We start from the raw sequence: 111,821 nt of genomic DNA, 5'->3' as shown, positions 1-111,821 counted from the left end.
ACAAAAGCGTTCAATGAATCTAAAAGTTTCATTGATTGGCTATATAAAAAACGTGGAAGGAAAGTGGGGTGAAAGAAGGTGACAAATTTTAAATCTTATTTACGGGAAGCACATGATCGCTTGAAGGATGAACTGATCCACAAACTCTTAGAAGCAGGGTGGACAAAAATGACTGATGGCCGGCAGCTTTATGAACTGACATTAAGTGAATTAGTGGAGGAATATAAAGACACTAAAAGGTATAGAAGAATCTTTTGATTTTGTTAGAGGGGAAATAGCCATCTGATAGCAAGTGATAGCTTTTAGCCGATGATGCGTATTGGAACCATATTGCGACATAAGGAGGATTGAAATTAATTGTGAAGAGATTGACAAAAAAATATATTGGAGCGTTTGTGTATGACTTGAAAGATTATACACACAAGACAAATGAATTTAATAATTATGATGCTTTCTTTGAATATCATATGGCGGTCAAAAGGCTTGGAGAATTAGAAGATGCAATGGAACCAAAGCATATTGAAGAATGGAGCGAGGATTACGGTGACTGTTTGTGGTGGAGGTTCCCTATCGTAGAACCACCATATTGCGGAACACCTTTGGATAGTGATTTTCCTGATTATGTTACTCATTTTACAAGACTTATAATGCCTTTAAATATTAACGAGTAATGTCGCATTACGAACCTTTAACGCATTAGAAGAAAAAGACGATAATAAGGAGTTAAGAAAAATGAATGATAAATTACAAGAAATAAAAAATGAAATTCAAACTATCCTTGATTCTCCGCTTACTGATTGGGTTGAACTACACGATGCTATTCAAGATGTAGTTAATAAATTTTAGTCGCATTACGAACCACATTACGAATCAAATTAACAACGATTCGATTAGGGAGGAAAATACCGCATGTCCATATCTAAAATTCGAACAATTCTATATACATCAGCCAAGATTTTGGGAGATATAAACGCAATTAGACGTGGCCGGATCATGCAGCGCTTAAAAAATAGATTAATAGGCAAGTTAACTGGAAGGTTATTTAAATAGAAGGGGGAAGGAAAGTGGGTTATTTAAGCCAGGTGAGGGCAGGGGGAAAGCAATATATTTACCTTACAGAATATTGCGGTAACCAAGCTTTTAGTACAAAAACTGAAAAACATATTTTTTCATTCGGCAGTAGTGACGTTGCTTTAGTAAAAATGAAAAGATGGGATCGAAAATTTGATAAAGAATTTCCTAACCAATTAAAAGAAGCTGGGTATTCGCAAGTTGATTTAAAAGAATGGATCAAGACGCTTGAAACAGGTATTACAAAAAATGGTCGAAAATTTACATATGAGAAGAAAAAACGTGCTGTTTATTAATATAAATATATATTAAAAATTGCACGAGCAATCATACTTGAATTTGCCATTATAGTACTATTTCTATCTGAAAATAAAAAACGAACTTTTTGAAACAAGGAGAGATTTCTTCTTGTTTTTTTCATTTTATCCCAAAATTTTTTTTGGGATATTAGCCCATTTTATTATCTTGTATATTCGAATCAAGGGGTGATTGTTATGAATGGACAGACGACAACCAATACTACTGCCGCAAGTGATGTAAGAACCATGACTACTTTTGAAACCGGCAAAGGTCAAATCAATGTCATTCATGAAATTACACTCGGGGATATCCTTCTATCAACCGTCTTAATGGCAATGCTCATTTTCATGGTACTTGATCGGCTGATAAGGAGGTAAAACCAAATGTATGAAGTGGTGTTACAAACGCCAAAAGAAGTATTTCTAACTTATATTGTCATTCTGGCAAGCTGTGCTCTCACGTATCCCATAATCAGAGTGGTCTTTTCTGCAATAGGGAGGGGGCTTTCAAAATGGAAATAGGCGGATTAGTTGTTTTTGTCTATGAGGCTTTTTTAGGTAATCCAGATGTAATGACAATATTGTTAGGGTGGGCTGTGATTGTCACGATCACGTTCGTTACAATCAGGATTTACGAAGATCTTAGTTAGAAAGGAGTGGAAGCTTTGTGAGTGGACTTTCAAATGTTTTTGATTGGGATTTCTTTTGGGGTACATTCGGCTTCATCTTAAAAACAGTTTCTCCTTTCATCATGTTAATTGTCGCGATCATCGCTGTGGGGTTACTTCTTTATTTTGTAATTGCTGCTATTCGGCAGAGGACGTGATTAAATGCCACCTTATCAATCTTTTCTAAGTGGAAGTAATTTAGTTGCATTTTGGGATAACGTCAAATGGTTTTTATTCCTTGTCGCTCCAATCATCATGATTTTCTTTGCAACGGATGCTGTTGGCCATGTATTCCGCATCATTCGAAAAGCATTTGGCAAAGTGGACGAAAAGGAAAAAGATGATGAGGACGTTTACTACTATTAGGTATCACCTAGCTTTTAGCTAGATAATAAAAAATAAAATGATTAGGGAGAGATTTAATATGTTGACATTAGGAGCTGTAGTCGATTTTACGGGAGTAACACTACCATTCAGCGCTTCGGATCTATTATCTTCTGCCATGGGCTTTTTAGGTGTTGTTGGTCCGTTCGTTCTTCTTGGACTTGCAATTGTTTTTGTTCCGAAAATTATCAGCGTTATTCGGAGTGCGGCAGCTACAAAAGGGAAGCACTAAAAATATTAATTACAAATTATTGGAGGTATGATACATGTCAATTGATTTTTCAACGGTTTCGCTGCCATTCAATGCAGCTGATTTGTTATCTTCGGCCATGGGATTTTTAGGGGTTGTTGGTCCGTTTGTTCTTCTCGGTCTTGCGATTGTTTTCGTTCCGAAAATTATCAGCGTGATTCGAAGTGCGGCGGCCACAAAAGGTGGACATTAAAATTTTGTGAAAAGGGGGAGTAATCCCTCTTTTTGTTAGAAATAAACGTGAGGTATTTTAAATGTTAAAAAAAATGAACGTCCTCATTGTTTTAAGTATTTTATTGATGGCATTGCCAATTCAGGCTTTTGCCACGTCCGTGATGGCCGGTGATTATTATCCGCCAAGTGATTCTGATTATTATCAAAAGAAAATATCCTGGAAGCTTTACTTTGATTATGACACGGTAAAAGTAAAAATTCGCCAATATGACTTGCAGCAAGCTCTTTTGTCCGAAAATGAAATGAGTGTTACACCCAATTCCTATTTGTGGTTTGATATGACTTGCCAGGGAACAACGACATTTGAATTTTTTGATACAAATGGCACATCGTTAGGTTTTGCTACAAGAGGAGAAGACAGTGCGAACTTGCTTCAATCTACTTGTTCTCCGCCCACTTTATCTGACTACAACGAAACGTCGAATCAATATGCAAGTGACACATTTGGCGGCACGAAAACTCCCCTTTCAGATCCGCCCACTGCAGACGGATCCGGAGGAAGTGGGACAGGTGGAACGAGTCCGGGAACAGGAACGGATCCAATCAATTGCCCTGGATGGAGTGAATATATGAGTGGTCTAAACGATATTAAAAACGCTATTCCTCCGGCACCGAATTGGGAGGAAGTTGCCGGAACGTTTAGGGATGCAATTGTACCAAAAGCGATTAATGATCTTGGAAATCTTTTGGGTAGTGCTCCTGATGAGCCTGCTACTCCTCCACAACCGCCTGGAACCGATGATCGAGGAATTAATAATGAAATACCGCAAATGAATGACGTACCAGGGTTAGGTGATTCTGGTTTTGATGCAGGAAAAATTAAAAATGAAGCTCCTCAAATTCCGGAAAGACAAGATCCTACCGGAGGGTTTGATTTAGTGAAGGATCCGGTTGCGTCTTTGCCGGAATTGCCAGGTGATTCCCTCCCTAAGCCAGGCTCCACAGATCCAGGGGAGTGGGGAAAAAATAAACCGGCAGAGCCGGATAATCCGTTGCCAGCGGCACCGAAAGATCCTGGAACTCCAGATACAACAGGGGCACCAAAGCCGGCAGAATCTAGTGATACACCGCCGGCACCGGGGGATAGCACGGGCAGCGTTCCAACTCCTTCTGACACAGGGGGAACCCCACCAATGCCTGCTGACAATGGAGACACAGCTCCAAGCCCAGGAGATACCGGAGGAACAGCGCCAACACCAGGAGGCGATGTATTTCCTGGCATGAAAGACTATAAACCAAGTCCGGATAGCGCGGACGGTAGTGGTGGTGTGATAAACCCGTGAGAAAGATAATAAATGATTCTAAAAGAATAATTCAAATTTATCTTTTTATAACTATAATATTTTTACCAATAGTAGGTTTAAAAGTACAGGCATCCACAGGTGGTTTACTAGATGGAGTTGCTTTTGATCATTGGGCAAATACGACGGGAACTTTTTATCAAAAATTCACCAAGGTGTCTGACAATGACGACACTACGTATGATACTTTAGGACCTAATGGTAGAGATGATACTTTTGGATATGTTTTTCCTTCACCAGTAACCATTGGTTCGTATAGATATTTAGGTGATCAAAGCTCTTGGATTAAAATGATAATTTATAAATCAGACGGTTCTACTGTTAGTGTTGATGTTGACCAATCAGGTGTTATTACTAATATTCCGGCTGTTAGTAATGTAGTTTCTATTCGCTTTTTTAATATGCAAGCTAAAATTACAAAAGTCTATGATGCTAATGCCTATGCTTCAAATTATAAATCGTATGATGAAGCCACAAATTTAAGCGCAACGATGACATATCATTCGGCTGACTTAGCTTGGTCTATTCCGGACAATCCGAATCTAATTGGTTTCAAAATTTATCGGGATGATAAGCTGATTAAAACTCTAGACACGATTGAAAATTACTATCTTGATGACGGCCTAAGCGATTTAACCAGTTATAAATACAAAGTGACTGCTTTGTATGATGATGGGACGGAAACGGCAGGGATTGAAAATACATTTACAACCTTAGAGGATCCGGTTGTCAAAAAAGTATTAGATGCTAAGGCTGAAGCAGTTTCTTATAAACAAATTAATCTTTCTTGGACACTTCCAAGGCAAAATGATTTTCATCACGTTAATATTTATCGATCCGATAAGCCAAAAGCAAAAGGTTTTTTCTCTTCTCTTTTGGCCGGAACAATTGTTAAGGCAGCAACGGAACCAACGAAAATATTTGAAACAAATGGAACTTATTTTAATGATTTAACCGTAAAGCCTGATACATCTTATGAATACACTCTAACTACTCAGACAGTGGACGGGCGGGTTAGTGATGGAACAATGGTTTCGGCAGATACTCCGGCAGAACCAACCCCGGTATTAAAAACGGACGGAAATTATACGTTAGATTCTTCCGGCAATTATGTATTTAAATGGACAGAACCGACAACAGGAACTGTAAAAGTCTTAGTTGATGGAGTGGAATATAAATCAGTTAATGCTTCTTTAGGGAAAGTAGTTATTCCTAAATCGGATATGAAAACAAATATTTGGGGGGAGCCAAACGTATCAATGATTCCTGTCGGGGAATTTGGAACCGAAGGAAAAGAAGTTACCATGGGGAGCACCCTTTTTAAGAGCTTGAAGCTCCCATTTCAATCTAATGATTTAGTAACGACAATTTTTGGAGTACTAGGGTTAGTCGCCCCGATTATTCTGCTAACCTTAGCAATTTATTACTTTAAGCCTATCAAGAGAGTCATAGTCAACGCAGCATCAAAAGCAAAAGAAAGGAGCTTAAAGAATGAATAGTGAAATGGTACAAGCTGTTTTAGACATTATTTTTTCTAAATTCATGCTCTACTTAGCTCCAATGGTCTTTATGCTAATGGCCGTACTATTTTCGGATCGGGTAATTGAGATTGTCTATAAAGCGATCACTGAAAAAAGAAGGTGGTAGCTTGTGGGCATTATCGGCAGTGCTTTCGGAAAGCTTTTTAACGTTATATGGAGCGGTATCAAATGGTTAGGTCAATTCATCAAAAATTTATTTCAAGGGTTAATTGATCTTCTAGTTGGATTTTTTAAAGTCATTTATGCATTAATTGATGGTCTGCTATATTTGCTCTATAAAATTGGGATGCTGGCAGTAAAGTTATTCGAACTTTTATTTGAAACAGCTAAATTATTGTGGTCTTTAGTCGTCGGTTTTGCAAGAACATTAGCCAGTTTGTCGTATTCTCCGCGTGGATCATCGGGAACTGGCTATAGTGAAATGCTTGGAAAATTATTTGCGAATTTATCGTTTTTACAAATTGATGTAGTGGCCTATATTTTGCTTTTCGGATTATGGATTTTTACAGCAGTGGCTGCCATGAAATTATTATCCTCCATTCGAGTGGGAGGGGATTAAAGATGGATTTAAAACAACAAATACATGCTTTTTTGGATAAGATATTTGGTCCGCCTATTTCCTTTTTGGATATGGGTATTGAAAAATTACAAAACGTGAACTTAGTGACAGCGCAAGGGTTGGACGTTGGGAAATATTTATCCGTATTTGGAGATATGCCGGCAGCATGGCAGCTGGTTATCTCCTCAATATTAATCTCAAGTGTGCTGTTAGGATCACTATTAATCTTTCGTTCAATCGTTCGACTTTATTATTCTTTGAAGGAAGGCATCAAGTGGTGGTAGTCACTGGGTTAATCGTCTTAGTCATATTATTATTTTGCCCAAAAGAAGCATACCAATATGCGAAAAAATCGATATTTAGGAGGAAAAATAAATGGGTGCAGCCTTTCTTTATATGTATTTTGTTGGAGCAGGAACGGCAGCAGGTGTTGCTACTATTGGCTTAATTACTTGGAAAATTGTCCAACGGTCGAATAAAAAGGTGAATAAAAAGAAAGGGAGTATCGTCTAATGTTTTTCAAAAAGAAAAAAGATGATGAGTTTTTTCCAGACACAAATGATATTTTAGTTGTTTTTGATGATGAAAACAAAACATCGGATATTCAGCGCATAAGTGAAATTCGTGAAGGTACTATTTATGTTACTGGAAAGTACGCAATTCCACTAGATGATTGTGAAGTCACAACGGGGGCAGAAGGAAGAAACTTCTTCTATCGTGCACCTTCTCAATCGATTTTTGAGACACAAAGACTCGCTGTTCTTGAACAGAGTTTAGTTCTAAATCAAATAACAGCCTATCGCCCTCCTATTCTTCCAACGTCAATGGATTGGACAAAAGGATTATTGTTTGCATTAGTATTTATCGCTTTTATTATTCTTTTATTTAAATAATAGTACTTGAGAATCGCAATTAAACAAAATTAGATTTGTCTTTATGAGGAGTTGTCCATTAAATGCAAAATAGCACGCCTACTAATGCTGAAAAATTGCAGTCTGTCATATCTGATGATCTTTTTCCTCAAGTGAATCATATTTCTGATGTTAAACAAGTACTTGAAGAAATGAAAGGGAATGCCCAGGACATTCGTGAGCCGCAAATGAAGGCGATTATCCTGCTGCAACGGATGGGTGAAAACACTTATTTACACGGTGACAAAAATCCTTATAAACCCTTAATTGATTTTGTCATGAAAGGCAAAGAGCTTGTAGCGGATCCGGAGTATTACATAAAAACGATTGAGGCATTGATACCGAAACCGCCTAAGCCAATCGTTATGGCAGAAAAAGCAGAAAGGAGCCGCAAGTAATGGCACATCATTTTTTTATCCAGGGACCTTTAGGAGCAGGCAAAACATTTATTATGTCTTTACTTGCACATCATTGGAAAGACCGGGTTTTAAAACAAGGCGGCAATGTCCAATTATTCTCTAACTACGGACTGAAAGATAGCAGGCCAATGACTCATTATACGGATTGGTATGAAGTTGCTGCAGCACAGGGATCCATTTGCTGCTGGGATGAGGCGCAAATGTCCTTTTCAAACCGGAAATGGAGTAAATACGGTGCAACACTAGCGACAGAGGTAATGATGTATACAAGGAAAATGCAAAGCGTTCAAATGTATTGCAGCCCGTCTATAAACAACGTTGACAGCCGGATAAGGCAAATAGTTGAGGTATTAATTAACGTTCGAAAAATAGGCGATAAAGGGTTCTCATTGCATTTTACGGATTGGCAGACAGGGGAATTCATGCACAAGCAATTTATTCCGATGTACAAAGCAAAGCAGGTTTTTAAGTTGAATTTATATGACACTTTCAACATGGTTCAAGGATTTCCGCTGCCGAGTACGGAAAAGCAGGGAGAACAGTTTTTCGAAAAGCTAGAGCAGATTCACAATGAAGCAAGGGAGAAAGTTACAGTATGATTGAAAAATTCAGCCTGGTGCCGAAAGAGTACAGAAAAAAGGATCCGCGCTCTTTGCTGTTTCTTTATCCAAACTCAATCAATATTGTAGCATATGCTAAAAGCATGCAGAAATTTGCCTTTTATCAGGCGTTAGAAGTTGCTGAAGATTTGGCTAAGCGACAAGGCTATATCTTGCTGCCATGGAGCTGCATCCATTGGCAGCGCGCAAAAAATTTTGGTTCAGATCGAAAAGTTAAGATTGGCCGTAAATCATTTTTCTTGATGAAGCCTAATGAGTTAACAAAAAGTGAATCAATGAAGCTTGAAAAATATTTAGACGAATTGCATGAAAAAGAAGTTTGTTAAGGAGGGATTCGCTTGGAACTAAGTCTAGAACGTTCAGAAATAGCCATTTTAGTGCTTCATATGAATATTATGCGTAAACCAATTAAAAAAGGATTTAAATCCAATTATGGGCTTAAAGAAGGGCGCAGGCTAATAAAAGAATACGATTCCTTGAAATTACAGTTAGAGGATAAGATCAATCAAGAAGAAGAAACACAAATTTTCATCTGGAACGAAAATGAAATAAATATGTTGCGCTCTTTTCTGAATTGGTATGTTTTAGAGATCAGCTCGTCTGCAGAAACCCAAGGGGCAAATATCGAAAACGATGAACAGTTTAAAATCCTTACGGGCATTCATAATAAAGTGAATAGAACCGTTGAAATGGCTGAATTTATAAAGTGAAAAGAGAAAATATTTTAAGCGTTTTAGCCTATTCTGCCGCAGTTATGGCAGGATCGAATTATTTATATTTATTATTGATTTTATTTGCATTTTTATTTAGGAATTCGTGGATCCCAATTATAAAAAATATTTCATTCAAAAATGTACTTAAATGGGGCGGTATTGGCGGGATCATAGCAATTTTAATTCAGATATTTTGGGTACAACTCCAAAAATTATTAGGAATTTTTATCGAATCAACCCGAACAAGTGATTTAATTGATATTTCAAACAATAGCTTTAAAATGACATTTTTAATTGTTATGATAGCCCCCATTCTAGAAGAATTCATTTTTAGAAAAATAATCTTTGAATTTCTTAATAGAAAAATGAATATTACTTCAGCAGCGGTAATTTCGTCCTTGGTGTTTTCTCTATATCATTTCGACTTTGCGAATACAATATCTTATTTTCTAATGGGTATGACGTTTTCAACAATTTACATTTTGTCTAAAAACCTTTTCAATTCAATGGTTGCTCATATGGTAATGAATGCGATTGTTCTTATTCTCATGTAAAGGAAGATGTAAAAATGTACAATAAGCAAGCTTTAGCTTTAGGAAGATTATACGATGACACGCTTGCATTAAAGGAATATAACAAAAAAATATTAGAACTAATTCGTTCTGAATACTACAAAAAACATATCGATTTTTATGGATATGAACGGTTTATCAATTTGCTGCAAGTGATGAATTTGCACCTAGATGAAATGAAAATTAAAATGGACAGCATAGTGGAAGCTAACACCTTTCCGGGCATGAGAATTGATGTCAAAGCCTAAGAGGTTTATCAAAAACGTTCGTTTTGACAAATAAATAGGGTTATAAAAATCGGCAACGAAAAGTGTCGATTTCTTTTTACAAAAACATTCTCTAAATCAAATTCGCATTAATGAATTGAAAAACATTTTTGATAAGAAATAGGAGGATTATATGAAAAAAATAGACTTGCTTGATGAAGAAATAGAAATACTTATTGATGCTCTAAGGACACAGGCTAGAAGGGGACATTTACCAGAATCATTTCAAACTAAAGCATCTAAACTTTTACTTTCTTTATGCGCCTTATTAAATCAAAAGGGGAAATAAAGCAATGATTTTTGGATATGCTCGCGTAAGTACACAAGATCAGAACTTAGAGTTACAGCTCGATGCTTTAAATAAGTTTGGTTGTGATCGCATCTTTCAAGAGAAAATGACAGGTACAAAAAAAGAACGTCCTCAATTGGAGGAAATGATGAAATTACTAAGAAAAGGGGATAAAATAGTAATATATAAACTTGATCGGATTGGAAGAAGTACAAAACATTTAATTGAATTAAGTGATGCGTTTGAAAAAATGGGTGTTGAGCTTGTTTCAATTGTAGATCAACTTGATACTTCTACAGCAATGGGGAGATTTTTCTTTCGGTTTATGGCAAGCCTTTCGGAATTGGAACGGGATATAATAAGTGAACGTACAAAAGCCGGTCTTGAAAGTGCAAGAGCTAGGGGACGAAATGGAGGGCGGCCAAAGGTATCTGAAAAAAAATTAAAACTTGCCTTGAAAATGTATGGTTCTAAAATATATTCCATTCGTGAGATTGTTGAAGCAACCGGTATTTCTCAAGCCACTTTGTACAGAAATATACATTAAAATCAAATGTGTATATGAATAAGAATTAAATCAGTACAACCGCCACTCAACCTTAATGACCGCCTATAAAAATATCAAAGACGAACGCTTTATGTATTACATTCTAAAACAGAAAGCCGATGTCTTCCAGGCAATGAAACACTTTTTCCACAAGGAAGAGAGCAGCAAACAATATGCATGAAGAAAACCCGGCAGGTGCGAAACCTGCCGAGGTTTATTGTGTAAAGCGGATAAGGTATGTTTGCTACCGGGGCTGCAATAAATTTTGGACATTTGTGGCTTGTAAACACAACAATAGTTATTTAATTTTCTACTCTTTTTGACAGTTCATAATATTTACGTTCAAGCTCAGTTATCTTATCCTGCATGAAGTCTATCATCAATTCTTTCTCTTTATTTCGGTTTTCAATATGAAGTTTCATTTCTCTAAATCCGTGCAATGTTTGATTTTCTAAACCGTCAATCCTTTTGTGCAGTGTATTGAATTCCTCTTTTATTTCTTTCTTCATTTCTAAAAGCAATTCATAAATTTTATTGTCCATTCTGCTCACCTGCCCAAAATAATTATAAAGTGCTTTAATGTCTTTTACCACTTTTTATTGCCTCATTCTAAAATTAAAATAGGTTATTCGAATAAGGGAAATATCTGTTTTATCTTGTTTTGTTTAATAAATGGAGCAGCTGACCTATGCATTGAAGACTTAACCATTTGATCATTTCACAACTTCCACACAACTTCTTTATAACTTCTACAAAACTTTTCGGTAAGATGGAGATAACTTAATTGAAGAGCAAGTTGACGCTCTTTTCTTAAAGCTTCCCATAATTTGGTTGGTGCACATATGCATCAATCTTTTTTTATTTGCAAATTATCCCAATGCTCTCCTTTTCATCGCATTTTTAAAAAAAGTCAAGGTAAATTACACAAAAAAAATATTTTTTAAACTAGAATTCACCATATTGACATTATTAATTAAAAAAATTACACTTGACATTGTGGTGTTCAAATTTTGTTCACAAGTTTGGATGCTACTTGGTAAGTGGAAAATGGATTGGTAAAAAGTATTGAAGATGCTAGCTATTCATCCATCACAAACGACTATGTAAAAACGGTTACATAGCGGATTGTGGTGGATTTTTTATTTTTTACTGGAAGAAGGGTAAATAGAGATGAGTACGATTTCGGTATCAATCAATGGGGAAACGAAAGCAGTTGAAGATGGGGAACGGATTTTAGATTATTTAACGGCACAGGGAATCGAGCACCCGCATATCTGTTATTCCGAAATAACAGGTCCCATCCAGACATGTGACACATGCATGGTGGAAATCAATGGAGAATTGATGCGGGCCTGTTCAACTACCTTTGAGAACGGAATGAAAATCAGAACGAATTCAGAGCTGGCCAAATCCGCTCAAAGGGAAGCAATGGACAGGATTTTAGAAAACCATATGCTCTACTGTACGGTTTGTGACAATAACAATGGCAATTGTCGCGTGCACAACACTGCAGAACTTTTGGAAATGGAGCATCAAACCCGGCCATTCCGTCCAAAAGGCTATGATGTAGATCTGTCGCATCCATTCTACCGCTATGACCCTGATCAGTGTATCCTTTGCGGCCGATGTGTTGAAGTTTGTCAGGATGTCCAAGTCAATGAAACGTTGACAATTGATTGGGAAAGAGAAATGCCGCGCGTTCTTTGGGACGGTGGGAAATCGATTAATGAGTCTTCCTGTGTGTCATGCGGCCAGTGTGCAACCGTCTGTCCATGTAATGCATTGATGGAAAAATCAATGTTAGGCGAAGCTGGATTCATGTCTGGCATAAAAGAAGACTTGTTAACACCAATGATTGATCTTGTAAAGGCTGTTGAACCAAGCTACAGCGGGATTTTTGCCGTATCAGAAGTAGAAGCGGCGATGCGTGAAACAAGAACAAAGAAAACGAAAACGGTCTGCACGTTCTGCGGGGTAGGATGCTCCTTTGAAGTTTGGACAAAAGGCCGGAAAATTTTAAAAATCGAGCCTGTCGAGCAGGCACCGGTAAACAGTATTTCAACTTGCGTGAAAGGAAAATTCGGCTGGGATTTTGTCAACTCAGAAGAGCGAGTAACTACACCGCTTATCCGAAAAGGCGATGAGTTTGTACCAGCCAGCTGGGATGAAGCGTTAACACTGATTTCTGAAAAAATGGGCAGCATTCGTGCGGCGCATGGCGGCGATGCAATCGGGTTTGTCTCTTCATCCAAAATTACCAATGAAGAAAATTATTTAATGCAAAAACTGGCACGCCAAGTGTTTGGAACAAACAATGTTGATAATTGCTCAAGATATTGCCAGTCGCCAGCATCTGACGGCTTGCTCGCTACCGTTGGCTTCGGCGGTGATACGGGCACCATTCAAGACATTTCCAAAGCCGGTCTTGTTATCATCGTAGGCGCGAACCCGACAGAAGGCCATCCAGTGTTAGCAACAAGAGTCAAACGGGCACATAAATTAAATGGACAAAAATTAATTGTTTCTGACTTACGCAAACATGAAATGGCGGAACGCGCCGATCTTTACATTCATCCGAACCAAGGAACAGACTTTGTCTGGCTCAGCGCTGTTGCCAAGTATATCATTGACCAAGGCTGGCAGGATGAAAATTTTATTCGTGAAAATGTGAAACAATATGAAGACTATAAAGAACTGCTGCAATCGTACACATTGGAGTATGCCGAAAAGGTGACGGGCATTCCGCAAGAAACCTTAAAAGAAGTAGCTAAAACAATTCATGAAGCAGATGGAACCTGCATTCTTTGGGGAATGGGCGTAACGCAAAATATTGCCGGAAGCTATACCTCTGCTGCGATTTCAAACCTGTTATTGCTGACTGGTAACTATATGCGTCCGGGTGCAGGAGCTTATCCACTGCGCGGACACAACAATGTCCAAGGCGCATGTGATATGGGAACTCTTCCTGGCTGGCTTCCTGGTAACCAGCATATTACCGATGAAGCCGCACGCCATCGCTTTGAACAAACGTACGGTGTGGAAATTTCAAACAAACCGGGAAAAACAAACATCGAAATGCTCGAAGCCGTCGAAACTGGCGATCTTAAAGCTATGTATTTAGTCGGTGAAGAAATGGCTTGGATTGACTCCAATTCCAACCATGTACATGAAACATTGTCAAAACTTGACTTCTTTGTGGTACAAGATGTTTTCTTTACGAAAACGGCACAGTTTGCCGATGTGATTTTACCAGCTGCACCGTCGCTTGAAAAAGATGGTACCTTTACGAACACCGAACGTCGTGTCCAAAGATTGTATCAAGTATTCGAGCCATTGGAAGAGTCAAAACCGGATTGGTGGATCATTCAGCAAGTGGCAAACTATATGGGATTTGATTGGAACTTTAGCCATCCTGGCGAAATTTTTGCTGAAATGGCAAGCCTATCGCCGATTTTCTCTCAAGCCAATTATGACATGCTTGAAGGCTGGAACAGCTTCTTCTGGGGAAGCAATACAGGCGAAAGTACACCGCTTCTCTTTATGGAGGGCTTTAACTTCCCCGATAAAAAAGCGAAGTTTTCGCTGATGGAATACATTCCACCAGTGCAATATGCCGAAGAATTTGATTTGATTCTGAACAATGGGCGGCTTTTGGAACATTTCCATGAAGGCAATTTAACGAACAAATCAAAAGGACTTTTATATAAATTGCCAGAGGTATTCGTTGAGGTTTCACCGGAGCTTGCAACAGCCCGGGGAATTAAGGAAGGTGCATTGGTTCGCTTAGTCTCTCCATATGGTGCCATCAAACTGCGGGCAACGGTGACGGATAGGGTACAGGGAAATGAATTATATGTTCCGATGCACTCCGTTAGCCATGAAGATGCCGTTAACTTGCTGACAGGAAGTGCGGGTGACGTGCATACCCACACACCTGCCTATAAGCAGACCCGGGTTCGGATGGAATTATTGAAAAATGGCGGAGGCTCGCCGATTCCGGTCTTTAACCCGCGCAATGCGAAGCGTAACCCGCAAATGGGAGTTGAAGTTTTCCGTAAATGGCAGCGTGATGATTATGAGCCAATTGCATCGGTGAATGAATACGTCAAACCAGGGGTATAAGAGGGGAGAATCGACATGGCGAAGCCTATTACAGTAGTTGCGAAAAACGAAACGAAATCGGAATCCATTGAACAATTAACAGAACATGCGAAAAAAAATTCAGATGGCTTAAAACAAGCAATTGATTTGGTGCAAGAGCTTCACGAAATCGGAATTTTGGAAGCTGTTGTCTCCCTTGTGCAAGCAAAAGAGAAAGTGGCAAAAATTGCGGTCGGACAATTAAACCGGCCGCCCGTTACAAATATTATGAACAATGCGATGGCTGCTGTCGAAGCGTTAACAGAAGTCGATCCCGCTTTGACAAAAAAATTAATCGGCGGCGTTTCGAATGGAATACTAAAAGCAGAAGAAGGTTTGAAAAAAGGTGAGAAGGCCGGCGTAATGGATCTTCTGAAAGCCTTGAAGGATCCGGATATTAACCGGACAGTATTATTCGGCCTGAACCTGCTGAAAGGAATTGGCGAAGGGCTAAAAGAGTAATTCCAAGGATTGTTTTTTTGAGAAAGGGGAAAATAAAGGATATATGAGCAAAATAGAACATCAGTTCAATGAGCTCGTCCGCAAGGTTCGGAAAGATTTATTTGGAAAAGGACCCGATTCCATTAAAACCATCTTTGCCGAGAATATGGCGATTACGAATCTTAAAGGAAATTTAACACCTGTTGAGCAATTTATTATCCAAAGTCCGGAAGGCTATGACCAAGTTCACCGGGCACGCACGAAAATGATTCAGGATTTTTATAAACAGCATCAGCCGGATGAAATGGAAGAATTGGTTCAAGCAAAATTACTAAATCTATTCTCAGATATCAATATTGAGGAGGATATCGCGATTTCGGTGTTCGTTTTTGATAAGCCGATTGAGAGGTGAGAGACATGTTGCTGCAAAATGAAACCCATTTTACAATTGTTCGTTTTCAGGATGGGAAGTTGTCGCAAACCGATGATACGATCGTGACCGAGTTTCCAATAACAATCAAACTGAATCAAGAAGAGTTTGCCACCCTTGTTTGCACACCTGAGCACTTGGAAGAAATGGTGATCGGCTTTTTAGCTTCAGAAAATGTGATTAAAAGTATGGATGATATTGAAGATCTTTGGATTGAAGAAGGTCGGGGCTTTGCCCATGTGACGGTAAAACAAAAGCCGCAGTTATACGAGAAATTCCGTTCAAAACGTTATATTACTTCCTGTTGCGGAATGTCCCGGCAAAGTTTTTATTTTGTCAATGATGCATTAACCGTAAAAAAACTGCACAATGTCGAACTGTCATTGTCTCCAAGCGAATGCATTACTCTTATGACATCTATGCAGCAGGAAGCAGCAACTTTTAAGCGAACAGGCGGTGTGCACAATGCGGCCTTATGCGACAAGGACGGAATGATCTTGATGCGGATGGATATCGGCCGGCACAATGCTTTGGACAAATTATATGGATATTGCATTCAAAACGCCATTCCAACAAGCGATAAAGTACTGGTGTTCAGCGGCAGAATTTCCAGTGAAATTTTAATCAAAGCATCGAAAATGGGCTGTCCGGTTGTGTTATCAAAGGCAGCTCCAACTGAATTAGCACTGGAGATGGCCAACAATTTAGGAATCACCACTGTCGGCTTCATTCGCAATCAAAGCTTCAATATCTATACCCATGACTGGAGAATTACAAAGGAAGAAACAGAAATGGGATCCTAAAAACGAAACCCAGCAGGAATGAAACATTCTTGGTGGGTTTTTTTACACCCTTCCAAGGAAAAAATAGTAAACGCATGCCTATACGCATTGATTTCAAATGAATAGGATAAATCGAATTACATTTTGGGGAGGTGTGAAGATGTCCACTAAAAAGGGAAAAACGATCTATGTCGATCATTTAACGATCCATGCAAAAAATATTGAAATTGTTGATCCAGATAACGTTGTCATAAACCGGAAACATCAGACTGATACCCATGAAGAAGAGCATTTTCCAAGGAGAGACCCTTGGGGATTTTTTTGGGGCCGGCAAATGAGAGAAGACGAAAACAAGTTAAATGAAGAAAATAGCCAAGAAAGTTCATCTGAACGCGAATAACCGGTTAATTTTTTTGAAAAATAGCAATCCGCTTTGATGCCGGATTGCTATTTTTATTTTTTGCTAATTTATATGGATAAATTCTGAACGGACAATGGACAGGACGACCTAGTCAGGCGAGTGCCACAGGATGTGGCAGGTATACGAGCGTGGTAAATTCAACTACGCCTCTGTCTTCGTCCAAAGGACTCGCCAGTCAGCGAGTTTTCATTTATAATATCAGAATTTATATGTTGACCCTTTTTAACGATTGCCGGAAAAGTAAGACATGAAGTCTACTATTCTGAAACGAATCTTTTTGACCAAAATCATGACTCTGTGACATGAAAAGTAAACATGCAAGGAATTTATTCCATAACGGCCAAACTAAAAAGGACCGGGCGGTTTTTGCCCGGTTTTTCTTACCTAAGTTAATTTATTCACAAAATTGAAACAGACATACGGGTAGGGGTATGGATATAATGAAGGTGTAATCAAATCAATCCAATTTGGAGGAATGAAAAATGGAGAATCAAGTGCCTTCTTTAGCGGTCATTTTGTTATCTGAGGATTTAGAAAAACTTCACGCAGGTGCTCTAGTCGGTTCGGTGGCAGCCATGTCGGGAATGTCTGTCAACTTTTTTGTCACCATGAATGCATTGAAAGCGTTTAAGAAAGAGGTAATCGCAAACAAAGATTTCCAAGCTGGAACAGTCGGTAATGAAATACTTAACAAGCAGGTTCCCCTTTTTTATGACATGTTAAAAGAAGGAAAAGAAAACGGCGACATTCATGTTTATGGCTGTGCTATGGCCATGGATGTAATGGGATGGGAAAAGGAGGATATGTCTGATCTCTTTGATGACATTATTGGGGTTACGAAGTTTTTAGGAATGGCACAAAACGCCCAGCTGATGACAATGTAATCGTCGAAGATTGGCAGAATCTCCTTTTCTGCCAATCTCTCAACCAAAAAATAGGAGGAATGAAAAATGTCGGAAGTCGTGATTAGCAAATCGTTAGATGCAAGAGGTTCTTTTTGCCCAGGACCGTTGATGGAATTGATCAAAGGAATCAAAGCAAGCCAAGTCGGTGATGTCATTGAAGTCTTGTCATCCGATAAAGGATCGGCAACAGATATTCCGGAATGGGTTAAGAAAATGAAACATGAACTTGTTTATTCAAAAGCAGAAGATGGCTATTTCCGAATTGCAGTTAAAAAAATGAGATAAATGCGATCGGGCTTTCGGGCTCGATCGACCATGTTTCATTAGGTGGAGGGTGAATACGTTGACAAAGCGTGTTATAGTTCTAGGCGGCGGCAGTGGCGGATCAATGGTGGCTAATAAGCTTGCGCGCCAGCTAAGCAAGGAAATTCAAAATGAGGAAATTGAAATCGTTCAAATTACGAATTCCTCGAAGCATATTTATCAGCCTGGATACCTATTCATTGCTTTAAATGAAAAGAATCCGGATCATTTTATTCGCAGCCAGTCCTCAATTGCCCATCGCAATGTTCAGTTGATTGAGGATGAAATAACCGAAATTGATGTGAAAAATAAATTCCTTAAATCAAAAACAAGCCAATACGATTACGATTTTCTTGTCATCTCAACTGGCTCCTATCCTGATTTTGACAGCCTACCGGGATTAAAAGAAGCGGCAAGCAATTTTTATACTCTTGAGGGTGCGACAAAATTACGCGATGAATTGGTGAATTTTGAAAAAGGAACGATTCTGATTACGGTCGATGTTCCACATAAATGCCCTGCGGCTCCATTAGAGATGGTATTAATGCTGGATGACTATTTCCGCAAAAAAGGAAACCGCAAAGATGTTGTCTTGAAATATACGTATCCTATTGGACGGGTTCATTCTCTTCAGCCGGTTGCCGAATGGGCGGAGCCGCAATTTGAACAAAGAGGAATTGAGTTTGAGACTTATTTTAACCTTGAGGAAGTACGGCCGAAAGAAAAGCTAGCTGTGACAATGGATGGTGAGGAGCACCCATTCGATCTTTTGATTAGTATCCCGGCACATAAAGGAGCAGATGTGATCATTCAGTCAAACTTAGGCGATGAGTCAGGATTTATTGATACCGACCGTTACTCGTTAAAAATGGCCGGTCAGGACGATGTCTATGTGATTGGTGATGCCACGAACCTGCCGATTAGCAAAGCCGGTTCAACAGCCCATTATCAATCAGAAGTTTTAGTTAAAAATTTAACGAATCGTCTAAAAGGATTGCCAGATACAGCTGTATATAACGGCAAGGTTGCCTGTTTTCTCGAGGCAAGCTTGGAGGAGGCCAGCATGATCACCTTCGATTATCAAACTCCCCCTGCTCCTGCAAGGCCATCCGACTTTATGCACTGGTTTAAAGGGGTTTATAACGAATTGTACTGGCTGAATGCAAAAGGGATTATGTAAAGGAGGTTGTTTGAAATGGCATTAACAGTCCCGAAGCAGGAACAGCAAGCAATCGAAAAAATCCAGAGCTTTACCGAATCGGTTATGCCGTCGTTTACAGGGGATATGGTTCAAGATATCGCCGAAAAAGCCGTGAAAGGGATTGAGCTTGCAGATGAAATACTGCAGCCGGAAACGCTTGAACTATTGAGGGTGTTACCCGAGGTGAGCAAAAATTTGGAACGCACACTAAGTGAGTTCAAAAAGCTTGAAGAAAGTGGCGCATTGTCCACACTTTTTGATTTGGCTCAATTGGTTTCCAGTGCTAAGGATGCGATGACGAGCCATATGGTCTTCGATTTGGCGGAAAAGGCGTTTGCCGGAGTCGAATTGGCAGATTCATTCGTTCAAAAAGGGACATTCGATCTGGCAAATCAAGCATTGGCTGCATTTGAACAAGCAAAAAAGGAAAACGAGTTGAAGAAATCGATTACAAAATTGCAACTATGGAAACAGCTGAATCATCCGGAAACACTGAAATCTATTAGCTTTTTCCTTACATTCTTGCAAAAATTTTCAAAGGAAATGAAAAATTGAGTAGAAAAAGAGCTGTCACCGTCACAGCTCTTTTTCGCTGTTATTGTCGGTTATTTGTCGCCTCATGACTAAATTCAGAGGAAATTGTCTATTTTTTATTATAAAAATTTATTGAAAATTTGAATGTAAACGATTACAATCTAGTTAGTGAGTTTGTTGAAAGGATAAGGACAATGGTTAGAATTGCAGATGTTGCAAAAATGGCGAATGTTTCTACGGCAACGGTTTCCAGAGTGATCAGCCATACGGGAACTGTAAAAAAAGAAACAGCAGAAAAGGTTTTGGAGGCTATCAAAAAATTAAACTATCAACCTAATGTTTTGGCAAGACAGCTTCGGAAATTAGAGACAAAAACAATTCTAGTCGTCGTTCCCGATATTGCAAATACTTTTTTTTCAAATGTTCTACGTGGGATTGAGTCCGTCGCGATGAAAAATGGCTATCAAGTATTGCTCGGTGACATGGATAACTACGTAGAGAGAGAAAACGGTTATTTATACATATTGCGGCAGAGAAAAGTGGACGGTGTGATTTTGCTTGCAGCCAGAAGCAATCAGTGGCTATTGGAAGAGGCTGCCAAAGAGTATCCGATCGTTCTCGCCTGTGAATATTATGAAGGATCACAGCTTCCGACCGTTTCAATTGATAACGTCAGCAGTGCGCGAAAAGCGACTGATTATTTAATCAATTTACAACATACAAGAATTGGCCACATTACCGGTCCGCTCAATATCGTAGTAGGAAGGGATCGGTTAAGGGGATTTCAACAGGCGATGAATCAATATAACTTGCCGGTAGATCCTCTGCTGGTTCAAGAAGGTAATTTTTCATTTGAAAGCGGATTCAATCTAATGTTGAAATTTTTAGCTTTGGAAAAGCCGCCAACAGCCGTATTTGCTGCGAATGATGAAATGGCGATGGGCGCGATCAAAGCGATCAAGTCAAAAGGATTCATTGTCCCAAAAGATATATCCGTCATTGGATTTGATGACATTAAATTTGCATCCATTTTTGAACCTGCACTTACAACAATCGAGCAGCCGACCTTTTCGATTGGAAAAAAAGCGATGGAGCTGTTAATTGAACTGATTTATCACCATGAGCTGCCGAAAGTCCAGTTTATTTTAGAAGATCAATTGATTGTCCGCGAATCATGTGCTGTCTGCCTTTCAAAGTGACTGGATGATAGGTTCTTTTCGATGAAACGAAAACGATTTCTTCTACTTAAGGAGGTGATGTGACTGGTAGATTGTAAAAATCGATCATTTGCTTGTCCCGAACGTTAAAACTAGGTACATAAAAATCGATGAAATATAGCGGGACAGGAAGATGGAATGAATCGCAAATCAAACTATTTGGGGGGAAAACGATGAAGAAATCAAGAAAAGTAAAGCTTTTAGCAGTCTTCGCCACCTTATCACTCGCACTCGCAGCCTGCAGCAGCCAAGATAAAACTGCATCTACAGCAAAACCTCAAGGTGAGAAACCGAAAACAACTAGTCAAGACAAAGTAACCATTGTATATGCACGCGGTAAAGATGTTACCAAAGGAACGGAAAAAATGGTTGAGGCATTTGAAAAATCGCATCCAAATATTGATGTGAAATTCCGCGAGATGCCTTCCGATACCGGGCAGCAGCATGATGCCTATGTAACGGCCTTCAACGCAAAATCTTCAGAAATCGATGTAATTGATATGGATGTAATTTGGCCGGCTGAATTTGCACAAGCAGGATATGTACTGCCGCTTGATCGCTTTATTCAGCAGGATGGTATTGACTTAAATGAATACAACCAAGGTGCCTTAGGTGCAGCCCAATTTAACGGAAAACAATGGGCACTGCCGAAATTCGTGGATGCCGGTCTTCTCTATTATCGGAAAGATCTCGTCAAGCCGGAAGAAGTGCCAAAAACATGGGATGAATTGCTCGCAAAAGCAAAGGAAAAGAAAGGGCAAGGCGGAACGAAATTTGGCTATGTTTTACAAGCAAAGCAGTATGAAGGGCTTGTAACGAACACAGTTGAATTTGTTGCTTCATACGGTGGAAAGTTTATTAATGATAAAAATGAAGTCGTTGTTAACAGTCCTGAAACGATTAAAGGATTAAAGGAATTGGTTAAAATTGCAAAATCCGATGTTGTTCCTGGAAACGTAACAACGTTTACTGAAATTGAATCAGACCAAGCTTTTATTGAAGGGCAAACGGTATTTCTTCGCAACTGGCCATATGAATATGCAAGCGCCAATGACAAAGAAAAATCAAAAATTGTTGGCAAAGTTGGTGTAGCACCGCTTCCAGCTGGTGACAAAGGGTCTGCTGCTGCACTTGGCGGCTGGATGGCTGGAATTAATAAATACTCGAAGCATCCTAAAGAAGCATGGGAGTTTTTGAAATTTATGGCTGGACCTGAAGGACAAAAAATTGATGCTATTTATGGCGGCCATGCTCCAACGATTTTAAAGCTTTATAAAGACAAGGAAATTCTCGATGCCAACCCTACTTTTGCAGATCCGGGGTTTGTCAATGGTTTGAATGCTGCGGTATCACGTCCGGTTGCACCAAACTATCCTGAAATTTCCGATATCATTCAAATCAACGTTTCAAAGGCAATTGCAGGGCAGCAAACGGTCGAACAGGCTGTTCAAAATATGGAAACAGAAATGAAGAAAGTGATTAAGAAGTAATTCCATTGACAAAATGTGATTAGCCTTCCTTATCTGAAGGCTAATCCATTTTAATCGTAAAAGGGAGGGGAAAACGTGAAGAACGGTGTCCTAAATATAAAGACAGAAGCTGAAATTCCCTCAAATGTAAAAAAAGCCCCAAAACAAAAAAAGAGACCCAGGCTTTTTACGGAAAAAACAGCAGGCTACTATCTTGTCGCTCCGGCAATGATCTTGATTCTCCTGATTGCCATTTGGCCAGTCATCCAGTCGTTTTATTTCAGCTTATTTGATTTGAAACTGAGTGATCCGAAAAAAACAGCTGTTCATCTAAATTACAATATTAATCTTGAACGGTATCTAAACACATATCCGTTTTTAATTTCAGCGCTTGACAATGAAATCAGAGCGGGCAAGGCTCCCGATAAACTAAAAGCGATCAAAAGCAAGCTGACAGCCTTCGACCAACAGCTGCAAAGAAATTCTTCAATCAAAGGGAAGTATGATGCAGTAAATGATAAACTGATGAATTTTCAACAAGTAAGTTCGGCGATAAGTATCGCTAAAGTGGATCGGGGCACGGTGAAACAATATCAGGAAATGGCAGATCAAGTATACAAAAACTTAAAGTCCCTCTCTGGGCAAACAAAGTTTCAGCAGGAAAAGAAACTACTAGGTCTAGCCTCCGGTTACGGAGATGCTATCATGAAGCCGAATTTTATCGGTTTACAGTATTATAAAGATAATTTAACCAGCAGCCGGATGTGGAAAGCGATTGGAAATACAACTGTTTTCACCGTTATTTCGGTTTTTGCTGAATTAGTTCTTGGACTTGCCATTGCCTTGTTGATTAATAAAGCATTTATTGGCAGAGGCCTCATTCGCGCCAGTATCTTAATCCCATGGGCAATTCCAACAGCTGTATCTGCACTGATGTGGAAGTTTTTATATGATGGGCAAAATGGCATTGTCGCAAAATTGTTTGAGAATTTCGGTTTAGTGAAGAAAATGGAGAGTTTACTGGTAACCGATACAGGTGCCATGTTTTCCGTTATTTTTACAGACGTATGGAAAACAACCCCATATATGGCGTTGCTGCTTTTGGCAGGATTGCAAACGATTCCATCGTCTCTTTATGAAGCAGCGTCAATTGATGGAGCCGGAAAATGGAAACAATTTATGACGATTACGTTACCTCTGTTGAAATCGAGTATTCTTGTCGCATTATTATTCCGTACACTGGATGCATTCCGTGTATTCGACTTGATTTTTGTTTTAACCGGCGGCGGGCCAGCAAACTCGACAGAAACCATCTCGATCCTCGCATATAAAGTGATGTTCTCGCAAACGAATTTTGGTGAAGGATCAGCTCTTTCCGTTATTGTCTTTATTTGTGTAGCCATCATTTCGATGATTTACATCAAATTCTTAGGAAAAGACCTTCTGAATGAAAGCTCAGGCAGATAAATTTGCGGGCATCCAACTTTTTTGAAGGAGTGAGAACAGCATGCAGAAAAAAGCAAGTCTATTATTCTATGTATTCCTAGTTGTGTTTGTCTTTATTGTCATGTTTCCGTTTATATGGATGCTAATCAGTTCACTGAAACCGGCTACAGAGCTATTTGGCAAAAATGCATTTACGCCCTATACCACCCACCCGACATTCAAAAATTATATTTCTGTTTTTGTTAATTATCCATTTCTCCGTTATTTATGGAACAGTACAGTTGTCGCAACAACGACAACGGTTTACACTGTCCTTGTCGCTTCTTTTGCGGCATACGCGGTAGCAAGATTGCATTTTAAAGGCAAAACATTCATTCTCGGAATTGTTCTTTCTGTCTCGATGTTTCCGCAGATCGCAACAATTTCTCCCATTTATATTTTTCTGAAAAATATGGGGCTTACAAATTCGTATTTAGGTTTAATCATCCCTTACACAACGATTACCTTACCACTTTCGATTTGGATTTTGGTTACGTTTTACCGAAAGATTCCCATGGATCTTGAAGAAGCTGCAAAAATTGATGGAGCCTCCCTTATGCAAACGTATTGGAAGGTGATCCTTCCCCTTGCTGTACCGGGGATTTTCACTACGGCAATTCTTGTATTTATTGCAGCGTGGAATGAATTTCTATTTGCGCTTACAATTAATACAGATGATAAATATAAAACGGTGCCTGTCGGGATCGCGATGTTCCAGGGACAGTATACGATTCCTTGGGGTGAAATCGCAGCCGCCACCGTGGTTGTGACAATTCCGCTTGTCATTATGGTGTTAACTTTTCAGCGCCGGATTGTTTCAGGACTTACTTCCGGTTCTGTGAAAGAATAAAAAATGGAGATGATTGAAATGGTTAAGGTTACTGTTTGGAATGAAAATCGCCACGAGCAAAAAAATCCTAAGGTTCGCGAGGTGTATCCGGAAGGCATTCATGGAGCTATTGCACAATTTTTGCAGGCCGCTGGGATGGATGTGCAAACGGCAACACTTGATGAACCGGAACATGGTTTAACAGATGAAGTGCTGAACAACACAGATGTGCTTGTATGGTGGGGGCATATTGCGCACTCAGAAGTACAGGATGAAATAGTCGAAAAAGTTCAGCAACGGGTTCTTGACGGCATGGGATTAATCGTTCTTCACTCCGGTCATTTTTCGAAAATTTTCAAAAAACTGATGGGAACTTCCTGTGATTTAAAATGGCGGGAAGCGAATGAAAAGGAACGGATTTGGGTCGTCGATCCAAGCCATCCAATTGCCGAAGGCCTTGGTGAAAGCATTGAACTCGAAAGAGAAGAAATGTACGGCGAGCATTTCGATATCCCTGTGCCAGATCAATTGGTGTTTGTCAGCTGGTTTGAGGGAGGAGAAGTCTTCCGCAGTGGATGTACATATAGCAGGGGGAATGGGCGAATTTTCTACTTCCGTCCAGGCCATGAAACGTATCCGACTTACCATAACAAAGAAATTCAACAAGTGATAATCAATGCCGTAAACTGGGCAAAACCTGTCGACAGAAAGCGTCCAGTCTACGGAAATGCGAAACCGCTTGAAGCGATTGCAAGTAAATAAAACGTATCGAGGAGGATTATTTTTATGGGAAAACTCAAAATTGGGGTTATCGGTTGTGGAAGTATTGCAAAACACCGCCATCTTCCAGAATATGCCATAAATGAACAAGTGGAAATTGCAGCGGTTTGCGATATCGTCGAAACACGGGCACAGGAAGCAGCAGAAAAATATCAAGCGAAAGCTTATACAGATTACAAAGAACTTTTGGCAAATGAAGAGATTGATGCCGTTTCCGTTTGTACCCCAAACTATTTGCATGCACCGATCTCAATCGCGGCGTTAAATGCGGGCAAGCATGTTCTTTGTGAAAAGCCGATGGCTACCTCAAAGGAAGAAGCGCAAGCAATGATCGACGCTGCCAAGAAAAATAACAAAAAACTAATGATTGGCCACAATCAGCGCTTCGTCAGCTCGCATGTAAAAGCGAAAAAACTGATCGAAAGCGGCGAAATCGGCAAAATCTACAGTTTTCGAACATCTTTTGGACATCGCGGGCCGGAAACGTGGAGTGCGGACGGTAAAAACAGCTGGTTTTTTAAAAAAGAGCAGGCATTTATTGGGGCAATGGGGGATTTAGGGGTACATAAAACGGATTTGATTCGCTATGTACTCGGTGAAGAAATAGTAGAAGCAGGCGCGTTTATTGAAACAAGTGCGAAAAAGAATAGCACCGTAGACGATAATGCCGTTTGTATTTTAAAAACAGAAAGCGGCGTCATTGGAAGCCTTGCAGCAAGCTGGGCATATGTATCAAAAGAAGACAATTCAACGATTATTTATGGTGAAAATGCCATTCTAAGGCTGGAAGAAGATCCGGACTATTCGCTGATTGTTCAATACAAGAATGGGGAAACGGTTAAATACGAATTGGGGAAAATCCAGTCCAATGATGAGGGTGGCCAGAATACATCCCATGTGATTGAACAGTTTGTAACGAGTATTATTGAGGACACAGAGCCGCCGGTCAGTGGTGAGGAAGGATTCAAATCATTAAATGTTGTCCTTGCCGCACTAGAATCGACTCGGACAAAACAAATTGTAAAAGTGGATACTGCTGTGACAACATTTGCTTAAGACATGAGGTGTGGAAATGAGTAAACTGCGTATCGGTATTGTTGGAACTGGCGGGATTGCCCAAAGCAGACATATCCCTGCCTTCAAGAAACTCGCAGATCGTGTGGAAGTAAAAGCCGTATCGGACATTAATTTTGAAAGAGCGAAAGAAGTTGCGGATAAATTCGCGATTCCTGAAGTGTATCCGACCTATCAAGAAATGTTCGGAGAAGTGGATGCGATCGTTGTTTGTACCCCCAATAAATTTCATGCCGAGATCACGGTCGAAGCGCTTGAAGCAGGTCTTCACGTCCTTTGCGAAAAGCCGATGGCACTGTCTGTTGCTGAATGTGAATCGATGATCACAGCGGCAAAAGCATCCGGCAAAAAGCTTGCGATCGCCTACCATTATCGTTTTATGAAAGAAGCACAAGCAGCGAAAAAAGTGATGTTCGAAAATGAAATTGGCCATCCGCTTGTGGTCAGGGTGCAGGCGCTTCGCCGCCGGAAAGTACCAGGCTGGGGTGTTTTTACAAACAAAGAATTACAGGGTGGCGGCAGTTTAATTGACTATGGCTGTCACTTGCTCGATCTAGCCCTTTGGCTGATGGGTGAAGCCGAACCCACTTTGGTTGCAGGATCCGCTTACAATGCGTTAAGCAAAATTCCCGGACAGGTGAATCAGTGGGGCGATTTTAACCATGAAACATTTAATGTCGATGATCATGTATCAGGCTACATTAAATTTTCGAATGGGGCGTCCCTGCTGCTTGAAACTTCGTGGTCCAATAATATTAAAGAGGATGTAATCGAAAATGTCAGCATTTCCGGGGACAAAGGGGGCCTTGATGTATTCCCGTTCAGTTTGAATTATGCCAAACACGGAATGTTGTTTAACAGCCCTGCTGCTTGGATACCAGGGGAGGATGACCCGAGTGTACCGCAAGCGGAAAATTTCGTTGAGGCATGTCTTGGGCAGGCGGAACTTGTGGTAAAACCAGAAGAAGCTTTAAGAGTCTCTCAAATTATTGAGGCGATTTACGAAAGCAGTCAAACTGGCAGCAGTGTACAAATTGAAGCAAGGAAAAGGCAGGAGGTTTAATCAATGAAACTTGGCATTTTCACTGTTTTATTTGCAGATCAGTCATTTGAAGAAATGTTGGATTATGTCAAACAATCCGGAGTGACTGCCGTTGAAATCGGAACCGGAAATTATCCCGGCAATGCCCATTGTGACCTTGACAGTTTGCTAGAAAGCAAGGATAAGCGGGAGGAATATCTGGGGCAGATTGAATCCAGAGGCCTGACCATCAGTGCTTTCAGCTGTCACGGCAATCCCCTTTCACCTGACAAAGAATTTGCCCGGACATCACATGAAACGTTTGTGAAAACCATTCAACTTGCGGAACGGATGAACGTCCCGGTTGTAAACTGTTTTTCAGGAACGGCTGGTGATCATGAGGGGGCTAAATATCCGAACTGGCCTGTTGTTGCATGGCCAAATGAGTACGGAGATGTATTAAAATGGCAATGGGAAGAAAAGTTGATTCCATATTGGAAAGAGTGGGGAAAATATGCCCAAGAGCATCATGTGAAAATCGGTCTTGAGCTTCATGGCGGTTTTCTCGTCCATACTCCGTATACATTGTTGAAGCTTCGCGAAGAAACATGTGAAGCCATTGGCGCCAACTTGGATCCAAGCCATCTTTGGTGGCAAGGAATTGACCCAGTGGCGGCAATTAAAATTCTGGGAAAAGAACAGGCGATCCATCACTTTCACGCGAAAGATACGTATATTGACCAAGACAATGTCAACATGTATGGTTTAACGGACATGCAGCCATATGGTCAAGTTCAGTCACGGGCATGGACTTTCCGCTCCGTCGGCTGCGGACATAGCCTTCAGGAGTGGTCGGATATGATGAGCGCCTTAAGAACGTATGGCTATGACTATGTTGTAAGCATTGAGCATGAAGACCCGCTGATGTCAATTGAAGAAGGATTCAAGCGCGCTGTCCGCAATCTGCAATCCGTTTTAATCGAAGAACAGCCATCATCTATGTGGTGGGTATAAAAGCAAAAACTGGGGGCTTGCTGTGATATGAAACAGCAAGCCTTTTCGATGTTTTCTTTTCGCTCTGACGTCCTTTCCCTAAATTAATCGTTGACTATTTTTATTGATGTGAAGTATGATGAAAACGTAATCAAATAGTAAACGTTTACGTAACGTTTTGCGAAATTAGAGGAAGGGAAGCGGATGAACCCGACCATAAAAGATGTGGCAAAAAAAGCGAATGTTTCGATTGCCACCGTATCAAGAATTTTAAACAACAAACCCGGCTTTTCCGAGGAAACAAAGCAAAAGGTTCTGAAAGTGATTGGCGAACTCGGCTACCAGCCGAATGCAGTTGCCCGCGGTCTGGTGAACAAAAGGACGGAAACGATAGGCGTGTTAATTCCGAAGGTTTCGGACATGCTTGCAGCTGAAATCTTAAACGGCATCGATGATTTTGCCCATCGTTTAGGATTAAGTGTAATCGTTTGCAACACAGACAGCAATGGAAAGCGGACAATGGATTATTTAAGGATTCTTGCCGAAAAGCGGATTGACGGGATCATTTTGGTCAGTGAATTCGTAACCGAAGCCTATTATCAGGCGATTGTGGAGATGAAAGTGCCGGTAGTCCTTGTCTCTACCATTTCCTATCAGTTTCTGCTCCCGTATGTAAAAGTTGACGATCGGCATGCAGCCTTTAGTGCTACCGACTATTTAATTCGGCATGGCCATCGAAAGATTGCCATGGTCACGGGAAGTGAAAGTGATCCGGTTGCCGGAATTCCTAGAATCGAAGGGTATAAATCGGCTCTTCGTTTGCATGGACTGGAAATTGACGAAAACCAGATTATTAATGCGGCAAATTTCCGATTTGAAGACGGCATGAAAGCGATGGAAGAGATTATCAGGAGAAAACTCGACATGACAGCGATCTTTGCCAGCAGTGATGAACTTGCAGCTGGCGCAATGTCAAAAGCATTTCAGCATGGAATCCAAATTCCTAGCCAATTGTCGATTATCAGCTATGATAATACCAAACTGGCAGAAATGGTAACGCCGCCATTAACAGCTGTCTCCCAGCCGCTTTATGAAATGGGGAAAACAGCAGCAACCATGCTGTTTGAAATGGTTGAATCTGGTGACAAAATGGTAGAAAGTCGGATCATGCCCCACACCATTGTTGAACGTCAGACAGTGCAAATGTTGGGTGATGAAGCAAACATGCCGAAATAAAGGCAGACTTATTTTTAAAAAAGTAAACGTTTACGCAGGTGGTGTCCTATGAATAAAAAATGGTGGAAAGAAGCGGTCGTATATCAAGTGTACTGGCGCAGTTTTTATGATTCAAATGGTGATGGAATTGGCGATTTGCAGGGTGTGATCAACAAGCTTGATTATATAAAAGAGCTTGGTGTTGACGTGATTTGGTTAAACCCAATGTACGAGTCGCCCGATAAGGACAATGGCTACGATATCTCAAATTATTATGGTGTCATGGAAAAAGCAGGCGATTTGGAGACTGTGGATTGTTTGATTCAGGAAGTGCATCAGCGCGGGATGAAAATCATTATGGATCTGGTTGTCAACCATACATCGGATCAGCATCCATGGTTTTTAGAATCTAAATCATCGAAAGACAATCCGAAACGCGAACGGTATATCTGGAAAGATCCTGTTCGAGGCAAAGCCCCGAATAATTGGCGTTCTTATTTTGCCCCTTCTGCATGGGAGTTTGATGAGGCAACACAGCAATATTATTTCCACTCATTTGCTGTTCAACAGCCTGATTTAAATTGGGAAAATCCGGAGGTTCGCGAAGAAATCTATCGAATGATGCGCTATTGGCTCGATCGCGGCATTGACGGATTCAGGATGGATGTCATCAATTTATTGGCAAAATTAAATGGATTTCCTGATGCCGAGGACCCATACGACATTTCCTATTTGGGGAATAACCCGGGTATTCATGAGTACTTGCAAGAAATGAATCGAGAAGTGCTACAGCATTATGACATTATGACGGTTGGTGAAATTCCGTTTGTGACTCCTGAAGATGGCGTCTTGTATGTGGGGAAAGATCGGCATGAGCTGAACACTTTGTTCCATTTTCAAGTTGCCGATGAAATGCCAACATGGGATTTGCCCCGCTTTAAAGAAATTCAGCGTACATGGTATGAAGGTTTGAAAGGAAGAGGCTGGAATTCGCAATTTTTGAACAATCACGACCATACCCGCCTTGTGACAAGGTATGGAAATGATCGGGAATATCGTGTACAGTCGGCAAAGCTGTTTGCAACGATGCTCCACACTCTCCCGGGAATGCCGTATGTGTATCAAGGAGAGGAAATTGGTATGACGGGTGTGAAATTTGCCCGCATTGAAGAGTATGACGATATTGCAATGAAAAACAAATACAAGGAAGAGGTCGAAAAAGGCCGCGATCCGCAGGAAGTGCTGGAAGAGCTCCGCTTTTTAAGCAGGGATAACTCAAGGACGCCGGTGCAATGGGACGAAACAGCTAATGCTGGATTTACAACCGGTACGCCATGGATAAAGGTTAACCCAAACTACCGTGAGATTAATGTTGCCAGTGCATTACAGGATCCCGATTCCATTTTTTATTTTTATAAAAAATTAATTTCGCTTCGTAAAGAGAATGAGGTAATGGTGTACGGAGACTATGAGGATCGATCATTGGATAATCCCTCTCTATATGTATATACCCGTTCACTAAATAGGCAGACATGGCTTGTGATCTTAAATCCAAACGCGGAGGAAAACGAGTACCGGCTTCCAGATTTATTCGAAACTCAAGAGAAAAAGCTTGTGATTGCAAACTATTCTGATGCAGGGGCTGAATCCGTAAAGGAAACGATCCATTTGCGACCATATGAGGCAAGAATTTACGAGCTTTAAAGGAATGTGGCTCAAGGAAGGGAATTGGCCGGGTTTTGTGGATCGGATTGACCGCGATTGAGTTCGGATTCGACGTGATTTGGACCGGATTCGACGCAATTGAAGCGGGATTCGACGCGAATCAGATTGGATTCGACGCAATTGAAGCGGAATTCGACGCGATTGAGAACGGATTCGACGTGATTGAAGCGGAATTCGACGCGATTGAGTTCGGATTCGACGTGATTGAAGCGGGATTCGACGCGATTGAGTTCGGATTCGACGCGATTGAAGCGGAATTCGACGCAGTTAGAGTTGGATTCGACGCAATTCAAGCCGGATTCGACGTTTTTCAGTGCCATTCTACAAATCTATATAAAAAACTGGAGGTTTTAGCAGATGGAACGTGCATGGTGGAAAGAAAGTGTTGTCTATCAAATTTACCCAAGAAGTTTTATGGATGCCAATGGCGATGGAATTGGCGATATCAAAGGAATTACCTCAAAGCTTGATTATCTTCAGGAACTTGGCATTGATGTGATCTGGCTGTCACCAGTGTACAAGTCGCCAAATGATGACAATGGCTATGATATTTCCGATTACCGCGATATTATGGATGACTTTGGAACAATGGAAGATTTTGATGAAATGCTGGAAGAAGCCCATAAGCGCGGAATTAAAATTATGATGGACTTGGTTGTCAATCACTCATCGGATGAGCATCAATGGTTTATTGAATCGCGATCTTCAAAAGACAATCCAAAACGGGATTATTATATTTGGAAACCTGGCAAAGACAGGCAGGAGCCGACGAATTGGGAAGCCGCATTTAAGGGCTCGGTTTGGCAATACGATGAAACAACAGACGAATACTACCTACATCTTTTTAGCAAAAAACAGCCAGACTTGAACTGGGAAAATCCTAAGCTCCGCCGTGAAGTATACGATATGATGACGTCGTGGCTTGATAAAGGTATCGACGGTTTCCGGATGGATGTTATCAATATGATTTCAAAAGATCAGCGTTATCCTGACGGGGAAGTGGCTGATGGGAAAAAGTATGGCAATGGCGGCCCTTATTTTTTAAACGGACCGAGAATCCATGAGTTTCTACAAGAGATGAACCGGGAAGTGCTGTCGAAGTACGATATTATAACAGTTGGTGAAACCCCGGGAGTCACGCCGGAGGATGCGAAATTGTACACTGGATCTGAACGCGGCGAATTAAATATGGTGTTTCAATTTGAACACATGGGAGTAGGTGATGGCCCTGAAGGCAAGTGGAGCAACCAGCCTTGGAAATTAACGGATTTAAAAAGAATTCTTTCAAACTGGCAAACAGAGCTGGAAGAGGACGGCTGGAACAGCTTGTACTGGGATAACCACGATCAACCGCGTGTTGTTTCCCGCTTTGGCAATGATTCTGAAGAATATCGCGAAATTTCCGCGAAAATGCTGGCAACTTGCCTCCATATGATGAAAGGAACTCCTTACATTTATCAAGGAGAAGAACTTGGGATGACCAATGTCCGCTTTGAGTCCATTGATCAATATAAAGATATTGAGTCATTGAATGCGTACAATGAATATGTCCATGAATATGGCGTTGATCCAAATGAATTTTTAAAAGTGATCCATGCCCGCGGCCGGGACAATGCGCGCACGCCGTTCCAATGGGATGATAGTGCAAATGCCGGTTTCACAACAGGTACGCCATGGATTGAAGTCAATCCGAACTACCCGCAAATCAACGCGAAAAAACAAGTTGCCGATCCGAATTCCGTTTTTTATTTTTATAAAAAGTTGATCGAGCTGCGTAAACAGCATGACATCATTGTGTACGGACGATATGAACTGCTTTTAGCAGATGATGAGCAGATTTATGCTTTCACAAGAACGCTTGGCAACGAGCAATTGCTTGTCATTTGCAACTTCTCGAGCGAGCAGCCTGAGTTTACCCTGCCACGGGAAATGGATGATTCAACGAAAGAGCTATTAATCAGCAATTACCCGGTTGATGCGGAAGAAAGGATCCAACAACTTTCCTTGCGGCCGTACGAAGCACGCGTCTACCGTTTTAAAAACTAAACCGTTTTGCTAAAAAGAACCGACTAAAAAGTCGGTTCTTTTTTTACATAAGCAAACCAGAAAGCGTTCCAGAAATTTGGAGATTAGCATAAAAAACCTGCAAATTCTCATACAGTAGATAAAGAGGATTGAACGGCTGGTGACGGTATTTCGAAAAACATTCTAAATCATTGATAGACAACTTTTACCCGGGGAGGGTTGAAAATGGGAATAATTGTTGATGCCGGTGAGCGAGTGTTTCATTTGCAGGGGAAAGATACAAGCTATTGTCTGCAAATTGTAAGAGATGGTTATTTGGCCCATTTGTATTGGGGGAGGAAAATTAAAACGTACAGTGGCAGCAATCCGATTCGATTTGTGGGCCGGAGCTTTTCCCCCAATCCGGATCCTTCCGACCGGACGTTTTCTCTTGATACGCTGCCTCAAGAATATCCGGCTTACGGTAACACGGATTTTCGCGCACCTGCCTATCAAATTCAATTGGAAAACGGGGCAACGATTACAGACCTTCGCTATCAAAAATACGAAATTTATCGCGGCAAACCACAGCTTTCCGGGTTGCCTGCCACATATGTGGAAGACGAGCGGGAAGCTGAAACAGTGGAAATTACGTTAGAGGATTCGCTGATCGGCCTAAGAGTCATTTTGATGTATACGGTTTTTGAACATGACAATGTTATTACCCGGTCCGTACGCTTGCAAAATCATGGCAGCCAACCGATAAAAATTCTCCGAGCCCTTAGTGCAAGTATTGATTTTCGCGATGATCAGTTTGATCTATTAACTCTTTACGGTGCCCACATAAATGAACGGAATGTTGTAAAGCGGAGCATTGTTCCCGGCATTCAGGGAATCGAAAGCAGAAGAGGTGCAAGCAGCCACCAACAAAATCCATTTATGGTGCTAATGAGAAAAAATGCTGATGAAGACCACGGTGAAGTATACGGCTTCAATCTTGTTTATAGCGGAAATTTCACCGCACAAGTGGAAGTCGATCAATTTCATACCACAAGAGCATTAATTGGAATCAATCCATTTGATTTTAGCTGGTACTTGGAACCAGGTGATTTTTTTCAAACGCCGGAAGCGGTTTTGGTGTATTCGCATGAGGGATTGGGAGGAATGAGCCGGACGTATCATAGACAATACCGCACCCGCTTATGCCGCGGAACCCATCGTGATTTGCTTCGGCCGATTTTAGTCAATAATTGGGAAGCTACGTATATGAAGTTTACTGCCGAGAAAATCATTGAAATAGCCAAAGCGGGAAAAGAAGCCGGGATTGAATTATTGGTGCTGGATGATGGCTGGTTTGGCAAAAGAGACAATGATAAAAGTTCTCTTGGGGACTGGGAAGTGAATACGCACAAGCTGCCGAGGGGGCTAAAGGATCTGGCCGGCCGGGTTAGAAAATTGGGGATGGAATTCGGCCTTTGGTTTGAACCGGAAATGGTTTCTGTTGACAGCAAGCTTTACCGCCAGCACCCCGACTGGTGTTTGCATGTACCGGATCGTAACCGATCTGAGGGCAGGAACCAGCTCGTACTCGATTTATCAAGAAAAGAGGTTTGCGATTTTATTATCGGGGCTGTTACAAAAATTTTAGCAAGCGCACCGATAACTTATGTCAAATGGGATATGAACCGCCATATGACCGAAATCGGCTCAGCAGCATTGCCGCCTGAACGCCAGCGAGAAACGGCCCATCGGTATATGCTTGGCCTCTATTATGTTTTGGAGGAAATTACTTCTCGGTTTCCGGATGTGCTGTTTGAAAGCTGTTCTGGTGGAGGCGGGCGATTTGATCCTGGAATGCTTTATTACATGCCGCAAGTCTGGACAAGTGACAATACGGATGCGGTTTCCCGGTTGAAAATTCAATACGGAACAAGCATTGTTTATCCGGCGATCACCATGGGGGCGCATGTTTCCGCTGTTCCCAACCATCAAATGCATCGCGACACTTCATTCGAATTGCGCGGGCATGTCGCGATGTCAGGAAATTTTGGCTATGAGCTGGATTTAACAAAATTAACAGCGAAAGAAAGCGTGCAAATCAAAGAACAGGTTCAGTTGTACAAGGACATACGGGTGCTTGTTCAGTTTGGTGATTTTTACCGCTTGCTTAGTCCATTTGAGGGCAATCTGGCGGCATGGATGTTTGTCACTGAGGATCAGTCCGAGGCTGTTGTCTTTTGGTATCAGGTTTTGGCAGAACCAAACGCGCCACTTGCTACTTTGCGTCTAAAAGGGTTAAATCCAGATTGTGGTTATCAAGAGATCGGTACAGATAAAGTTTATGGCGGTGACGAATTACTGTATACGGGGATAGCGATCCCGCGTGTTAGGGGAGATTTCCACAGCCTGTTGTGGAGGTTTAAGAGAGTTTAATGGTGAAGGGTCGAGCAACCTCAATATACTGAAAAATGGAAACCTGCCACACGAGCAAAGAAGAAGCAACGATCATAAAAAACGGCCGCCCATTAAAGCAGGCGGCCATTTTTTATACCCATTTCACTTCCAGCAGCAGGCGATGTTTAAATAATTCGATAATAAACTCGTCGTAAAAATCTTTCCGGACGATAATTTGGTAATGATGGTTTTTATGTGCATACACGAGTACATCCGTAATAACCTGATTCTCGCTGAAATGTTTTTCAACTTTTTCAATTTGCGGTTTAAATTCATTTGTCAAAAAGGTAATATTGAATTCGATATCCGCGCCATTTTTTGCTTCGGTTAATTTCATGACATCTTCATTGAATTTGTAGGTTAATTTCAAAGGCTCCATCTCCCTTTACATTAAATATCGCACGTACACATAGGCAGTTGAGATTAAAATTGAAAGGATCATTAACGGAAAAGCCACAAGTAAGAATTTCCCGAACGATATTGAATAGCCCTCTTTTGCTGCCAGGCCAGCAACAATGACATTGGCGCTTGCTCCGACCAATGTGCCGTTACCGCCAAGATCGGCACCAAGGGAAAGGCTCCACCAAAGCGGATCCAAATTGGTAATTCCTAGTGAACCCATTTCTTGAATCATTGGGATCATCGTAGCAACGAATGGAATGTTATCAATAAAGGCAGAGGCAATCGCACTAACCCAAAGAATGAGAATGGCAGTGGATTTGACATCGCCGCCTGTAAGGGTTATAGAATATTCAGCTAATTTGGAAATAATACCTGTTTCAATTAAACCGGAAACAAGGACAAACAGACCAATAAAGAAGAAAATGGTTGTCCATTCCACTTTATGAAATGCTTTATCTAAATATTTTTCACCAGTCAATAAAAGCAATAAAAAAGCTCCGGCTAATGCAACAGTTGCGGACTCTATGTGAAGCAGCTGATGCAGGAAAAATCCTAAAATCGTTAAAAACAACGTTATCAGTGATTTCATTAATAGCTTTTTGTCGACGATTTCTTCCTTTTCATCGAGATCCATTAAACTGGCTTTTAATTCTTCAGAAGTATGCAACTGCTTGCGGTACAAAAAGGCTAGAATCGCGATGTTGATTAAAAGGATGAAAAAGGAAATCGCTGTTAAGTTGTTGATAAAATCCATGAAACTTAATTCTTTCACAGCACTGCCAATCATGATATTCGGCGGGTCGCCAATTAAAGTGGATGTGCCGCCGATATTTGAAGCGATGATCTCGGTAATCAAAAATGGAATCGGATTGACCCGCAATTGCCTTGTGATGCTAAATGTTACCGGCACCATCAGTAGGACGGTTGTCACATTATCAAGAAACGCTGAGCCAACTGCTGTGATCACACCCAGGACAAGTAGGATTTTCAACGGACTGCCTTTCACTTTTTTAGCGGCCCAGATCGCAATAAAATTGAATAATCCTGTTTCCGCTGTAATCGCGACAATAATCATCATTCCTGTCAACAGACCGATTGTATTAAAATCAATATGCTCCAACGCTTTTTCTTGGCCGACGATTCCCAACAAAACCATCAGGATCCCACCGGTCATCGCCACAATGGTGCGATGAAGTTTTTCTGTGACAATAAAGGCATATGTGACTAAAAATACCCCTATTGCAATGATTGCTTGTGTTGACAAGCATTCCACCCCATTTCTTTCTTTTCTAGTTTTACGGTTCCGTTTTCTTTAAAAAATAATACGGCTTTTCCCTAAAAACGGCAAAGAGGAGCCTATGGTGACAGGCTCCTCCAATAAATCCATTTTCATTTTCTTTTTATTTTATAGAAAGATCGAAAACTTGTAAAGGGATGAGTTTTCACTGTGAGACAAAGGGTAAAGTAATGGTAAAAGTTGTTCCTTGTCCTTTTTCACTTTTCACTTCAATGGTTCCATTGTGATTTTTTATAATTGTGTACGTTACAAAAATCCCCAACCCTGTACCATCTTCCTTTGTTGTAAAAAAAGAAGTTCCAAGCTTCTGAATTTCATCGCCTGTCATACCACAGCCAGTATCAGAAACGGAAATCTTGGCAATATTATGGTTACAATCTTTTTCCATTTTAATTGTAACTTCTCCATTAGTTGAAGTCGCTTCAATCGCATTTTTAATAAAATTGATCAATGCTTGTTTGATTTGTACTTCATCACATTCAATTGCTATGTATTCGTTGTCACAAGAAAAGTTAATCGAAATATGTCGTTTAAAAGCTAGGCTTTCGAATAAATAAATAACTTCCTTCACTAAAGGAACCAGATTGATCAATTTTTTGTTTATTTTATGAGGCTTTGAAAAATATAATAGATCATTTGCGATTGCTTCGATCCTTAACAATTCCGTTGTCATGATGGAGATGTATTCTTGCCTTTATTGGTAGTCTCGGGGGCTAATAATTCCAAAAAGCCTTTTAAAATGGTTAACGGATTGCGAATCTCGTGGACAATTCCTGTTGCCAGTTCGCCCATAGCGGATAGTTTATCCGTTTGCATTAACATCTTTTGCGTTTCTTTTTTTTCACTCAAGTTTCGGAGTAAAAAAACATACTCAAACCCTTGATATATAAACAAATAAACGAAATTATAAATTCAAAAAACATAAAAAACACCCTATTCTTTGGTAAAATGTAGGTAACCAACCAACGCAAAGAAAGGATGTTTTCTATGGCTACTATTTTACCAAATTCTAATGGAAATGAAAAACCTAATTCTCGTATGTTGCAGTTTTTTACACAAGCAAAGATTGGAACCTTCCTGCATCAAGCCAATATTCGCAAGGAAAAGGGGGTTACACCGCGTCAAATCGTGCAATTTATTTTCGCACTTGTTCTTCATGGAATGAATTTTTCTAGAGCTCTTGAATCAGACCGTGTTCCAAAGGATTTTGAAAAAGATACTGTCTATGAGCTCTTGAAAAATCCTACATACAACTGGCGTAAATTTCTAGCCAGCGTTGGCTCGTACCTTGTTGCGAAATTCCTACTCCCGTTAACTTCTGACAATCGCGATCGGGTTCTCATATTTGATGACTCTCTGTTCAGTCGCAATCGCAGTAAAGCAGTTGAATTGCTCGCCAAGGTGAAGGACCACACAACTGGGAGGTATTTCAAAGGATTCCGTATGCTTACGCTTGGCTGGGCAGATGGTGCTTCTTTTATGCCGCTTGCTTTTTCATTGTTGAGTTCAAAAAATGATAAAAACCGTTACCAGGAAATCGATTCAAATATCGATAAGCGCACGGTTGGCTACCGTAGACGTCTAGAGGCTACGAAAAAGAGCACTGAGACGATGTTCGATCTTCTTGATTCCATCAATCCAAGTAAACTTGGTGCGAAAACGGTTCTTTTTGACAGTTGGTTCGCCTATCCAGCAATCCTATCAAAAATCGTAAAAAACTACTCACTGCATGCAGTTTGTATGGTCAAACGCTCACCAAAAATTCACTACACCTATGAAGGGGAGTCTTACACATTGAACCAGCTTTACAAGAAGGTTCACAAGAAACGTGGGCGAGCCAAAATCCTCGCAAACATTGTTGTCGGTCTTGGTCATGAAGACGAAAACGGTAATGAGATTCAGGCACGAATTGTATTTGTTCGTGATCGCAACCGTTCCAAAAAGTGGCTTGCCCTTTTACAACCAACCTTGAACATACGGAAGAAGATGCGGTAAGAATCTATGGCAAGCGCTGGGAAATCGAGTGCTTTTTCAAGGTGGTCAAATCCAATTTGCGTTTGGCAAAGGAATTCCAATGCCGCAGCTATGATTCTATGACTGCGCATACAACCATCGTTTTCCTGCGTTATATGATGTTGTCACTCAGTGTACGGGAAGAAGAGGATCCTCGAACCATTGGACAACTTTTCTATATGTGCTGTGATGAGATGGAAGATATTCGTTTTACGCAGGCATTGATGACCATATTAGAACTAGTAGGTTCCACGATGGCAGAAGAATACCTTCTAACTGACGAACAAATCAACGAATTTTTTGATCGGTTTTTCAACAAGTTACCTGACTATTTGCAAAAGCCGTTGCTTAATACAAGCGTAGCTTGATAATATAATTGGTATTATCCCTTTAATACCAAGTGTTGAGGTTTATTTATCGTGTCCGAAACTTGAGTTTTTCAGTTAAATCTTGAAGGATGATTTGGGCAAATAATTCCTTTTCAAAATAGAACGGACCAATCGTTAACTCGGCATCAATTGGTTGGTTGTGTCTGTCGATTAGTTTCAGTTCCATTTGTTCAAAAGTGCTTTTTTCTTTTAAAATTTGATCTAAACGTTTTTGACTTGCATCATAAACATTAGGGTGAATAAAACGTTGGAGTTGTTGTTTCCCTATTTCGGAAATGTTCTCTATTTTTAATAACCGAAGGCAGGCTTTGTTTGCGTAAATCATTTCCGTTTCATTTACCACCATCTTCGGTGTTGTTGAAAGTTCGGATAATTGAAAAAAACCAAATTTTTTCTCGTTCTCAACTGCTATCAATTTTCCACTCCCTAACCACAGAAAGAAATCCTAGAAGTATTATACAATGATCTCGACTGTACAATGGTGGCAAATTGCAACATCTTTATTACATTTTACTGAGGGTGATAATGTATGAGAGATTGGTTAAAAAAGGTAAGAAAAGAAAAAGGCTTAACCCAAAAAGAAGTTGCTGCTCAATCGTTTATCAATCGCGCATTTTACTCCCAAATTGAAAACGGCAGCCGCAACCCAAGCATGGAGGTAGCAAAAAGTATTGCAAAAGTTCTTGGCTTTAGTGCTTCTGCTTTTTTTACGGAAGAATTGAGTGAGCCGTTTCAAGCTGCAATTAAAAACTCGCCAATGGTCCTTGCCCATTGCGATTTGGATTTAAGGTATACGTGGATCTTTAATGCCCCTTCGGATTTCGATCCGGAAGAAACCATTGGAAAAAAAGACAATGAACTCATTATGAGTCAAGGCATTGTAGACTTAATGGCCTTGAAACAGAAGGTACTGGATGAAGGTGTGAAGAGAAAACAAAAAATAACCATCCCATTATCGGACGGAATCCATACATATTTTGTTTTTGCCCAGCCGCTTTTTAACGAAAATCTGGAAATGATCGGAGCGGCCACCGTTTCCATGGATATCAGTGACTTTCTGAACAACTTTGACGGAATCCAACATTTTGACAACGATTCCCATTATAAAAGCAGCTAGCATGTCCGCAGTTTTGGCGATTTTTTAGTAAAACGTGATGCGAATCACTTGATTGATAATGATTTTCAGTTAATATAAAGCAAGACAATCGATTGGAGGCGTTAGATATGGAAAAGTTCTCAGTTTCAGCCTATCAGGAATACAGTGAGGAAAAGTTTACAAAGCGGGTGATTCGTAAAGGGGAGAATACTGCTTTTGTTTTAAACTTTATGCCGGGACAGCAGCTTCCGGAGCATAAGCACCCGGGCACGGAAGTTTATTTATATGCATTAACAGGAACAGGGACGATTGTGATTGATGGAAACGAAACTGAAATGGTTGCCGGTGATTTGGTTCATACGAATGGAGAGGAATCATTGGCCTTTACCAATACAGGCAGCGAACCGGTAAGCCTTTACGTTGTCTTGACAAAATTGCCTGGGGAAGAGTACGCGAAAAATATTTAATTGTACGAAAGCCAGCCATACTATTTGGCTGGCTTTCCATTTTACTGTCCGACCGCCTTTTTCTTTGCTCCAAAAAACCACCAGTTCCAATCCCCAAGCAGTTTCATCAGCGCTGGAACGAGCACCATTCGCACGATGGTTGCATCAATAAAAATGGCAATGGCAATGCCGACTCCAAGCTGCTTAATTGGCATGACGCCAGTAAAGGCAAATGCACCGGTAACGACAATCATGATCGCTGCGGCAGAAGTAATGATTTTGCTTGTATACGTTAACCCCTTAACGGTCGCCAAACTGTTATCCCCTGTTTTTTCGTAAAACTCCTGGATTCTTGAGATAAGAAACACTTCATAATCCATTGAAAGTCCAAAGACAAGGCTGAAGACAAACACAGGTAATATAAGTGCAATGTCAACAGGCTTCAATCCGAAATGGCCTTGTTGAAAAATCCAGACAACCACGCCAAACGTGCAGCTGAGGCTAAGGATATTCATCAAAATAGCTTTCAGCGGGATCAATAGCGAACGGAACGCGAGCATCAAAATCAGGAAAGTCGATAGGAAAATGAGCAGCAAGCCATATGGTGCCTTGGTGAAAATTTCATCAAAAATCTCCTGCTGGAATTTGATCTGTCCGCCGAATGAAGCCTTTAGACCGAGATCTCTTGCAGACCAATCCCGTATCCATTCTCGTGCTTTCGCTGAATTCTTTCCAGTTGTTAAAAATACCTCTAAGCGCATTTTGTTGTCTTTCACAAAAGCAGCCAGAACCGGTGCTGTTTTTTGTTTATCCCCATATTGGACGATTTGCATAAGCTGAGCGGCATTTCTAGCACCTGTTACCGAAAATGGCGAATTCACCTTGTGTACGAGCGGATCTTTCTCTAATTGACCAATGACCTTGTCGATTTTTTCAAGATTTGCTTGCTGGAGGGCGTTTCCTTTCGTTTCTAAAATAATTGCGACCTTGTTTTCATCTTGCTGATCTGCCGGAATAAATTGCTTTTTAAACGTTTCATACGCGATCCGGGATGGATAATGGGCCGGCAGGGAATCGATCCCTGGTATGGCCAGATTCATTTCTTTTGCCGGAATAAGCCCAAACAATAGAAGTGCAAGTGCAACAATCATCATAACAACAGGGCGTTTCATGACATATTGGGCAAACCGATACCATAGCGATTGCTGCTTTTCTTTTGCCGGCAAAACGCTTAAATGATTAATCTTTTTGCCCATCACAGAAAGCAATGCCGGCAAAAACGTATTGGCTGAGAGGGCGGAGATGAAGACAACGGTCATTCCGCCAAGTGCGACATTTTGAAAAATATCAATTTTAATAAATAAAAGCCCGGATAAGCCAATAAATACACAGAGGCCGGAGAATATAATCGAGCGACCCGCCGTTGCCACCGTTGTTTGTATCGCCTCAGGCACCGGCTTCAACTTTAATTCTTCTTTAAACCGGTTGATAAACAGCAGGGCAAAATCTATGCTGAGGGCAAGGCCGATCATCGGAACAATGTTCAAAATAAAAATCGACAAAGGGGTTTGGTAACTGTAAAAATAAACGACACCCATTGTTGTCAAAATGGAGACAATTCCGATCAAAAGCGGAACAGCTGCGGCAACAACGCCGCCAAACGCCAGAATCAAAACGATTAACGCGATTGGCAGGCCGATCATTTCCGCCTTGGCCAAGTCTTCCTGGCTCGCTTTGTTCAAGTCTTGAACGATAATTGGCTCGCCTGTCAGCGTTACCTTCATTCCGGGTTTGTCTTTAATGATTTTTTTTAGCTGGCGGATTTCCTTGCCAAGACTTTCAGAATCTTTGTCAAACGTTAAAATTCCATATGCATCGTTTCCCTTCATCATCCCTTGTCGATCGAAAGGAGTGGTGATTGACTTTGCACCATTGAAATGTTTCAGGGGCTGAAAGGTATCTTGTATGTATTTTTTCCATTCATCAGCCGATACGGAACGGTTTTTTTGAAATAAAAGAATGATGGAAGATTTCGGCTGGTCAAAACTTCTTTCCAATATTTTTTTTGTGTTGTTATAGGCTCCGTTGTATTCAAAACCATTTCCGCTTAAAACCTCTGGCAATTTTAAAGCGAAAATCCCGGCGCTTATGATCAATAAGAGCCAGATCCCCAGTACCCATTTGCGGTATTCGTATATTTCTTTTCCGAATTTTTGCAGCATGCTACTTCCTCCTTTAAAACTATCATACACTTTTCCAAGTTTTAATACGCACATGGAATGCATTTGAACCATTTGTACTGGAGAAAATTTTAAGAAGAGGATTGAAAGATTACATTTACCGATTCGTTTTGTTATAGTAACACTGTGGAACTTGAATTTTCGACGAAAGGAAGTTTTTAACATGACGCAACAAATTGCCGGCATGATCGATCATACATTATTAAAAGCGAATGCAACGCGGGCAGAAATTGAAAAATTAGCAGAGGAAGCAAAAAAGTATTCTTTTGCATCGGTTTGTGTCAATCCAACATGGGTGAAAACCGCTGCTCAATTGCTTGCGGACAGCCAGAGGGTAAAAGTGTGTACGGTGATTGGTTTCCCGCTGGGAGCCGCTACTTCGGCAACGAAAGCGTTTGAAACGAAAGACGCAATTGAAAACGGTGCTACCGAAGTGGATATGGTGATCAATATTGGGGCATTAAAAGATAAACAAGATGATTTGGTTGAACAAGATATTCGTGCTGTCGTTGAAGCGGCAAAGGGTAAGGCTTTAACAAAGGTGATCATTGAGACATGTCTGCTGACAGAGGAGGAAAAGGTTCGTGCCTGCCGGCTCGCTGTGAAGGCCGGAGCCGATTTTGTCAAAACGTCAACCGGATTTTCGACTGGCGGGGCAACCGTAGAGGACATTCGCCTGATGCGCGAAACGGTTGGACCTGAAATCGGAGTCAAGGCTTCCGGAGGCGTCCGCAGCCGTGAAGATGCACTTGCAATGATTGAAGCAGGAGCCACTCGGATCGGCGCAAGTTCAGGCGTTGCGATCATCAATGGCGAAACCTCCGCAAGTGCTTATTAATTTTTGATAAAAGAGGATGCACATATGAAAGAAGTCATGATGGCATTATTTGCCGGCGTCCTTGTTGGGATGCTGTTTAAGTTTTTAAAGCTGCCGCTACCGGCGCCGCCTGTATTTTCGGCGGTAGTCGGCGTGTTTGGCGTCTACTTTGGCGGTGTGCTCGTAGAGTGGATTTTAAAATTAATCGAACGCTAAATAAATTTGATCTGGTGGGGAGTGAAGAAAATGGAAGAAAGAGAACTGGTAAAGGAAGCGGTAAAAGCAAGAGATTTCGCATATGTTCCGTACTCAACGTTTAAAGTGGGGGCGGCCTTGCTGGCAAAGGATGGGACTGTTTATCATGGCTGCAATATTGAAAATGCAGCATACAGTGTCACCAATTGCGCAGAACGAACCGCTTTGTTTAAAGCGTATTCGGAAGGGGTCACAAGTTTTGAAACGCTTGTCGTTGTCGCTGATACCGATCGGCCGGTTTCGCCGTGCGGCGCCTGCCGCCAAGTGATTTCCGAACTGTGTGATGCCAACATGGAAGTCATTCTGACCAATTTAAAAGGCGATATCCAGCGAATTAAAGTACGTGATCTTCTTCCTGGAGCTTTTTCGGCGGAAGATTTGAAGAGCGAAACAGAAGAATGATGGAAAAACACAGACTTTTCGCTGTGTTTTTCTTATTTGTTTTTCCGTGAAACAAATGGGTGATCCGTTACCCAGAATCGCCATGGATAATCCTTTGCTTCTCCTGTATTTTCAATGCCAATTCGCTTTCCTTGGGAAATTTCTTTAGGTGTCCGGCCGAGAGAAATAGAGAGCGGCGGTTCCCAAAACTTGCCGCCGTAATCCTCCATTGTTATCCCCAACGCCTTCGTTAATTTACCCGGTCCGTTTGTGAGATTTTTTGTATCATCGATTCCTCGCCGCTGATACATGAGCTCAATCCCAAATACAGGCTCAACGGCACGAATCAGCACCGCCTCCGGTATATCTTTTGCATTGCTGACAACATTGACGAGGCAATGGGTGTGCATGACGTAGGTGTAGACATGCCCGGCTTCGGCAAACATGATTTCCGTCCGTTTCGTTCTCCTGTTTTGAAAGCTGTGGGCAGCTCGGTCGATGGCGCCTAAATAGGCCTCTGTCTCGACAATCCTTCCCGCGGCAACCCCAGCTTCGGTCTCTTTTACCAAAACCGTGCCGAGTAAAGCCCTGGCAAGCTCAAGTGTCGGCTGATTGAAAAAATCCCTCGATACTGGTTCAAAATGGGTCATCCATACAACCTCCATCCATAAAAACAGTTCTTTACCATGTACCCTTTCTATTTTTACCTAAATCTTTTAAGATGAAGGAATGAAATCTTTTCTGAAGGTGGGATACAAAATGATTAATCAAAAGATCGGCTTTATCGGTGCTGGTAAAATGGCTCAAGCAATGTTGGAACGCATTATCCACTCTGGCAAAACCAGCAGGGAAACTATCATGGCAAGTGCTGCCACAGAAACAACGCTCCAAACTGTTCACCGTTCCTTTGGCATTTACACTACGCTTGACAATCGGAAAGTTGCAGCGTTTGCAGATATACTCATTTTGGCAGTAAAACCGGATCTTCATTCATACATTATTAGCGAAATTGCAGATAGCGTCAACGAGAATGCTACTGTTGTTACGATTGCAGCAGGAATCACACTTCGTGATCTCGATACTCTTTTTGGTCGAAAAATAAAGGCCGTTCGGGCGATGCCCAATACCCCATCATTTGTCGGCGAGGGAATGAGCGTCCTGTGCGCAAACGAGCAGCTAAGTGAAGCAGAGAAAACGGTAGTGGAGCAGCTTTTTCAGACAGTTGGCAAGACCGAATGGTTGGAAGAAAAACAGATGGATGCCGTTCCGGCAATCAGCGGGTCATCACCGGCATATGTGTATATGTTTATTGAAGCCCTCGCGGATGGAGGTGTGCGCCAAGGACTTCCGCGGGATCAAGCGTACCGGCTCGCTGCCCAAGCGGTTGTTGGGGCGGCGAAAATGGTATTGGAAACAGACGCGCATCCAGGAAAATTAAAGGATGATGTCTGCACCCCTGGCGGTGCCACAATTGAAGCAGTGGCAGCACTAGAGCAGCACCAATTCAGAGGAGCGATCCTTGCAGCAATGGAAAGCTGCACCAAAAAAGTAAAGTCCATGATAGAGAAACAGTAAGGGAATACTTTCCGCATTTTTTACGAAAACTTTCTTCTTATTGCCTATTGTACAAGCCTCCTTTCCATACTAAACTTGGAAAGGGAGCAAAAGATTCAGAAAGAAAACTGTAAGTAATCGGAGCGCATAACGATGAACTTTTCCAAATATAAAAATCTTTTATTTGCAAAAATGAAAACTCAATTTTCACAGTGGTTTGCCACAGAGGCCAATGAACGAATCCCTAATGCTGAAGTCTATCGTTTTGTACATTCGGTAAAAGGAACAGCAGGTACCCTTCAGCTTGGCGGACTTCACCAGTTGGCTGAAGCATTGCTGAACGAATTGCGAGAAGCGGATGATAAACACTGGTCAAAAGAAGACTTAACCATTTTTCTTTATGAAATCATCCGTGTTGTGAATGGATACGAGCAATTCCATGAAACCGACAGGCTGGAGGAACACAAAAAAATAGGGAACTTGCCACTCATTCAAATTATTGACGATGATGTTTCCATGCTAATCCTGCTGAAAGATGTTTTAGAAAAACAAGGATGGATGGTGATTGCCAGTTCTACACCGGAAAAAGCGATCTCGCAGTTTTTTGACTTGAATCCGGATTGCGTCATTATTGATGTCAAGCTGCCAAATAAAAGCGGTTTCGAAGTTATTCAGGAGCTGCAGGCGCACAGCAGCAAACTCTTTGTTCCATTTATCATGATTAGTGTTATGACCGACCGGAAAACACGGATCAACGCCTATAAGATGGGAGCCGATGACTTTTTGGGGAAACCGCTTGATCTTGAGGAACTAACTGTTCACGTTGAGCGCCATCTTCAAAGAAAGCGAATTTACGATCAATCCGTCATGCTTGACGAACTGACAAATTTGTATAATCGGAGATTTTTAAAAGACGTCTTTACAAGAAGTATCAATGATTTAAAACGAAATGGCCAGATTTTCAGCTTGGCGATTATCGATATTGATTTTTTTAAAAAGATCAATGATACATACGGCCATTTGACAGGGGATACGGTGCTGTCGGAATTTGCCAGATTTTTAAACGAAAAAACTCGCAGCACCGATCTTGTTTTTCGCTATGGGGGAGAAGAGTTTATGATTATTTTTCCCAATACAAACCATCTGCAGGCATATGAAATCGTCTCAAGAATATTGGATTATTTTTCGAAAACGCCCATTGAAGCAAATGGAACTGCCTTCCGTTTGACCTTTTCTGCTGGAGTTACAACGATTGATTCCGTCGAAACAACGCTTGAAGAGGCGCTCAGCCTTGCCGACCAGGCTGTTTATAAAGCGAAGGAAACAGGCCGAGCCAAAGTAGAAAGCATCAGTAACACGGCAAACCAAGCGGAAAAAAGAAAATTGTTTATTTCCGTAATTGATGATGATACGATCATTCGCAAAATGTTAATAGGGATTTTGGAAAAAATGAAGATTGCCTATTTTGACGTTGAAATTCGCGGGTTTGAGAACGGACTCTCCTTTTTGGAGTCCAACCGTCTTTTCGAACATGGGGAACATTTCTTAATTTTAGATGGTGTGATGCCAATTATGGATGGTCTTGAGCTATTGCAGAAGGTCAAACAAACGGAAAATGGAAAAAGTGTCATGGTCATGATGTTGACAGGGCGAAAAAGTAATGCGGACATATCGAGAGCATTGCAGCTTGGTGCCGATGATTATATGACTAAGCCTTTTCGCATTATTGAGCTGCAAGAACGAATTCAGCGATTAATTGAAAGAATGAAATAAGGTGGAAAAAAGTGAAGAGAATTTTATTGGCAGAAGATGAAGAAATTTTGCGAATGTTGGTTACAGACACTCTAGAGGATGAAGATTATCTTGTCGATGAGGCAGAAGATGGCCTGGAGGCATTAAATTTATTTTCCGAACATCACTATGATTTGATTATTCTCGATTATATGATGCCGGGGATGACGGGATTGGAAGTCATTAAGGAAATTCGAAACAGCCCTGTAAAGCAAGAAACAAAAATATTAATGCTTTCCGCCAAAAGCCAGCAATTCGAACAGGAAAAAGTATTGGATGCTGGAGCGGATTTTTTTATCGCCAAACCATTTAGTCCGATCGAATTATTAGCGAAAATAAAGGAAATTTTACAATGAAATTAAAACGGAACGCCAAAAAGAGCCTGGCAGAAAAATTTGTATTTTTAATGGGGAGCTTTTTACTCTTTTTTGTCATTATTTCTCTGGCATTGCTCGTAACTCTCTATTTTCTCGATAAATCCTATGCAAACGAGAGGGAAGTTTTCGAGAGTAAGGAAAAAATCGCAAAAGAAATCAATGATGATTTTAATCAAACCTTTTTCGATATGCGAGGGTATCTTGCCTTAAACAATTCATCATTAAAGGATCAGGCGCTGGCACAGGAACCGAAGATCAGAAGCTTGGCCGAGCGCTTTGCAAAAAAGGCTGTTACCGACGAGGATCAAGACTTTTTAAACAGTGTCCAATCGTTTTCAAATTTTTATTTTGATGAGATGCTCCCCAATGCATTGGCGGCTTTTGAAAGTGGCAAGCAAAATGAAGTAGTGAAAATTGCGAATAACGGGGCGACCACCCGAGTTGAATTTTTTCAAAAGTCGATGAAGGATTATATCCAATTATTAGAAAATGAAGCAGAAAATCATTTCCAAAAATTGCTGAGAATGCAAACGTATATTGAAAGTGTATTTATTGTTTTTATTTTATCGATCTTGCTTCTACTTGTCAGATTCATTGTCATGATGGTTCGCCAAATGGGGCAGCCGCTCTCAAAACTGGCTGAAGCGGCAAATGAAATTGCCAGTGGTAATGAAACATCGGTTGATCTTGAGATCAATCGTGAGGACGAAATCGGCTTTTTGGCCAAATCTTTTAAAAAAATGACCGAAAAAGTGTGGGAAAAAGAACAAGACTTAGTTGCCCATAATGAGGAACTGTTAGCCCAACAGGAAGAGCTTCAAGCCCAGCAATCGGAGCTGAAAACGGCACTGGAAATTTTAAAAGCGAATGAAGAAAAATTGAAAAACCGCAATAAGGTGATCAATCAAATTTCAAATTCCCTTTCTAAACAAGAAGTGCTCGATAGTATCGTTGTGACAATATGCAAAATTATTGAGGCAGATCAGGGAATCATTGTCAGTACAAACGATAAAGCGTATGCTTCCTATGGTGTTCCCATGTCGGGCGTCCATCAGTTTCTGAACCATGTGATAAGCGGACTATTGGAACGACTAACGATAACAAAAGAGCCCTTTACGATCAGGAGAATGCTGGATCTTTCTGAAAAAGGTTATCATGAAGGAAACCTCTACTGTCACGATCTTTATTTGCCGGTTTTAACTTCGGATGAAGAAGTCGTTGCAGTCATGATGTATACCCGTTATGGCAATCCTTTCCATGCATCGCAAATGGAAGAGTACAAAGCACATTCGAGAAGTATTGGGAATACGCTTGAAAAACTTTCATTGTTTCAAAAAACAGAAGAGGAACGAAAACGGAATCAAGAGATCTTGAATACTTTGCAGGAAGGCGTCCAATTAATTGATCGAAACGGAACCATACTTCAGGTAAACGATTATTTGTGCAAACTGTATCATTGCAGTGAAGCATCGCTTCAAGGCATGACTTTCAATCAATGGACAAGCTTGATGAAAGAAATGGTAATGGAAGATGGATTCATTGACCATTTAAACCGAATCACCGAGTTAAAGCCTCACCTTCCATCGGAGGAAAAGACGTTCCTTTATACAATGGAAAATCCCTATAGAGTGATAAAATTGGCCAGTGAGGAATTGTACCATGGGAATGAGAAGTTTGGAACCATTCTGATCCATCGTGATATAACGAAAGAATATGAAGTCGACCAAATGAAATCAGAATTTGTCAGCACGGTCAGTCATGAGTTACGAACCCCGCTTTCAAGCATTCTCGGGTTTACGGAATTGCTGCTGAACCGGGAGTTGAAACCGGAGCGGCAGAAAAAATACTTGAGCACGATTTTTAATGAAACCAATCGGTTAACCGCCCTGATTAATGATTTTCTTGATGTCCAAAGAATGGAAGCAGGCAAACAAACATATGAGAAAAAGTATATTCACCTGCTGCCCATTTTGACAAAAATCATTGAAGTACAGCAAGCGGGCACGAAAATCCATCAAATCGTTTTGGAATCGGAGGCGGTCAATCCGATCATCCTTGGGGATAAAGCCAAAATCGAGCAAGTTTTTACGAATTTAATCCATAATGCGATTAAATATTCGCCAAATGGAGGAGACATTTCTGTCCGCGTTACCGAACAGGAGCGCGAAATCCGCGTGGCGGTTTCCGACCAGGGGCTTGGAATTCCGAAAGATGCCATCGCAAAATTGTTTACGAAGTTTTACCGGGTTGATAATTCAGACCGCAGAAGCATTGGCGGGACGGGGCTGGGTCTGGCGATTGTGCAGGAGATTCTGAAGGCGCATGAGGGCAATATAACGGTTCAATCGGCATTTGGCGAAGGAAGCACTTTTACGGCTGTTTTCCCTGCTGTCCCTAATTCTGAAGAGATCGATGCTGCCGGAAACGAAACTCAGCATGAAGCTCGTTATCATATTTTAGTGATTGAAGATGATCAAAGTTTAACAGAATTAATCGCTCAGGAACTAAGCGAAAATGGCTTTTCGGTGAGCTGCATCAACGATGGCCGGACAGCTCTGAGCTATTTAAAGAAAACAGTACCCGATGCGATCGTCCTGGATATTTTATTGGATGATGCAGAGGTTGACGGCTGGTACATTATGAAAGAAATAAAAGATAACGATGATTTAAAACAGATTCCGGTTATTGTCTCAACAGCATTAGACGAAAAAGAAAAGGGGTTTTCTTTAGGGGCGATGGATTATTTAGTGAAACCGTACAAGCCAAGCCAACTGTCAAAAGCAATCATGCAGACCTTACTTAAAATTGGAAAAGTCGGGCAAATCTTAGTACCGGAAGGGAAAGAATAAAATGGAAAGCTCAACCGAACGGAGGTTGAGCTTTTGATTTAAATACCTGCAGCCATTTGGGAAAAGATTTGCGCATGGCGCTGTTCATCGGCGGCTGCTCGTAAAAAGCGCTGGCTGATTTGCTGGTTTTGGACTTGTGAGGCAATTTTGTGATAAAGCGGAACTGTTTCCTGCTCGTCCTTGATGGAATCGTGCACCCCTCTTTTAAAAGATCCGGGAAGTTGTACACCAAGGGTGATCGGCGGATACTTGCTCGTTAATTCGTGATATGCCCTTGAAAACCAATGAAAGTGTTTGATTTCATCTTGACGAATTCCCAAAATCATCTGGCGAAATTGGTTGCTAGGCGCCAATTCGGCCAGCCTTGTGTAATAGTGAATGGCTTGAAATTCATCGTTTATCGCTTTGGCGATTTCTCTTAAGACCTGCTGAAGCGGACGTGCATCGTGCGCATTATTTTCGTACGAAAAAGGTTGATAATACACAGGCTCTCCTCCTCCTCCTTCTTCTGCTATCATTGCATACTATGCGTACGAATGACCTATAGAGAGCCTATTTTTTGGTTTAATGGCTCTTTCTGCTTTTCAATTCGAAGACGAAAAAGGTAAAATAAACCTATCAAAGCGATTGGAGGGAATCAAATGTTACGGCTGCGAGATACAATACGACTACATAATGGCATAGAAATGCCCCGCCTTGGCCTTGGAGTATACAAGGTGGAAGCTGGGCAGCAAGTGGAGGAGACGGTACGAACAGCGCTTGAACTTGGCTACCGCTCGATTGATACGGCGGCATTTTATCAAAATGAAGAAGGGGTCGGAAACGCTGTCCGTGAAAGCGGGATCGATCGTAAAGAGCTTTTTATTACAACAAAGGTTTGGAATCGTGATCAAGGCTATGATGAAACAGTAAAAGCGTTCGATTTAAGTATGAAAAAGCTAAACCTTGAGTATTTGGATCTATATTTAGTGCACTGGCCTGTTAAAGGAAAGTATGTAGACACATGGCGGGCGCTTGAAAGGATCTATAAGGAAGGAAGAGTGCGGGCAATCGGCGTCAGCAATTTTAAAATCCATCATTTAGAGGATTTATCGGCCAACAGCGAACTGAAACCAGTGATTAATCAAGTGGAATTGCATCCGAATCTTTCGCAGCCGGAATTGCGGGCGTATTGTAAAGAAAACGAAATTGCGGTCGAGGCATGGTCGCCGATTGCGCGCGGCCGGATTTTAGACGATCCCATTTTAACGAAAATCGCTGAAAACCATCACAAAAGCACGGCCCAAGTGATTTTGCGATGGCATTTGCAAAATGATGTTGTCATTATACCGAAGTCGGTCACACCCGCAAGGTTGAAGGAAAACATTGATCTATTTGATTTCGAGTTAAACGCAGGAGAAATGGAGCAAATCGATGCCCTCAACCGCAACGAACGTTTTGGAGCTGACCCGGATCATATTGATTTTTAAACCTTTTTGAAGGCATCCAAGACATGGATGCCTTCGTTCTTGTTGACATCAATGGCTGTTTTCTTTTATAATTATCTTGAATTAAAGATATTTGTATTCAAGATTAAGGTTTGGATACAATAGAATAAATGGGGTGAAAAAATGTTTGAATTATATAAAGCGGGAGACCGTTACACCGCCAATCATGGTTGGTTAAAAAGCAATTTCAGCTTCTCGTTTGCAGAATACTATGACCCGAACAATTTGCAGTTTGGCCCAATGCGCGTCCTAAACGATGACATCGTTCAGCCATTAAGAGGATTTGGCGCCCACCCACACCGTGAAATGGAAATTGTTTCGATTGTTTTAAAAGGACAATTAAAGCATGAGGATAGCACCGGGGAAACGGCGATTACCACATTTGGCGGCATTCAAAGGATGTCTGCCGGAACCGGCGTAGTCCACTCTGAAGTCAATCCCTCTGCTACTGAGGAAGTGAATTTTCTGCAGCTCTGGTTTTTACCTGAAAAAAACGGCTTGACACCATCTTATGAAAGAACCGAATTTGACACAAACCGTTTAAAAAATCAACTATTGCCAGTTGTTTCAAAGCAAAGGGGAGAACAGACGGCCTATATTCACCAAGATTTAACCATTTATTTATCAGATCTGGACAAAGGAAAAGAAATTTCATTGCAGCAAGAACAAGGAAGAAGAATCTTCTTTTTTGTAATTGAAGGAGAAGTAACAATTAATGGAGAATGGACGCTAAGCAAGCGCGACTCAGCGCGGATTACCGAACTGCCGGAATTAAAAATAGCCGCAAATGCCGATGCGCGGTTTATGCTAATTGACTTACCGTAATACCTTCATTAAATTGCCAAAAAAACGGACTGTAGAAGGACAGTTCGTTTTTTACGTTTATTTATAATGAAATCGGGTAATTTAAGTGTACAAGCAGCTAAGAAAAAGAGACAAAACCTCTTCAAATCTTAGCAGTTTGCAGCCAACTAGCTGGAGAACATGAAATAATCATCAAATGGTAAAAAGGAGTGGTTCAAAAGTGGGTTTTCTTTGGTCATTAATCATTGGAGGAATTATCGGCTGGCTTGCTGGTTTAATTGCTGGAAGAGATATTCCTGGCGGTGTCATTGGTAATATCATCGCAGGATTTGTTGGAGCATGGCTTGGCACCTTGATCTTAGGCAACTGGGGTCCACACGTAGCCAACTTTGCGATTATACCAGCTATTATTGGCGCAGTCATTCTTGTGTTCTTGTTAAGTCTCATTATGAGATCATTTAGACGAGCAGACTAAAATTGGAAAAAGAAGAACACTCGAAAAGAGTCAAATAGTAAAGAGGAAAAAGCCTCCCTGCTGAATGGGGAGGCTTTTCAACTGCTAGAGACGATAAAGATCAATATCCTTAAAAATAGGAGGGGAATCGAGAAATGGTGCATAGCATTCGATTCGTTCTTCTGTGAACGGATGGGTGAATTCAAGTTTGGCTGCATGCAGGGCTTGTCTTGGAAAAATCGCTTTTCCTCCATATAAAAGATCACCTGCAAGCGGGTGACCCGCATCGCTGAAATGGACGCGAATTTGATGGGTTCTCCCCGTTTCAAGCCAGCATTTTACGTAGGTTAGCTGACTGGCAAGATCCCGCTTGATCACTTGATAATGCGTGAGGGCTTCTTGACCTGTAGGTGAGACCCTTCTTCTTGTCGGATGGTGCCTGTCACGGCCGATCGGCTTAGAAAAAGTGCCGTTTTTGCCCGTTATCATTCCATGAACAATTGCCACATATGTCCGTTTGATTTTGCGCTTTTCCAGCAATTGGTCAAGAAGTGCACCTGCAAAAGAGTGTTTTGCGAAAACAATTGCACCGGATGTGTCACGATCCAAGCGATGAATATGGCGCACCTCCCCAGTTTCCCCATTAGCCAGCATATGAAACGCGGCTGCATTGAGCAGCGTATTTTTCTCCATGCTTGGATTGTTTGGATGGGTTGTGATAAAGGGCGGCTTATTGAAAATAAGCAAATGATCATCTTCATAAAGAACCGGCACATCAAGGTATGTTGCCGGAATATCCGGCATGTTTTCGGAAAACAATTGGAGTGAGAGTTTTGCTCCTGTTCCAAAAGGTTCGCGCCAGTTTGCCGGTTTCCCGTTCAGCCATACTTTTTTTCCCATCCGGAAAAGATGGGTTAGTTTTCTCGGGCAGTTCCAAATTTGGTGAAACAAATCTTCGACTGATTTATTTTTCCATTCATCTGGAATAATGATCTCCAGCCAATCCCCTTTTCGATTTGTTTGTAGCATATGATGTTCTCCTTCATGTTCAGATGTCATTAGGCATTTTTGCGTGGGTATAATTACCACCCATTTTGCTGCCACAAGTATGTTATTCTTTAGTTATATTTTACGCTAGATTATTGTGCAGGCAAAGGTGGGTTATATGTGAAGATTGTTTTTGCCTCGACACCAGGGCAGGAGGAGGAAATCAGTGATCTTGTTCAATACATGTATTCTCATGTATTTCCAAACTTTTTCACTGATCAAGAGATTAAAGAATATGAGCGCTTACAAGTTCTTCGTATCGCAAGCGAACATTTGGCTGATTTTAGCACCTTGAAGGATGCGTTCCAAGTGATGGTCTCGTTGCAGACCATTATTTCTATTCTTGAATCAGCCATTTTGAAAAAAGAGCATTCACTGCTTTTTGAAAAAAACGTAGCTATTTTGCAAAGTTATGGTCTTTTTTTTCCGTTTGATTTGCAACATTTCATTGAGGCTAAACTGGAAAAGAAACAAAATCATTTAAGTGTCTACACAAGAGCAGTGAATCAATTGCTCATTTAACTTGGTGCGTCTTCATTTTAAGAAGGCGCTTTTTATTTCTTCCCTATGTACTTTCGTTCGCCCTAACGATAAAATGAAAGGGTCGAAAGTGGCGGAGCGGGTTCTGCCTTGGAAAAATGCGAATATTGTCAAATTATTGCGGATTTTTTTAAAAGGAGTATTCCACCATCACATCGAAAAGGATAAGGGTAAAAGAAATTGGAGGAGATTAAATGGACTGGAAAACGAATGCAAACAGATGGATCCAATTTGAAAATCTGGACCCTGAGCTAAAAGAACAATTGGCGACCCTTGCCAATGATGAGAAACAATTAGAGGAAGTTTTTTATAAAAACTTGGAATTTGGTACCGGCGGAATGCGAGGAGAAATTGGGGTTGGCACAAACCGGATGAACCTTTATACCGTTCGAAAGGCTTCTGCCGGCTTGGCGGCATACATAGAAGAAAATGGGATGGAAGCGAAAAAACGCGGTGTTGTCATCGCTTTCGATTCTCGTCATAAATCACCTGAGTTTGCCATGGAAGCAGCCAAAACGCTTGCAACAAAGGGAATTCAGACATATGTGTTTGACGAGTTGCGCCCGACGCCAGAATTGTCATTTGCTGTGCGTTATTTAAATGCTTTTTCCGGCATTGTCATTACAGCGAGCCACAATCCGCCTGAATACAACGGTTACAAAGTTTACGGCAATGATGGCGGTCAGCTTCCGCCCGCAAGTGCAGACGAAGTGATTGCCAAAGTAAATGAAATCGAGAATGAATTGCTGATTGAAGTTGAAAGTGAAGACAAACTCCGTGCAGCCGGGTTAATTGTTACCATTGGTACGGAAATCGATAATGCCTATATTGAAAAATTAAAAACGATTTCAGAAAATCCGGAATTGGCATTGGAATCGGATATTCAAATTGTGTTTACACCACTTCACGGTACAGCCAATAAACCGGTGCGAAACGCGCTGACGGCTCTTGGCTATAAAAATGTTCATGTTGTAAAAGAACAGGAGTTGCCTGATCCAGAATTTTCAACCGTTAAAAGCCCGAATCCGGAGGAGCATGCTGCATTTGAACTGGCGATACGCGACGGAAAAGAAATGGGTGCGGATATTTTAATCGGAACCGATCCGGATGCAGACCGTCTCGGCGTTGCAACCAAAAACCGGGAAGGGGAGTATGTTGTTTTAACTGGAAATCAGACTGGTGCCCTTCTGCTTGACTACTTGCTGACACAAAAGAAAGCAAAGAACAGTATTCCGAGCAATGCCGTTGTCCTTAAGACGATCGTAACGTCCGAGATTGGCCGGGAAATTGCTGCTGCTTACGGACTTGAGACAGTAGACGTTCTGACAGGATTTAAATTTATTGCTGAAAAAATCAATGAGTACAAATCTTCAGGTGCCCACTCTTTCCTTTTCGGTTATGAAGAAAGCTATGGTTACTTGATTGGCGACTTTGTCCGTGATAAAGATGCTGTTCAAGCAGCTCTTTTAGCAACGGAAGTATGTGCGTATTATAAAAAACAAGGCTTGTCGCTTTATGAAGGGCTAATGCAAGTATTTGAAAAATACGGCTACTTCCTCGAAGGTCTTCGTTCGATTACGTTAAAAGGAAAAGATGGAGCCGAAACCATTGCGCGCATCTTATCCTCCTTCCGTGCCGAACCAATGAAAGAGCTGGCCGGGATTGCTGTACAAGCGTCAGAAGATTATTTAACCGGGCTTCGGGTAACGAAAAACGGTTCTGAAAAAATGGATCTTCCGAAATCGAATGTCCTGAAATACACCTTCGAAGATGGTTCATGGGTGTGCTTGCGTCCGTCAGGAACAGAGCCAAAAGTGAAATTCTACTTTGGTGTGAACAGCAGCAGCCTTAAAGAAAGCAAAGCAAAACTGCAGGCGGTTGAAAAGGCATTTATGGATCTTGTCGATCAAAAAATGGCTATGGCAGCTGAAAAATAAAGCAAAAACGGTTCCCTGCTTAGGGAACCGTTTTTTTTGGTGGTGGAATTCTATTGTCCGGTTGTAAAAATTGACAGTATCTCCTCTTAAATTTCAGGATAGACTATACATCGGTGTTGAAGTTGGATCGGAATGGAGTGCTTCGTTTGCATGGTCGATGTAACGCAGCAGTGAATATAATGTTTCTTCAACGATTTTGTAATCATGTTCAAAATTGTAAGCATGCAGGAAATGCTCAATTTTTTTTGACAAAAAATGATCCTCGGTGCGAACCATTAAGATTAACAAGTTATCCCATTCTGACCGGTGTGTATAATACAACGCCCGATCGTAATCCAATTTATTCATTTTTATTCTCCTCCTTAATAGGAGTTGATTTTAGTTTATGAAGTTCCGATCAGAACTTTCGCAGAAAATGTTGGACAGGTTGATTTGATGCGCTTTCCGGATTTTTCCTGAATAAAAGTGAACGATTTTTACTCGAAACTCGTTTCATCATTCCCTATTGAACTTCATACATTGTGATAAGAAGAAGAAAGGGGAATGGTCAATGAATGTAGAGGATCGCAAAGCACTGGAATATGCCATTAGCGAAATTACTGAAGTCGCAAGCGGTTTTGGTTTGGACTTTTACCCGATGCGTTATGAAATTTGCCCTGCCGATATTATTTATACATTTGGAGCATATGGAATGCCGACGCGTTTTTCCCATTGGAGCTTTGGCAAGCAATTTTACAAAATGAAATTACAGTATGATTTAGGCCTCAGTAAAATTTACGAGTTGGTAATTAATTCTAATCCTTGCTATGCTTTCCTGCTTGATTCAAACAGTTTAATTCAAAATAAATTGATTGTGGCGCATGTTTTGGCGCATTGTGACTTTTTTAAAAACAATGTCCGTTTCCAAAATACAAAGCGGGACATGGTTGAAAGCATGGCAGCAACAGCGGAGCGGATCCGCCAGTATGAAATCCAGCACGGAAAAAGTGAAGTGGAGAAATTCCTTGACGCCGTTTTAGCCATTGATGAACATATTGATCCTTCCTTGATGCGTCCGAAACTCGCATGGTCGATCGATGATGAAGAAGAGGATGATGAAATAAAACCGTCGCAAACTCCTTACGATGATTTATGGAATCTGGATGAAAAACAAAAGCAAGATGAAGGTAAAAAGCCGTCAAAAAAGAAATTTCCACCAAGGCCTGAAAAGGATTTGATGTTGTTTATTGAATCATACAGCAGGGAATTGGAAGATTGGCAGCGCGACATTTTAACAATGATGCGCGAAGAAATGCTTTATTTTTGGCCGCAGCTTGAAACAAAAATCATGAATGAAGGCTGGGCATCGTTTTGGCATCAGCGAATTTTGAGGGAAATGGATTTGACGAGCGACGAAGCAATCGAATTTGCCAAATTAAATGCAGGTGTCGTGCAGCCATCAAAGACCGGGATCAATCCGTATTATTTGGGAATTAAAATATATGAAGACATCGAGGAGCGCTATAACCATCCAACAGAGGAGATGAGGCGCCGCGGTGTCGATCCAGGCTTCGGTCGGGAGAAAATTTTTGAAGTTCGGGAAATTGAATCCGATATTTCATTTTTAAGGAATTATTTAACGAAGGATTTAGTCATGCGCGAGGATATGTATTTGTTCCAAAAGCAAGGCCGCGATTACAAAATTATTGATAAACAGTGGGAGCAAGTGCGCGACCAGCTAGTCAACATGAGAGTAAATGGCGGATTCCCATATATAACCGTTAATGATGGCGACTATTTGAAAAATGGCGAATTGTATATGAAGCATTGGTATGAAGGCATCGAACTTGACGTGAAATATTTGGAAAAAGTATTACCCTATATTTACCAACTATGGGGAAGACCCGTCCATATGGAAACAATCGTCGAAGACCGCACCATGCTCTTTACGTACGACGGCAAAGCCGTTCATCGAAAGTATATCTAAACAAAGCAGAAAAGGTGGTTCTTGTAAAAAATAAGAGAACCGCCATTTTTATGACCAATCTGGAAAGTGTGCGAATCTTCCATACTAAGGATGCTGACTTTTTAAACCGTTTGTTCCTTTGCCCCAGAAAGTAAGTTTTACAATTCCTCAACATTTCTTTACGAAAACTCCATGTTCAGTTTATATTCCCTTTATAATGACCGTTTATGATAAACATGTGTACGAAAAGTGAATAATCCCGGTTGTGAATTGGAGAAACCATAAAAAAACAATAGGAATGTGTTCGACCTTTTGTGTTTTTTATGGTTTCTTTTTTTGCGACGAATGGGACAGGGAGGAAGACTACGTGAATACTTCAAAAAATTTTTTAGAATACTTAAAAGAGGATCGTATGATTGCCGCGATAAAAAGTCCAAAAAATTTAGAGAAGTTTTTAGAAACAGATCTTCAGACCGCGTTTTTACTAATAGGAAACATCAGTGTAATTAAAAGGTATGTGGATCTTCTGAAATCCCGTCACCGCCGGGTATTTTTACATGTTGAAAAAATTCCGGGAATTAGTTATGACAAGGAAGGACTTAAATTTCTTGCAAAGTTTGTGAAACCGGATGGCATTGTCTCAACAAAAAGTTCACTGATCCAATTTGCGAAAAATGAGGGATTAGCAACGATACAGCGGCTATTCTTAGTTGATACAGATGCAGTTCATCATGGACTTGATACGATAAATGAACTGAAACCGGATGCGCTTGAAATCATGCCGGGCATTATTCCGGATATGATCCGAAAGATAACGAAAAAAACGGACATTCCGATCATTACCGGCGGGTTAATCGAAAATCAGCAACAAATACAAGCAGCACTTGAGAATGGTGCAATGGCCGTATCAACTGGAACACCCAGACTTTGGAGAAATGGATTACCAGTTGGCCAATCCAGTAAGAACGGAGAGATTTTATGAAAAAAGTCGAACTGATCAATGTCAGCAAATCATATGACAAAAAAACAAAGGTCATTGAAGATATTTCGGTAACAATTGAACCTGGCGAATTTTTCGTGCTCGTCGGGCCTTCCGGCTGCGGAAAGAGTACGATGCTGCGAATGATTGCCGGACTTGAGGAGATCACCGGCGGAACATTGCTTATTGGAGGGCAGCAAGCCAATGATCTGCTGCCAAGCCAGCGCAACTTGTCGATGGTCTTTCAAAACTATGCTCTATACCCGCATTTGACAGTTGAGCAAAACATTACCTTTGGCTTGCACACGAAAAAAATATCGAAACAGGAAATGAAAAAACGCTGTGATGAGGCTGCTGAAATGTTGGGACTGACAGAGTATCTGAAACGAAAGCCCCGCCAGTTATCAGGAGGACAGCGCCAGCGTGTCGCCTTAGCAAGAGCAATTGTGACCCATTCGCCCATTTGCTTAATGGACGAGCCATTGTCCAACCTGGATGCGAAACTACGAGCAAAAATGCGCTCGGAAATCCGTCAAATCCAGCGCAAATTGGGGATTACGATGATTTATGTCACCCATGACCAGACAGAGGCGATGACAATGGCAGACCGAATGATGATTTTAAACAATGGGCATATCCAGCAAGTTGGCAAGCCGCTTGACATTTACAACGAGCCGGCCAATACATTCGTGGCATCATTTATCGGCTCACCGCCAATGAACTTAGCAGATGCCCGTATTCAAGACCAATCGTTTATTTTTGAAAAGAATACAGTGAAGTTTGAACAGTTGCCAACGGCAATGGCTGTGAAACAGCACGTAACGGTGGGAATCCGTCCCGAGCATATTCAATTGGCTGCATCTTCAGAAGAGGCAAGCTTTGTTGCTGAAATTGAAAATGTTGAAATTCTTGGAACCGAAACGCTTCTGACCTTTTCGATGGGGGATCATATGCAATGGACTGCCAAATGGAATGGTCAGTGGAATATTGCGGTAGGCGATAAAATTCCAATGACCATTCAGCCGGAGCATGTATTCATTTTCGATTCGGAATCCGGAAACGTTTTATACCATGAAACAAGCTTGAAAAATGAGATGGCGATGGAGGTGTTTTCATGAGTACCATTGCGAAGATGGCTGTTTCAAATGCCTCTGAGCCAACGAATGATTCCCGGGCAAAAAAAATGAATTCGAATTTTATTGTTGGTCTGGCCTATTTGCTGCCATCCTTCATCCTATTTGGGATCTTCTTATTTTACCCAATGCTGCGCACGCTTTATTTGAGCCTGTTTGCAACGGATAGTCAAGGAACTCCGCTAAAATTCGTTGGTTTGGACAATTTTACGTATATCTTAAGTGATCCCAATTTCCTGCAAAGTTTGAAGGCGACGTTGTTGTTTGTTCTTTATACTGTTCCGAGCGGAGTCATTTTAGCCTTGTTTCTTGCTTTGATCGCCAATGAGAAATTAAAAGGAGTCGGATTTTTTCGAACGATCTTTTCTTCCACAATGGGGATGAGCGTCGCTGCTTCCTCGGTGATCTGGATGTTTATGTACAATCCGGCGATCGGGGTCATCAACAAAGTATTATCTGTTTTTGGTGTGAAAAATATTCAATGGCTGCAGGATCCGCATTATGCCTTGGCAGCTGTATCGATTGCAACGGTTTGGATGAATGTTGGTTTCGCGTTCTTGATTTTGCTTGGAGGGTTGCAAAATATTGATGAAAAGTTATATGAAAACGCGCAAATTGCCGGTGTCAGCTATTGGTACCAGCTGCGTAAAATAACGATTCCAATGGTATCGCCAACTTTGTTCTTTATTATTACAGTATCCTTTATCAATTCATTTCAAACTTTCGGCCAAATTGATATTTTGACAAAAGGCGGACCGATTGACACTACAAATGTAATTGTCTATTCCATTTATAAGGATGCGTTTATCAATTACAATATTGGCTCAGCCAGCGCTCAAGCCGTGATTTTATTTTTCTGTATTTTAATCCTTACCATCCTGCAATTTAAGCTTGGAGAAAGGAAGGTTCATTATCAATGATCAGCAATACGAGAAAATCAGTGACATACCTTTTATTGATCCTGGCCGCTGTGGTGATGATGTTTCCAATTCTCTATGCTTTTACCATTAGCTTTATGAGCGGAGCTGAAGTGCTTGCGGGGAAATTGTGGCCGAAGTCCTTTTCTTTGACCAATTATCAAGCAGCTTTTGCCAGAGTTCCCTTACTGCATTACTTGTTGAACAGTTTTGTGGTTTCAATTAGCGTCATGATCGGTCAGCTTGTTGTCTCAGCGCTTGCAGCTTTTGCGTTTGTCTTCATTCCTTTTAAAGGGCGCGAGGCCATCTTCTTCCTATTCATATCAACGATGATGATTCCGTGGGAAGCGACGATGGTACCCAATTTTATTACGGTGCAAAGGCTTGGTTGGATCAATCAATATGCAGGACTAACCGTTCCGTTTTTCGCACTTGCTTTTGGGACATTTTTGCTGAGACAGCAATTTAAGACGATACCAAAAGAATTGTATGAGGCCTCACAAGTAGCAGGCATCAGCCGATTCCGCTTTTTATGGAGTGTGGTTCTGCCGGTATCGCGGACAAGCCTTGTAACGCTAAGTGTGTACACTTTCTTAACGACATGGAACATGTACCTTTGGCCATTGCTTGTGACCAATACAGAAAAAGTTCGTACCGTTCAAATTGGCTTAAAGCAAATGCAATCGCAAGAAATTTCATCTGATTGGGGGGTGGTAATGGCCGCGGTGATTGTTGTCATTTTACCAACATTATTGCTTTTATTTTTAGGACAAAAGCAATTGCAAAAAGGATTAACACAAGGAGCTATTAAATAGGGGGATTTTAAAATGAAGAAAATTTTAGTTATTCTTACAGCAGCGATGATGTTTCTGTTAGCTGCCTGCTCAAGCGGAAATAATAATGGAACGGCTGTTCAAAAACAAGAAACGAAAAAAACGTCATCTGGAAAAACAGAAGTAATCTTCTGGCATGCAATGAGCGGAAATCTTGAAAAATCATTAAATGAAATTGTGAAAAAGTACAATGAATCCCAGGATAAAGTGGAAGTAAAGCCAGTGTTCCAGGGAACGTACGAAGAAGCATTAACGAAATTTAACACGGTTGCCGGAACGAAAGATGCACCAGCGATCATGCAAACTTTTGAAGTTGGAACAAAATATATGATTAACAGCGGGAAAATTCAGCCGGTGCAAAAATTTATTGACCAAGACAAATATGATACTTCCCAATGGGAGACAAACATTTCAAATTATTATAAAGTGGACGGCAAACAATACTCAATGCCATTCAACTCATCTACGCCTGTTCTTGTCTATAACAAAGATGCGTTTAAAGAAGCTGGTTTAGATCCGGAAAAAGCGCCTCGAACATATGATGAATTGAAAGCCGCTGCGAAAAAATTAACAAAGAAAAGCGGAACAAACACAACACAATACGGTTTTTCAATTTTAAATTATGGCTGGTTCTTTGAAGAATTGCTTGCTTCCCAAGGCGGTTTATATGTTGATCATGAAAATGGCCGTCAAGGAAATGCCGAAAAGGCTGTTTTCAACAGCAAAGAAGGGTTAAACGTCTTTAACTTAATCAGTGATATGTATAAAGAGGGAACATTCTTTAATGTTGGTACAAACTGGGATGATATGCGTGCAGCTTTCCAATCGAAGAAAATTGCGATGTTCCTTGATTCTTCAGCAGGGGTTAAACAATTAATTGACAATGCTCCATTTAATGTTGGCGTTTCTTATCTTCCTGTTCCAAATGAAGCGGATCGCAAAGGGGTAATTATTGGCGGAGCTTCATTGTGGATGTCAAAAGGTATTAGTGAAGAAACACAAAAAGCAGCATGGGATTTTATGAAGTATCTAGCAACGCCTGAAGTACAAGCAAAATGGCATGTAGACAGCGGTTATTTCGCAGTGAATCCTAAAGCATATGAACAGGATATTGTAAAAAAAGAATGGGAAAAATACCCGCAATTAAAGGTAACAGTTGATCAACTTCGCAAGACCAAATCGATTCCGGCAACTCAAGGTGCTTTGATCTCGGTTTTCCCTGAATCTCGCCAAAAAGTTGTTTCCGCAATGGAAAGCTTGTATCAAGGCGTTTCGCCGAAAGACGCTCTTGACCGTGCGGCTGAAGAGACAAACCGTGCGCTTCAAACGGCAAACAAAAAGTAAGTCTAGATTTTAAAAGCCTGTCTAGAGATAGATGGGCTCTTTTTTCGAAATCATTTTTCTTGCCCAAAAAACAGGAACAAGAAGAAATAGAAAAGGGAGGATTCAGCCTTGATTTCGTCAACAAACGTATTTGCCCATAGAGGTTTTAGCGGAAAATTTCCGGAAAATACAATGATTGCATTTGAAGAAGCTGGAAAGTTCGCTATCGCGGGTATCGAATTGGATGTTCAATTATCGAAGGATGGAGTAATGGTCGTCATTCATGATGAACGGCTTGATCGGACAACAAATGGCAGGGGTTTTGTAAAGGATTATACGTATGAACAGCTGCTTGCTTTCGATGCCGGAAGCTGGTTTCATTCCCAATTCGCCAACCATAAACTTCCAAAACTATCAGAAATCATCGACTGGGCAAAACAAAGAGAGGAATCCTTTATCGTCAATATTGAATTAAAAAATGACCAAATTCACTATGAAGGTTTAGAAGAAAAGGTGCTAAATTTGGTTGAAGAATATCAATTCAAAGACCAAGTCATTCTTTCCTCCTTTAACTACGAAAGCCTGGTTAAAATAAGGGAATTAGACCAAACCATTTCAATTGGTTATTTAATTCAGGGGATTCATCCAACCGCCATCGAAAAAGCGCAAAAAATTAATGCGAATATTCATTGTGATGAAGCTTATGCTCTTTCTGAAGAAGGAAAGCGGGCAAAAGAGGCAGGTCTAGAATTAAGAGTCTACACCATCAACAACACAAATGAGTTTGAAATAGTAAGAAAAGCGGGCGCAGACGTCATCATGACAGATTTTCCAGATCAATTTGCATAAAACGAAAACACAAGGACGGTTCGGTTGTTTCTTTTTTAGCTAATCAGAATTTATATGGATAAATTCTGAACGCATAAATTCAACTACGCCTCTGTCTTCGTCTAAAGGACTCGCCAGTCGGCGAGTTTTCATTTAAGAAAAGGAAGCAATAGGACCGCCCTCTTGTCTTTTGTATATAAGTATATTATTATATTAGCGGATGATTATATACGGTGGCGAAGATTAAAAAATTTCATGTGAATAAATGGAGGTTCAAAACATTGGTTTCAATCATTCTGGCATTTATGATTTTCCTGCTTACCCTTGTGCTTGTTATTTGGCAGCCAAAAAATTTATCGATTGGCTGGTCGGCAATGGGGGGAGCAGTTCTTGCATTACTGGCGGGCGTTGTCAATATTCAAGATGTTGTAGAAGTAACCCGCATTGTCTGGAATGCGACATTTTCGTTTATTGCAATTATCATTATTTCACTTATTCTTGATGAGATTGGTTTTTTCGAATGGTCTGCCTTACATATGGCTCGGGCTGCAAAAGGAAATGGTCTGAAAATGTTTGTCTATGTAACAATCCTTGGCGCGCTAGTCGCCGCCTTCTTTGCCAATGATGGCGCCGCTTTGATCCTGACACCGATTGTTTTAGCGATGGTGCGGAATTTAAAACTTGAGGATAGAATGATCTTTCCGTTTATTATTGCGAGCGGATTTATTGCCGATACGACATCTTTGCCACTTGTTGTCAGCAATCTTGTTAATATTGTTTCTGCTGATTTTTTTGGTATTGGGTTTGCCCGCTTCGCTTCAAGAATGATCGTCCCCAACCTATTTTCTTTGGCAGCAAGCATTTTGGTATTATTTCTTTATTTTCGACAAAATCTGCCTAAGTCCTATGATGTCGATCAACTGAAGAAACCTGCTGAGGCAATCCGTGACATTAAAATGTTTCACTTGTCCTGGCTAGTGCTTGCGATTCTTCTGGCCGGTTATTTTATCAGTCAAGCCATTCATATTCCGGTTTCGATTATTGCCGGAGTAATTGCGCTGTTCTTCTTATTTATGGGAAGAAGAAGCCATGCAGTTGAGACAAAAAAGGTGATCAAAGGGGCACCATGGGCGATTGTCTTTTTTTCCATCGGAATGTATGTTGTTGTCTACGGCTTGCGAAATGCCGGGTTAACCAGCATTCTTGCGGATGGAATTCAATATGCCGCCAATCATGGGCTATTTATTGGCACAATTTCGATGGGCTTTATCTCAGCGATTCTTTCATCAATTATGAATAATATGCCAACAGTTATGATCGATGCATTGGCTATTGCCGAAACCCATACAGCCGGATTGGTTCGAGAAGGCCTTATTTATGCGAATGTCATTGGCTCCGATTTAGGACCGAAAATCACGCCAATAGGTTCATTGGCTACATTGCTGTGGCTGCATGTCCTGTCGCAAAAAGGCGTAAAAATTTCATGGGGCACCTATTTTAAAACAGGAATCATTCTGACAATCCCGACGCTATTTATTACCTTAATCGGACTTTATTTATGGCTTCAGATTTGGTAACAGCGGGCAGGTTTTTATCTGACTGGAAAATAAATACTGCAAGGAACAATATTTTTTGTTCGAACACCTATTTTTAAGACTTTTAAGCATTATTATGGTACAAATGATATAATTAAATAAAACGATGAAAGATTCAGGGATGGAGATATAAGATTCGTCCCTGTGTTTTGGAGGAGCCTGTCACCAAGGGGGTCGTATGCCCTTTGGTAACAGGCTTTTTTGTATTGTTTTAGGGTAAATACAAATGCTAAAAAAGTAGGAAAGGGGTAGTTTTGTGTTAATCGTACAGTTAGCTATTATCTTAATTGCATCAAAAATTGCGGGGAGCTTAAGTGTTCGTTTAGGGCAGCCATCTGTCCTCGGCAAGCTGTTGATCGGGATTGTTCTGGGACCATCGGTACTGGGCCTTGTGACAGAGACGAAAACGCTAGAGGAATTTAGTCAAATTGGGGTTATTTTATTAATGTTTATGGCAGGCTTGGAAACCGATGTAGACGAATTTAAGCGCACCGGTAAAGCATCGACCTATGTTGGTCTCGGGGGCATCATTGTTCCGCTAGTGTTGGGCTATTTTGCTGGAAGTGCCTTACATCTAACCTCAATCCAATCATGGTTTTTAGGTTTACTGCTTTCGGCAACAAGTGTGAGTATTTCTGTTCAAGCCCTTAAAGAAATGGGGCAATTGAAAACGCGTGAAGGCACAACGATCCTTGGAGCAGCCGTCATTGATGATGTGGTCGTCATCATTGCCTTAGCTTTTTTGATGAGCTTTGCAGGCGAAAATGTCCACTTGGCGACGCTGATCATTAAAAAGTTTGTCTTTTTTATTGCAGCCATCATCATCGGCTGGAAAGTCGTTCCATTCTTTATGAAAAAATTCTCTTCATTAAAAGTAACAGAAACAACGATTTCTTCCGCGTTAATCATTTGTTTTGTGTTCGCATACTTTGCTGAATATACAGGAGTTGCTGCCATCATCGGAGCTTATATTGCCGGTGTTTCAATCAGTTTAACCAATTTTAAACAGGAAGTTTTTGAAAAGATTGAAACGATTAGCTATTCGATCTTTGTTCCCGTTTTTTTTACTTCAATCGGGATTACTGCAGAGTTTGCCGGTATTCGGGAAAATTTAGGCTTGATCGTGCTGTTTAGTATTATGGCAGTCCTCAGTAAATTAATCGGTGCTTCTATTGGAGCAAAAGCAGCCGGCTTTCCGTTCAAAAGCTCATTAGGGATTGGTTCTGCGATGGTCTCAAGAGGCGAAGTAGCTCTCATTATTGCCGCAATCGGACTTGAAGCAAAGCTGCTCAGCCAAGAAATGTTTGCTGTAATGGTTGTTGTCGTCCTTGTGACAACAATCGTAACCCCGCCGATGATGAAACTATTTTTTAAAAAGGAAGCCATTTCTGCGAGAGAAAATTTGTAAAATGGGTTGCTGATTGGAAAAAAATGATTAGGGCAAATTCTGAGTCTTATGGTACAATAAGATCAGCTTAAAATACACATAGGGGTATACCGATGAGATGAAGGGGGTGGCGATGTTGAAAATTACCGATGCCGCACGCGATATTTTAAAACAAGCGATGCAAGAACAAAATGCAAGCAGCCTTCGAGTATATTTTGCCGGATTTGGCTGAGGAGGGCCGCAAATTGGGCTGGCTCTGGATGAGCCGGAAGCAGACGATAAAATTGTAATGGAAAATGAAATTCAAGTTGCATATGAAAACAGTATTGAACCATACGCAGAAGATTTGGTTCTTGAGTACGACGAAATTCGTGAAGGTTTGGTTCTAACTGGTAATGAAAGCTACTGTTAAAAAGGAATCGAAAGGCATCACTCGAATAAGAGTGATGCCTTTTATGTAATTTATATCTTAACATATCACTTGACCATTAAAAGGAAAAAACGGGTTGATAGAGACGTTTATCGCCATAAAGATACCAACAAAAATGAGGAAATAGAGTTTTCATTTATTATCGGCTTGGTTTTTTACAGCAAATGTTTCACAGAAAAGACAAAATTCTTTTTAAAATCTAATTGACAATCATTATCAATATAAATACAATTAAAATAGAAAAATGATATTGATATTCGTTATCAATTAGAAAATAAATTTTGAGAAGAAGGGGAGCATATGGGGAAAAATGTATTCACTAAAATACTTGTTCTTCTAGTAGCGATCAGTTTTGTTATACATATGCCAGCATTCGCGGCGGGCAATGCAGCTGAAGACCTTAAGCAAGCAGAACAGTCCATTGATACGGCAATTGATTGGGCAGCTAAAGGTAACCTCGCTGAAGTGCAAAAGTCCTATGATCAATTCAATAAAACATGGAAGAAAATTGAGCCCGGAATTAAAGCACATTCTGTCACAGCCTATCGGGATATTGAAACAGGCATGGGTCAGATCGTTTATGCCTTAACAATCAAAAAAACCGACCAAGTGCAACAAGCGTTGAATAACTTGAAGGCGGTAAATGAAAAATTTATCAATGGCGGTTACCCAAAAGAGACGGCTGTAAAAGAAAAAGATATGTCAATCGATGACTTTATTCTGATTTTGCAAAGCACAAAAAAAGCGGCAAAAGAAGAGCAGCAATCGTCAGCACTTGAAGGGATAAAAAAAGCAAGCGACAGCTGGTTAAGTGTCGAAGGGATTGTTGTGGCCCAGTCGGCTTCCGTTTACAGCGACTCGGAGCGCGACTTAGTAACGATTCAAGCGATGCTTGCCGCAAACCCGCCGAACTATGACAAAGCAGTAAAAACGATCGACCAAATGATTAATTATTTAACCCCATTAGCAAGCAAGTCAGAGTATACCTACTGGGATGCAGCCATGATTCTACTTCGTGAGGGTCTTGAGGCACTGCTTGTTGTGATTGCTCTATTGTCCTTTGTAAAAAAATCTGGCGCTGAGAAGGGGAAAAAATGGATCTGGTCTGGAGTACTTGGTGGACTCGGTGTCAGCATTGTGCTTGCGATCATTGTGAAATTTGTCCTCTCATCTGGTGCATTCGGTAATAACAATGCCTTGATTGGCGGCTGGACAGGAATTTTTGCGGCAGCCATGCTGCTGTACATGAGCTATTGGCTTCACAGTCAATCCAATATTGCAGATTGGAACCGTTATTTGCGGGAAAAAAGCCAAACGGCAATTACGACTGGAAAACTGATTTCTTTAGGTGTCCTCTCGTTTCTAGCCGTATTTAGAGAAGGAACTGAAACCGTTTTGTTCTACATCGGTATGGCAAGCCAAATCAAATTGCAAAATTTATTGCTTGGCTTTCTAATTGGTGCAGCAATTCTCGGGTTGATTGCGTTTTTAATGGTCTATGTCGGATTAAAGCTGCCATTGCGGCCGTTCTTTATGGTATCAAGCGTGATTGTCTTTTACTTGGCTGTTAAATTTACCGGCATGGGTATCCATAGTCTGCAGTTAGCGGGATTGATTCCAACAACCAACGCACCAGACGGACTAAGCATGGAATTTTTCGCCCTATACCCTTCGTGGGAAAGCATCATCCCACAGTTGCTATTGATTGCAGCTGTTGTGATATTCCTTCTTATAAAAAAATATACAAATAAAAAATTAATCACAAATGGAAAGGGAGATTTCGCCAAATGAAAAAACTAACAACTCTATTCGCAGCACTTTTTCTTATCAGCACATTTGTTTTAGCCGGATGCGGCAGCGGAAATTCAAAAGTTTCCGATGGAGTAAACAGCATGCTCGATACTACTAAGCAAATATCAGATGCCATTAACAGCGGCGATCAGGCAAAGGTGAAAGAGGTTGGTCCAAAATTAGAGGATCAGTGGAAAGGCTTCGAAGATGAAGTTAAGAAGCTTGACAAAAATTCATATGAGCAAATTGAAAAGTACCTCGACCCAACCATTGCTGGTTCGCAAGCTCCAAAGCTTGACAAAGAAGCATTAGGCACCTTAAACAACCAACTTTCAGATGCGTTGAAAGAACTGCAGAAGAAAGCAAAATAATAAATGGACGCTTGGAAATCGAATTTCCAAGCGTTTTTAGTATTTTTCAATTTTTTGCTTTACTGGTAGCTGTGGTAGGATGATAGTTTGATGGACAAAACACCCATTTTCCGAGAATAGCTGTTTGGTCGACAAATTTGCAGAAAATATGCAGTTTATTTCAATTGGACAAGGGAATCAATAAAACGTACTCAATTTTAAAGGAGGAAATGAATGATGATGAATGAAGAATGTATTAAAGCATGTCTTGAGTGCATGGAGGCGTGCAATGTCTGCTTTGATGCCTGCTTAAAAGAAGAAGATGTAAAAATGATGGCAGAATGTATTCGTCTTGACAGGGAATGTGCCGATATTTGCGCATTTGCTGCAAAAGCAATGCAAACAAACAGCCCCTTTGCAAAACAAATTTGCAATCTTTGTGCTGAAATTTGTGAGGCATGCGGAAACGAGTGCAAAAAACACGGTCATGACCATTGCCAAAAATGCGCTGATTCCTGCTTTAAATGTGCAGAAGAATGCCGTAAAATGGCTGTTTAATTTGAATAAAAATGTTCTGGAGCTGGTTCATAAATCGAGAGCCAGCTCGATTTTTTGTGGTTTTTGTGAAAGGATAGTTAAGAACTTGAGGAGGAAAAAAAGATTTTTGGTGCTTACTCCTTAACTAAATACCGAAGTTTTTTCTCATGCTGGGGCACTTTGATGGCAAGGTAATCAACGGTTTCTTGCGTTTCAGTCAATTCCACTCTGAAACCATTCAGCTTTGCTTCAATCCGGTCAAATCGATTGTCCATCCGCCTCTCAAGATCTGTTATCCCGTTGTCCATCCGCTTTTCAAGATCTGTTATCCTGTTGTCCATCCGCTTTTCAAGATCTGATATCCTGTTGTCCATCCGCTTTTCAAGCTTTTCCATCATCGCATTTAATTTTTCATCCATATTGGCGGAATACAGTTTAAGTGCTTCCAAAATTTCTTTAATTCCTGCTTGATCCATGCGATCACCTCCTCCTGTTCATTATACCGCTGTTCTTCTTCGCAAGCACTCTTTTTCTGTTTATTTACGACAAAATCTTGCAAAATTCTTGTCAATTCTTTTCCTTTTGCATTACAATTAAGGATTGTGGGGTATTTTTTAAAAAAAGAAATCGGTTTCACGGCAAGGGGGAGAGTTTGTGTGTCAAAGATGGTTCAAGATTTTAATGATATTATTCGAAAACTAAGGAAAAATTTGTTTGGAAAAGGGCCTGAGCGAATTCAAACCGTTTTTGTGAAGAATATGGTCATTTCGACGCTCTATGGGAATCTAACGGCAACGGAATTATTTATTGCGGAGACAAAGGAAGGAAGGGACATGGTGCACCGGGCACGAACCACCTTGATTCAAAATGTCTATTCAATGAGCCCTCCAGAAGGAATGGAAGAACTCGTTGGCGCAAAATTGGTTCATCTTTTTTCAGATATAAAAGTTGAAGAAGACATTGCCGTATCCGTTTTTGTGTTTGATCGGGAAATCAAAATAAGTTAAACGGAAAAAGTTCATAAAAGCTATTGCACTGCTTAACTTCTTTTGCTAAAATAGACAACGTTTACAATATGTACATGTTGTTAAATGCGAAAATGGAGAATGTGCAAGGCCTGCAGGTTTTCTATTTTTACGATACGCATGATGTTTGACCGCTTTGTAGGGAAGTGCAAAGCGATTTGGCAGCATTCCAATGACCTTATTTTTAGTAGGGTCATAGGGTGCTGCCTTTTTCTATTCGATTGGAGGAATGATCAATGGCATTTTACAAGCCAGAACAAATTGCAGGGATCGCAATCAATGCGGGGGTCAATAAAACAAAATTGCCGACTGCTACTGTTATTACACTCGCTTTTTTAGGAGGCGCATTTATCTCATTAGGTTTTTTGCTTGATATACGCGTGATCGGCAACTTGCCACAACAGTGGGGTAGTTTTGCCAGCTTTTTAGGTGCAGCGGTTTTCCCGTTAGGCCTCATTTTAATCGTCTTGGGTGGTGGTGAATTAATCACTGGAAATATGATGTCGGTGTCGATGGCCTTTTATTCGAAAAAAATAGTGTTCAGCCATTTAGTGAAAAATTGGTTTTGGGTGACAATGGGGAACCTTATCGGCGCCTTGTTTGTCGCGTATTTTTTTGGTCATATCGTTGGCTTAACGGAGACAGGGCCGTTTTTAACGAAGACCGTTGCCATTGCTCAGGCAAAATTGCATGAGACATTTTTACAAACCGTTATTTCGGCGATTGGCTGCAACTGGCTCGTGGGCTTAGCGATTTGGTTAGCCTATGGGGCCGATGATTTTATCGGGAAAATCGTTGGAATGTGGTTTCCGATCATGGCCTTTGTCGCTATTGGTTTTCAGCACGTTGTTGCGAATATGTTTGTAATTCCGGCAGCGATTTTCGCCGGTCATTTTACCTGGATGGATTTTGTCAGCAATATTGTTCCTACTTATATTGGTAATGTCATTGGCGGATCGATTTTTGTTGGATTTATTTACTTTTTCTCTTATCAAAAGCAGATTCGGGATGAAAAAATGATGAAAAAAGCCTCTTAATTTTAACGGGGAAGGAGGAATCGCTACGGTGACTTTCCCCGTTAAAAACGAAAGATTATAAAAATCCATAATTTCTTTATATTTTCACTCTATAATCTGCTATATATTTTATTCTTTATTTAATTGTGTAAGCGAGGGTTGGAAATTATGGAAGAAGAAAAGGATCAACTTCTCCTCATCGAAAAACTGCGTGCGGAGATGGTGGCGGCCGGGATGATGGAAGGATGGGCGAGCGAACGGACGCTAAGTTTAAGCCAAAGGCTTGATGGGCATATTGCCAATTTTTTAAAAAACAAAGAAAAACAACAAACTTTTTTAACAAAAGCACCCATTATTCCATTGTGAAATAATGGGTGCTTTCTTTTTCTCTTGATAAAATCTGCACAGTTTCTCGATACTTTTTTAATAAAATCAGGATGGATCATATGACTGTTTTAATCTGTTCAAATTCATTTCAAGATTTTCGGAGGGTTTAGCGTTGAAGAGTAATGAGTTCGAAAAAATAATTCTCGAATATAAAAACGATCCTGAATCGGTCTATCATACTTGGTTTTTAAATAATCAAGAAAGATTAAAAGCGTTCCGGACAATTAAAAAAGGAGTCATGGATGTCGTTTCGGAGATCGAGAACGGGACATTCGGAAATGACTTTAAACAATCCAGTTTGGAAATGGTTGTAACGGCAATATCCGAACAAAAGCAAGTTTTTCAGGGGGCAGCCCATGCATTTTACTGGAAACCCAAGCTGAGAATTCCTGACATTTACGAGAATGAAGAAAATAAGCAATCATTTGCGAGATTTCTTAAAGCTTGTGCGAAAGCGGCAAAGGAAAGCCAGGTAATTGAGGAAATTCTTAAATTGGACAGCCTTCAAATAAAAGGTCTTGGGCCGGCTGCGGCAAACATTTTGTACTTCCTGCACCCAACTGCCTTTCCGCCCTTTAATACGGCCATCGTAAAAGGATTTAATTGCCTGTTTAACCGTAAGATGAAACTGGGCTCATGGAGTGAGTACCTGAAAATGCGAGAGGTTATTCTGGAGGTAAACAGTCAATATCGGTCGGAACTTTCCAAGGATTTAGGGATGATTTCCGGCCTGCTCTTTGAAATTGGCTCCGAGCGAATCATCATCGAGAATAATGCTGAAGAATACTTGGTAAAAATTGAAGAGTCTAAAGTGTATAAAACAAAGATGAAAAGGCATAAGGAAGTGCTTGACGATCTGCGCGAGGAAAGCGAGCATAGTGAAATGCAATACCATCTTGCCCGATTGGGAAAAGCGCTTGGTTATCAAGTATGGATTGCTCAAAATGATCACAGCCGTGAATGGAATGGGAAGAAGTTGGGCGAGTTCTCACTTCCAAAGCTTATGCTGCCGGATCTCGATCCAGCTGTTCGTGATACTGTAGCCTTAATTGACGTGATTTGGCTTGATCAACACAACAAGATTGTTAGTGCTTTTGAAGTAGAAAAAAGCACCTCCATCTATTCTGGTATTTTACGTTTATATGATTTATCGCTATCGATTGCCGAAGATCAATCCTTTTTTCTGATTTCGCCTGATAAACGGGAAAAAGAAATTAAGGCACAATTACTAAGACCCTCTTTTCAAAATGCAAAGGATCTGCAAATGTATTATATTTTATTTTCAGATCTTCGCTGTGATTGCGATGCCATGTGCAAATTTGGCGGAGATGCAACCATCTTGAACAAAATCGCAAAAACAGTTTAAAGCTATGTTTTGCGAATAATTCTTATCTGTTTTCCGAATACTACTTTTTAGCAGATAGTTCAACTTATGTCGTTTGTATGTTTAACTTTTACTGTGTTCATGATCGAAATGGAAAAAGCAAATTGAGAAAAGTGAATTTTTTCCTGAGGGTGAACAGAATGGATCAATTTCCAAGTAACGAGAAAGTTCATGAATTGCAAGCAAAATTAAGCACTTTTCGCCAGCAGCATTGGATGAATGTTGAATTGTTTTCGCTTCAATGGTGGTTACTTGTTCTGCTCATGATTGTCCCTTGGATCATTTGGTGGCGCCTGATTGATAAGAAAAGAATGGTAGAAATCTTGTTGTACGGTTTTTTTGTGATTGTCACCAGCACGATTCTTGATGATATCGGCTCACATATTCTCCTATGGGATTATCATTTTAACTTGACGCCTCTCGTTCATCAACTTGGTCCCATTAACTTGTCTGTATTGCCGATTTCCTTTATGGTCATTTATCAATATTGTTCAACTTGGAAATCTTTTTTCATCTGGCATGTCTTTTTGGCAGCGGGCGGCTCTTTTGTTGTCGAACCGTTTTTTGCATACATGGGCATTTATGAACTGTATAAATGGAAGTTTTTTTACTCTTTTCCTATTTACATCTTAATAGCGCTATTATTGCGATTAGCAATCTTGAAAATCATAAACATCCAGCATGAGAAACAATAGATTTTTCCATTAAATAAGTCTCGGGACATGATCCCGTGACTTATTGTTTTTTTCTATAACTCCATGAATTTTTCATGTTTTTGTGCAAGAATGTGAAGTAAGGATTTTTTCAGAAAGGGTGTTTTGGATGAACAGCAGCATCAACGAAAAAATAAAAAAACGCTATAACCGGGTTTCCGGAATTTATGACATGATGGATAAAATGATGAAAGAAGATTGGCGGAAGGATCTCCTCAAGCAAGTTATCGGAAGGGTGCTTGAGGCAGGCGTAGGTACGGGAGCCAATCTATCCTATTACCCGGCTGGGATTGACTCGCTGACAGGAGTTGATTTCAGTTCGGGAATGTTAAAAATCGCCAGAGAAAAAATGGCAGCCAAGCAGCTTCCCTATCCCGTAGAGTTGATTGAAGGGGATATTCAAGATTTGCCATTTTCCGATAACACATTTGATTCCATTGTCTCAACATGTGTATTTTGCTCGGTTCCGGATCCGGTTAAAGGCTTAAAAGAACTTCGGAGAGTTTGCAAGCCTGACGGGAGGATTTATATGCTTGAACATATGCGCAGTGACAATAAAGTGGCCGGAATTGTTATGGATGCCTTGAATCCGCTAACTGTCAGAATGTGGGGAGCCAATATTAACCGCGAAACGGTGAAAAATATTGAAAAATCCGGTCTGCAGATTGAAAAAATAGAAAACTTAATGGGGACAGTTGTCCGTAGAATTGTCTTAACTCCCAATAAATAAAAGAAACAGGCAATTTCCCTCTCTTTTTGCATAGATATGGTAAGTGAGAATGGAAGAGAGGGGAAAAGAGATGCAACAAGGAAATAATCATTACCCGACTCCGATTGTTACGCCAAATGGAAAAACCGCACAATATCAGCTACTGTCCAATGGAGTAAAGAGATTCCATTTGGTCGCCGAACCCGTTGTTCATGAACTGGTTGATGGAGTGAAGATCAAAGGCTGGGGTTACAATGGTTCGATTCCAGGTCCGACCATTATTGTGAACCAAGGGGACTATGTGCAAATAATCGTTGAAAACCGTCTGCCGGATGATACGTCGGTTCATTGGCATGGCTTAATTGTCTCGAATCAAATGGACGGGGTGCCGGGCCTGGAGGAAGTCCAATTATTCAGCCAGGGAAAAGTTTTACGTATGAGTTTTATATGCACCAGGCAGGAACGCTTATGTACCATAGCCATGTTCATAATGCGATTCAGGAACTAATGGGTCTCGATGGAATGTTTATTGTAAGGGGAAAAAAGGAAGAACCTGTGCAACGGGATTATGTTTTGCTTTTGCAAGAATGGGCGGTGAAAACTGGTTCCGCTTCGATGGATATGGAGGCCAATCAGCCTTACGGCGGTAAAGGACAGGAAAGCAGCAAGAAGTCTTCCAATATGAGTACGGGAGTCAAACCGGGGACGTACGAAATTGATCCTAAAGTCATGATGTATAATTATTTTACGATTAATGGAAAAGCCTATCCGAGTACAGATCCGCTGTTTGTCCGCTATGGTGATCGAGTCCGGCTGCGGTTAGGGAATTTAAGTATGGACTCCCATCCGATGCATTTTCACGGCCATGATTTTCTCGTAACGGCAGCGGATGGAAATGCAATTCCAAGTTACGTGAGGCTGAAAAAAAACACGATCAATGTTGCCCCTGGTGAAACGTGGGATATTGAATTTTTTGCTAACAATCCCGGCAACTGGGTGTTTCATTGCCATAAACCGCATCACACGGCAAACGCCCATTCAAAAGGATTGGGTGGGATGTTAACCATTGTTCGGTATACAACATAAGGGTTTGATGTTGAAACAAACATCTCGAAAGCGGAGATCAACTCGGTTTCGAGATGTTTGTTTTTTATTACTAAGCCACTGCATAAAATATGCACAAATTTTATTAAAGAATTATAGAATATGACTAGCAAATGTGAAATATTTATGAACTATACAGAATTAATTTTCAGAAATTAAATCCATTAAGAACGGGGCGTGGTGGGTATTACAAAGGTTTATCGTTTTAGAAAAGTTAAAGCGAAAAAAAACAAGCCGATTAAGCCTGCGATGATGATGAATCGATTTGCCTTGTCTTATTTTTTACTGGGAATTGTTATGCTGTTGCTCTTTATCTGTGGCATTAAACATGTGATTGTTGCAACATTGATTTTTGGTTTTCTATTAGCAAGTGTACAAGTATATATACTAGGTGTGATTCTTCGGTCGACCCATAAATACAGCGAATGCGGATGCAAATGAATTTTATAATTGTATCGAGCCCTTTCTTTTGAAAGGGCTTTCTTTTTCGTTCCCATGAAATATCGACAAAAAAAGTTCTCCGACTCTCCATACTTTCTTCAAGTTTCAACGATATAGTTTAGCCATAGGCAAGAAAAGGAGAAAGGAGGTTCGACAGATTCAAAAGAATTAACGGGTTTCATACTTTCTACACAAATTCACGTTACCTTTAAAATGTAGAGAAAAAGAAGGAGGCGTTCAAAATGATGGGTCAAGGATATGGCTTTGGAGGTTTTGGAATGATGGGGGGTGGATCCCTCATGATGATTTTACTAATAGCTGCGGTTGGCTTCTTGGTCTACTTAGCATTGAAAAATCAAACTCCAGTTCACAAGGATGCAAACGTAAAAGCGCAGCCAACAGTAGATTCAGAAGCGTTGAAAATTGCAAAATCCCGCCTTGCCAGCGGTGAAATTACCGTAGAAGAATTCGAACAAATTAAAAAGAATTTACAATAAGACGATGGAGGAATGAAAAATGTTTTTACTGCTTCTTATAGCAATAGGTTTTTATTTATACAAAACAGGTGAGTGGCAAAAGTTATCGCAAAAGTTCCAACCGAGTGAAACACCAAATAGGAGTGAAGCAAGAAAAATCATCGATATGCGCTATGCATCCGGCCAAATCTCGGATGAAGAATACCAAAAAATAAAAAATCTTTTATAAGATTTGTCGTGTAGGAGGGAGAAAAGATGATGAATGGAGCTTATGGTGCCTATAGCGGAGGCTTAGCCGGCTGTGGTGCTGCGGGAGGATTATTGGGCTTTCATTTGCCAACATTACTGATTGCCGGTCTGGTGATTTTTGCCTTTTACTTACTCTTGAAAAAGAAAAAACAACCGCAAAAGAAAGAACCGATCTTTAGCAGTAGTCAGCCAAACATTGATGCGGCAGAAATTGTCCGCTTACGCTATGCACGCGGTGAAATTTCCTTTGAAGAATTCCAAACAATTTTGAAAAATATTCAATCATAAAAAAAGGTGATGAATTCGATGATTAATTTAGCTTTATCGATTATTGTTTTTTACTATCTTGTCAAAACAAGGGATCTCTTTAAAATTTTAAAAGTGGTGAAGAACATTGTTTTAGACTTGTTCATTGCCTTGAAAAGGGAAAAGAAGACGATTGAAAATACGCCGCTTGACATCGTTAAACTTCGCTATGTCAAAGGCGAAATTAGTCAGAGTGAGTATGAAAAAATCATCAGCAGTTTATAAAATCAACAATTGGCTGGCAGCATCAAAAGCTGCCAGCCATTTTTCACCTGGATATTCAAACTTTCTTAACAAATTCATGGTATACTCGTATAAGCAGTGATTCATTATGAAACCAATGAAAATTGGGCAAAATTTGGATGGACATCGCTGGAATTTTTAGTTTACAAAAGAGGTGAATTCACGAGTGGAGAAAATTCAACATCTTAATCGGGTTGCATTTGAGCTTGGGCCATTTACGGTTTATTGGTATGGGATCATCATCGGTACAGGCGTGCTGTTAGGGTGGCTCCTTGCTCAAAGGGAATCGAAAAAGCTTGGCTTGGGCCAGGATACGCTGGCCGATTTATTGTTATGGGCAATCCCGATCGCCATTATTAGTGCACGGATTTATTATGTTCTTTTTGAATGGGGCTATTATCAAAAACATCCAAGTGAAATTATTGCCATTTGGAATGGCGGGATTGCAATTCATGGTGCGATTATTGGCGGTGTGATCACAGCGCTTGTTTTTTCGAGAAAGAAAGGTATTTCCTTCTGGAAAATTGCCGATATTATTGCTCCGAGCCTGATTTTGGGACAGGCCATCGGCCGTTGGGGCAATTTTATGAACCAGGAAGCACATGGTGGAGAAGTATCAAGAGCCTTTTTAGAAAATTTGCACCTTCCAAAGTTTATTATTGATCAAATGTATATAAATGGGACTTATTATCATCCAACATTTTTATATGAATCAACATGGGATTTTATTGGTTTTCTGATTCTATTAGGTTTAAGAAGAGTTCCTGCTTTAAAACGGGGCGAGTTGTTCCTTTCCTATTTAATCTGGTACTCGATCGGCAGGTTCTATGTTGAAGGAATGAGAACAGACAGCTTAATGCTGACGAGTTCGCTAAGAATTGCCCAAATTGTTTCCCTTGTTCTGATTGTCGGAGGGATTTTCCTTATCTGGTATAGAAGATCGAAAGGATATGCGCAACACAAGTATACAGAAGTAGGTCTCAATAAATAACTGAATTGGCAAAAGGTGAGCAGCGATCTGCTAGCCTTTTGCTTTTTTTATAATATCAGAATTTATATGTTGACCCTTTTTTACGATTGTCGAAAGAGTAAGACATGGAGTCTAATATTCTAAAATGAATCTTTTTTGACCAAAATCATGAATCTGTGACATGAAAAGTATACATGCAAGGAATTTATTCCATAACTGGGGTGTTTCGTGGTTGACTGTTGATTTCCGCTCCAGGCGGCTTCGCTTTCCGCGGGCGTGCCGGGGAGCCTCCTCAGCGCTTTGGCGCCTGCGGGGTCTCCCCTGCCCCGTACTCCCGCAGGACATTGAATAAGCTTCTTGAATCATCACCGCACGAAGGAAATGCGATAGCATTTTCGAGGAGTCTTCGCCGCCTTCCACTCCAATCCACAAAGTGAGCGGAATCGACCATAAGCAAAATGATAGTGATTCTTTATCAAATTTCTACGATAATAAATTTTTTGGATTGCCAAATAGGCATGTATCAGGTCTTTTCAGGCTATTCACTTGCACGGTTTAGGTTAAAAATGTGAGATATACTTGCGTAAATGTCTTAAACGGAGGTCTATGGTTTCAAAATTTCAACGATTTCAATCTCGCATGCTTCACCATTTTGTATAACGGTCTTACTTCTTCTGCGAAACACTTTTTTCAACGGAGCTTCCTCAGTCTTTAGCGTTTCTTGACCAACGTAAGATATACAAAAATAGGGGCATATCCGTCGTCACCTTTGTAAGTACGGCTGACGCATTCCTACTTCTATTACAGTTATCAAATGACGAGCTTCGAAAGAGATTTTGGAGCTAAGGAATAAAGGATCAAACTGGTAAAGCCCCGATGGCCTGATCAAAGTGCTTATGTTTGTAAGAGTACAAGGGATGATGCGTATGTCATCATTGCCAAAGCAACGGAAAAAAGGAAAGAAGTGTTCCGCAAAGGAGTACATGGCGTAGAGTACAAACTATCTGATGTCCTCTAGCAAAAGGCCGCTTCGAATCCTAGGGTTCATTCGTTTATGGCACCCTGTTGATTGGAGCGGAAGGCGCCGACTCCTGGGGGATTAGCGTTACAGGCGAGACCCCGCAGGACTTTGAATAAGCTTCCTAGAAATAACATCGCACGAAGGAAATGCGGATGCATTTTCGAGGAGCTTGCGACGAGGAGGCTCGGCGAACGCCCCCCGGAAAGCGAGTGCCTGGAGCGGAAATCAACAGACTAGTTGTCAGAACCAAACTAAAAAGGATCGGGCGGTTTTTGCCCGGTTTTTCTTATCTTCTACATTGTTACTTCATCTTTACCAGATATAGTAGGAACATAGCCAATAACAAAATTCAAATTTTAACGAAGAGGTGTGTAAATCGTGGTACAAAATGTTCAGGAAAAGACTGAAAGGTTTGAAGTGCTTGTTTCGGGAACGCCTTTTTACGAAGGAAAATGCAGCAGTTGGCAATTGGGAGAGGGTATTTTTATGCAAAAGCTGAGTGATCATAGTCGGTTCGTTTTCTTGTTTGAAGCAGATGGGACTTACAAAGCATATGAGCTGGGGGAACGAGGGCTTACCGTCTAAATGAAAAGAATGATCGTCAAAAGAGGCTGACTTAGTCAGCCTCTTTTGTTTTTATTAGGATCATTTCATCGGGCACTGATACTTCCATTAGTAAATCGGATTCTGTATGGAATGTTAAGAATGCGCCTGAGTTCGACCGGAATCGATATTCTTCCGTCCGATAAAATACATTGGTTTAAGCGTTTATTTGGATGCTGGCCCTTCAGAATAATCAGCTCTTTTTGTTGAAAAATCGCTAATGATCACCATCTTTTATTTTTAATTGCTGTTGGATTTTTTTGGGTATCGAGATTTGCCCTTTTTTATTTAGCTTCTTAAGTAACAAATTGAATCACCTCGTTCAGACTTTTCGAGTATTACTGCACAAGAGGCTGTTGAATTTCCCTCTTTCTCACAATCTCCTTAAAGCCAAACAACCGAGTAAAAGAAAGGGAAAAAGCTCTGACGGGGATGGAGTCAGAACTTTTTCATAGGGATAGGTATTCATTTTAAGGAAGGAGGTTGACCGCCACCATCAGTGTGACTGCATCTCCTTGATCGGTACGGTTTAATCTTAATCAATAAATCTGCATTTCATATGCAGAATTGATTACAAAATCAAGTCAGTTTGTATTTCTATCAAACCATTTTATCTGAAAAAAATTTCAACCCTACATACTTTCTTCATTCTTTCCTTTTATATTTTGAGTATAGTCATTAAACAAACGGACTCGAAAGGAGCAGATGAAATTTTAATTGATAGCAATTTTGTTCCATACTTTCTACACAAATAACCGTTAAATTTAAAAATGTAAAAGCAAGAAGGAAACAAACATGATGGGTCAAGGATTTGGTTATGGAGGATTTGGCATGTTAGGAGGTGGATCAGTGATGATGATATTGTTAATTGCGGCTGTGGGCTTCGTCGTTTACCTTGCACTGAAAAAACAGCCATCCGGGAACCAGGCTTCATACCCGGTACAACATTCCGTTCAATCTGAAGCATTGAGTATTGCAAAATCAAGACTTGCCAGCGGTGAAATTACCGTTGAAGAATTTGAGCAAATCAAAAAAAATCTATTATAAACCAAGGAGGAAACAAAAATGAAAAAGATGATCGTAACAGGAGCATTAGCAGCAGTCATGATTGCCGGCGGAGGAACAGGAGCCTATCTTGCCTATGCGAAAGGAAATGATTCAAGCCCGGCAGCCTATATGCAGCAGCAAGGAGTCAATGTCGAACAAATGTCAAATACGTTTGATTCCAAGGATATTCAAGGTATGCAAGACTTGATGAAAAGTGGAAATGTAAATTTTGGCCAAATGAAACCGTATATGCAAAAAATGCACCCAGATTTAAGTAATCAACAATTGGAAGACATGTATAAGGGCATGAACGGCACAGGCGGCTCTTCAAACAGTGCCAATTTTCAAGGAATGAACGGTTCTGGTTCTAGCATGATGGGAAATGGAAATCTGTAGAGTAAAGCCAAATAAAATGTAAGCCGGTTTTCTGCCGGCTTACACGTTACTGAACAGGAGGAAAAAACAATGATATTGTTACTACTTTTAGGAATTGGTTTTTATTTATACAAAACGGGTGAATTGCAGCGCTTGACGCAAAAGTTTCAAGGAAATGACAACACTGGAGTGGATGAAGCCAAGCGGGTCATTGACATGAGGTATGCAGCAGGCCAAATCACCGCTGAAGAATACAGTAAAATTAAAAATCTATTATAGGGAGGAGAATGACATCCAATGATGAATGGTGGAATGGGTAATTGGGGAAATGGATTCCCGAACAATGGAGCAGGTGGATATGCAGGAGCATTGAACAACTTTGGATGGTTCCAAGGTGTTAATTTTACAATGGTGCTTTTAATCGGCATTGCGATTCTAGTTCTGTTTCTTCTTTTCAAAAATAAAAAGCAGCCGATTAAAAAGGAAGCCATCTTTTCAGTCGAAAAGTCGCCTGCATTAGACTCGGCTGAAATCGTTCGCCTCCGTTATGCACGCGGAGAAATCACATTTGAGGAATTTCAAACGATCTTAAAAAATATTCAAGTTTAAAACTAAAAATGGTATCAACAAAAAACTTCCATTAAACCGGAAGTTTTTTTGTTTCAAAGGCATCGTCCGAAATTTGTTGCAGAATCTGGTTACTTTCTGCACATTTTATCGATAAACTCTGAAGCACATGTACATAAAGGGTGTATTGGAGTCAATCAGCCATTAGTGGTGATCTGATTTGGTATTTACGCCATCCATCCTTGATTTAAACAAACAGAGAAAAAAATCCGAGGGGTGAAAGAAGATGAAAAAGGGTATTGTCTTATCGGTTCTATCTATAAGCTTGCTGCTTAGTGCTTGTAGTTCATCAGGGGAAGCAAAACTTACATCTGTAAAAAACGGAAAAAAAATCGAGGATATTCATGGGGTGGGAGTTGCCAATGATGGTACAACCTACGTAGCGACCCATGAAGGATTATTTTTGACAAAGGATACAGGAAAAAGTTGGAACAAAGTAGGATCAATGGATGCTGATTTGATGGGATTTAATATGAGATCGGACGGAACGATGCTGACAAGCGGCCATCCTGGCAATAAGACCAATTTGCCCAATCCAATCGGCGTGTTGATGAGCAAAGACAATGGCCTGAATTGGGATAAAGTCGAATATGTAGGCAAAATTGATTTTCACGTTTTAACTTCCTATCATCATGACCCCAAAGTCATTTATGGATTGAATCAAATGGGAACAGGGCAATATGGCGCAGGCATCTATAGAACAACCGATGGCGGCAAAAAGTGGACAAAAATCGAGCCAAACGGCTTACCGAACGATCTGATGAAAGTTTATTCCTTGCTCGTTCTTCCGGAAAATAAAGACACATTGCTTGCCGGGACGGAAATCGGGGTCATGATTTCTAAGGATGGAGGAAGGAGCTGGAAAATGTTTGATAATACTCGGCTTCTTTCTGCAATGGCTGTGATGCCAAATGGGAAAGACATTATTGGATATTCGATGAGCAACTTAGTCTCAGGCTTGATGATCAGCCAAGACAGCGGGCAAACATGGAAAAGCATCGGATTGGATTTGGGGAAGGATGCTGCTTCTTCCATTTCAATCAATCAGAAGGATGAAAACCAAATAGCGGTTTCTTCCTATAACACTTCTTTATATGTGACAAAAGACGGCGGAAAGAAATGGAGCAATATCATTGAAACCGGAACATTAAAATAATCCATCCATCCAAGCGGTAAACATAACTGCTTGGATTTTGTTCTTTATCAATTCTGTGTCAGTCTGTTAAAAATTGCTAGAAGACAAAATTTCTCCTTAAAAAAACCACAGTTTCTGCACACTTTTTCAATAATGTAGAGGCGAATTGATAGAAAAAAGTGAAATGAGGTGAACGTTTTGAAAATGAGAGTCATCCTCTTTTTCCTCATTTTTATTCTTGCAGGCGGAGGAAATGCGATCGCTCATGGCGGTGATCCAATGGTGCCGTCCACTGACCACTTAAATGGACAAACCGGTTCTCCTGCTGAAGGCCTCAACAAAGACAACAATCAAACCATGGCCGGAATGAACATGGGGGAGGGAAGCCATTCCCATCAGCCAGTTCAAGAAACTCCTCCCAATAAGACCATTTTAGGTGCATTTGGAATGGTCAATCTCATCTTTATTTGTATTGGTGTTTGGAATAAGTGGTTCAGAAAGAAGGGTGGTTGCGTTGTCAATTCCAACTAGCAAATTTCCGAAGGAGAAAGCGTTGCTACAGAAGAAACCATTCAATTTATTGGCTAATCCAATGCTATAAAAAAATTTATCCAGTCCAAATGGTACCCTGGTCTTTTCCAGTGGATTGTCCTCATTGTTTTTTCCATCATCGTTTATGAATTGGCAGCCGGGACTGTTGATCCGACAAGAAATCTGGGAACGTCTCTTACATGGGTTTTATGGTGGCCGCTTATTCCGCTCTTCTTTGTGCTAATTGGCCGATTTTGGTGCGCCATCTGTCCATTTGGAAAAGTAAGCGACATCATTCGAAAAACAATTGGCAGCAATAAACCGGCGCCAACGTTTTTACGAAAATACGGCCTTTGGATCATTGATCTTTTCTTTATCGCGATTACGTACAGTGATCATATTTGGGGAATTGTCGAAAATCCAAGGGGTTCGGGATATTTGCTTCTTTTACTCGTAACGATGGTTGTGGGAACATCCATCTTTTATGAAAGAAGAACATTTTGCAAGACATTGTGCTTTCTTGGAGGTTTATCAGGCAACTACTCCCGGTCTGGGGCTTTGGAACTGCGCGGAACTCCCGAAATTTGCAAAACATGCAAAACCCAGTCGTGCTTTAAAGGGAGCGAACAAGCAGAGGGCTGTTCGATGTTTCAATTTGTTCGGACAATGGATACTTCTGCGGACTGTAACTTATGCGGAGACTGCATAAAATCATGCCCAAATCATTCAATCCGCCTTTCTCCCCGCATGCCTACATCAGAATTGTGGGCAATTAAAAAACCTAAAATGGAGCACACCGTTTTAGCTGCGGTCATCATGGGGATCGTATTTGTTCAAAATATCACAATGGTCGCTGTTTGGCAGGATTTTTTAAAAGCAATAGGCTCAGTCACCAACACAGATCAATACACCGTTAATTTTACCATCGCCTTTCTAATTATCATGGCAATTCCTGTCGCCCTTTTGCTGCTGACGGCAAAAATTGCCGCCATCACTGGCGGTTCTGCAGAAAAGGTGAAGCAAAATTTTATTCGTTTTGGTTATGCCATCATTCCGTTGGATTTGGCCGGACATTTGGCACATAACCTTTTCCATATTCTCACAGAAGGAAAAGCCATCTGGTACAACACTATTGCACTATTTGGAGCAGAACTTTCGAGGGGAAATCTTGGTTTTGCCACTGCCTCAACTGTGCAAATGCTGCAGTACGCAATCATCCTATTCGGCACGGTTGGCTCCGTTTATACAGCCTACCGGATTGGCAACAAAGGTTCTTTTAAAGCACTGGTGCCATACTATACTTTAATGATTTTGCTTGCAGCTGCCAATATTTATTTGTTCTCATTACCGATGATGCACCGAGTATAACCGACGAATCAGAAGCATGATCCATCTGCAAAAGCTAAGGGAAGTTTCCTTTAGCTTTTTACTCTGTTCAAATCGATTTCCCTTAAATTCCAGACGTTGTTAGTGAAAACGATTCTCTGTTTCTTTTAGCAAAAATTTCTGTTTTAACGAAAAATCTCCATAGTTTCTTTATTTTTTTCCTTTATTCTGAAGTTGTCAATAATTGAGCGACGGTGGACTTGGATTGTTTGTTCTCCTTTATAATCAGCTCGAAGTACAGCCTGCTTTTGACTGCCAGAGAAAGGGATGGAAGATAAATGAAGAAAATATGGCCGATGCTCCTTTTAACCATGTTCATATTCATTGGAATTTTGCTGCTTGCGTTTGTTATTCGGATGATTAATTTTCATGAAGAAAAAATGGGGATGACCCTTGGAAAAGAGATGATGCTGCATCACCTAACAGCCTGGGGGCAATTTATGTTTTGGATTTTGCTGGTTGCTGCCGGAGTTTGCCTGCTCGTTTCGCTGTTTTTTCGAAAAAAATAAACCTTACCTTTCTGCACAGTTTTTCAATTCTTTTTTAGTAGAATAAAAATGATTATTTACTAGGGAGAACAGCAAATGTCTTTTTTTATTCCATTCATCATCGGCGGTATTCTTAGCTTCGGTTTCTTTTTTTGGGCTAAATCGATCAAGGTCAAGGCAGCCTTCTTTTTTCTCACTAGCAGCTTGTTGATTGCGGCGATGTTTTCGCTTGTGACAGACAATGTAGAAGCAAGAATTTGGAATACTTTTAAAAAAAGTAATCTTTTAAACTCTGAAGAAAAGACAAAAAATGAGGCAGTTAAAATTGTGAAAATTAAAGAACAAGTTTTGCTTAGCGCCCCTGTTTTTAAACAAAATCCAGAATTGCCGCGCGGCTGTGAAGTCACGGCACTAGCCATGTTATTGCAATACAAAGGAATTAAAGTGGATAAAATGGAGCTGGCTGAAAAAGTAAAAAAGGATACGACTCCTTTAGTGGAAAAGGATGGGTCTGTCTTTTGGGGAAATCCAAATGACGGCTTCATTGGCAACATGTATACGAAAAGTAAACCCGGCTATGGAGTATACCACAAACCAATAAAAGAACTGGCGGAACAATATTTGCCTGGACAAGTTGTCGATCTAACAGGAAAAAGCTTCACAGAGTTAGAAACCTACTTGTCATCAGGTGTACCGGTTTGGGTGATCACGAACACAACGTTTCGAAAACTGCCTGATTCAGCCTTTGAAACATGGGATACCCCGCAAGGAAAAGTAAAAATCACCTATAAAGAACATGCGGTCATCATCACTGGCTACGATCAGAAAACGGTTTATTTTAACGATTCGATCAGCGGCACAAAAAATATGGCGATTCCGAAGCAGGATTTTATCGCAGCATGGAAGCAAATGGGCAGCCAGGCCGTTACCTACTTGCCGAATTCCGTACAATAAAACTCTTCAATCTTTGAAGGGTTTTTTCTTATGTTTTTCTTAGGATGTTTTCAGTTTGTTTTTACGTATCCTGCATATACTTAACTGTAAAAATAATGAATTGGAGGAAAAACCGAACAGTTTGTCTGTTTTTTTAGCACATTTTTGATGATAAAGCAGTATACTACCATATCTGTTTTGATTACTCTTCTTAAAAATGATGGGAGTGGGATTGGAATGTCCTTTTTTAAAAGGCTTCGCGATGTGACGTTAGCAAATATTTATGCTCTTATTGAAACAGTGGAAGATCCGGTCAAAATGATTGATCAATATTTGCGCGATATGATGGAGGATCTTGAGGATGCCGAAAAAGCGGTCGTTGGTCAAATTGCGATCGAGAAAAAGTTTAAGCAGCTGTATGAGGAACAAGAGCAATTAATGAAGAAACGAGACCAGCAGGCTCATATCGCTGCCAAGGCGCAAAATACAGATTTGGCGCGAAAGGCAATCGAAGGGAAAAAAGCAGCCGAGCAAAAAATGAATGAGTACAAAACAAGCTATGAGCAAAATAAGATCATTACCGAGAAGTTGCGCGAAAAATTGGATAATATGAGAAAACAAGTATCAGAGTTGAAAAATAAACGCGATACATTGGTTGCCAGGGCGCAAACGGCCAAGGCTCAGCAGGAAATAAACAAAATGATGTCGGGAATTGACTCAAGTTCTGCGATGGCAGGTCTTAAACGCATGGAAGAAAAGGTAATGAGCATGGAAGCACAAGCAGAAGCAAGTGATGAAGTATACCACCAGGAGACTTCACTTGACGAGGAGATTCAGAGACTGAATCGTGAAAAGGAGATTGAGGAGGAATTAGCTGAATTACTGAACCAAAATGAAAGGGAAAACCGTTAAGTCGGTTCCCTTTTTCTGTTCATTTTCATCAATACAGGATAGGGGAGAGGACAGAATGAAGTTGTTTCGCCGCCTTAAAGCTATTTTTCAAAAAGCAAAAGAACCGATCAGGGAAGAAGATGAAATGGTTCATCTCGGTGATGTTGTTGAAATTGCGATGGTTATGTACCGTGTTGTCGGGCGAACGGTAGATCCGAAGCGAAATTCCGTATTGCTTACCTTAGAGGATGGGAGTCAAATCCAGTATCTGTTTATTGAACGGCGGGAAAAAACTCTTTATTCGCTGTTTCAACCTATTGATGGGAGAATGGACACCTTTAACGAAATTCCAACAACTTTGGAAATAGATGATACCCTTTACTATTTAGAAGAACAGTATTCAGGATTGATCCAGACGGAAGGCAGGACCCCTTTTCCAACTAGCGGAGAACAATATGTTTGGAAATTTCAGTCAGATAATCGAAAAGTAGCGCGAATTGAGTGGCAAGATGGAAAGTTACTGCTTTATGAAGGAGAGTCCGTCATGCCAGCGGAGATACGAGTGCTGCACGGAACATAGGAGGTGACGAAAAGTGTGGAAATTTCTTAAAGTTTTTTTAGCAATTTCATTGGTTGTCTCCCTCTTTAGTGTTATTGGTAAATGGACTGCTACTGCTTCAACATATCCTTTGGAATCAATTGTTGAAAACGGTTCCCAAGTCTCAAAAGTTTATCGGGTCGAGAATAAAACAGTTCCAGAAGTGGCAGAAGAGATTTCTGCCAACAAAAAACCGCAGGAAATATCAAAGCAAGATTCAGAGAAAATGTTTTTAGTCTATCCGAATGAATGGTATTTTTTGCAAAAGGATCCGCAAAAGCCGAAAGATACGCTTATTGAAGTCGATAACAAAGACTTTATCCGTGAAAATTATAACCCTGCCTTTTTTAATGGGTTTATCACCGGCTATATATTGAATGATATATTTCGCTCCGGTAAAAAGTATGCTGGCTCGTTTCAAGGTTACTCCAAAAAAAATATCTACAAGCCTAAGATTGATTACCGTCCCCCGACAACTCAACAAAAGAAATCCTTTCCCCCTCTTACGATAAAAGGCACTGGCTCAATCATCAAACGCGGCGAGCAATTTTTTTCGAAAACATTTAAAAATGATTCAAATGGAACGGGTAAAAACCTAAAGCCAAGTCGTTCAACCATTCAGAAAAATGCTCCTCCGAAGGTGAATAGGGGTGGGTTTGGGACGATTAAGCGCAGAAAATGACCTAAAAGAAGATTATTAGTTGGAATAGTGGGTATTCTCTAAAATGAATCATCTTTTAGGGAGGAAGCGAGTTGAGTAAAAAAAGAACAATTGCTATTTTTCTAGTTGCTTGTTTCGCCGTACTTGGTTTCTGAATCGGTGCCGGGTATCAACCTAATCAAAAATCAGAGGCTGAGGCAAATGGAAAGCCGGCGGATGTTGTAAGTCTGGATGTACCAACAGTAAATGGTACATCCGAAAACGGTGTAAAAGTTTTTAAACTTGATGCCGAATCGGTTAAACAGGAAGTCTCAAAAGGCGTGTATATGAATGCCTGGGGCTATAACGGCAGCACTCCCGGACCGACACTTGTCGTAAACCAGGAGATAAAATCCGCGTTGTGGTCACCAACAAGCTGACCGAGCCAACAAGGGTCCACTGGCATGGTTTGATTGTACCAAATAAGATGGATGGTGTTCCTGCAGTTGAAGACAGTCCGAAAATTGAGCCAGGGAAAAGCTTTACTTATGAATTTACAGTCAAACAGGCAGGAACCTTTATGTACCACTCACATGTGAATACAAAAAAACAAGAAATGATGGGCTTAGGCGGCATGCTTGTTTCACTTCCAAAAGACAACGGAGAGAAAGTTGACCGTGACTATATTCTCATGACGCAGGAGTGGAAGCTTGAAAAACCAGGATCCAAAATGGGGATGATGATGAGTCCAGATGACTATGGAGAAGGAGAAGTACCGCCGGGAACCTATGAAGTAAATCCTGAGGCAATGATGTGGAATATCTTTACCTTTAATGGAAAGCAGCTCCCCGATACGACGCCACTAACGGTGAAAAAAGGTGAAAAGGTAAAAATCCGTTTAGGCAACTTAAGCATGGAAAGTCATCCGATTCATCTTCATGGCCACAATGCAACCGTTGTCGCAAAAGACGGGGTGCCATTGAAAAAATCGGCACAATATGAAGTCAATACGGTCAACATCGCGCCCGGTGAAACGTATGATGTCGTCTTTACCGCTGACAATACCGGAACATGGCCGCTCCATTGCCACTTGCCCCATCACACGGCTGGACCGGATGGAAAGGAAGGCGGCATGTTTACATCTGTAAAGTATCAATGATTTTTCACAAAAAAAATTCGACCTAAAAAGGCTGACAGCAATTAACTGCTGTCAGCCTTTTGATCAATCATTTAGTTATTTGTCCTTTTTTGTGCCCAAATAATAACAGGTATCAGCAGCAATGCCAAGACTCCGCCAGTGAGTGAGAGTACCGCATAACTGGATTGGGCGACAACCATGCCGGATAGCGCTCCTCCGGCTGCCCCGGACAAAGCGATCAAGACATCAACCGATCCTTGTGTTTTTGCCCGGGTTGATGGAATCGTTGAATCGACAATAATGGCTGTTCCGCTAATTAAACCAAAGTTCCAGCCAAGACCAAGCAAGGCGAGAGCAGTGCTAAATCCTAACAGAGAAGCTCCCGGCGATACTGCCGCTAGCACACCTGCCAAAAGCAAGGTCACACCAGAAGCGACCGCCATCGAAATCCGGCCAATTTTATCAACAAGAACTCCGGTCACAAGCGATGGGAGATACATTGCGCCAATATGGATGCCAATCACCATTCCAACTTGCCCTAAAGTATGGCCATGATGCCCCATTTGAACAGGTGTCATTGTCATAATGGCAACCATAACCACCTGTGTTAAAACCATAACAGTGGCACCCATAATGATTCCAGGCTTGTTGTGTTTTTCCTCAGTGGGAATGGTGCCGGAAACAGCAGCGGTTTCCAGTTTTACTTCCCTCGCAAGGGCCTGGGCGACAACGAGCGGATCCGGTCGAAGGAAAGTGGCTAGCACCAGTCCGGCAAGAATATAGGCTGCAGCAGCAAGTATGAACGGACCGGCTATAGCAGGAACACCGATGGATGTGGCAAAATTCCCCATGATACTGACCATGTTTGGACCGGCAACAGCACCAAAAGTGGTGGAGACCATTGCAATACTAACGGCGGTGGCTCGCTGCTTCGGATTTGCCAGGTCAGTGCCGGCATAGCGCGCTTGCAAGTTTGTTGCCGTTCCGCCACCGTAGATGAACAGGGAGGCAAATAAAAGCATGATGTTGTTCGTTAACGCCGCAATTACCACACCAATTGCCCCGATGCCGCCAGCGATAAATCCGGAAGCAAGCCCAAGGCGGCGGCCGAATCGCTGTGAAAGCCGCCCGACAATCAGCGCAGCTCCGGCGGAACCTAATGTAAACAACGCAATTGGAACACCGGCAAAGCTATCAGTACCCAGCATTTTTTGCGCAAGGAGCGCTCCAACCGTTATACCTGCCGCAAGTCCGGCACCGCCGAAAATTTGTGACATCACGATGATGATCAATGTTTGTCGATACAATTTTTGTTGCTTTTCCGGAGAATCAATGTAACGTTGCAGCCACGGAGGGTGAGCTTCTATAGCCTTAACTTCTTCGTCTTTTTTGAGCATGGAGCGAACCGCCTTTCTTATATTCCCAAATCTATTTTAGTGGAAATTTCCGTCATAATGAAATGGATTTTTAAAAGAGTTTAAATACCCCTATAAGTATACAATGGTTTTGTGAACCTTTATAGAGTAATTTGCAAATTTGTTTTGTTGTCTGAGATGGTAAAGCTTGTGAGCAATGATACTTTTTAGCTTTTGAAAGGAATATATATGAAAGGAGATGCATTTTAAGGGAGGGATTCCTATTCAGATTCATGTTGTGCAACGGGGAGAAGCATTATGGGCCATTTCTCAGCGCTATAGGGTCACAATCGACCAAATTGTTCGGGTGAATCAGTTGGAAAATCCAAACCAATTGGTAGTCGGTATGGCTCTCGTGATTCCGACACCATCTAAAGCACATACGGTACGACCAGGCGAGACTTTGTGGTTGATTGCCCAAAAATATGGTACAACGATTCAAGCAATTGTTCAAGCAAATCAAATCAGTAATCCAGCGGCGATTTATCCGGGTATGGTGTTAACGATCCCGGCGAGAACTCATGTGATCCAGCCTGGAGAAACGTTATGGCAAATTGCCCAAAAATACGGTACAACTGTTCAAGAAATCATCCGGATCAACCAAATTCAAAATCCAAATTTGCTCTATCCAGGTGCGGCTTTAGCTATTCCTTTCTCTAAACCAATCGTAGATGTGAATGCTTATACGATTGATACAGGTGAAAAGGGAGGGGCATTGATTCGAGAAGTAGGCAGAGATTTAACCTATTCCTCGCTTTTTGCCTATTCAATGACAGAGAGTGGTGGAGTATCCCCTTTATATGATACTGCTTTTATCCAAGCTTCATTAGCTGAAAGAGTTGCACCCATGATGTGCATTACGAATTTTACGTATAAGGATCCTGGCTCACGGCTTGCACACACCATCCTTTCCAATCCTGAAATTCAAGATCGTCTGATAACCAATATTTTAAGTGCGATAAAGTCGAAGGGCTATCGCGGGTTAAACGTTGATTTTGAAAATGTCTATCCCCAAGACCGTGAATTTTACAATCAATTTTTGCAAAAAGCGGTTGACCGGCTGCATCCGGAAGGTTATTTTGTTTCCACCGCATTGGCTCCGAAAGTGAGTGCTGAGCAAAAAGGGCTGTTATACGAAGCGCATGATTATTCGGCCCATGGCAGAATCGCCGATTTTGTTGTGTTAATGACGTATGAATGGGGTTACCGATTAGGGCCCCCGCAAGCGATATCGCCACTTAATGAAATCCGGCGAGTGCTTGATTATGCCGTGTCAGTCATACCAAGAAATAAAATTTTCATGGGCTTCCAAATTTATGCCCGCGACTGGCTTCTGCCACATGTCAAAGGACAAGAGGCGGAAACATTTAGCCAGCAAGAAGCGGTCAGACGGGCAATTCAATATGGCGCTGCGATTCAATATCATTCAGTTGCGCAATCGCCTTTCTTTCGGTATACCGATGCACAGGGCCGCAATCACGAAGTATGGTTTGAGGATGCCAGAAGCGCCCAGGCGAAATTTGACACTGCTAAAGAATACGGCCTAAGAGGGATCAGCTATTGGACACTGGGTTATCCATACCCGCAAAACTGGGTATTGCTAGAAGATACTTTTTTGATCCGCAAGGTATGATGTGGAATGACAGAGAGACGGTTTCATCTATCAAGGAATTGCCTGTCCCAGTACAAAAAAATTGAGAAATGGTCATTAGGGAAGGCAGTAATGCCCGTGGTGGGCCAAAAAAGCCGGGGAGCGGCATTAGTCCAGTCAGTAATGCCCGTAGAGAGCCAAAAAAGCCGAGAAACGGTCATTAGGTCAGTCGGTAATGCCCGTGGAGAGCTAAAAAAGCCGAGCGGCGGTCATTAGGGAAAGCAGTAATGCCCGTAGAGAGCCAAAAAAGCCGAGCGGCGGTCATTAGGGAAAGCAGTAATGCCCGTGGAGGGCCAAAAAAGCCGGGGAACGGTCATTAGTCCAGTCAGTAATGCCCGTAGAGAGCCAAAAAAGCCGAGCGGCGGTCATTAGTCCAGTCAGTAATGCCCGTGGTGGGCCAAAAAAGCCGAGCGTCGGTCATTAGTCCAGTCAGTAATGCCCGTAGAGAGCCAAAAAAGCCGAGAAACGGTCATTAGGTCAGTCGGTAATGCCCTTAAAAAAACCGAGAAACGGTCATTATAGCCCGATTGTAAGACCCTTCATTAAATAACGGGGTATTAAGCGAAAATAAATGTTACTTTAAATGAAACGGGCATGATGACCGCGTTACAATGCCCGTTTTGTATTTTAATAAACCTGAAATTGTCCCATCATCCCGGCATCTTCATGTTCGAGAATATGGCAATGATACATAAAAATACCCGTTTGATCAAAATTGGCAATCGCTCTGACTTTTTCTCCCGGAGAGACAAGAATCGTATCTTTCCAGCCTGTTTCATTTGCAGGTGGAGGATTCCCGTTACGATCAAGAATCTGGAACTGCACTCCATGCGCATGGAAAGGGTGTGCCATTCCGCCCATCATTCCGCTGCCACTGCTATTGGTAATTTCCCAAATTTCAATGTTGTTTCGTCTTAGTTTTTCATCAATCCGGAACATGTCCATTTGCTTCCCGTTGATATTGACGTTCTTCCCCATCCCTTGAAAATCAAACCTTCGTGTCTGCACTGCTTTTGCCGGATCGATTGCTGGTATATCAACGAGTTTATCCGGTACCGCAGCAATGTTTCCAGTTTTCTTCTGAACGACAAAGGACATAAATGCTGTATTTTGATCCAGTAATTGAATCCGATCGCCTTTTTGTTTGGTTGAAAAATCAACAATGATTTCAGCGCGTTCTGCCGGCCCGAGTACGACTTTGGTAAGCGAGACAGGGCTTGGAAGCAGGCCGCCGTCGCTGCCGATTTGTTGAAATGTTTCATTGTTGCTGAGGTGAAATTGGTATGTCCGGGCATTTGAACCATTCAATAAACGCAGCCGAACCTTTCCTTTTGGAACATTTAAATACGGATTAACGACACCATTTACGAGAATGGTATTTCCCTGAAGCCCCATCATGACATCATGCATTCCCAATTTATAATCAAAGGTTCCATCAGAGTTAAAGTTTTTATCTTGAATAACAAGGGGAACATCATCGACGCCATATTGTTTCGGAATGTTCAGCTTGTCTGATGCATCATCGTCAATGAAAAATAATCCTGCCAGCCCCTTGTATACTTGTTCCCCTGTTTTATGCAAAAGATGCGGATGATACCAAAGGGTTGCAGCGGGTTGGTGAATGGTAAAAGTAGGGCTCCACGTGTCTCCCGGTTTGATTCTTGTATGCGGGCCGCCATCTTTTTCCCCATCGACTTCAAGACCGTGCCAATGCACAGTCGTATCTTCATTTAAGTTATTTTTCACTTTTACCGTTATTTCTTCGCCTTTTCGAACACGAATGACCGGTCCAAGATAATTGCCGTTGTACCCATAAGTTTGAGCCTTTTTTCCATTAAAAAATTCAGTGGTGGATTTTTGAACGGTTAAATGATATTCCCCTTTTCCGGGTTCCGGGTTTTGATCTTTAACTAAAGGAGGGATCGGCAGCGGTTTTTCCACGGATTGCGATTGCTTTTGAGTCCTAGGAGGTGACTGGTTATTCATCATTCCTCCACCGCCAGACATCATGCCACCCATTCCTTGATTTTGGGTGAAAAAAAACCAGACTGTACCAAATACCGCAATAAGTAAGACAACAATAATACCGGCTAGTTTTTTCAACTATTAGAACCTCCCTTTCTCATCGCTATTTTTTAACATTCCAAATCATTGGAAGATCATGCATTGAAAAGGGAGGCGGCATTTTTGGAAATGAATAAAAGGTAAGAGGTTTCAAGAAAGGAAAAGAAATACAGGGAAGAAAATACGGAGGAGGTCTTGCCTAATAAATCGCCCGTATTTCCGAAAATCGAACCGAAAACGTCTTTTGTTTTTCATCTTTCAGTGAAAGAATTTGCTCTTTTAAATTTAGTCCGTAGACACGACCTTTAAAAACGGCCAACGAACCATTTGCGGTATACTGAATGGTAATAGGCTTCTTATTAATCAGCTTTTTTAAATACATATTGATCTCCTCACTTTATTTGATTTACATAATTGATTATAGAATTGCTTTTTTAATAAAGAATGAAAAAGATGTAAAAGGTTTATTAAAAATCTATAAACAATGGAAACTCCTAAATAAAGGATACTAAATATTTAGTTCCATTGGTCCGCATTTTGCGTCTGCAGCACCGGGCGAGGCGAATAGACAGCCCATAAAGCAAGCTCTTACCGCTGAGGTCGGGGAATTGCCTAACAAATTACCAAAAACAAAACACTCACCACAACGAATTATACGTATAATGCTGGAAATGAGTTAACTAGCGTAAATAGTCAGGCTTATACGTAAACGTAGCCGTTTAGGTATGCTCAATGAAATTAATGCAGTATAAATATAAAAAAAATTTGAATGGAGGTAAGTTAATGAAAAAGTTAAATGGATTTGCAGCGGAAGTAATCAAAGAAATGATCTATGAAGGCGAATCAGTTTTTGAAATTGATGGAAAAAGGTATTATTTATCTTTTATTGAGAAGCCGGAAACAACGGAAAAAGAAGATGTTGAGCTTAATCAGGATTTAAAACAAAAATTATTACAGGCAAAAAAGGACATCGCAGAAGGCAATGTTTTTACAACCGATGGGGTTTTGGAGATGATTGAGCAAGGTGAACTCTAAAATGAAAATCAAATGGACAAAACAGGCATTGGAAGGGCTTCATCATATTCAAAGTCAGCATTTTACTGCAACTTAAACAAAGGAATATAAAAAGGGTTCGGAATCGTAGTAAGAAAGTGGAATTGCTCGCTCGCTGCAAGGATCATTCGGTGCCATACAAACGATATTATAAGGGTTTCCGTATGCTTACCCTAGGATGGACTGATGGGTATTCATTCATGCCTGTTGACTTCTCCCTATTGAGTTCCTTAACGATTGGCGGCCTTTTTTCTGAACTATGTGAAGAAATCAATGAACTGGATTGGTCTGTTGCTCTGCAGCAAGCTAATCGAGCTTCTTCAAGATACCATAAAAAAGACAAACAAGAGAGTCAAAAATTTAATTCAACGTCAACTTCAACAATGGATTGCGGGCCTTCCCAGTTATATCAAGGCTTATTTGCCAATTTTATTCTGCGAAAGTTGAGTTAATAAAATGAAACCTAATTTAAGGCTGTTAGCTATGCTAACAGCCTTAAGTTAGGTATTGGTCGGAATGGTTCACTGGATCTGGATCCCGTGATCCGAAACTCCCATTCTTTATGAAGAGACGTTTTCTTCATATAGGCAAATTGATACTCATTTTAGATTACATTTTTAATGTTTGCTATAGGAAACCGAACCTTTATAGAAATACAGCCTTACTTTTAATCATGAATCATTTATCCGCCATCACAGCATTTAATTGTTTTTTAAAGCTTTTTAAAATCGAGCCGTTCCAAAGGACATGGAGCATTGCTGCAATGTATGCCGCATAGACGAGGAGCTGAAGCACAGTTGGAGCCGCGACGTAGCCAATAAAGGCATGCAGCAATTTTCCTAGTAAACTTTCATCTGAAATAAAGGAACTTAAGTTCCAGGCGATCAAGTTGCCAAATGGTAAAATGCCTAAATCTTGCAGTGCCATTGTGACATGGGAGGCAAGACCCGCAGCAATGACAACAACCATACTTCCTGTCAACAAAAAGAACATGCGGAGATTTAAACGAATCGCTGCTTTTACTAGTAAATACGAAACGATTGCTGCCAGCAGCAGCCCAGCGAAAGCTCCGAGCATGAGCCCGCTGCCTTTTGCGGATGAATTTACTGCTGTAAGAAACAGTGCGGTTTCAATGCCTTCGCGGATGATGGTGACGAACGCCAAAAGGACAAGTCCCCACATTTGGTTGTTATTTAGAGCTGACGTGATTTGCTTTTCAAAATTGCTTTTTAAATGCTTGCTTTGTTTATTCATCCACAACACCATATACGATAGAATCGCGATGGCGATCGCAGCAACAACCACTTCGAAAATTTCCGCGTTTGTCCCCTCAAAATTGATCGAAAGCAATTGAATGAGATAGGCGATCAATCCGCTTAGCGCAATGGCCGCCCCTGAGCCTATCCATATGTACCGATGCTTGTCACGCTGATTCATTTTGCTCAAAATCCCAAGCAAGATTCCGACAACTAAAAATGCTTCAATTCCTTCCCGAAGTGTAATTAAAATACCTGCAAACATCCAAATCCCTCCGATATTGATAATCATTATCACTTAGTTGATAAAGAGATTATAACACGTAAATAAATGGTAAGAAAAGTGAATATCTTGTGAACAATTTAGGATTCGGGTTTTCCCCAGCTTTTCAGAAATTCTTACATTATTCTCAGATTTGTTTCATTTAGCTTTAAGTATTGATCGATACAATACAAGTAATAAATTATTTTCACTCAATTTAAGGAGGAGATTTTGAATGTTTGAGAAAAAGAAAGCAACAGACCCAGTATGCGGAATGGAAGTAACCGTAAATGATTCCACTCTTCGCACCACCTTTAACGGAAAGGACTACTATTTTTGTGCAAAGGCATGCTTAACGCAATTTGAAGCAGACCCAAACAAATATGTTTCTGGCTCAGATGAACACTGCTGCGGGGGAGGGCAATCAGAAGAATGCAAGCACGATCACGAGGGTCACGATCATCATGACCACCACGGGAAGCATGGACATTGCAACAATGGGGAAGAGCATGAACATAAATGTCATGGACAACACCATCATAGCCATCATTGATCGTTAACAAAGTGATTTTTCGAGAAAGGGGGGTTGCAAGATGAATGTTGGTCATGCAACTCATATACATGAAAATCACTGTACTGAATCCGACTTACATCCTGATGGTCCTAACGATCTGCACGAAGAAACGGAAGAGGAAGCCGAATATCGTCAATTAATGAAAAAATGGTGGTTTGCTGCGATCATATCGGTTCCCATTGTTCTCGTTTCCTATCCTACTGTATTTCCCGGCATTCGCGATTGGCTGTTAACTGACGATCAGCGGTTATGGTGGTCAAGATTGTTCATGGGATTGCTTGCCCTCCTTGTAATGATTTTCAGCGGTGGGCAATTTTTTTTAGGAATGTGGGAAGGATTAAAAAATCGCTTGGCGAACATGCACACTTTAATTGCCACGGGTATTAGTGCAGCATGGCTTTATTCCTTTACCGCCCTCTTTTTCCCGGGACTTTTTCCAAAATCAGAAATGGCAGAAGTCTACTATGATGTCACAACGGTTGTAACAGCTTTAGTCGTTCTGGGAATGGCAATGGAAGTAAAGGCGAAAGGCCGATCATCAGAAGCCATCAAGAAATTAATTGGCCTCCAGCCAAAGACGGCGAATGTGCTCCGTGATGGAAAAGAAATGAAAGTTTCAATTGAAGAAGTCCGTATTGGTGATTTGGTTGTTGTTCGTCCCGGTGAAAAAATTGCGATTGATGGGATTATCGTTGAAGGAAATTCAGCTATCGACGAATCGATGCTGACAGGTGAATCCATGCCTGTGGAAAAAGCGGCAGGCAGTGAAGTGTTTGGAGGTACATTAAATAAAACAGGCAGTTTTACGTTTAAAGTTACGAAAGAACAACAGGAATCCGCTCTGGCAAATATCGTCGAGATGGTTAAACAGGCACAAGGATCACGCGTTCCCGTGCAAAAAATTGTCGATCAAGTCTCGGCCTATTTTACACCGGGGGTCATGATTGCCGCGATCCTAGGCTATATTGTTTGGTTTAATTTTGGACCGCAGCCGAGCTGGATCTATGCTTTAATCGTTGCGGTGACAACCGTCATCATTGCCTGCCCGTGCGCTTTAGGAATGGCAACACCAATGTCATTAACAACAGGTGTTGGCAAAGGCGCCGAGCATGGAATTTTAATCCGTTCTGGTGAGGCGTTGCAAATTGCCGAAAAACTGCAGACCATCGTCCTTGATAAAACAGGGACAATTACAGAAGGAAAGCCTTCTCTTACCGATGTTGTCTCACTTGGCGGTGATAGGGAGGAAACGTTGCTGCAAATCGCCGCGTCGATTGAACAAGGTTCCGAGCATCCGCTTGCCAGTGCGATTTTAGAGAAGGCCGGGGAGATGCAAATCCCGCTGCTTAAAGTAAAAGGATTTAACGCGATTCCAGGACATGGTGTAGAAGGAATAATTGAAGGCAAAAGAGTTTTTTTCGGAAATCGTAAGCTAATGAAGAAAGAAAACATTCCACTAACAGAATTCAACCGATTTGCTACAACTATGGCCGATCAGGGAAAAACACCGATGTTTTTGGCCATTGATGGAAAGGCAGCTGGTGTGATTGCTGTTGCTGATACTGTTAAAGAAGATTCGGCTGAAGCGATTCGGGAATTGCAAAAGCTAGGCCTTGAAGTGGTCATGATGACAGGAGACAATGAGCGAACCGCTCGTGCGATCGCAACACAAGTTGGGATTGAACGCGTACTTGCCGATGTCCTTCCGCAGGATAAATCGGAAAACGTTCGTAAATTGCAGATCAGTGGCAGCAAAGTAGCGATGGTTGGAGACGGCATCAATGATGCACCGGCCTTAACCCAGGCAGATGTAGGGATCGCGATTGGCACAGGAACAGATGTGGCAATTGAAGCAAGTGATATAACGTTAATTTCCGGAAGCTTAAAAGGGGTTGTCAGCGCAATCAAAATTAGCCGAGCAACGATGAGAAACATTTATCAAAATCTCTTTGGTGCATTTATTTATAACACCATCGGCATCCCAATTGCCCTTGGAGTATTATACCCATTTACCGGGATCTTATTGTCACCCCTTTTAGCAGCAAGTGCGATGGCATTTAGCTCCGTAACCGTTGTCTTAAATGCCAATCGCTTAAAACGCCTGCAAGTAATCAATCGATAAAGGGGGAGGACAAATGGATATCGCAAATCTGAGTGTGACGATTGGCGGGTTGCTGTTAATCGGGTTGATTGCCTGGTTTTTTTGGGGACCGAAAAAAGGTGGGAGTCTTGCTGAGATCGGATCATCCGGCATTCAGGAGGCATCCATCCGAGTGAAAAATGGCGGTTATACGCCAAATCGTATCATTGTTCAAAGCGGAAAGCCCGTAAGGTTTGAATTTTTGCGAGAAGAAAAAGCAGCCTGCTCAGAAATGGTTGTTTTCCCTGATTTTGAAAAAAGTGCTACCCTTCCTGCCGGCAAGAAAGTCGTCATCGAGCTTCCGCCAATGGAAGATGGAACATATGAATTTACTTGCCAAATGGGGATGTACAGAGGCACAATGGTTGTCAAAAAATAGCCGAGAGGACAACTCAGTTTATGAATGAAGGTGATCGTTTGAATGTACAAGAGCAGGCAGTAACAGATAATCTGCCAGGTCAACCAAAAAAGGAGAAGGGCATTCTCAAGGCAATTGGTTCCATTCTTCTGGCAATTGTGGCTTCTTCACACCATTGGGTTCACACCTTACTAATTGCCCTTGGCCTCACTACTTTAGGCACCGGGTTATTATCACTTTCGCCATGGGTGAAACTTTCGTTTATGCTCGTTTCTCTGCTCGTATCCGTATGGATGATTCGTGTCGCCATTCGCAAATGGCATCATCATCGTCCTGTTGCATGGGTTTATTTGATTTCTTCTATCCTATCCATCGTGATTGTGTTAACCGCTTTGCCGCAAGTAATGGCTGGCAACAACAGCCCAAGCCAGCCGCAGATTCAGCAAACGGATCACCAACAACACCATTAATAAATTTTTCAAAAAAGCTGACATCCATCTGTCAGCTTTTTCTATTGTTATTTTTGAAATTGTTTGACAAGTTTAATTTTCGAAAAGTTTTTGTAATGTAACTGGAACAAAAAAACCTAAATTTCTCGATAATTCGACGGTATTCTAATGTTGTAAAAGCGAGAAATAAAGCAAAAATGTGAAATAGTAAACAAGGTTGATAAAAGTTTTCAAAATGTACATATTTAGTAGGAAGGAGTATAAGGTAGTGAAGAAGAAATTTATTATTGTCTCATTAATTGCCACATTAGGAACAGGAGGCTTTTCCAGTCTCACTACTACAGCAAAAGCAGCGGCCAATAATACATATGATCTGGAAGCAAAGATCAAAGTTGCAAACAGCACGATTAGCAATTTACAAATCCAAATGAAAACTGCCCAACAGGAATCGGATAACCTGACAAATGCTATTCTTGATACCCAAGCGAAAATTAGCGAAAAAACTCAACAAATTGCGCAGACTCAGCAAAGCATTGCCAGCTTGCAAACGCAAATAAGTGAGTTAACAAAACGGATGGAGCAAAGAAACAGCTTATTGAAAGAACGTGCCCGTTCTTATCAAGATTCAGGCGGAACGATTAAGTATGTAGAAGTTTTACTGGGTTCCCAAAGCTTCAGTGACTTTATCGATCGTGCAGGGGCAGTTGCTACGATGGTTGAAGCAGATCGTGAAATTTTAAAGGAGCATGAGACAGATAGAGAAACAGTGGAAAAATCGCAAGCGAAAATGAAATCCGAACTTGCATCATTGGAAACGATGACAAATGACTTAAAAAAAATGGAAGCCAGCTTAGCAGCTAAGAAACAGGAAAAAGATCATTTTGTCTTAGGATTAAAAGAAAAAGAGAAATCCATTCAGGCTGAGGTTGGTAGATTACAAGCCGAAAAGTCAGTGTTAATTACTAAAAATGTTGAAATAGAAAAACAGAATTTACTCGCGGTAAGTAGTGACAAGAGCCAACAGGCACAACAGCCGAAACAGACGGGAAGTACTCCTGCTAATACAGTTTCAGTTCAAACGAGTGGAAACGGATTGTTAATTTGGCCGACAATAGGCGGGATTATTACGACATATCAAGGAATGCGTTGGGGTGAGTTCCACAAAGGAATTGATATTGCACGGCCTGCTGATTATTCAATTTTGGCTGCAAATGGCGGAACCGTTGCATATGCAGGATGGATCAATGGCTATGGGAATGTGGTTCGAATCAACCATCCCAATGGTTATTTAACCCAATATTCTCATTTAGCATCAATAAACGTCTCGGTAGGACAAACCGTAAATCAAGGCAGCAAGATTGCGATTATGGGTTCAACCGGTTATTCAACAGGCATTCATCTTGACTTTGAAGTCTATCAAAATGGCAAACTATTAAATCCAATCGATGTTCTGCCAAGACGCTAAAAGCTTGAATACATAAGAAATGGCGGCTGTACAATCGGCCGCCTCATTCTTTTCGTGTGGAAAGTTGCGGATAGGAACGGCTATGTTGTTGGGCATACCCATCTATCACTTGAAAAATGGATTTTAGCATTCTTATGTGATTCTCAGTTCTGTTTCAGCTAAAGTTCAGAAACAATGCTTAAAATGGAACGAAAGATTTTTTTAAAAATCTACGTATGAAAAATGTGAAGTGTAAGTGCATATTGGAGATGATTTCGTGAAAAAAATAAAAGTTAAAAAATATGGGTTGGAACTGGTGTTTGTCGTCATTGTGATTGCGGCTATGATTCCAATCGTTTTAGATGCCGTTGCGAATGTTAAAAATCAGGGGGAAAATCAGGGTACACGCGTCGAAATTTCGATGTCAGGATTTACGCCGCCGGTTATTCGGGCAAAGGCTGGAGAAAAGATCACGATTCAATTGGTGAATCCGGATAATTCCCAGCACTCAGATGGAGGCGGATGGCATCAGTTTGCCAGTGATGAACTAAAAATAGATTATAAACTGCCACCTGAATCGACAAAAACGATTCAATTAAAAGTAGATCAACCTGGTGAATATGTGTTTTATTGTGATGTATGCTGCGGAGGGAAAGAAAACCCATCCATGCAAGGTAAATTAATTATTACATAATCGGGGTAGATAAAATGAAACTACCATTAAAAACCATTATCACCTACCTGCTTCTGTTTTTTCTGTTGTTTTTCTTTGCCCTCCTGTTTAATCAAAAAGTGATCGCGACAAATATTGCAGTAACATCCGGCATTGTTCTCTTAATGGGACTTATGCTGGTGGCTGGGATATTAGATGGTTTTAACCCATGTGCATTTAGCACACTGCTGTTATGGATCGGATATTTGCTTAACCGTTTTGGAGCTGAGATTGGAAATGGTCAAACCATTGCAGAACAGAGAAAAAATATACTTGGTTATGCATTTATTTATGCTTTTGGGATTTTTTTTATTTATTTCCTATTAGGAGCAGGAATGATCGAATTTCTTCGGGTATCTGCTATCCAAACAAAAATCATCCTACAGATCGCTGGATTGGTAGTCGTGGTTTTAGGCGTTTTAATGTTGCGGGATTCGTTTTTCACACAGTCAAAAGCATGGATTAAAATGCCAGCCTTTTTACACCCGTTCTATAAGAAGTTTAGTAAACCGGCTTCAAAATTTGGCAGCTTTTTAAGCGGAATCGTTGTTGGACTCTGTAGTGTGCCTTGCGGGGGAGCTATTTATATGGCTGTTTTGATTATGATCCAATCAAAGTCTTTCACAATGAAGTATCCACTGTTATTGATTTATAATATTGGCTTTATTTTTCCTGTTATTCTGCTTGCATTCCTGCTTTCAAATAAAAAACTTTTGCAGACAATTAGCCAAGACTTCATCATGATACGAAAGAGATTAAGAATTATTATTGGGATTGTGACGATTTTATTGGGATATATTTCAATTGTTTTGGCATGAGGTTAACGAAAAGCTGTGTCAGACCAAGAATATAAAATACAATCATTGAAATAGGCAACTTATTTTTCTTTCGTTTTTAATATAATGATAGTATGAAAGGTAGGGAGGAATACACATGTGCGCAAAAATTCTCGTTGTTGACGATGACCAAAAAATCACAACGATGATGAGGAGAGGGCTTACTTTTGAAGGGTTTGATGTAGATGCTGCAAATAACGGCAGGGAGTGCTTGATGAAAGTGTTGGAGAATTCTCCTGACTTGGTTATTTTAGATGTAATGATGCCGGATATGGATGGGCTGGAAGTGTGCAGAAGATTAAGAAAGGATGGAAATATTCCGATTTTGATGGTAACAGGAAGGGATTCTGTAACCGATCGAGTGGAGGGGCTTGAAACCGGGGCAGATGACTATCTGATCAAGCCGTTTGCATTCGAAGAGCTGGTTGCCCGCGTGAAGGCGCTGCTCAGGAGAACCGAAACAGCGGGCAACCCGGCGGATACGCTCCATTTTGCCGATTTAACGCTTGATCTTGCTGCCTATTCAGCAATAAGGAACAATCGCCCAATCGAATTGTCGACAACGGAATTTAATTTGTTAAAACTATTTATGCAAAATCCAAAAAGGGTTTTGTCCCGTGATTTGATCATGGAAAAGGTTTGGGGATACGATTTTCAAGTGGAATCCAATGTTTTAGAAGTGTATGTTGGCTACTTAAGGCATAAATTGGAACTACATTCGGAGCCTAGATTGATCCATACCGTTCGCGGTACTGGGTATGTATTGAGGGAGTGAGGAAATGCCAATACGTTTGCGGCTAACCCTTTGGAACAGTGCCATTTTTGGTACCATTTTGGCGCTCATTATTTCCCTCATTTATTATGCTCATTACCGATCACATTATCAAGATGTTGACACGATGCTTAGGACAATAACCTCCCATGTCCATGAAGAGCTGAATAAACAATTGAATAATGGAAAAAAACTCGAGGACATTCAAGTTTCCACCGATGAACTTGGGATCAATCAAGTGGCTGTTATGATCAGAAATCGATCCGGAAAGCTGATTGAAACGAACGATCATCCATTTTTTAAAAATCACAATCCGGAATGGATGAAGGCAGAAGCAACACAAGAAGCTTTCATGACGATAAAAGATGATGCTGGAAAAAGAATTCGGATATTGACCACAGCCATTCATCAAAAAGGTAAATTTGCTGGCTACATTCAAACACTCTACCCACTGAGTGAACTGGATCAATCATTGTTAAAGTTTAGATGGCTGGTTATCGCGTTGACGGTATTTAGTATCATAATTGCCTCGATTGCTGCCTGGTTTTTAGTGAAAAGGACATTGTCAAGGGTGGACTTAGTCCGAAAAACGGCGAACGCCATCGCCGTTTCTCAAGATTTTCAGCAGCGGGTGATGCACACCGGTCCATCCGATGAACTTGGCAAATTGGCAGAAACATTTAACAGCATGCTTGACAGCTTGGAGAAGGCCTATACGAATCAGAAACGATTTCTCTCGGATGCTTCGCACGAGCTTCGGGCGCCGCTAACAACAATCAGGGGCAATCTCGATATTTTGACAAAAGTGAAAAAAATCCCTGAAGGTGAAAAGGCGGAGATTTTGACGGATATTCGAAACGAAGCCATCCGGATGTCAAAGCTCGTTTCGGATTTGCTTTCACTTGCAAGAGTCGAAGCAGGGCAGGTCGGGAGCAAAAAGGTTGTTTGTCTGTCGGCGATGACAAAAGGAGTGCTTGCGGAAATTGTTTCATGGGAGAAAACAATAACAGTTGAATCCGAAATGGATGAGAATGTATGTGTTTGGGGTGAGGAAGATTCCCTCAAGCAGTTGATGATCATCCTAGTTGATAATGCAATAAAATACTCTCCGCCAAATGGTTCGATTCTTGTAAAAATTACGAGGGAAAACGAAAAAGCAGTAATCGCTGTGAAAGATTCCGGCATTGGGATCGAGGATAGCGAGCTGTCACACATTTTTGAACGCTTCTATCGCACCGACGCTGCGAGGAGGCATTCTCAAGATGGCACAGGCCTTGGACTTGCGATTGCAAAATCGATTGTCGAAGAAAATCAAGGAACGATTTTCGTAAAAAGCAAGGCTCGTGAAGGTACAGAATTCAGAATTGCGTTTCCGCTTCTTAAGTAACCCGATAAAAATTCACAAAAACTCCATAAAAGTAGTTTATGATAATGCAAATGTTCGATATATTAGGATAGAAACCTATCGTACGCTCGAACTTTATTTTTGGAGAGAGGGATAGAGATGTTATCAATTTTATTGGCCGGGACAGCACCGGGGATGGCTTTGTTGAGTTATTTTTATTTAAAAGACAAGTATGAGCCGGAGCCGGTGTTATTAGTGGTTCGCACCTTTCTTTTCGGTGCACTGTTAATTCTTCCGGCAGCTTTTATTGAATATGTGCTGAATATTGAAAACATAGGCAGTTCGGAACTAAGCAGTTCCTTTCTCACTTCTGGAATGCTTGAGGAATCGTTTAAATGGATTGTTCTCTTTTATTCAGCATACCGGCATGTCGAATTTGATGAGCCCTTTGATGGCATTGTGTATGGAACCTCGGTTTCATTAGGGTTTGCTACCGCTGAAAATATTATGTATTTGCTTTCAAATGGAGTGGAATACGCATTGAATCGAGCACTGTTCCCGGTCTCAAGCCATGCCTTGTTTGGCGTGATCATGGGCTATTATCTAAGCAGGGCGAAATTTGCAGCCCGGTCAAAGTGGGCGTGGATGGTATTGTCCATTGCCGTTCCATCAATCCTGCACGGCATCTTTAACTATATTTTAATCAAGGAAACTTCCTGGCTGACAATGATGGTTGCTTATATGATCTTTTTGTGGTGGTTTGGCATGAAAAAAATCCATATCGCTGAGCTATTAAGCAAAGCGCATTTTAGCAAACAGTACAGCATGCAAAAAGCACTCAATTCAACATTAGCCTGATCGAAGAGGACGAATCGGATTCGCCCTCTTTTTTTCGGGCCAATCTTGCACGATTTTTCGTTAAAGTTCTTATGTTGTTCTTATCATCAATTCAGTTTGTTCTTAGAATGCTTTTTTAAAATGAAACAAAGGTTTACGTATTTATAAACGTTTTTCTCGAAAGAAGGGTGTAAAATGGTTTTTCTCTCTGGTTAAAATTCCGGCTAGGTGATTAGTTTAAAAAAAGATCGATGGAAATGAGGAATTGTCTCGATGATACCTATTTTTAGTATTGGTCCCATTACCTTTTATTTTTTCGGCTTAATGATTGCCGTCGGAGCATTGGCAGGACTTTACTTTTTAACGACTGAAGCCAAAAAGCAGGGCTTAAACCATGAATCGTTAATGGAAATTGCGATTTATTCCGTCATCGGCGGGATTATTGGTGCAAGGATTGTGTATATACTTGTTTACGATCCTTCTTATTATTTAGCAAATCCGATGAAAGTTTTTGCGATTAGTGAAGGCGGACTTTCGATCCATGGCGGTATTTTAGGCGGATTATTGGTTGGCTTATGGCTGTTGAAAAGGCGTGGAATTCCAATTTGGCAAACATTGGACATAATTGCCCCGGCGATTATTTTAGCGCAAGGAATTAGCCGGATTGGCTGTGACGTATTCGGCGGGCCGATTTCGCGCAGCTTGCCTTGGGGAGTCGAGGTAAACGGTGAGTACCTTCATCCAGCCCAAGCATATGAATTTTTATTAGACTATTTGCTGTTTGGCTACTTGTGGCTGCGGTTGAGGAAACCTGCCTATCGAGGGCAAGTGTTTCTTCATTATTTGATTGGGTATATGATCATTCGCGGAATTGTCGAGTTTACTCGTGTGAATCCGATCGTATTTGGTCCTTTCAGTGTCAGCCATGTATTAAGTTTAATTGGTATCCTTTTCGGGATCATTTTAATTTGGTTCCGCCGTAAAAGTCCAGCCGTGAACGAGAGAGTTGATATAAAAAAGCGCGATTATGTAAAAACAGTACTAACTGTGCTGACGTTAATGATCATCTCATTAGTGATTTATTACACCATTCGCGGCTAAAATCTTTCTTTTCATATCTTTCATTCAGCTTAAACTGAACAAAGCGAGATATATTGTAGGTAAAATAGAGGGAGGAATGAGAACAATGCTAAAAAAATATACCGTCCCAATTCTCATTGTCTTAGTGATTGTACTTGTTTTGGCACTGCTTGGAAAATGGACTTGGTTAGTATGGGGTATCATCCTTCTCCATCCACTAATGCATCTATTTGGCCATAACCATTCAGGATCCCAACATCATGCGCAAAAGAAGGATACAAATCATCATCACTAACTCACTGTTTAGTCAAAATTTATCGTGGTGGATGTGCAAGAACGAAAAAAAGTAGCATTATTACTTGCATACTATACTAGGGTATACTATAATAAACACAAGGAGGCAACCTAAATGGCATCCGAATGGCAAAATGATCACCTTGATGATGGAAACTGCATTTCCTTTTTAGAGGAACAAAAAAGCACCCATTCTGAAAAAGTGAAACAAAACCTCGTATCCCGGTTAAATCGGATCGAAGGTCAAGTTCGGGGCATAAAAAGATTAGTTGAAAGAGATACTTACTGTGATGATGTTATTACCCAGATCGCTGCCATTCAAGCGGCATTAAACAGTGTTGCGAAACTCCTTCTTGATGGTCATTTGCGCAACTGTGTGGTGGAAAAAGTTCAAAATGGTGATCTGGCAGTAGTAGATGAATTATTGTTAACCATTCATAAATTAATGAGAAAATAAAAGGAGACGATTATAATGGAAAAAATCACACTAAATGTACAAGGCATGTCTTGCGGACATTGTGTAAAATCGATTGAAGGCAGCGTTGGTGAATT

The 111,821-nt window shown here is 40.9% G+C and carries 132 protein-coding genes and 5 pseudogenes (1 of these 137 running past the window's edge); 119 read left to right on the top strand and 18 right to left on the bottom strand.

Features of this window, described 5'->3' with window-relative positions:
- Positions 1-78: 78 nt before the first annotated feature.
- From ACQYAD_RS08590 to ACQYAD_RS08470, 25 genes and pseudogenes are all read left to right on the top strand, one after another.
- Positions 79-258 (top strand): Fur-regulated basic protein FbpA, encoded by a 180-nt coding sequence (locus ACQYAD_RS08590; protein WP_430237192.1) that lies wholly within the window; start codon positions 79-81, stop codon positions 256-258.
- A gap of 89 nt (positions 259-347) precedes the next feature.
- Complete coding sequence (locus ACQYAD_RS08585; RefSeq protein WP_430237190.1) at positions 348-671, top strand: hypothetical protein; 324 nt, start codon at positions 348-350, stop codon at positions 669-671.
- 393 nt (positions 672-1,064) lie between these two features.
- Positions 1,065-1,367, top strand: coding sequence for a hypothetical protein (locus tag ACQYAD_RS08580; protein WP_430237189.1), 303 nt, complete (start codon positions 1,065-1,067; stop codon positions 1,365-1,367).
- 198 nt (positions 1,368-1,565) lie between these two features.
- A complete protein-coding gene (locus tag ACQYAD_RS08575; protein ID WP_430237187.1) occupies positions 1,566-1,748 on the top strand; it encodes a hypothetical protein in 183 nt (60 codons plus the stop codon).
- A 134-nt stretch (positions 1,749-1,882) separates the two neighbouring features.
- Positions 1,883-2,020, top strand: coding sequence for a hypothetical protein (locus tag ACQYAD_RS08570; protein WP_430237186.1), 138 nt, complete (start codon positions 1,883-1,885; stop codon positions 2,018-2,020).
- A gap of 17 nt (positions 2,021-2,037) precedes the next feature.
- On the top strand, positions 2,038-2,196 hold the full coding sequence (locus ACQYAD_RS08565) for a PTS ascorbate transporter subunit IIC (protein WP_430237184.1): 159 nt from the start codon (positions 2,038-2,040) through the stop codon (positions 2,194-2,196).
- 4 nt (positions 2,197-2,200) lie between these two features.
- Positions 2,201-2,404 (top strand): hypothetical protein, encoded by a 204-nt coding sequence (locus ACQYAD_RS08560; RefSeq protein ID WP_430237182.1) that lies wholly within the window; start codon positions 2,201-2,203, stop codon positions 2,402-2,404.
- A gap of 58 nt (positions 2,405-2,462) precedes the next feature.
- Complete coding sequence (locus ACQYAD_RS08555; protein ID WP_430237180.1) at positions 2,463-2,654, top strand: hypothetical protein; 192 nt, start codon at positions 2,463-2,465, stop codon at positions 2,652-2,654.
- Positions 2,655-2,688: 34 nt separating this feature from the next.
- Positions 2,689-2,865, top strand: coding sequence for a hypothetical protein (locus ACQYAD_RS08550; RefSeq protein WP_430237179.1), 177 nt, complete (start codon positions 2,689-2,691; stop codon positions 2,863-2,865).
- 61 nt (positions 2,866-2,926) lie between these two features.
- Positions 2,927-4,189, top strand: coding sequence for a hypothetical protein (locus ACQYAD_RS08545; RefSeq protein WP_430237177.1), 1,263 nt, complete (start codon positions 2,927-2,929; stop codon positions 4,187-4,189).
- Entirely contained in the window at positions 4,186-5,706 is a 1,521-nt protein-coding gene (locus ACQYAD_RS08540; RefSeq protein WP_430237176.1) for a hypothetical protein, read from the top strand. Before ACQYAD_RS08545 ends, ACQYAD_RS08540 begins: the two co-directional genes overlap by 4 nt.
- Entirely contained in the window at positions 5,699-5,854 is a 156-nt protein-coding gene (locus ACQYAD_RS08535; protein ID WP_430237173.1) for a hypothetical protein, read from the top strand. The genes ACQYAD_RS08540 and ACQYAD_RS08535 overlap by 8 nt, the downstream gene beginning before the upstream one ends.
- A 3-nt stretch (positions 5,855-5,857) precedes the next feature.
- Positions 5,858-6,307, top strand: coding sequence for a hypothetical protein (locus tag ACQYAD_RS08530; protein WP_430237172.1), 450 nt, complete (start codon positions 5,858-5,860; stop codon positions 6,305-6,307).
- 2 nt (positions 6,308-6,309) lie between these two features.
- Positions 6,310-6,591, top strand: coding sequence for a hypothetical protein (locus tag ACQYAD_RS08525; RefSeq protein ID WP_430237171.1), 282 nt, complete (start codon positions 6,310-6,312; stop codon positions 6,589-6,591).
- A gap of 91 nt (positions 6,592-6,682) precedes the next feature.
- Positions 6,683-6,820 carry a hypothetical protein gene (locus tag ACQYAD_RS08520; RefSeq protein ID WP_430237169.1) on the top strand — a complete coding sequence of 46 codons (138 nt, stop codon included), beginning with the start codon at positions 6,683-6,685 and terminating at the stop codon, positions 6,818-6,820.
- Positions 6,820-7,200 (top strand): hypothetical protein, encoded by a 381-nt coding sequence (locus ACQYAD_RS08515; protein WP_430237168.1) that lies wholly within the window; start codon positions 6,820-6,822, stop codon positions 7,198-7,200. The genes ACQYAD_RS08520 and ACQYAD_RS08515 overlap by 1 nt, the downstream gene beginning before the upstream one ends.
- Before the next feature lie 62 nt (positions 7,201-7,262).
- Positions 7,263-7,616 (top strand): hypothetical protein, encoded by a 354-nt coding sequence (locus ACQYAD_RS08510; protein WP_430237167.1) that lies wholly within the window; start codon positions 7,263-7,265, stop codon positions 7,614-7,616.
- The gene (locus ACQYAD_RS08505) at positions 7,616-8,236 is read left to right on the top strand and encodes an ATPase (protein WP_430237165.1); all 621 of its coding nucleotides are present in this window, start codon (positions 7,616-7,618) and stop codon (positions 8,234-8,236) included. The genes ACQYAD_RS08510 and ACQYAD_RS08505 overlap by 1 nt, the downstream gene beginning before the upstream one ends.
- Positions 8,233-8,583 (top strand): hypothetical protein, encoded by a 351-nt coding sequence (locus ACQYAD_RS08500; RefSeq protein WP_430237163.1) that lies wholly within the window; start codon positions 8,233-8,235, stop codon positions 8,581-8,583. Before ACQYAD_RS08505 ends, ACQYAD_RS08500 begins: the two co-directional genes overlap by 4 nt.
- 12 nt (positions 8,584-8,595) lie before the next feature.
- Positions 8,596-8,967: a hypothetical protein gene (locus tag ACQYAD_RS08495; protein ID WP_430237162.1), complete on the top strand. Its 372-nt coding sequence runs from the start codon at positions 8,596-8,598 to the stop codon at positions 8,965-8,967.
- A complete protein-coding gene (locus tag ACQYAD_RS08490) occupies positions 8,964-9,524 on the top strand; it encodes a CPBP family intramembrane glutamic endopeptidase (RefSeq protein WP_430237160.1) in 561 nt (186 codons plus the stop codon). The genes ACQYAD_RS08495 and ACQYAD_RS08490 overlap by 4 nt, the downstream gene beginning before the upstream one ends.
- Before the next feature lie 14 nt (positions 9,525-9,538).
- Entirely contained in the window at positions 9,539-9,790 is a 252-nt protein-coding gene (locus ACQYAD_RS08485) for a hypothetical protein (protein WP_430237157.1), read from the top strand.
- A gap of 151 nt (positions 9,791-9,941) precedes the next feature.
- Positions 9,942-10,097 (top strand): hypothetical protein, encoded by a 156-nt coding sequence (locus ACQYAD_RS08480; protein ID WP_430237156.1) that lies wholly within the window; start codon positions 9,942-9,944, stop codon positions 10,095-10,097.
- 4 nt (positions 10,098-10,101) lie between these two features.
- The gene (locus ACQYAD_RS08475) at positions 10,102-10,644 is read left to right on the top strand and encodes a recombinase family protein (protein WP_430237154.1); all 543 of its coding nucleotides are present in this window, start codon (positions 10,102-10,104) and stop codon (positions 10,642-10,644) included.
- A 22-nt stretch (positions 10,645-10,666) separates the two neighbouring features.
- A pseudogene (locus ACQYAD_RS08470) lies at positions 10,667-10,825 on the top strand (sporulation protein YhbH); the annotation flags it as partial.
- A 121-nt stretch (positions 10,826-10,946) separates the two neighbouring features.
- Here the strand turns inward: ACQYAD_RS08470 and ACQYAD_RS08465 are convergent.
- The gene (locus tag ACQYAD_RS08465; RefSeq protein ID WP_430237153.1) at positions 10,947-11,237 is read right to left on the bottom strand and encodes a hypothetical protein; all 291 of its coding nucleotides are present in this window, start codon (positions 11,235-11,237) and stop codon (positions 10,947-10,949) included.
- A gap of 577 nt (positions 11,238-11,814) precedes the next feature.
- Here ACQYAD_RS08465 and fdhF point away from each other — a divergent pair.
- From fdhF to ACQYAD_RS08370, 19 genes are all read left to right on the top strand, one after another.
- Positions 11,815-14,766 (top strand): formate dehydrogenase subunit alpha, encoded by a 2,952-nt coding sequence (gene fdhF, locus ACQYAD_RS08460; RefSeq protein ID WP_430237150.1) that lies wholly within the window; start codon positions 11,815-11,817, stop codon positions 14,764-14,766.
- A 15-nt stretch (positions 14,767-14,781) separates the two neighbouring features.
- On the top strand, positions 14,782-15,246 hold the full coding sequence (locus ACQYAD_RS08455) for a DUF1641 domain-containing protein (RefSeq protein WP_430237149.1): 465 nt from the start codon (positions 14,782-14,784) through the stop codon (positions 15,244-15,246).
- A gap of 43 nt (positions 15,247-15,289) precedes the next feature.
- The gene (locus ACQYAD_RS08450) at positions 15,290-15,637 is read left to right on the top strand and encodes a DUF2294 domain-containing protein (protein WP_430237147.1); all 348 of its coding nucleotides are present in this window, start codon (positions 15,290-15,292) and stop codon (positions 15,635-15,637) included.
- 5 nt (positions 15,638-15,642) lie between these two features.
- The gene (gene fdhD, locus ACQYAD_RS08445) at positions 15,643-16,458 is read left to right on the top strand and encodes a formate dehydrogenase accessory sulfurtransferase FdhD (protein ID WP_430237146.1); all 816 of its coding nucleotides are present in this window, start codon (positions 15,643-15,645) and stop codon (positions 16,456-16,458) included.
- 139 nt (positions 16,459-16,597) lie between these two features.
- On the top strand, positions 16,598-16,837 hold the full coding sequence (locus ACQYAD_RS08440; RefSeq protein ID WP_430237145.1) for a hypothetical protein: 240 nt from the start codon (positions 16,598-16,600) through the stop codon (positions 16,835-16,837).
- A 503-nt stretch (positions 16,838-17,340) separates the two neighbouring features.
- Positions 17,341-17,742: a DsrE/DsrF/DrsH-like family protein gene (locus ACQYAD_RS08435; RefSeq protein WP_430237143.1), complete on the top strand. Its 402-nt coding sequence runs from the start codon at positions 17,341-17,343 to the stop codon at positions 17,740-17,742.
- A gap of 66 nt (positions 17,743-17,808) precedes the next feature.
- Positions 17,809-18,048 (top strand): sulfurtransferase TusA family protein, encoded by a 240-nt coding sequence (locus ACQYAD_RS08430; protein WP_430237142.1) that lies wholly within the window; start codon positions 17,809-17,811, stop codon positions 18,046-18,048.
- Between the two features lie 58 nt (positions 18,049-18,106).
- Positions 18,107-19,246: an NAD(P)/FAD-dependent oxidoreductase gene (locus ACQYAD_RS08425; RefSeq protein WP_430237140.1), complete on the top strand. Its 1,140-nt coding sequence runs from the start codon at positions 18,107-18,109 to the stop codon at positions 19,244-19,246.
- Positions 19,247-19,261: 15 nt separating this feature from the next.
- Positions 19,262-19,822, top strand: a complete 561-nt coding sequence (locus ACQYAD_RS08420) for a hypothetical protein (protein ID WP_430237138.1) — start codon at positions 19,262-19,264, stop codon at positions 19,820-19,822.
- A gap of 173 nt (positions 19,823-19,995) precedes the next feature.
- Positions 19,996-21,000 carry a LacI family DNA-binding transcriptional regulator gene (locus ACQYAD_RS08415; RefSeq protein WP_430237136.1) on the top strand — a complete coding sequence of 335 codons (1,005 nt, stop codon included), beginning with the start codon at positions 19,996-19,998 and terminating at the stop codon, positions 20,998-21,000.
- Between the two features lie 191 nt (positions 21,001-21,191).
- Positions 21,192-22,508 (top strand): ABC transporter substrate-binding protein, encoded by a 1,317-nt coding sequence (locus ACQYAD_RS08410; RefSeq protein ID WP_430237134.1) that lies wholly within the window; start codon positions 21,192-21,194, stop codon positions 22,506-22,508.
- A gap of 207 nt (positions 22,509-22,715) precedes the next feature.
- Positions 22,716-23,954 carry a carbohydrate ABC transporter permease gene (locus ACQYAD_RS08405; RefSeq protein ID WP_430237248.1) on the top strand — a complete coding sequence of 413 codons (1,239 nt, stop codon included), beginning with the start codon at positions 22,716-22,718 and terminating at the stop codon, positions 23,952-23,954.
- A gap of 40 nt (positions 23,955-23,994) precedes the next feature.
- Positions 23,995-24,822, top strand: a complete 828-nt coding sequence (locus ACQYAD_RS08400; protein WP_430237133.1) for a carbohydrate ABC transporter permease — start codon at positions 23,995-23,997, stop codon at positions 24,820-24,822.
- A gap of 18 nt (positions 24,823-24,840) precedes the next feature.
- Positions 24,841-25,563 carry a ThuA domain-containing protein gene (locus ACQYAD_RS08395; protein ID WP_430237130.1) on the top strand — a complete coding sequence of 241 codons (723 nt, stop codon included), beginning with the start codon at positions 24,841-24,843 and terminating at the stop codon, positions 25,561-25,563.
- Positions 25,564-25,587: 24 nt separating this feature from the next.
- Positions 25,588-26,637 (top strand): Gfo/Idh/MocA family protein, encoded by a 1,050-nt coding sequence (locus ACQYAD_RS08390; protein WP_430237128.1) that lies wholly within the window; start codon positions 25,588-25,590, stop codon positions 26,635-26,637.
- Positions 26,638-26,653: 16 nt separating this feature from the next.
- Positions 26,654-27,718 carry a Gfo/Idh/MocA family protein gene (locus ACQYAD_RS08385; RefSeq protein WP_430237124.1) on the top strand — a complete coding sequence of 355 codons (1,065 nt, stop codon included), beginning with the start codon at positions 26,654-26,656 and terminating at the stop codon, positions 27,716-27,718.
- A gap of 3 nt (positions 27,719-27,721) precedes the next feature.
- Positions 27,722-28,690 carry a sugar phosphate isomerase/epimerase family protein gene (locus ACQYAD_RS08380; RefSeq protein WP_430237121.1) on the top strand — a complete coding sequence of 323 codons (969 nt, stop codon included), beginning with the start codon at positions 27,722-27,724 and terminating at the stop codon, positions 28,688-28,690.
- A gap of 183 nt (positions 28,691-28,873) precedes the next feature.
- Positions 28,874-29,905 (top strand): LacI family DNA-binding transcriptional regulator, encoded by a 1,032-nt coding sequence (locus tag ACQYAD_RS08375; RefSeq protein ID WP_430237118.1) that lies wholly within the window; start codon positions 28,874-28,876, stop codon positions 29,903-29,905.
- Between the two features lie 48 nt (positions 29,906-29,953).
- On the top strand, positions 29,954-31,588 hold the full coding sequence (locus ACQYAD_RS08370; RefSeq protein ID WP_430237116.1) for a glycoside hydrolase family 13 protein: 1,635 nt from the start codon (positions 29,954-29,956) through the stop codon (positions 31,586-31,588).
- Positions 31,589-31,599: 11 nt separating this feature from the next.
- On the opposite strand, the gene ACQYAD_RS08365 is transcribed toward ACQYAD_RS08370, so the two are convergent.
- Positions 31,600-31,929, bottom strand: a complete 330-nt coding sequence (locus ACQYAD_RS08365; protein ID WP_430237114.1) for a hypothetical protein — start codon at positions 31,927-31,929, stop codon at positions 31,600-31,602.
- A 37-nt stretch (positions 31,930-31,966) separates the two neighbouring features.
- Between ACQYAD_RS08365 and ACQYAD_RS08360 the strand changes: the two genes are divergently transcribed.
- Both ACQYAD_RS08360 and ACQYAD_RS08355 read left to right on the top strand, forming a co-directional pair.
- On the top strand, positions 31,967-33,655 hold the full coding sequence (locus tag ACQYAD_RS08360) for a glycoside hydrolase family 13 protein (protein ID WP_430237112.1): 1,689 nt from the start codon (positions 31,967-31,969) through the stop codon (positions 33,653-33,655).
- A gap of 204 nt (positions 33,656-33,859) precedes the next feature.
- Positions 33,860-36,046, top strand: coding sequence for an alpha-galactosidase (locus ACQYAD_RS08355; protein ID WP_430237109.1), 2,187 nt, complete (start codon positions 33,860-33,862; stop codon positions 36,044-36,046).
- Between the two features lie 112 nt (positions 36,047-36,158).
- On the opposite strand, the gene ACQYAD_RS08350 is transcribed toward ACQYAD_RS08355, so the two are convergent.
- From ACQYAD_RS08350 to ACQYAD_RS08335, 4 genes are all read right to left on the bottom strand, one after another.
- The gene (locus ACQYAD_RS08350) at positions 36,159-36,437 is read right to left on the bottom strand and encodes a hypothetical protein (protein ID WP_430237107.1); all 279 of its coding nucleotides are present in this window, start codon (positions 36,435-36,437) and stop codon (positions 36,159-36,161) included.
- A 15-nt stretch (positions 36,438-36,452) separates the two neighbouring features.
- Complete coding sequence (locus ACQYAD_RS08345) at positions 36,453-37,733, bottom strand: SLC13 family permease (protein WP_430237105.1); 1,281 nt, start codon at positions 37,731-37,733, stop codon at positions 36,453-36,455.
- Between the two features lie 178 nt (positions 37,734-37,911).
- Complete coding sequence (locus ACQYAD_RS08340; RefSeq protein ID WP_430237102.1) at positions 37,912-38,439, bottom strand: ATP-binding protein; 528 nt, start codon at positions 38,437-38,439, stop codon at positions 37,912-37,914.
- Positions 38,436-38,588 (bottom strand): histidine kinase dimerization/phospho-acceptor domain-containing protein, encoded by a 153-nt coding sequence (locus tag ACQYAD_RS08335; protein ID WP_430237099.1) that lies wholly within the window; start codon positions 38,586-38,588, stop codon positions 38,436-38,438. The genes ACQYAD_RS08340 and ACQYAD_RS08335 overlap by 4 nt, the downstream gene beginning before the upstream one ends.
- A gap of 165 nt (positions 38,589-38,753) precedes the next feature.
- On the opposite strand from ACQYAD_RS08335, the pseudogene ACQYAD_RS08330 reads away from it, so the two are divergent.
- Positions 38,754-40,147, top strand: a pseudogene (locus ACQYAD_RS08330) (IS4 family transposase).
- A gap of 46 nt (positions 40,148-40,193) precedes the next feature.
- On the opposite strand, the gene ACQYAD_RS08325 reads toward ACQYAD_RS08330, so the two are convergent.
- Entirely contained in the window at positions 40,194-40,583 is a 390-nt protein-coding gene (locus ACQYAD_RS08325) for a PAS domain-containing protein (protein WP_430237096.1), read from the bottom strand.
- Positions 40,584-40,697: 114 nt separating this feature from the next.
- Here ACQYAD_RS08325 and ACQYAD_RS08320 point away from each other — a divergent pair, with 114 nt between their 5' ends.
- Together ACQYAD_RS08320 and ACQYAD_RS08315 are read left to right on the top strand one after the other, a co-directional pair.
- Positions 40,698-41,285: a helix-turn-helix domain-containing protein gene (locus ACQYAD_RS08320; protein ID WP_430237094.1), complete on the top strand. Its 588-nt coding sequence runs from the start codon at positions 40,698-40,700 to the stop codon at positions 41,283-41,285.
- A 107-nt stretch (positions 41,286-41,392) separates the two neighbouring features.
- Positions 41,393-41,731 (top strand): cupin domain-containing protein, encoded by a 339-nt coding sequence (locus ACQYAD_RS08315; protein ID WP_430237093.1) that lies wholly within the window; start codon positions 41,393-41,395, stop codon positions 41,729-41,731.
- 41 nt (positions 41,732-41,772) lie between these two features.
- Here the strand turns inward: ACQYAD_RS08315 and ACQYAD_RS08310 are convergent, their stop codons facing one another.
- A complete protein-coding gene (locus ACQYAD_RS08310) occupies positions 41,773-43,932 on the bottom strand; it encodes an MMPL family transporter (protein ID WP_430237091.1) in 2,160 nt (719 codons plus the stop codon).
- Between the two features lie 181 nt (positions 43,933-44,113).
- Between ACQYAD_RS08310 and deoC the strand changes: the two genes are divergently transcribed.
- The 3 genes from deoC to ACQYAD_RS08295 are packed head-to-tail and all read left to right on the top strand — an operon-like array spanning position 44,114 to position 45,424.
- Positions 44,114-44,788, top strand: coding sequence for a deoxyribose-phosphate aldolase (gene deoC, locus ACQYAD_RS08305; protein ID WP_430237090.1), 675 nt, complete (start codon positions 44,114-44,116; stop codon positions 44,786-44,788).
- A gap of 24 nt (positions 44,789-44,812) precedes the next feature.
- Positions 44,813-44,983, top strand: a complete 171-nt coding sequence (locus ACQYAD_RS08300; protein ID WP_430237087.1) for a XapX domain-containing protein — start codon at positions 44,813-44,815, stop codon at positions 44,981-44,983.
- Between the two features lie 30 nt (positions 44,984-45,013).
- Positions 45,014-45,424 (top strand): cytidine deaminase, encoded by a 411-nt coding sequence (locus tag ACQYAD_RS08295; RefSeq protein ID WP_430237085.1) that lies wholly within the window; start codon positions 45,014-45,016, stop codon positions 45,422-45,424.
- 32 nt (positions 45,425-45,456) lie between these two features.
- On the opposite strand, the gene ACQYAD_RS08290 is transcribed toward ACQYAD_RS08295, so the two are convergent.
- Positions 45,457-46,053, bottom strand: a complete 597-nt coding sequence (locus ACQYAD_RS08290) for a DNA-3-methyladenine glycosylase (protein ID WP_430237083.1) — start codon at positions 46,051-46,053, stop codon at positions 45,457-45,459.
- Between the two features lie 109 nt (positions 46,054-46,162).
- Here ACQYAD_RS08290 and proC point away from each other — a divergent pair, with 109 nt between their 5' ends.
- From proC to ACQYAD_RS08270, 4 genes are all read left to right on the top strand, one after another.
- Positions 46,163-46,978, top strand: coding sequence for a pyrroline-5-carboxylate reductase (gene proC, locus ACQYAD_RS08285; RefSeq protein ID WP_430237080.1), 816 nt, complete (start codon positions 46,163-46,165; stop codon positions 46,976-46,978).
- Positions 46,979-47,110: 132 nt separating this feature from the next.
- Positions 47,111-48,730, top strand: a complete 1,620-nt coding sequence (locus ACQYAD_RS08280; RefSeq protein WP_430237078.1) for a diguanylate cyclase — start codon at positions 47,111-47,113, stop codon at positions 48,728-48,730.
- 11 nt (positions 48,731-48,741) lie between these two features.
- Complete coding sequence (locus ACQYAD_RS08275) at positions 48,742-49,104, top strand: response regulator transcription factor (RefSeq protein WP_430237076.1); 363 nt, start codon at positions 48,742-48,744, stop codon at positions 49,102-49,104.
- The gene (locus ACQYAD_RS08270) at positions 49,101-51,974 is read left to right on the top strand and encodes an ATP-binding protein (protein WP_430237073.1); all 2,874 of its coding nucleotides are present in this window, start codon (positions 49,101-49,103) and stop codon (positions 51,972-51,974) included. The genes ACQYAD_RS08275 and ACQYAD_RS08270 overlap by 4 nt, the downstream gene beginning before the upstream one ends.
- Before the next feature lie 38 nt (positions 51,975-52,012).
- On the opposite strand, the gene ACQYAD_RS08265 is transcribed toward ACQYAD_RS08270, so the two are convergent.
- Positions 52,013-52,459 carry a ferritin family protein gene (locus tag ACQYAD_RS08265; protein ID WP_430237071.1) on the bottom strand — a complete coding sequence of 149 codons (447 nt, stop codon included), beginning with the start codon at positions 52,457-52,459 and terminating at the stop codon, positions 52,013-52,015.
- 156 nt (positions 52,460-52,615) lie between these two features.
- Here ACQYAD_RS08265 and ACQYAD_RS08260 point away from each other — a divergent pair, with 156 nt between their 5' ends.
- From ACQYAD_RS08260 to ACQYAD_RS08250, 3 genes are all read left to right on the top strand, one after another.
- Positions 52,616-53,443: an aldo/keto reductase gene (locus ACQYAD_RS08260; RefSeq protein ID WP_430237070.1), complete on the top strand. Its 828-nt coding sequence runs from the start codon at positions 52,616-52,618 to the stop codon at positions 53,441-53,443.
- Between the two features lie 141 nt (positions 53,444-53,584).
- Positions 53,585-54,286: a pirin family protein gene (locus tag ACQYAD_RS08255; RefSeq protein ID WP_430237068.1), complete on the top strand. Its 702-nt coding sequence runs from the start codon at positions 53,585-53,587 to the stop codon at positions 54,284-54,286.
- Positions 54,287-54,485: 199 nt separating this feature from the next.
- Positions 54,486-54,740, top strand: coding sequence for a GlsB/YeaQ/YmgE family stress response membrane protein (locus ACQYAD_RS08250; protein ID WP_430237067.1), 255 nt, complete (start codon positions 54,486-54,488; stop codon positions 54,738-54,740).
- A gap of 84 nt (positions 54,741-54,824) precedes the next feature.
- Here the strand turns inward: ACQYAD_RS08250 and ACQYAD_RS08245 are convergent, their stop codons facing one another.
- Positions 54,825-55,748: an RluA family pseudouridine synthase gene (locus ACQYAD_RS08245; RefSeq protein ID WP_430237064.1), complete on the bottom strand. Its 924-nt coding sequence runs from the start codon at positions 55,746-55,748 to the stop codon at positions 54,825-54,827.
- A gap of 138 nt (positions 55,749-55,886) precedes the next feature.
- Between ACQYAD_RS08245 and ACQYAD_RS08240 the strand changes: the two genes are divergently transcribed.
- Together ACQYAD_RS08240 and ACQYAD_RS08235 are read left to right on the top strand one after the other, a co-directional pair.
- Positions 55,887-56,288: a DUF5365 family protein gene (locus ACQYAD_RS08240; RefSeq protein WP_430237061.1), complete on the top strand. Its 402-nt coding sequence runs from the start codon at positions 55,887-55,889 to the stop codon at positions 56,286-56,288.
- A 212-nt stretch (positions 56,289-56,500) separates the two neighbouring features.
- Complete coding sequence (locus ACQYAD_RS08235) at positions 56,501-58,243, top strand: phospho-sugar mutase (protein ID WP_430237059.1); 1,743 nt, start codon at positions 56,501-56,503, stop codon at positions 58,241-58,243.
- Between the two features lie 93 nt (positions 58,244-58,336).
- Here the strand turns inward: ACQYAD_RS08235 and ACQYAD_RS08230 are convergent, their stop codons facing one another.
- Positions 58,337-58,591, bottom strand: coding sequence for a YhdB family protein (locus ACQYAD_RS08230; RefSeq protein ID WP_430237057.1), 255 nt, complete (start codon positions 58,589-58,591; stop codon positions 58,337-58,339).
- Between the two features lie 202 nt (positions 58,592-58,793).
- Here ACQYAD_RS08230 and ACQYAD_RS08225 point away from each other — a divergent pair, with 202 nt between their 5' ends.
- From ACQYAD_RS08225 to ACQYAD_RS08170, 12 genes are all read left to right on the top strand, one after another.
- The gene (locus ACQYAD_RS08225) at positions 58,794-60,209 is read left to right on the top strand and encodes a SpoVR family protein (protein WP_430237056.1); all 1,416 of its coding nucleotides are present in this window, start codon (positions 58,794-58,796) and stop codon (positions 60,207-60,209) included.
- Between the two features lie 391 nt (positions 60,210-60,600).
- Positions 60,601-61,170, top strand: a complete 570-nt coding sequence (locus tag ACQYAD_RS08220; RefSeq protein WP_430237246.1) for a glycerol-3-phosphate responsive antiterminator — start codon at positions 60,601-60,603, stop codon at positions 61,168-61,170.
- On the top strand, positions 61,167-62,285 hold the full coding sequence (locus ACQYAD_RS08215) for an ABC transporter ATP-binding protein (RefSeq protein ID WP_430237054.1): 1,119 nt from the start codon (positions 61,167-61,169) through the stop codon (positions 62,283-62,285). The genes ACQYAD_RS08220 and ACQYAD_RS08215 overlap by 4 nt, the downstream gene beginning before the upstream one ends.
- A complete protein-coding gene (locus ACQYAD_RS08210; RefSeq protein WP_430237052.1) occupies positions 62,282-63,220 on the top strand; it encodes a carbohydrate ABC transporter permease in 939 nt (312 codons plus the stop codon). The genes ACQYAD_RS08215 and ACQYAD_RS08210 overlap by 4 nt, the downstream gene beginning before the upstream one ends.
- Positions 63,220-64,032 (top strand): carbohydrate ABC transporter permease, encoded by an 813-nt coding sequence (locus ACQYAD_RS08205; RefSeq protein WP_430237244.1) that lies wholly within the window; start codon positions 63,220-63,222, stop codon positions 64,030-64,032. Before ACQYAD_RS08210 ends, ACQYAD_RS08205 begins: the two co-directional genes overlap by 1 nt.
- A gap of 12 nt (positions 64,033-64,044) precedes the next feature.
- Positions 64,045-65,394 (top strand): extracellular solute-binding protein, encoded by a 1,350-nt coding sequence (locus tag ACQYAD_RS08200; protein ID WP_430237050.1) that lies wholly within the window; start codon positions 64,045-64,047, stop codon positions 65,392-65,394.
- A gap of 108 nt (positions 65,395-65,502) precedes the next feature.
- The gene (locus ACQYAD_RS08195; RefSeq protein WP_430237048.1) at positions 65,503-66,222 is read left to right on the top strand and encodes a glycerophosphodiester phosphodiesterase; all 720 of its coding nucleotides are present in this window, start codon (positions 65,503-65,505) and stop codon (positions 66,220-66,222) included.
- A 260-nt stretch (positions 66,223-66,482) separates the two neighbouring features.
- Positions 66,483-67,778 carry an arsenic transporter gene (locus tag ACQYAD_RS08190; RefSeq protein ID WP_430237046.1) on the top strand — a complete coding sequence of 432 codons (1,296 nt, stop codon included), beginning with the start codon at positions 66,483-66,485 and terminating at the stop codon, positions 67,776-67,778.
- Positions 67,779-68,052: 274 nt separating this feature from the next.
- Positions 68,053-69,204, top strand: a complete 1,152-nt coding sequence (locus ACQYAD_RS08185) for a cation:proton antiporter (protein ID WP_430237044.1) — start codon at positions 68,053-68,055, stop codon at positions 69,202-69,204.
- A gap of 709 nt (positions 69,205-69,913) precedes the next feature.
- Complete coding sequence (locus ACQYAD_RS08180) at positions 69,914-71,404, top strand: FTR1 family iron permease (protein ID WP_430237042.1); 1,491 nt, start codon at positions 69,914-69,916, stop codon at positions 71,402-71,404.
- On the top strand, positions 71,401-71,775 hold the full coding sequence (locus tag ACQYAD_RS08175; protein ID WP_430237040.1) for a hypothetical protein: 375 nt from the start codon (positions 71,401-71,403) through the stop codon (positions 71,773-71,775). The genes ACQYAD_RS08180 and ACQYAD_RS08175 overlap by 4 nt, the downstream gene beginning before the upstream one ends.
- A 213-nt stretch (positions 71,776-71,988) precedes the next feature.
- Positions 71,989-72,312, top strand: a complete 324-nt coding sequence (locus ACQYAD_RS08170; RefSeq protein WP_430237038.1) for a four-helix bundle copper-binding protein — start codon at positions 71,989-71,991, stop codon at positions 72,310-72,312.
- A gap of 113 nt (positions 72,313-72,425) precedes the next feature.
- On the opposite strand, the gene ACQYAD_RS08165 is transcribed toward ACQYAD_RS08170, so the two are convergent.
- Complete coding sequence (locus ACQYAD_RS08165; protein ID WP_430237036.1) at positions 72,426-72,767, bottom strand: hypothetical protein; 342 nt, start codon at positions 72,765-72,767, stop codon at positions 72,426-72,428.
- A gap of 189 nt (positions 72,768-72,956) precedes the next feature.
- Here ACQYAD_RS08165 and ACQYAD_RS08160 point away from each other — a divergent pair, with 189 nt between their 5' ends.
- The 15 genes and pseudogenes from ACQYAD_RS08160 to ACQYAD_RS08090 all read left to right on the top strand — a co-directional run bounded on the left by ACQYAD_RS08160 (position 72,957) and on the right by ACQYAD_RS08090 (position 82,920).
- Positions 72,957-73,298, top strand: a complete 342-nt coding sequence (locus ACQYAD_RS08160) for a DUF2294 domain-containing protein (RefSeq protein WP_430237242.1) — start codon at positions 72,957-72,959, stop codon at positions 73,296-73,298.
- Positions 73,299-73,552: 254 nt separating this feature from the next.
- Positions 73,553-74,353: a formate/nitrite transporter family protein gene (locus tag ACQYAD_RS08155; RefSeq protein ID WP_430237034.1), complete on the top strand. Its 801-nt coding sequence runs from the start codon at positions 73,553-73,555 to the stop codon at positions 74,351-74,353.
- A 147-nt stretch (positions 74,354-74,500) separates the two neighbouring features.
- Positions 74,501-74,698 (top strand): Spo0E family sporulation regulatory protein-aspartic acid phosphatase, encoded by a 198-nt coding sequence (locus ACQYAD_RS08150; protein WP_430237031.1) that lies wholly within the window; start codon positions 74,501-74,503, stop codon positions 74,696-74,698.
- 133 nt (positions 74,699-74,831) lie between these two features.
- On the top strand, positions 74,832-76,085 hold the full coding sequence (locus ACQYAD_RS08145) for a hypothetical protein (RefSeq protein WP_430237029.1): 1,254 nt from the start codon (positions 74,832-74,834) through the stop codon (positions 76,083-76,085).
- A gap of 158 nt (positions 76,086-76,243) precedes the next feature.
- Positions 76,244-76,798 carry a CBO0543 family protein gene (locus ACQYAD_RS08140; RefSeq protein WP_430237027.1) on the top strand — a complete coding sequence of 185 codons (555 nt, stop codon included), beginning with the start codon at positions 76,244-76,246 and terminating at the stop codon, positions 76,796-76,798.
- 127 nt (positions 76,799-76,925) lie between these two features.
- On the top strand, positions 76,926-77,546 hold the full coding sequence (locus tag ACQYAD_RS08135) for a class I SAM-dependent methyltransferase (protein ID WP_430237025.1): 621 nt from the start codon (positions 76,926-76,928) through the stop codon (positions 77,544-77,546).
- A gap of 49 nt (positions 77,547-77,595) precedes the next feature.
- Positions 77,596-78,011, top strand: a pseudogene (locus ACQYAD_RS08130) (multicopper oxidase domain-containing protein); the annotation flags it as partial.
- The gene (locus ACQYAD_RS08125) at positions 77,994-78,611 is read left to right on the top strand and encodes a multicopper oxidase domain-containing protein (RefSeq protein ID WP_430237240.1); all 618 of its coding nucleotides are present in this window, start codon (positions 77,994-77,996) and stop codon (positions 78,609-78,611) included. The pseudogene ACQYAD_RS08130 and the gene ACQYAD_RS08125, both read left to right, overlap by 18 nt.
- A 198-nt stretch (positions 78,612-78,809) precedes the next feature.
- Complete coding sequence (locus tag ACQYAD_RS08120; RefSeq protein WP_430237022.1) at positions 78,810-79,070, top strand: hypothetical protein; 261 nt, start codon at positions 78,810-78,812, stop codon at positions 79,068-79,070.
- A 242-nt stretch (positions 79,071-79,312) separates the two neighbouring features.
- Positions 79,313-79,567, top strand: coding sequence for an SHOCT domain-containing protein (locus ACQYAD_RS08115; RefSeq protein ID WP_430237019.1), 255 nt, complete (start codon positions 79,313-79,315; stop codon positions 79,565-79,567).
- A gap of 19 nt (positions 79,568-79,586) precedes the next feature.
- Complete coding sequence (locus ACQYAD_RS08110) at positions 79,587-79,775, top strand: hypothetical protein (protein WP_430237017.1); 189 nt, start codon at positions 79,587-79,589, stop codon at positions 79,773-79,775.
- A gap of 26 nt (positions 79,776-79,801) precedes the next feature.
- Positions 79,802-80,083 (top strand): hypothetical protein, encoded by a 282-nt coding sequence (locus ACQYAD_RS08105; RefSeq protein WP_430237014.1) that lies wholly within the window; start codon positions 79,802-79,804, stop codon positions 80,081-80,083.
- Positions 80,084-80,101: 18 nt separating this feature from the next.
- A complete protein-coding gene (locus tag ACQYAD_RS08100; RefSeq protein ID WP_430237012.1) occupies positions 80,102-80,326 on the top strand; it encodes a hypothetical protein in 225 nt (74 codons plus the stop codon).
- A gap of 184 nt (positions 80,327-80,510) precedes the next feature.
- Positions 80,511-81,335, top strand: coding sequence for a prolipoprotein diacylglyceryl transferase (gene lgt / locus ACQYAD_RS08095; RefSeq protein ID WP_430237010.1), 825 nt, complete (start codon positions 80,511-80,513; stop codon positions 81,333-81,335).
- Positions 81,336-82,713: 1,378 nt separating this feature from the next.
- Positions 82,714-82,920, top strand: a complete 207-nt coding sequence (locus ACQYAD_RS08090; RefSeq protein ID WP_430237007.1) for a hypothetical protein — start codon at positions 82,714-82,716, stop codon at positions 82,918-82,920.
- A 235-nt stretch (positions 82,921-83,155) separates the two neighbouring features.
- Here ACQYAD_RS08090 and ACQYAD_RS08085 read toward each other — a convergent pair whose 3' ends face one another.
- Positions 83,156-83,245, bottom strand: coding sequence for an AbrB/MazE/SpoVT family DNA-binding domain-containing protein (locus ACQYAD_RS08085; protein ID WP_430237005.1), 90 nt, complete (start codon positions 83,243-83,245; stop codon positions 83,156-83,158).
- Between the two features lie 545 nt (positions 83,246-83,790).
- On the opposite strand from ACQYAD_RS08085, the gene ACQYAD_RS08080 reads away from it, so the two are divergent.
- The 13 genes from ACQYAD_RS08080 (at position 83,791) to ACQYAD_RS08020 (ending at position 92,748) form a co-directional block, all read left to right on the top strand.
- Positions 83,791-83,985 carry an SHOCT domain-containing protein gene (locus tag ACQYAD_RS08080; RefSeq protein ID WP_430237003.1) on the top strand — a complete coding sequence of 65 codons (195 nt, stop codon included), beginning with the start codon at positions 83,791-83,793 and terminating at the stop codon, positions 83,983-83,985.
- Positions 83,986-84,003: 18 nt separating this feature from the next.
- Positions 84,004-84,381, top strand: coding sequence for a hypothetical protein (locus tag ACQYAD_RS08075; RefSeq protein WP_430237001.1), 378 nt, complete (start codon positions 84,004-84,006; stop codon positions 84,379-84,381).
- A gap of 69 nt (positions 84,382-84,450) precedes the next feature.
- Entirely contained in the window at positions 84,451-84,639 is a 189-nt protein-coding gene (locus ACQYAD_RS08070; protein WP_430236999.1) for a hypothetical protein, read from the top strand.
- 18 nt (positions 84,640-84,657) lie between these two features.
- Positions 84,658-84,969 (top strand): hypothetical protein, encoded by a 312-nt coding sequence (locus ACQYAD_RS08065; RefSeq protein WP_430236998.1) that lies wholly within the window; start codon positions 84,658-84,660, stop codon positions 84,967-84,969.
- Between the two features lie 244 nt (positions 84,970-85,213).
- Entirely contained in the window at positions 85,214-86,143 is a 930-nt protein-coding gene (locus ACQYAD_RS08060; RefSeq protein WP_430236996.1) for a F510_1955 family glycosylhydrolase, read from the top strand.
- 177 nt (positions 86,144-86,320) lie between these two features.
- Entirely contained in the window at positions 86,321-86,653 is a 333-nt protein-coding gene (locus ACQYAD_RS08055) for a hypothetical protein (protein ID WP_430236994.1), read from the top strand.
- Between the two features lie 150 nt (positions 86,654-86,803).
- Positions 86,804-88,021, top strand: coding sequence for a 4Fe-4S binding protein (locus tag ACQYAD_RS08050; protein ID WP_430236991.1), 1,218 nt, complete (start codon positions 86,804-86,806; stop codon positions 88,019-88,021).
- A gap of 296 nt (positions 88,022-88,317) precedes the next feature.
- Entirely contained in the window at positions 88,318-88,548 is a 231-nt protein-coding gene (locus ACQYAD_RS08045; RefSeq protein WP_430236989.1) for a hypothetical protein, read from the top strand.
- Between the two features lie 75 nt (positions 88,549-88,623).
- Positions 88,624-89,481, top strand: coding sequence for a C39 family peptidase (locus tag ACQYAD_RS08040; RefSeq protein WP_430236987.1), 858 nt, complete (start codon positions 88,624-88,626; stop codon positions 89,479-89,481).
- A 216-nt stretch (positions 89,482-89,697) separates the two neighbouring features.
- Positions 89,698-90,372, top strand: a complete 675-nt coding sequence (locus ACQYAD_RS08035; RefSeq protein ID WP_430236985.1) for a PspA/IM30 family protein — start codon at positions 89,698-89,700, stop codon at positions 90,370-90,372.
- A 55-nt stretch (positions 90,373-90,427) separates the two neighbouring features.
- Complete coding sequence (locus ACQYAD_RS08030; RefSeq protein ID WP_430236983.1) at positions 90,428-90,931, top strand: DUF4178 domain-containing protein; 504 nt, start codon at positions 90,428-90,430, stop codon at positions 90,929-90,931.
- 13 nt (positions 90,932-90,944) lie between these two features.
- The gene (locus ACQYAD_RS08025; protein ID WP_430236981.1) at positions 90,945-91,631 is read left to right on the top strand and encodes a DUF4247 domain-containing protein; all 687 of its coding nucleotides are present in this window, start codon (positions 90,945-90,947) and stop codon (positions 91,629-91,631) included.
- A 379-nt stretch (positions 91,632-92,010) separates the two neighbouring features.
- Positions 92,011-92,748 carry a multicopper oxidase domain-containing protein gene (locus tag ACQYAD_RS08020; RefSeq protein WP_430236978.1) on the top strand — a complete coding sequence of 246 codons (738 nt, stop codon included), beginning with the start codon at positions 92,011-92,013 and terminating at the stop codon, positions 92,746-92,748.
- 71 nt (positions 92,749-92,819) lie between these two features.
- Here the strand turns inward: ACQYAD_RS08020 and ACQYAD_RS08015 are convergent, their stop codons facing one another.
- Entirely contained in the window at positions 92,820-94,124 is a 1,305-nt protein-coding gene (locus tag ACQYAD_RS08015) for an MFS transporter (protein WP_430236976.1), read from the bottom strand.
- Between the two features lie 241 nt (positions 94,125-94,365).
- Here ACQYAD_RS08015 and ACQYAD_RS08010 point away from each other — a divergent pair, with 241 nt between their 5' ends.
- Positions 94,366-95,775, top strand: a complete 1,410-nt coding sequence (locus ACQYAD_RS08010) for a LysM peptidoglycan-binding domain-containing protein (RefSeq protein WP_430237238.1) — start codon at positions 94,366-94,368, stop codon at positions 95,773-95,775.
- Positions 95,776-96,420: 645 nt separating this feature from the next.
- Here ACQYAD_RS08010 and ACQYAD_RS08005 read toward each other — a convergent pair.
- Entirely contained in the window at positions 96,421-97,896 is a 1,476-nt protein-coding gene (locus ACQYAD_RS08005) for a multicopper oxidase family protein (RefSeq protein ID WP_430236975.1), read from the bottom strand.
- A gap of 160 nt (positions 97,897-98,056) precedes the next feature.
- Positions 98,057-98,239, bottom strand: a complete 183-nt coding sequence (locus ACQYAD_RS08000; protein WP_430236973.1) for a hypothetical protein — start codon at positions 98,237-98,239, stop codon at positions 98,057-98,059.
- Between the two features lie 401 nt (positions 98,240-98,640).
- Between ACQYAD_RS08000 and ACQYAD_RS07995 the strand changes: the two genes are divergently transcribed.
- The 3 genes and pseudogenes from ACQYAD_RS07995 to ACQYAD_RS07985 form a co-directional block, all read left to right on the top strand.
- Positions 98,641-98,892, top strand: a complete 252-nt coding sequence (locus ACQYAD_RS07995) for a hypothetical protein (protein ID WP_430236972.1) — start codon at positions 98,641-98,643, stop codon at positions 98,890-98,892.
- 95 nt (positions 98,893-98,987) lie between these two features.
- A pseudogene (locus ACQYAD_RS07990) lies at positions 98,988-99,140 on the top strand (IS4 family transposase); the annotation flags it as partial.
- Between the two features lie 3 nt (positions 99,141-99,143).
- A pseudogene (locus ACQYAD_RS07985) lies at positions 99,144-99,357 on the top strand (IS4 family transposase); the annotation flags it as partial.
- A 231-nt stretch (positions 99,358-99,588) separates the two neighbouring features.
- Here ACQYAD_RS07985 and ACQYAD_RS07980 read toward each other — a convergent pair.
- On the bottom strand, positions 99,589-100,431 hold the full coding sequence (locus tag ACQYAD_RS07980) for an FTR1 family iron permease (protein WP_430236970.1): 843 nt from the start codon (positions 100,429-100,431) through the stop codon (positions 99,589-99,591).
- Positions 100,432-100,663: 232 nt separating this feature from the next.
- Here ACQYAD_RS07980 and ACQYAD_RS07975 point away from each other — a divergent pair, with 232 nt between their 5' ends.
- The 14 genes from ACQYAD_RS07975 to copZ form a co-directional block, all read left to right on the top strand.
- Positions 100,664-100,981, top strand: coding sequence for a YHS domain-containing protein (locus tag ACQYAD_RS07975; RefSeq protein ID WP_430236968.1), 318 nt, complete (start codon positions 100,664-100,666; stop codon positions 100,979-100,981).
- A gap of 40 nt (positions 100,982-101,021) precedes the next feature.
- Complete coding sequence (locus ACQYAD_RS07970; RefSeq protein ID WP_430236966.1) at positions 101,022-103,124, top strand: copper-translocating P-type ATPase; 2,103 nt, start codon at positions 101,022-101,024, stop codon at positions 103,122-103,124.
- 13 nt (positions 103,125-103,137) lie between these two features.
- Positions 103,138-103,521 (top strand): cupredoxin domain-containing protein, encoded by a 384-nt coding sequence (locus ACQYAD_RS07965; protein ID WP_430236965.1) that lies wholly within the window; start codon positions 103,138-103,140, stop codon positions 103,519-103,521.
- A 20-nt stretch (positions 103,522-103,541) separates the two neighbouring features.
- Positions 103,542-103,970: a hypothetical protein gene (locus tag ACQYAD_RS07960; RefSeq protein ID WP_430236964.1), complete on the top strand. Its 429-nt coding sequence runs from the start codon at positions 103,542-103,544 to the stop codon at positions 103,968-103,970.
- A gap of 247 nt (positions 103,971-104,217) precedes the next feature.
- Positions 104,218-105,414 (top strand): murein hydrolase activator EnvC family protein, encoded by a 1,197-nt coding sequence (locus ACQYAD_RS07955; protein WP_430236963.1) that lies wholly within the window; start codon positions 104,218-104,220, stop codon positions 105,412-105,414.
- Between the two features lie 256 nt (positions 105,415-105,670).
- Positions 105,671-106,087 (top strand): cupredoxin domain-containing protein, encoded by a 417-nt coding sequence (locus ACQYAD_RS07950; RefSeq protein WP_430236962.1) that lies wholly within the window; start codon positions 105,671-105,673, stop codon positions 106,085-106,087.
- A 14-nt stretch (positions 106,088-106,101) separates the two neighbouring features.
- Complete coding sequence (locus ACQYAD_RS07945) at positions 106,102-106,923, top strand: cytochrome c biogenesis CcdA family protein (RefSeq protein WP_430236961.1); 822 nt, start codon at positions 106,102-106,104, stop codon at positions 106,921-106,923.
- Between the two features lie 115 nt (positions 106,924-107,038).
- The gene (locus ACQYAD_RS07940; protein ID WP_430236960.1) at positions 107,039-107,716 is read left to right on the top strand and encodes a response regulator transcription factor; all 678 of its coding nucleotides are present in this window, start codon (positions 107,039-107,041) and stop codon (positions 107,714-107,716) included.
- Between the two features lie 4 nt (positions 107,717-107,720).
- A complete protein-coding gene (locus tag ACQYAD_RS07935; protein ID WP_430236958.1) occupies positions 107,721-109,100 on the top strand; it encodes a sensor histidine kinase in 1,380 nt (459 codons plus the stop codon).
- Between the two features lie 117 nt (positions 109,101-109,217).
- Positions 109,218-109,916 (top strand): glutamic-type intramembrane protease PrsW, encoded by a 699-nt coding sequence (gene prsW, locus ACQYAD_RS07930; protein WP_430236956.1) that lies wholly within the window; start codon positions 109,218-109,220, stop codon positions 109,914-109,916.
- 252 nt (positions 109,917-110,168) lie between these two features.
- On the top strand, positions 110,169-110,996 hold the full coding sequence (gene lgt, locus ACQYAD_RS07925) for a prolipoprotein diacylglyceryl transferase (RefSeq protein ID WP_430236954.1): 828 nt from the start codon (positions 110,169-110,171) through the stop codon (positions 110,994-110,996).
- Between the two features lie 85 nt (positions 110,997-111,081).
- Positions 111,082-111,270 (top strand): DUF2933 domain-containing protein, encoded by a 189-nt coding sequence (locus tag ACQYAD_RS07920; RefSeq protein ID WP_430236953.1) that lies wholly within the window; start codon positions 111,082-111,084, stop codon positions 111,268-111,270.
- 114 nt (positions 111,271-111,384) lie between these two features.
- A complete protein-coding gene (locus tag ACQYAD_RS07915) occupies positions 111,385-111,726 on the top strand; it encodes a metal-sensitive transcriptional regulator (protein ID WP_430236951.1) in 342 nt (113 codons plus the stop codon).
- 15 nt (positions 111,727-111,741) lie between these two features.
- Positions 111,742-111,821, top strand: the 5' portion of a protein-coding gene (copZ, locus tag ACQYAD_RS07910) for a copper chaperone CopZ (RefSeq protein WP_430236949.1). It continues 127 nt past the right edge of the window; only the first 80 of its 207 coding nucleotides appear in the window; it begins with the start codon at positions 111,742-111,744; its stop codon lies off the right edge, out of view.

The organism is Neobacillus sp. SM06 (assembly GCF_050496765.1).
Lineage (GTDB): Bacteria > Bacillota > Bacilli > Bacillales > Cytobacillaceae > JAEVLT01.
The sequence above is the reverse complement of the archived record's forward strand: the minus strand, read 5'-3'. Positions and strand labels throughout refer to the sequence as shown.

Bases quoted from the DNA above. Each gene is read 5' to 3' on its own strand.
- ACQYAD_RS08575 (WP_430237187.1), top strand. From the start codon at position 1,566: ATGAATGGACAGACGACAACCAATACTACTGCCGCAAGTGATGTAAGA.
- ACQYAD_RS08570 (WP_430237186.1), top strand. From the start codon at position 1,883: ATGGAAATAGGCGGATTAGTTGTTTTTGTCTATGAGGCTTTTTTAGGT.
- ACQYAD_RS08560 (WP_430237182.1), top strand. From the start codon at position 2,201: ATGCCACCTTATCAATCTTTTCTAAGTGGAAGTAATTTAGTTGCATTT.
- ACQYAD_RS08555 (WP_430237180.1), top strand. From the start codon at position 2,463: ATGTTGACATTAGGAGCTGTAGTCGATTTTACGGGAGTAACACTACCA.
- ACQYAD_RS08550 (WP_430237179.1), top strand. From the start codon at position 2,689: ATGTCAATTGATTTTTCAACGGTTTCGCTGCCATTCAATGCAGCTGAT.
- ACQYAD_RS08545 (WP_430237177.1), top strand. From the start codon at position 2,927: ATGTTAAAAAAAATGAACGTCCTCATTGTTTTAAGTATTTTATTGATG.
- ACQYAD_RS08535 (WP_430237173.1), top strand. From the start codon at position 5,699: ATGAATAGTGAAATGGTACAAGCTGTTTTAGACATTATTTTTTCTAAA.
- ACQYAD_RS08525 (WP_430237171.1), top strand. From the start codon at position 6,310: ATGGATTTAAAACAACAAATACATGCTTTTTTGGATAAGATATTTGGT.
- ACQYAD_RS08520 (WP_430237169.1), top strand. From the start codon at position 6,683: ATGGGTGCAGCCTTTCTTTATATGTATTTTGTTGGAGCAGGAACGGCA.
- ACQYAD_RS08515 (WP_430237168.1), top strand. From the start codon at position 6,820: ATGTTTTTCAAAAAGAAAAAAGATGATGAGTTTTTTCCAGACACAAAT.
- ACQYAD_RS08510 (WP_430237167.1), top strand. From the start codon at position 7,263: ATGCAAAATAGCACGCCTACTAATGCTGAAAAATTGCAGTCTGTCATA.
- ACQYAD_RS08505 (WP_430237165.1), top strand. From the start codon at position 7,616: ATGGCACATCATTTTTTTATCCAGGGACCTTTAGGAGCAGGCAAAACA.
- ACQYAD_RS08500 (WP_430237163.1), top strand. From the start codon at position 8,233: ATGATTGAAAAATTCAGCCTGGTGCCGAAAGAGTACAGAAAAAAGGAT.
- ACQYAD_RS08485 (WP_430237157.1), top strand. From the start codon at position 9,539: ATGTACAATAAGCAAGCTTTAGCTTTAGGAAGATTATACGATGACACG.
- ACQYAD_RS08480 (WP_430237156.1), top strand. From the start codon at position 9,942: ATGAAAAAAATAGACTTGCTTGATGAAGAAATAGAAATACTTATTGAT.
- ACQYAD_RS08475 (WP_430237154.1), top strand. From the start codon at position 10,102: ATGATTTTTGGATATGCTCGCGTAAGTACACAAGATCAGAACTTAGAG.
- fdhF (WP_430237150.1), top strand. From the start codon at position 11,815: ATGAGTACGATTTCGGTATCAATCAATGGGGAAACGAAAGCAGTTGAA.
- ACQYAD_RS08455 (WP_430237149.1), top strand. From the start codon at position 14,782: ATGGCGAAGCCTATTACAGTAGTTGCGAAAAACGAAACGAAATCGGAA.
- ACQYAD_RS08450 (WP_430237147.1), top strand. From the start codon at position 15,290: ATGAGCAAAATAGAACATCAGTTCAATGAGCTCGTCCGCAAGGTTCGG.
- fdhD (WP_430237146.1), top strand. From the start codon at position 15,643: ATGTTGCTGCAAAATGAAACCCATTTTACAATTGTTCGTTTTCAGGAT.
- ACQYAD_RS08440 (WP_430237145.1), top strand. From the start codon at position 16,598: ATGTCCACTAAAAAGGGAAAAACGATCTATGTCGATCATTTAACGATC.
- ACQYAD_RS08435 (WP_430237143.1), top strand. From the start codon at position 17,341: ATGGAGAATCAAGTGCCTTCTTTAGCGGTCATTTTGTTATCTGAGGAT.
- ACQYAD_RS08430 (WP_430237142.1), top strand. From the start codon at position 17,809: ATGTCGGAAGTCGTGATTAGCAAATCGTTAGATGCAAGAGGTTCTTTT.
- ACQYAD_RS08420 (WP_430237138.1), top strand. From the start codon at position 19,262: ATGGCATTAACAGTCCCGAAGCAGGAACAGCAAGCAATCGAAAAAATC.
- ACQYAD_RS08415 (WP_430237136.1), top strand. From the start codon at position 19,996: ATGGTTAGAATTGCAGATGTTGCAAAAATGGCGAATGTTTCTACGGCA.
- ACQYAD_RS08410 (WP_430237134.1), top strand. From the start codon at position 21,192: ATGAAGAAATCAAGAAAAGTAAAGCTTTTAGCAGTCTTCGCCACCTTA.
- ACQYAD_RS08405 (WP_430237248.1), top strand. From the start codon at position 22,716: ATGATCTTGATTCTCCTGATTGCCATTTGGCCAGTCATCCAGTCGTTT.
- ACQYAD_RS08400 (WP_430237133.1), top strand. From the start codon at position 23,995: ATGCAGAAAAAAGCAAGTCTATTATTCTATGTATTCCTAGTTGTGTTT.
- ACQYAD_RS08395 (WP_430237130.1), top strand. From the start codon at position 24,841: ATGGTTAAGGTTACTGTTTGGAATGAAAATCGCCACGAGCAAAAAAAT.
- ACQYAD_RS08390 (WP_430237128.1), top strand. From the start codon at position 25,588: ATGGGAAAACTCAAAATTGGGGTTATCGGTTGTGGAAGTATTGCAAAA.
- ACQYAD_RS08385 (WP_430237124.1), top strand. From the start codon at position 26,654: ATGAGTAAACTGCGTATCGGTATTGTTGGAACTGGCGGGATTGCCCAA.
- ACQYAD_RS08380 (WP_430237121.1), top strand. From the start codon at position 27,722: ATGAAACTTGGCATTTTCACTGTTTTATTTGCAGATCAGTCATTTGAA.
- ACQYAD_RS08375 (WP_430237118.1), top strand. From the start codon at position 28,874: ATGAACCCGACCATAAAAGATGTGGCAAAAAAAGCGAATGTTTCGATT.
- ACQYAD_RS08370 (WP_430237116.1), top strand. From the start codon at position 29,954: ATGAATAAAAAATGGTGGAAAGAAGCGGTCGTATATCAAGTGTACTGG.
- ACQYAD_RS08365 (WP_430237114.1), bottom strand. From the start codon at position 31,929: ATGGCACTGAAAAACGTCGAATCCGGCTTGAATTGCGTCGAATCCAAC.
- ACQYAD_RS08360 (WP_430237112.1), top strand. From the start codon at position 31,967: ATGGAACGTGCATGGTGGAAAGAAAGTGTTGTCTATCAAATTTACCCA.
- ACQYAD_RS08355 (WP_430237109.1), top strand. From the start codon at position 33,860: ATGGGAATAATTGTTGATGCCGGTGAGCGAGTGTTTCATTTGCAGGGG.
- ACQYAD_RS08340 (WP_430237102.1), bottom strand. From the start codon at position 38,439: ATGACAACGGAATTGTTAAGGATCGAAGCAATCGCAAATGATCTATTA.
- ACQYAD_RS08335 (WP_430237099.1), bottom strand. From the start codon at position 38,588: ATGTTAATGCAAACGGATAAACTATCCGCTATGGGCGAACTGGCAACA.
- ACQYAD_RS08320 (WP_430237094.1), top strand. From the start codon at position 40,698: ATGAGAGATTGGTTAAAAAAGGTAAGAAAAGAAAAAGGCTTAACCCAA.
- ACQYAD_RS08315 (WP_430237093.1), top strand. From the start codon at position 41,393: ATGGAAAAGTTCTCAGTTTCAGCCTATCAGGAATACAGTGAGGAAAAG.
- ACQYAD_RS08310 (WP_430237091.1), bottom strand. From the start codon at position 43,932: ATGCTGCAAAAATTCGGAAAAGAAATATACGAATACCGCAAATGGGTA.
- deoC (WP_430237090.1), top strand. From the start codon at position 44,114: ATGACGCAACAAATTGCCGGCATGATCGATCATACATTATTAAAAGCG.
- ACQYAD_RS08300 (WP_430237087.1), top strand. From the start codon at position 44,813: ATGAAAGAAGTCATGATGGCATTATTTGCCGGCGTCCTTGTTGGGATG.
- ACQYAD_RS08295 (WP_430237085.1), top strand. From the start codon at position 45,014: ATGGAAGAAAGAGAACTGGTAAAGGAAGCGGTAAAAGCAAGAGATTTC.
- ACQYAD_RS08290 (WP_430237083.1), bottom strand. From the start codon at position 46,053: ATGACCCATTTTGAACCAGTATCGAGGGATTTTTTCAATCAGCCGACA.
- proC (WP_430237080.1), top strand. From the start codon at position 46,163: ATGATTAATCAAAAGATCGGCTTTATCGGTGCTGGTAAAATGGCTCAA.
- ACQYAD_RS08280 (WP_430237078.1), top strand. From the start codon at position 47,111: ATGAACTTTTCCAAATATAAAAATCTTTTATTTGCAAAAATGAAAACT.
- ACQYAD_RS08270 (WP_430237073.1), top strand. From the start codon at position 49,101: ATGAAATTAAAACGGAACGCCAAAAAGAGCCTGGCAGAAAAATTTGTA.
- ACQYAD_RS08260 (WP_430237070.1), top strand. From the start codon at position 52,616: ATGTTACGGCTGCGAGATACAATACGACTACATAATGGCATAGAAATG.
- ACQYAD_RS08255 (WP_430237068.1), top strand. From the start codon at position 53,585: ATGTTTGAATTATATAAAGCGGGAGACCGTTACACCGCCAATCATGGT.
- ACQYAD_RS08245 (WP_430237064.1), bottom strand. From the start codon at position 55,748: ATGCTACAAACAAATCGAAAAGGGGATTGGCTGGAGATCATTATTCCA.
- ACQYAD_RS08235 (WP_430237059.1), top strand. From the start codon at position 56,501: ATGGACTGGAAAACGAATGCAAACAGATGGATCCAATTTGAAAATCTG.
- ACQYAD_RS08230 (WP_430237057.1), bottom strand. From the start codon at position 58,591: ATGAATAAATTGGATTACGATCGGGCGTTGTATTATACACACCGGTCA.
- ACQYAD_RS08225 (WP_430237056.1), top strand. From the start codon at position 58,794: ATGAATGTAGAGGATCGCAAAGCACTGGAATATGCCATTAGCGAAATT.
- ACQYAD_RS08220 (WP_430237246.1), top strand. From the start codon at position 60,601: ATGATTGCCGCGATAAAAAGTCCAAAAAATTTAGAGAAGTTTTTAGAA.
- ACQYAD_RS08215 (WP_430237054.1), top strand. From the start codon at position 61,167: ATGAAAAAAGTCGAACTGATCAATGTCAGCAAATCATATGACAAAAAA.
- ACQYAD_RS08210 (WP_430237052.1), top strand. From the start codon at position 62,282: ATGAGTACCATTGCGAAGATGGCTGTTTCAAATGCCTCTGAGCCAACG.
- ACQYAD_RS08200 (WP_430237050.1), top strand. From the start codon at position 64,045: ATGAAGAAAATTTTAGTTATTCTTACAGCAGCGATGATGTTTCTGTTA.
- ACQYAD_RS08180 (WP_430237042.1), top strand. From the start codon at position 69,914: ATGGGGAAAAATGTATTCACTAAAATACTTGTTCTTCTAGTAGCGATC.
- ACQYAD_RS08175 (WP_430237040.1), top strand. From the start codon at position 71,401: ATGAAAAAACTAACAACTCTATTCGCAGCACTTTTTCTTATCAGCACA.
- ACQYAD_RS08170 (WP_430237038.1), top strand. From the start codon at position 71,989: ATGATGATGAATGAAGAATGTATTAAAGCATGTCTTGAGTGCATGGAG.
- ACQYAD_RS08165 (WP_430237036.1), bottom strand. From the start codon at position 72,767: ATGGATCAAGCAGGAATTAAAGAAATTTTGGAAGCACTTAAACTGTAT.
- ACQYAD_RS08160 (WP_430237242.1), top strand. From the start codon at position 72,957: ATGGTTCAAGATTTTAATGATATTATTCGAAAACTAAGGAAAAATTTG.
- ACQYAD_RS08155 (WP_430237034.1), top strand. From the start codon at position 73,553: ATGGCATTTTACAAGCCAGAACAAATTGCAGGGATCGCAATCAATGCG.
- ACQYAD_RS08150 (WP_430237031.1), top strand. From the start codon at position 74,501: ATGGAAGAAGAAAAGGATCAACTTCTCCTCATCGAAAAACTGCGTGCG.
- ACQYAD_RS08140 (WP_430237027.1), top strand. From the start codon at position 76,244: ATGGATCAATTTCCAAGTAACGAGAAAGTTCATGAATTGCAAGCAAAA.
- ACQYAD_RS08135 (WP_430237025.1), top strand. From the start codon at position 76,926: ATGAACAGCAGCATCAACGAAAAAATAAAAAAACGCTATAACCGGGTT.
- ACQYAD_RS08125 (WP_430237240.1), top strand. From the start codon at position 77,994: ATGTACCATAGCCATGTTCATAATGCGATTCAGGAACTAATGGGTCTC.
- ACQYAD_RS08115 (WP_430237019.1), top strand. From the start codon at position 79,313: ATGATGGGTCAAGGATATGGCTTTGGAGGTTTTGGAATGATGGGGGGT.
- ACQYAD_RS08110 (WP_430237017.1), top strand. From the start codon at position 79,587: ATGTTTTTACTGCTTCTTATAGCAATAGGTTTTTATTTATACAAAACA.
- ACQYAD_RS08105 (WP_430237014.1), top strand. From the start codon at position 79,802: ATGATGAATGGAGCTTATGGTGCCTATAGCGGAGGCTTAGCCGGCTGT.
- ACQYAD_RS08100 (WP_430237012.1), top strand. From the start codon at position 80,102: ATGATTAATTTAGCTTTATCGATTATTGTTTTTTACTATCTTGTCAAA.
- ACQYAD_RS08080 (WP_430237003.1), top strand. From the start codon at position 83,791: ATGATGATATTGTTAATTGCGGCTGTGGGCTTCGTCGTTTACCTTGCA.
- ACQYAD_RS08075 (WP_430237001.1), top strand. From the start codon at position 84,004: ATGAAAAAGATGATCGTAACAGGAGCATTAGCAGCAGTCATGATTGCC.
- ACQYAD_RS08070 (WP_430236999.1), top strand. From the start codon at position 84,451: ATGATATTGTTACTACTTTTAGGAATTGGTTTTTATTTATACAAAACG.
- ACQYAD_RS08065 (WP_430236998.1), top strand. From the start codon at position 84,658: ATGATGAATGGTGGAATGGGTAATTGGGGAAATGGATTCCCGAACAAT.
- ACQYAD_RS08060 (WP_430236996.1), top strand. From the start codon at position 85,214: ATGAAAAAGGGTATTGTCTTATCGGTTCTATCTATAAGCTTGCTGCTT.
- ACQYAD_RS08045 (WP_430236989.1), top strand. From the start codon at position 88,318: ATGAAGAAAATATGGCCGATGCTCCTTTTAACCATGTTCATATTCATT.
- ACQYAD_RS08040 (WP_430236987.1), top strand. From the start codon at position 88,624: ATGTCTTTTTTTATTCCATTCATCATCGGCGGTATTCTTAGCTTCGGT.
- ACQYAD_RS08035 (WP_430236985.1), top strand. From the start codon at position 89,698: ATGTCCTTTTTTAAAAGGCTTCGCGATGTGACGTTAGCAAATATTTAT.
- ACQYAD_RS08030 (WP_430236983.1), top strand. From the start codon at position 90,428: ATGAAGTTGTTTCGCCGCCTTAAAGCTATTTTTCAAAAAGCAAAAGAA.
- ACQYAD_RS08015 (WP_430236976.1), bottom strand. From the start codon at position 94,124: ATGCTCAAAAAAGACGAAGAAGTTAAGGCTATAGAAGCTCACCCTCCG.
- ACQYAD_RS08000 (WP_430236973.1), bottom strand. From the start codon at position 98,239: ATGTATTTAAAAAAGCTGATTAATAAGAAGCCTATTACCATTCAGTAT.
- ACQYAD_RS07995 (WP_430236972.1), top strand. From the start codon at position 98,641: ATGAAAAAGTTAAATGGATTTGCAGCGGAAGTAATCAAAGAAATGATC.
- ACQYAD_RS07980 (WP_430236970.1), bottom strand. From the start codon at position 100,431: ATGTTTGCAGGTATTTTAATTACACTTCGGGAAGGAATTGAAGCATTT.
- ACQYAD_RS07975 (WP_430236968.1), top strand. From the start codon at position 100,664: ATGTTTGAGAAAAAGAAAGCAACAGACCCAGTATGCGGAATGGAAGTA.
- ACQYAD_RS07970 (WP_430236966.1), top strand. From the start codon at position 101,022: ATGAATGTTGGTCATGCAACTCATATACATGAAAATCACTGTACTGAA.
- ACQYAD_RS07965 (WP_430236965.1), top strand. From the start codon at position 103,138: ATGGATATCGCAAATCTGAGTGTGACGATTGGCGGGTTGCTGTTAATC.
- ACQYAD_RS07960 (WP_430236964.1), top strand. From the start codon at position 103,542: ATGAATGAAGGTGATCGTTTGAATGTACAAGAGCAGGCAGTAACAGAT.
- ACQYAD_RS07945 (WP_430236961.1), top strand. From the start codon at position 106,102: ATGAAACTACCATTAAAAACCATTATCACCTACCTGCTTCTGTTTTTT.
- ACQYAD_RS07940 (WP_430236960.1), top strand. From the start codon at position 107,039: ATGTGCGCAAAAATTCTCGTTGTTGACGATGACCAAAAAATCACAACG.
- ACQYAD_RS07935 (WP_430236958.1), top strand. From the start codon at position 107,721: ATGCCAATACGTTTGCGGCTAACCCTTTGGAACAGTGCCATTTTTGGT.
- prsW (WP_430236956.1), top strand. From the start codon at position 109,218: ATGTTATCAATTTTATTGGCCGGGACAGCACCGGGGATGGCTTTGTTG.
- lgt (WP_430236954.1), top strand. From the start codon at position 110,169: ATGATACCTATTTTTAGTATTGGTCCCATTACCTTTTATTTTTTCGGC.
- ACQYAD_RS07920 (WP_430236953.1), top strand. From the start codon at position 111,082: ATGCTAAAAAAATATACCGTCCCAATTCTCATTGTCTTAGTGATTGTA.
- ACQYAD_RS07915 (WP_430236951.1), top strand. From the start codon at position 111,385: ATGGCATCCGAATGGCAAAATGATCACCTTGATGATGGAAACTGCATT.